At 36.4% G+C, this 115,343-nt stretch carries 84 protein-coding genes, 5 tRNA genes and 3 rRNA genes (2 of these 92 only partly in view); 56 read left to right on the top strand and 36 right to left on the bottom strand.

The window, feature by feature from the left end; all coding sequences use genetic code 11:
* The 3 genes in view from QW060_RS14475 to miaB are tightly spaced (at most 17 nt apart) and all read right to left on the bottom strand, a layout consistent with a single transcriptional unit that may run on beyond the window.
* Positions 1–58 carry the 5' portion of an LptE family protein gene (locus QW060_RS14475; RefSeq protein ID WP_290364178.1) on the bottom strand. The gene continues 464 nt to the left of window position 1, outside the view, so 58 of the gene's 522 nt are visible here — the first part of the coding sequence; it begins with the start codon at positions 56–58; its stop codon lies off the left edge, out of view.
* Complete coding sequence (locus QW060_RS28890; protein ID WP_290364177.1) at positions 48–1,325, bottom strand: sigma-54 interaction domain-containing protein; 1,278 nt, start codon at positions 1,323–1,325, stop codon at positions 48–50. The genes QW060_RS14475 and QW060_RS28890 overlap by 11 nt, the downstream gene beginning before the upstream one ends.
* 17 nt (positions 1,326–1,342) lie before the next feature.
* The gene (miaB, locus tag QW060_RS14465; RefSeq protein ID WP_290364176.1) at positions 1,343–2,791 is read right to left on the bottom strand and encodes a tRNA (N6-isopentenyl adenosine(37)-C2)-methylthiotransferase MiaB; all 1,449 of its coding nucleotides are present in this window, start codon (positions 2,789–2,791) and stop codon (positions 1,343–1,345) included.
* Positions 2,792–3,009: 218 nt separating this feature from the next.
* Here miaB and topA point away from each other — a divergent pair, with 218 nt between their 5' ends.
* The 8 genes from topA to QW060_RS14425 all read left to right on the top strand — a co-directional run bounded on the left by topA (position 3,010) and on the right by QW060_RS14425 (position 14,615).
* Complete coding sequence (topA, locus tag QW060_RS14460; RefSeq protein ID WP_290364175.1) at positions 3,010–5,553, top strand: type I DNA topoisomerase; 2,544 nt, start codon at positions 3,010–3,012, stop codon at positions 5,551–5,553.
* Positions 5,554–5,556: 3 nt separating this feature from the next.
* Complete coding sequence (locus tag QW060_RS14455; protein WP_290364174.1) at positions 5,557–6,699, top strand: formimidoylglutamase; 1,143 nt, start codon at positions 5,557–5,559, stop codon at positions 6,697–6,699.
* A 120-nt stretch (positions 6,700–6,819) separates the two neighbouring features.
* Positions 6,820–8,235 (top strand): T9SS ring complex lipoprotein PorK/GldK, encoded by a 1,416-nt coding sequence (porK, locus tag QW060_RS14450; protein WP_290364173.1) that lies wholly within the window; start codon positions 6,820–6,822, stop codon positions 8,233–8,235.
* Between the two features lie 52 nt (positions 8,236–8,287).
* Positions 8,288–9,064: a type IX secretion system motor protein PorL/GldL gene (gene porL / locus QW060_RS14445; protein ID WP_290364172.1), complete on the top strand. Its 777-nt coding sequence runs from the start codon at positions 8,288–8,290 to the stop codon at positions 9,062–9,064.
* Positions 9,065–9,096: 32 nt separating this feature from the next.
* The gene (porM, locus tag QW060_RS14440) at positions 9,097–10,665 is read left to right on the top strand and encodes a type IX secretion system motor protein PorM/GldM (RefSeq protein WP_290364171.1); all 1,569 of its coding nucleotides are present in this window, start codon (positions 9,097–9,099) and stop codon (positions 10,663–10,665) included.
* Between the two features lie 15 nt (positions 10,666–10,680).
* Positions 10,681–11,565, top strand: a complete 885-nt coding sequence (gene porN, locus QW060_RS14435; protein WP_290364170.1) for a type IX secretion system ring subunit PorN/GldN — start codon at positions 10,681–10,683, stop codon at positions 11,563–11,565.
* 53 nt (positions 11,566–11,618) lie between these two features.
* On the top strand, positions 11,619–12,698 hold the full coding sequence (locus tag QW060_RS14430; RefSeq protein WP_290364169.1) for an NAD(P)/FAD-dependent oxidoreductase: 1,080 nt from the start codon (positions 11,619–11,621) through the stop codon (positions 12,696–12,698).
* A 3-nt stretch (positions 12,699–12,701) separates the two neighbouring features.
* Complete coding sequence (locus tag QW060_RS14425) at positions 12,702–14,615, top strand: ABC-F family ATP-binding cassette domain-containing protein (protein WP_290364168.1); 1,914 nt, start codon at positions 12,702–12,704, stop codon at positions 14,613–14,615.
* Between the two features lie 83 nt (positions 14,616–14,698).
* Here QW060_RS14425 and QW060_RS14420 read toward each other — a convergent pair whose 3' ends face one another.
* From QW060_RS14420 to QW060_RS14410, 3 genes are all read right to left on the bottom strand, one after another.
* The gene (locus QW060_RS14420) at positions 14,699–15,028 is read right to left on the bottom strand and encodes a YegP family protein (protein ID WP_290364167.1); all 330 of its coding nucleotides are present in this window, start codon (positions 15,026–15,028) and stop codon (positions 14,699–14,701) included.
* Between the two features lie 131 nt (positions 15,029–15,159).
* A tRNA-Met gene (locus QW060_RS14415) sits at positions 15,160–15,232 on the bottom strand.
* Between the two features lie 80 nt (positions 15,233–15,312).
* Positions 15,313–15,385: transfer RNA gene (locus tag QW060_RS14410), tRNA-Met, on the bottom strand.
* A 116-nt stretch (positions 15,386–15,501) separates the two neighbouring features.
* Here QW060_RS14410 and era point away from each other — a divergent pair.
* From era to QW060_RS14385, 5 genes are all read left to right on the top strand, one after another.
* On the top strand, positions 15,502–16,386 hold the full coding sequence (gene era / locus QW060_RS14405) for a GTPase Era (protein WP_290364166.1): 885 nt from the start codon (positions 15,502–15,504) through the stop codon (positions 16,384–16,386).
* 24 nt (positions 16,387–16,410) lie between these two features.
* Positions 16,411–17,721 carry a ribosome biogenesis GTPase Der gene (gene der / locus QW060_RS14400; protein ID WP_290364165.1) on the top strand — a complete coding sequence of 437 codons (1,311 nt, stop codon included), beginning with the start codon at positions 16,411–16,413 and terminating at the stop codon, positions 17,719–17,721.
* Between the two features lie 74 nt (positions 17,722–17,795).
* Entirely contained in the window at positions 17,796–20,594 is a 2,799-nt protein-coding gene (locus QW060_RS14395; protein ID WP_290364164.1) for an outer membrane beta-barrel protein, read from the top strand.
* A 162-nt stretch (positions 20,595–20,756) separates the two neighbouring features.
* Complete coding sequence (locus tag QW060_RS14390) at positions 20,757–23,021, top strand: outer membrane beta-barrel protein (RefSeq protein WP_290364163.1); 2,265 nt, start codon at positions 20,757–20,759, stop codon at positions 23,019–23,021.
* Positions 23,022–23,025: 4 nt separating this feature from the next.
* Positions 23,026–23,538, top strand: coding sequence for an outer membrane beta-barrel protein (locus tag QW060_RS14385; protein WP_290364162.1), 513 nt, complete (start codon positions 23,026–23,028; stop codon positions 23,536–23,538).
* Between the two features lie 31 nt (positions 23,539–23,569).
* Here QW060_RS14385 and QW060_RS14380 read toward each other — a convergent pair whose 3' ends face one another.
* The 4 genes from QW060_RS14380 to QW060_RS14365 are packed head-to-tail and all read right to left on the bottom strand — an operon-like array spanning position 23,570 to position 25,731.
* Positions 23,570–24,358 carry a TPM domain-containing protein gene (locus QW060_RS14380; RefSeq protein WP_290364161.1) on the bottom strand — a complete coding sequence of 263 codons (789 nt, stop codon included), beginning with the start codon at positions 24,356–24,358 and terminating at the stop codon, positions 23,570–23,572.
* Entirely contained in the window at positions 24,358–24,795 is a 438-nt protein-coding gene (locus tag QW060_RS14375) for a TPM domain-containing protein (protein ID WP_290364160.1), read from the bottom strand. The genes QW060_RS14380 and QW060_RS14375 overlap by 1 nt, the downstream gene beginning before the upstream one ends.
* 3 nt (positions 24,796–24,798) lie before the next feature.
* Complete coding sequence (locus QW060_RS14370) at positions 24,799–25,389, bottom strand: LemA family protein (RefSeq protein WP_290364159.1); 591 nt, start codon at positions 25,387–25,389, stop codon at positions 24,799–24,801.
* A gap of 12 nt (positions 25,390–25,401) precedes the next feature.
* Positions 25,402–25,731: a MerR family transcriptional regulator gene (locus QW060_RS14365; RefSeq protein ID WP_290364774.1), complete on the bottom strand. Its 330-nt coding sequence runs from the start codon at positions 25,729–25,731 to the stop codon at positions 25,402–25,404.
* A 179-nt stretch (positions 25,732–25,910) separates the two neighbouring features.
* Here QW060_RS14365 and alaS point away from each other — a divergent pair, with 179 nt between their 5' ends.
* The 3 genes from alaS (at position 25,911) to QW060_RS14350 (ending at position 30,202) form a co-directional block, all read left to right on the top strand.
* Positions 25,911–28,538 (top strand): alanine--tRNA ligase, encoded by a 2,628-nt coding sequence (alaS, locus tag QW060_RS14360; RefSeq protein ID WP_290364158.1) that lies wholly within the window; start codon positions 25,911–25,913, stop codon positions 28,536–28,538.
* A gap of 73 nt (positions 28,539–28,611) precedes the next feature.
* Positions 28,612–29,568: a GSCFA domain-containing protein gene (locus tag QW060_RS14355; protein WP_290364157.1), complete on the top strand. Its 957-nt coding sequence runs from the start codon at positions 28,612–28,614 to the stop codon at positions 29,566–29,568.
* A gap of 1 nt (position 29,569) precedes the next feature.
* Entirely contained in the window at positions 29,570–30,202 is a 633-nt protein-coding gene (locus QW060_RS14350; RefSeq protein WP_290364156.1) for a DUF4230 domain-containing protein, read from the top strand.
* Positions 30,203–30,232: 30 nt separating this feature from the next.
* Here QW060_RS14350 and QW060_RS14345 read toward each other — a convergent pair whose 3' ends face one another.
* A complete protein-coding gene (locus QW060_RS14345) occupies positions 30,233–31,990 on the bottom strand; it encodes an aromatic amino acid hydroxylase (RefSeq protein ID WP_290364155.1) in 1,758 nt (585 codons plus the stop codon).
* Between the two features lie 188 nt (positions 31,991–32,178).
* Here QW060_RS14345 and QW060_RS14340 point away from each other — a divergent pair, with 188 nt between their 5' ends.
* Positions 32,179–32,919, top strand: coding sequence for a hypothetical protein (locus QW060_RS14340; protein WP_290364154.1), 741 nt, complete (start codon positions 32,179–32,181; stop codon positions 32,917–32,919).
* Positions 32,920–32,998: 79 nt separating this feature from the next.
* Here the strand turns inward: QW060_RS14340 and QW060_RS14335 are convergent, their stop codons facing one another.
* From QW060_RS14335 to QW060_RS14320, 4 genes are read right to left on the bottom strand one after another with little or no spacing between them, the layout of a single operon-like run.
* Positions 32,999–33,547: a hypothetical protein gene (locus tag QW060_RS14335; protein ID WP_290364153.1), complete on the bottom strand. Its 549-nt coding sequence runs from the start codon at positions 33,545–33,547 to the stop codon at positions 32,999–33,001.
* 42 nt (positions 33,548–33,589) lie between these two features.
* Positions 33,590–34,120, bottom strand: a complete 531-nt coding sequence (locus QW060_RS14330; protein WP_290364152.1) for a DUF4136 domain-containing protein — start codon at positions 34,118–34,120, stop codon at positions 33,590–33,592.
* Positions 34,121–34,126: 6 nt separating this feature from the next.
* Entirely contained in the window at positions 34,127–36,106 is a 1,980-nt protein-coding gene (locus tag QW060_RS14325; RefSeq protein ID WP_290364151.1) for a urocanate hydratase, read from the bottom strand.
* Between the two features lie 11 nt (positions 36,107–36,117).
* Complete coding sequence (locus QW060_RS14320) at positions 36,118–36,291, bottom strand: DUF5522 domain-containing protein (RefSeq protein WP_290364150.1); 174 nt, start codon at positions 36,289–36,291, stop codon at positions 36,118–36,120.
* A 196-nt stretch (positions 36,292–36,487) separates the two neighbouring features.
* Between QW060_RS14320 and QW060_RS14315 the strand changes: the two genes are divergently transcribed.
* From QW060_RS14315 to hemL, 4 genes are read left to right on the top strand one after another with little or no spacing between them, the layout of a single operon-like run.
* Positions 36,488–36,706, top strand: coding sequence for a hypothetical protein (locus tag QW060_RS14315; protein WP_317623179.1), 219 nt, complete (start codon positions 36,488–36,490; stop codon positions 36,704–36,706).
* Complete coding sequence (locus tag QW060_RS14310) at positions 36,703–37,584, top strand: 1-aminocyclopropane-1-carboxylate deaminase/D-cysteine desulfhydrase (RefSeq protein WP_290364149.1); 882 nt, start codon at positions 36,703–36,705, stop codon at positions 37,582–37,584. The genes QW060_RS14315 and QW060_RS14310 overlap by 4 nt, the downstream gene beginning before the upstream one ends.
* 3 nt (positions 37,585–37,587) lie before the next feature.
* Entirely contained in the window at positions 37,588–38,478 is an 891-nt protein-coding gene (locus QW060_RS14305) for a glucosaminidase domain-containing protein (RefSeq protein ID WP_290364148.1), read from the top strand.
* Positions 38,479–39,762: a glutamate-1-semialdehyde 2,1-aminomutase gene (gene hemL, locus QW060_RS14300; RefSeq protein WP_290364147.1), complete on the top strand. Its 1,284-nt coding sequence runs from the start codon at positions 38,479–38,481 to the stop codon at positions 39,760–39,762.
* Positions 39,763–39,807: 45 nt separating this feature from the next.
* On the opposite strand, the gene QW060_RS14295 is transcribed toward hemL, so the two are convergent.
* On the bottom strand, positions 39,808–40,170 hold the full coding sequence (locus QW060_RS14295) for a hypothetical protein (RefSeq protein ID WP_290364146.1): 363 nt from the start codon (positions 40,168–40,170) through the stop codon (positions 39,808–39,810).
* Positions 40,171–40,244: 74 nt separating this feature from the next.
* Positions 40,245–41,945 (bottom strand): lysine--tRNA ligase, encoded by a 1,701-nt coding sequence (gene lysS / locus QW060_RS14290; protein ID WP_290364145.1) that lies wholly within the window; start codon positions 41,943–41,945, stop codon positions 40,245–40,247.
* A 135-nt stretch (positions 41,946–42,080) separates the two neighbouring features.
* On the opposite strand from lysS, the gene lipB reads away from it, so the two are divergent.
* Entirely contained in the window at positions 42,081–42,779 is a 699-nt protein-coding gene (gene lipB, locus QW060_RS14285) for a lipoyl(octanoyl) transferase LipB (protein ID WP_290364772.1), read from the top strand.
* A gap of 13 nt (positions 42,780–42,792) precedes the next feature.
* Here the strand turns inward: lipB and QW060_RS14280 are convergent, their stop codons facing one another.
* Positions 42,793–43,392, bottom strand: a complete 600-nt coding sequence (locus QW060_RS14280; RefSeq protein ID WP_290364144.1) for a ribonuclease HII — start codon at positions 43,390–43,392, stop codon at positions 42,793–42,795.
* A gap of 185 nt (positions 43,393–43,577) precedes the next feature.
* Positions 43,578–43,733: a hypothetical protein gene (locus QW060_RS14275; protein WP_290364143.1), complete on the bottom strand. Its 156-nt coding sequence runs from the start codon at positions 43,731–43,733 to the stop codon at positions 43,578–43,580.
* On the opposite strand from QW060_RS14275, the gene QW060_RS14270 reads away from it, so the two are divergent.
* The 5 genes from QW060_RS14270 to QW060_RS14250 all read left to right on the top strand — a co-directional run bounded on the left by QW060_RS14270 (position 43,675) and on the right by QW060_RS14250 (position 53,793).
* Positions 43,675–45,441: a S8 family serine peptidase gene (locus QW060_RS14270; RefSeq protein WP_397386095.1), complete on the top strand. Its 1,767-nt coding sequence runs from the start codon at positions 43,675–43,677 to the stop codon at positions 45,439–45,441. The two genes, QW060_RS14275 and QW060_RS14270, sit on opposite strands and share 59 nt — an antisense overlap.
* A 157-nt stretch (positions 45,442–45,598) precedes the next feature.
* A complete protein-coding gene (locus tag QW060_RS14265) occupies positions 45,599–48,646 on the top strand; it encodes a SusC/RagA family TonB-linked outer membrane protein (protein WP_290364141.1) in 3,048 nt (1,015 codons plus the stop codon).
* 16 nt (positions 48,647–48,662) lie between these two features.
* A complete protein-coding gene (locus QW060_RS14260) occupies positions 48,663–50,222 on the top strand; it encodes a RagB/SusD family nutrient uptake outer membrane protein (protein WP_290364140.1) in 1,560 nt (519 codons plus the stop codon).
* A gap of 92 nt (positions 50,223–50,314) precedes the next feature.
* Positions 50,315–52,357: a putative porin gene (locus QW060_RS14255; RefSeq protein ID WP_290364139.1), complete on the top strand. Its 2,043-nt coding sequence runs from the start codon at positions 50,315–50,317 to the stop codon at positions 52,355–52,357.
* A gap of 74 nt (positions 52,358–52,431) precedes the next feature.
* On the top strand, positions 52,432–53,793 hold the full coding sequence (locus QW060_RS14250; RefSeq protein ID WP_290364138.1) for a pyridoxal-phosphate dependent enzyme: 1,362 nt from the start codon (positions 52,432–52,434) through the stop codon (positions 53,791–53,793).
* 39 nt (positions 53,794–53,832) lie between these two features.
* On the opposite strand, the gene QW060_RS14245 is transcribed toward QW060_RS14250, so the two are convergent.
* Positions 53,833–53,903 (bottom strand) — tRNA-Trp (locus QW060_RS14245).
* A 196-nt stretch (positions 53,904–54,099) separates the two neighbouring features.
* Here QW060_RS14245 and QW060_RS14240 point away from each other — a divergent pair.
* From QW060_RS14240 to rrf, 7 genes are all read left to right on the top strand, one after another.
* On the top strand, positions 54,100–54,354 hold the full coding sequence (locus tag QW060_RS14240) for a T9SS type A sorting domain-containing protein (protein WP_317623187.1): 255 nt from the start codon (positions 54,100–54,102) through the stop codon (positions 54,352–54,354).
* A gap of 40 nt (positions 54,355–54,394) precedes the next feature.
* Entirely contained in the window at positions 54,395–54,598 is a 204-nt protein-coding gene (locus QW060_RS14235; RefSeq protein WP_290363715.1) for a hypothetical protein, read from the top strand.
* 491 nt (positions 54,599–55,089) lie between these two features.
* Positions 55,090–56,605, top strand: a 16S ribosomal RNA gene (locus tag QW060_RS14230).
* 63 nt (positions 56,606–56,668) lie between these two features.
* Positions 56,669–56,742 (top strand) — tRNA-Ile (locus QW060_RS14225).
* Between the two features lie 97 nt (positions 56,743–56,839).
* A tRNA-Ala gene (locus QW060_RS14220) sits at positions 56,840–56,913 on the top strand.
* A 124-nt stretch (positions 56,914–57,037) separates the two neighbouring features.
* Positions 57,038–59,919 (top strand): 23S ribosomal RNA (locus QW060_RS14215).
* Positions 59,920–60,001: 82 nt separating this feature from the next.
* Positions 60,002–60,113: ribosomal RNA gene (rrf, locus tag QW060_RS14210) — 5S ribosomal RNA — on the top strand.
* The 16S, 23S and 5S rRNA genes sit together here with 2 tRNA genes alongside, the layout of an rRNA operon.
* Positions 60,114–60,564: 451 nt before the next feature.
* On the opposite strand, the gene QW060_RS14205 is transcribed toward rrf, so the two are convergent.
* From QW060_RS14205 to QW060_RS14175, 7 genes are all read right to left on the bottom strand, one after another.
* Positions 60,565–61,617, bottom strand: coding sequence for an NAD(P)/FAD-dependent oxidoreductase (locus QW060_RS14205; protein WP_290364137.1), 1,053 nt, complete (start codon positions 61,615–61,617; stop codon positions 60,565–60,567).
* A 28-nt stretch (positions 61,618–61,645) separates the two neighbouring features.
* Positions 61,646–61,933, bottom strand: coding sequence for a NifU family protein (locus tag QW060_RS14200; RefSeq protein WP_290364136.1), 288 nt, complete (start codon positions 61,931–61,933; stop codon positions 61,646–61,648).
* Positions 61,934–61,951: 18 nt separating this feature from the next.
* Positions 61,952–63,079 carry an Mrp/NBP35 family ATP-binding protein gene (locus QW060_RS14195; RefSeq protein WP_290364135.1) on the bottom strand — a complete coding sequence of 376 codons (1,128 nt, stop codon included), beginning with the start codon at positions 63,077–63,079 and terminating at the stop codon, positions 61,952–61,954.
* Positions 63,080–63,212: 133 nt separating this feature from the next.
* Entirely contained in the window at positions 63,213–64,514 is a 1,302-nt protein-coding gene (locus QW060_RS14190) for a TolC family protein (RefSeq protein ID WP_290364134.1), read from the bottom strand.
* Positions 64,507–66,921, bottom strand: coding sequence for an ABC transporter permease (locus QW060_RS14185; protein ID WP_290364133.1), 2,415 nt, complete (start codon positions 66,919–66,921; stop codon positions 64,507–64,509). Before QW060_RS14185 ends, QW060_RS14190 begins: the two co-directional genes overlap by 8 nt.
* 11 nt (positions 66,922–66,932) lie before the next feature.
* Positions 66,933–67,634, bottom strand: a complete 702-nt coding sequence (locus QW060_RS14180) for an ABC transporter ATP-binding protein (RefSeq protein WP_290364132.1) — start codon at positions 67,632–67,634, stop codon at positions 66,933–66,935.
* Between the two features lie 16 nt (positions 67,635–67,650).
* On the bottom strand, positions 67,651–68,892 hold the full coding sequence (locus QW060_RS14175; protein ID WP_290364131.1) for an efflux RND transporter periplasmic adaptor subunit: 1,242 nt from the start codon (positions 68,890–68,892) through the stop codon (positions 67,651–67,653).
* A 158-nt stretch (positions 68,893–69,050) separates the two neighbouring features.
* Between QW060_RS14175 and QW060_RS14170 the strand changes: the two genes are divergently transcribed.
* Both QW060_RS14170 and QW060_RS14165 read left to right on the top strand, forming a co-directional pair.
* Positions 69,051–70,394 carry a sigma-54-dependent transcriptional regulator gene (locus QW060_RS14170; RefSeq protein ID WP_290364770.1) on the top strand — a complete coding sequence of 448 codons (1,344 nt, stop codon included), beginning with the start codon at positions 69,051–69,053 and terminating at the stop codon, positions 70,392–70,394.
* A gap of 14 nt (positions 70,395–70,408) precedes the next feature.
* A complete protein-coding gene (locus tag QW060_RS14165; protein ID WP_290364130.1) occupies positions 70,409–71,713 on the top strand; it encodes a sensor histidine kinase in 1,305 nt (434 codons plus the stop codon).
* Here QW060_RS14165 and QW060_RS14160 read toward each other — a convergent pair.
* From QW060_RS14160 to QW060_RS14140, 5 genes are read right to left on the bottom strand one after another with little or no spacing between them, the layout of a single operon-like run.
* Positions 71,703–72,032 carry an MGMT family protein gene (locus QW060_RS14160; protein WP_290364129.1) on the bottom strand — a complete coding sequence of 110 codons (330 nt, stop codon included), beginning with the start codon at positions 72,030–72,032 and terminating at the stop codon, positions 71,703–71,705. The two genes, QW060_RS14165 and QW060_RS14160, sit on opposite strands and share 11 nt — an antisense overlap.
* The gene (locus QW060_RS14155) at positions 72,032–72,658 is read right to left on the bottom strand and encodes a LysE family transporter (protein ID WP_290364128.1); all 627 of its coding nucleotides are present in this window, start codon (positions 72,656–72,658) and stop codon (positions 72,032–72,034) included. Before QW060_RS14155 ends, QW060_RS14160 begins: the two co-directional genes overlap by 1 nt.
* Positions 72,658–73,329 (bottom strand): tRNA (guanosine(46)-N7)-methyltransferase TrmB, encoded by a 672-nt coding sequence (trmB, locus tag QW060_RS14150; protein WP_290364127.1) that lies wholly within the window; start codon positions 73,327–73,329, stop codon positions 72,658–72,660. Before trmB ends, QW060_RS14155 begins: the two co-directional genes overlap by 1 nt.
* 59 nt (positions 73,330–73,388) lie before the next feature.
* A complete protein-coding gene (locus tag QW060_RS14145) occupies positions 73,389–74,453 on the bottom strand; it encodes a sensor histidine kinase (protein WP_290364126.1) in 1,065 nt (354 codons plus the stop codon).
* On the bottom strand, positions 74,453–75,136 hold the full coding sequence (locus QW060_RS14140; RefSeq protein WP_290364125.1) for a response regulator transcription factor: 684 nt from the start codon (positions 75,134–75,136) through the stop codon (positions 74,453–74,455). The genes QW060_RS14145 and QW060_RS14140 overlap by 1 nt, the downstream gene beginning before the upstream one ends.
* Before the next feature lie 179 nt (positions 75,137–75,315).
* Between QW060_RS14140 and QW060_RS14135 the strand changes: the two genes are divergently transcribed.
* The 7 genes from QW060_RS14135 to QW060_RS14105 all read left to right on the top strand — a co-directional run bounded on the left by QW060_RS14135 (position 75,316) and on the right by QW060_RS14105 (position 90,225).
* Positions 75,316–78,060, top strand: a complete 2,745-nt coding sequence (locus tag QW060_RS14135) for a TonB-dependent receptor (RefSeq protein WP_290364124.1) — start codon at positions 75,316–75,318, stop codon at positions 78,058–78,060.
* A 168-nt stretch (positions 78,061–78,228) separates the two neighbouring features.
* Complete coding sequence (locus tag QW060_RS14130; RefSeq protein ID WP_290364123.1) at positions 78,229–79,398, top strand: hypothetical protein; 1,170 nt, start codon at positions 78,229–78,231, stop codon at positions 79,396–79,398.
* A gap of 106 nt (positions 79,399–79,504) precedes the next feature.
* On the top strand, positions 79,505–79,861 hold the full coding sequence (locus tag QW060_RS14125) for a T9SS type A sorting domain-containing protein (protein WP_290364122.1): 357 nt from the start codon (positions 79,505–79,507) through the stop codon (positions 79,859–79,861).
* A gap of 85 nt (positions 79,862–79,946) precedes the next feature.
* Positions 79,947–81,407 carry a T9SS type A sorting domain-containing protein gene (locus tag QW060_RS14120; protein WP_290364121.1) on the top strand — a complete coding sequence of 487 codons (1,461 nt, stop codon included), beginning with the start codon at positions 79,947–79,949 and terminating at the stop codon, positions 81,405–81,407.
* Between the two features lie 105 nt (positions 81,408–81,512).
* The gene (locus QW060_RS14115) at positions 81,513–82,295 is read left to right on the top strand and encodes a T9SS type A sorting domain-containing protein (RefSeq protein ID WP_290364120.1); all 783 of its coding nucleotides are present in this window, start codon (positions 81,513–81,515) and stop codon (positions 82,293–82,295) included.
* Positions 82,296–82,474: 179 nt separating this feature from the next.
* Complete coding sequence (locus QW060_RS14110) at positions 82,475–89,161, top strand: putative Ig domain-containing protein (RefSeq protein WP_290364119.1); 6,687 nt, start codon at positions 82,475–82,477, stop codon at positions 89,159–89,161.
* An 83-nt stretch (positions 89,162–89,244) separates the two neighbouring features.
* The gene (locus QW060_RS14105; RefSeq protein ID WP_290364118.1) at positions 89,245–90,225 is read left to right on the top strand and encodes a LuxE/PaaK family acyltransferase; all 981 of its coding nucleotides are present in this window, start codon (positions 89,245–89,247) and stop codon (positions 90,223–90,225) included.
* 69 nt (positions 90,226–90,294) lie between these two features.
* Here QW060_RS14105 and tyrS read toward each other — a convergent pair whose 3' ends face one another.
* On the bottom strand, positions 90,295–91,587 hold the full coding sequence (tyrS, locus tag QW060_RS14100; protein WP_290364117.1) for a tyrosine--tRNA ligase: 1,293 nt from the start codon (positions 91,585–91,587) through the stop codon (positions 90,295–90,297).
* Between the two features lie 116 nt (positions 91,588–91,703).
* On the opposite strand from tyrS, the gene QW060_RS14095 reads away from it, so the two are divergent.
* A complete protein-coding gene (locus QW060_RS14095; RefSeq protein ID WP_290364116.1) occupies positions 91,704–92,696 on the top strand; it encodes an NAD-dependent epimerase/dehydratase family protein in 993 nt (330 codons plus the stop codon).
* Here the strand turns inward: QW060_RS14095 and QW060_RS14090 are convergent.
* Genes QW060_RS14090 through QW060_RS14080 form a run of 3 tightly spaced genes read right to left on the bottom strand, consistent with a single transcriptional unit; the run spans position 92,671 to position 95,184 of the window.
* On the bottom strand, positions 92,671–93,123 hold the full coding sequence (locus QW060_RS14090; protein ID WP_290364115.1) for a DUF4296 domain-containing protein: 453 nt from the start codon (positions 93,121–93,123) through the stop codon (positions 92,671–92,673). The genes QW060_RS14095 and QW060_RS14090 overlap by 26 nt on opposite strands.
* Before the next feature lie 4 nt (positions 93,124–93,127).
* Positions 93,128–94,462, bottom strand: a complete 1,335-nt coding sequence (locus QW060_RS14085) for a dihydroorotase (protein ID WP_290364114.1) — start codon at positions 94,460–94,462, stop codon at positions 93,128–93,130.
* Positions 94,462–95,184: a polyprenol monophosphomannose synthase gene (locus QW060_RS14080; RefSeq protein ID WP_290364113.1), complete on the bottom strand. Its 723-nt coding sequence runs from the start codon at positions 95,182–95,184 to the stop codon at positions 94,462–94,464. The genes QW060_RS14085 and QW060_RS14080 overlap by 1 nt, the downstream gene beginning before the upstream one ends.
* Positions 95,185–95,281: 97 nt before the next feature.
* Here QW060_RS14080 and QW060_RS14075 point away from each other — a divergent pair, with 97 nt between their 5' ends.
* The 12 genes from QW060_RS14075 to QW060_RS14020 all read left to right on the top strand — a co-directional run.
* Positions 95,282–95,953, top strand: coding sequence for a DUF4271 domain-containing protein (locus tag QW060_RS14075; protein ID WP_290364112.1), 672 nt, complete (start codon positions 95,282–95,284; stop codon positions 95,951–95,953).
* Positions 95,954–95,963: 10 nt separating this feature from the next.
* The gene (locus QW060_RS14070; protein ID WP_290364111.1) at positions 95,964–96,707 is read left to right on the top strand and encodes a uroporphyrinogen-III synthase; all 744 of its coding nucleotides are present in this window, start codon (positions 95,964–95,966) and stop codon (positions 96,705–96,707) included.
* A 124-nt stretch (positions 96,708–96,831) separates the two neighbouring features.
* Positions 96,832–98,433, top strand: coding sequence for a fumarate hydratase (locus tag QW060_RS14065; RefSeq protein WP_290364769.1), 1,602 nt, complete (start codon positions 96,832–96,834; stop codon positions 98,431–98,433).
* Positions 98,434–98,552: 119 nt separating this feature from the next.
* A complete protein-coding gene (locus tag QW060_RS14060) occupies positions 98,553–99,035 on the top strand; it encodes an RNA polymerase sigma factor (RefSeq protein ID WP_290364110.1) in 483 nt (160 codons plus the stop codon).
* Positions 99,025–99,468 (top strand): hypothetical protein, encoded by a 444-nt coding sequence (locus QW060_RS14055; protein WP_290364109.1) that lies wholly within the window; start codon positions 99,025–99,027, stop codon positions 99,466–99,468. Before QW060_RS14060 ends, QW060_RS14055 begins: the two co-directional genes overlap by 11 nt.
* Positions 99,469–99,474: 6 nt before the next feature.
* Positions 99,475–100,008, top strand: a complete 534-nt coding sequence (locus tag QW060_RS14050) for a DUF4252 domain-containing protein (protein ID WP_290364108.1) — start codon at positions 99,475–99,477, stop codon at positions 100,006–100,008.
* Complete coding sequence (locus QW060_RS14045) at positions 100,005–100,460, top strand: DUF4252 domain-containing protein (RefSeq protein ID WP_290364107.1); 456 nt, start codon at positions 100,005–100,007, stop codon at positions 100,458–100,460. The genes QW060_RS14050 and QW060_RS14045 overlap by 4 nt, the downstream gene beginning before the upstream one ends.
* 198 nt (positions 100,461–100,658) lie before the next feature.
* Positions 100,659–102,056: a 7TM diverse intracellular signaling domain-containing protein gene (locus QW060_RS14040; RefSeq protein WP_290364106.1), complete on the top strand. Its 1,398-nt coding sequence runs from the start codon at positions 100,659–100,661 to the stop codon at positions 102,054–102,056.
* A 225-nt stretch (positions 102,057–102,281) separates the two neighbouring features.
* Positions 102,282–102,668: a hypothetical protein gene (locus QW060_RS14035; protein WP_290364105.1), complete on the top strand. Its 387-nt coding sequence runs from the start codon at positions 102,282–102,284 to the stop codon at positions 102,666–102,668.
* 11 nt (positions 102,669–102,679) lie between these two features.
* On the top strand, positions 102,680–107,668 hold the full coding sequence (locus QW060_RS14030) for a T9SS type A sorting domain-containing protein (protein WP_290364104.1): 4,989 nt from the start codon (positions 102,680–102,682) through the stop codon (positions 107,666–107,668).
* A 537-nt stretch (positions 107,669–108,205) separates the two neighbouring features.
* On the top strand, positions 108,206–108,508 hold the full coding sequence (locus QW060_RS14025) for a hypothetical protein (RefSeq protein ID WP_290364103.1): 303 nt from the start codon (positions 108,206–108,208) through the stop codon (positions 108,506–108,508).
* Between the two features lie 452 nt (positions 108,509–108,960).
* Positions 108,961–115,343, top strand: the start of a protein-coding gene (locus QW060_RS14020; RefSeq protein WP_290364102.1) for an MBG domain-containing protein. Its footprint extends 8,782 nt past the window's final position; the window shows 6,383 of its 15,165 coding nt (coding positions 1–6,383); its start codon is at positions 108,961–108,963; its stop codon lies off the right edge, out of view.

Genomic DNA, 115,343 nt, shown 5'->3' with positions numbered 1-115,343 from the left:
GGCTGAAAAAAAGGATAAGTGCCAGTGGCTGATATTTTTTTAATATTTTATAAATCATATTGTTTGATTTTTCTATAGAGGGTTCTTTCAGAAATACCCAGCTCTTCTGCTGCAATTTTTCTTTTTCCGTTATTGCGTTCCAAAGCTCTTTTGATCAGTTGAATTTCGCGTTCATCCAGACGAAGGTTTTCTTCGTCATCTACTGTCTCTGCAATAAGATAATGACTGTCATCATCCTCTTCTTCCGTTTCGGGATTGATAAAGTTAGGATTTTTATGATTGTTTTCTATAGGTAAAGCAATGTTTGTATGGTCTGCTGTTTCGGGCATGTCTTCTTTTTGACCGTATATGCGCTGAATCAGATTTTTATTGGTTTCCTGAACATTTGATGAATTGCCGTTTTTCATCAATTCCAAAGTCAATTTCTTAAGGTCGTTTAAATCGCTCTTCATGTCAAAGAGTACCTTGTACAGAATTTCACGTTCATTGCTAAAATCACTTTCAGACTTTTTGCTTTCAATTAAGGAAGGCAGTTGCTTATTTCTGTTAGGTAAATAAGATTGGATGATGGAGAGCGTAATATCTCTCTTGGTTTCAATGACGGATATCTGCTCAGCAATATTTCGGAGCTGACGTATGTTACCATCCCAACGGTATTGCTTAAGATATTCTGCCGCCTGTTCATCCAGTTTAATAGGAGGCATTTTGTATTTATGAGCAAAATCTGCAGAAAACTTTCGAAATAGTAAATGAATGTCTTCACCGCGTTCCCGTAAGGGCGGCAGATTTATTTCTATGGTGCTTAAACGGTAATAGAGGTCTTCTCTGAATTTCCCTTTTTCAATAGCCTCCATCATTTTTACATTGGTTGCGGCTATAATACGCACATCCGTTTTTTGGACTTTGGAGGAACCTACTTTTATAAATTCACCGTTTTCGAGTACACGAAGTAATCTTACTTGTGTTGTTAAAGGAAGTTCACCAACTTCATCCAGAAAAATGGTACCTCCGTCTGCTACTTCAAAATAACCTTCCCGATTTCCTACAGCACCCGTAAAAGCTCCTTTTTCGTGTCCGAATAGCTCGGAATCTATAGTTCCTTCCGGAATAGCGCCACAGTTTACTGCAATATATTTTCCGTGTTTACGGTGAGATAATGAATGAATTATCTTTGGAATATTTTCTTTTCCAACACCGCTTTCTCCGGTTACGAGTACCGAAATATCTGTCGGAGCTACCTGAATCGCTTTTTCAATTGCACGGTTCAGCTTCGGGTCGTTTCCTATGATTTCAAAACGTTGTTTGATGGCTTGAATTGATTCCATTTTATTGTTTAAACAGTTTAATGTTGCATTTCTGAATATCCTATAGCTTCTCCGATGAGAGTGGCAGAAGTACAATCTGTCACCTGAACGTTTACAAAATCACCGACTTTATAAGTTCCTTTCGGGAAAACAACTACTGTATTATGGGAATTTCTTCCTGACCAGTACTCATCAGAACGTTTGGACGCTTTTTCAATCAAAACTTCTACGGTTTGACCTACAAAACGTTGTGTTTGTTCCAAAGCAATTCTTTGCTGTAGATCCACAATTTCCTGTAAGCGGCGTTTTTTTATAGCTTCAGGCACATCATCTTCCAGTTTTCTTGCTGCCAGTGTTCCGGGTCTTTCTGAATAGGCAAACATATATCCGAAGTCATAACGTACATATTCCATTAAGGATAAGGTGTCTTTATGGTCTTCTTCTGTTTCTGTCGGAAAACCTGTAATCATGTCCTGTGAAAGTGAACAATCAGGAATGATTCTTTTGATGTTATCTACTAATGCCATGTACTCTTCACGTGTATGCTGGCGGTTCATTTCATGTAGAATCCTTGTGCTTCCTGACTGAACCGGCAGGTGAATGTATTTACAGATATTATGATGTTTGGCAATGATATGTAAGACTTCTTCATGCATATCCTGCGGATTGGATGTTGAAAATCTGAAACGCATTTTAGGATACGCTGTTGCGCACATATCAAGTAGGTTAGCAAAGTCTACTGCTGTTGCTTTTTGCATATCGGTAGCTTTAACGTAATCTTTTTTAAGGCCACCCCCATACCATAAATAGCTGTCGACATTCTGCCCTAAAAGTGTTACTTCTTTAAATCCTTTTTCATGGAGTTCTTTTATTTCCTGCATAATGCTTTGAGGATCGCGACTGCGTTCTCTGCCTCGTGTAAAAGGAACAACGCAGAACGTACACATATTGTCGCATCCGCGTGTGATAGATACAAAAGCAGTAACACCGTTTGAATTTAATCGTACAGGAGCAATGTCTCCATAAGTTTCCTCTTTGGATAAAATTACGTTTATAGCATCACGTCCTTCTCCTACCTCTTTTAATAAGTTGGGCAGGTCTTTATAAGCATCAGGTCCTACTACCATATCTACAATCTTTTCTTCTTCAAGAAACTGACTTTTCAAACGTTCCGCCATACACCCCAATACTCCCACTTTCATAGAAGGATTGATTTTTTTTACAGCATTATATTTTTCAAGACGTTTGCGAACGGTCTGTTCGGCTTTGTCACGTATAGAACAGGTATTTACCAATACTAAATCAGCTTCTTCAAGATTTTGGGTTGTATTGTATCCTTCATTTGCTAATATAGAAGCAACGATTTCACTATCAGAAAAATTCATCTGACATCCGTAACTCTCAATAAATAACTTTTTTGAGTTATTTGAGTTTTGCTCTAAAACCAATGTGGTTCCCTGTTTGTTTTCTTCAATAATCTTTTCCATAAACCAGATAAATGGGTGCTAATCAATTTGCAAAGATACGATATAATTTTTCTTTATGACAAGATGTCAGCGTGAGTTTTGGATTTTTTTGCGGATATTTAGAGCGGTTTTAAAGTAATGGGGATGGAGCAATTTTTAAAAAAACTACACATATATATATAGGTGTATGGTTTCAAATAAAAAAAATCCCATACTTTTGCCAAACTAAAACGTGAAGAATGGCAAAAAATTTAGTGATTGTGGAGTCGCCGGCAAAGGCAAAGACAATAGAAAAGTTTTTAGGAAAAGATTATCAGGTAGAATCCAGTTTCGGTCATATTGCCGATTTACCTTCTAAAGAGATAGGGGTAGATGTGGAAAATAATTTTAAACCAAAGTATGAAGTTTCTACAGATAAAAAAGCAGTAGTAAAAAAACTAAAAGACTTAGCAAAAAAAGCTGATTTGGTTTGGTTGGCTTCCGATGAGGATCGTGAAGGAGAAGCTATTGCCTGGCATTTGGCAGAAGAACTGAATTTAAAAGACGAGAATACACGTAGAATTGTTTTTCATGAAATCACGAAAACAGCTATTAACAAAGCTATAGATAACCCAAGAAAAATAGATTACAACCTGGTCAATGCACAGCAGGCACGTCGTGTCTTAGACCGTCTTGTGGGATATGAACTCTCTCCTATATTATGGAAGAAAGTAAGAACAGGTTTGTCAGCAGGAAGGGTACAGTCAGTATCTGTTCGTTTGATTGTAGAGCGTGAAAAAGAAATTAATGCCTTTACAACAGAAAGCTCTTTTAGTATAACGGCAGAGTTTCAGACAACAAAAGGCAAGATTTTTAAAGCAAAGCTGCCTAAGAACTTTAAAACACAACAAGAAGCAGAGTCCTTCTTAAAGCAAAATATAGGAGCGCAGTTTAAGGTTAGTGCACTGGAGACAAAACCGACTAAGAAGTCTCCGGCTGCACCTTTTACTACTTCTACTTTACAGCAGGAAGCTGCACGTAAATTATATTATTCTGTTGGACAGACAATGATGTTAGCACAAAGGTTATATGAAAGCGGACTCATTACTTATATGAGAACGGATAGTGTTAATCTTTCTCAGGAAGCTATGCAGGCTGCCGAAGCAGAAATTATCCGTTCTTACGGAAAAGAGTTCAGTAAACCACGGGTTTATACAACAAAAGCAAAAGGCGCTCAGGAAGCTCACGAAGCCATAAGACCTACTGATATGTCTAAACACAGTGTCAGTATTGATAGAGATCAGGCTCGTTTATACGATCTGATATGGAAAAGAACACTGGCTTCACAGATGAGTGATGCGGCTTTGGAAAGAACCAATGTAACAATTGTAGCAGATAAACATAATGATCATTTTTCTGCAACAGGAGAAGTGTTGTTATTTGAAGGATTTTTGAAAGTTTATCTTGAAGGACATGATGACGAAGATGAAGAACAGGAAGGAATGTTGCCTGCATTGATTGTCAATGAAAAACTTGATAATAATGCTATTATTGCTACTCAGCGTTTTTCCCGACCTCCAGCACGGTATACAGAGGCTTCATTGGTAAAAAAACTGGAAGAATTAGGAATCGGTAGACCTTCTACTTATGCACCGACTATTTCTACAATCATTGCGCGTAATTATGTTGAAAAAGGAAATGCTGAAGGAATAGAACGAAATTATGAAGTTATGCAGCTGATTGACGGAGTAATAAAAGCATCTGTGCAAACAGAAAAAGTAGGTGCTGATAAAGGAAAGTTGATTCCTACTGATATCGGTATTATTGTAACCGACTTTTTGGTAAAAAACTTTTCGGCTATTCTCGATTATAATTTTACAGCTAAAGTTGAAGAAGATTTTGATGCGATTGCAGAAGGAAATGAGGACTGGACCAAAATGATGAATGATTTTTACAGTCATTTTCATCCTGTAGTACTCGATGTGGAAAAGAATGCTGAACGGGAATCCGGTGAACGGATATTAGGTAAGGATCCAAAATCAGGAAAACCAGTACTTGTGAGATTGGGTAAATTTGGTCCTATGGCACAGATAGGGGATATTGAAGATGAAGAGAAACAATATGCAAGCCTGCGTCCTGATCAGAATATCGGAAATATTTCTCTGGAGGAAGCATTGACTTTATTTTTGCTTCCCAAAAATTTAGGATTGTATAAAGATGAAGAGGTTGAGGTAAATAATGGTAGATTCGGACCTTATGTGCGTTTTGGGAAAATGTTTATTTCGTTGCCAAAAGGAGAAGAGCCGCTTGATGTAACTCTTGACAGAGCCATTGAGCTTATTAAAGAAAAAGAAAAAGCAGATGCGCCTATCGCAACTTATAATTCTTTGCCTGTGCAAAAAGGTGTTGGGCGTTTTGGTCCGTTTATCAAATGGAATAATATGTTTATCAATGTAAATAAAAAATACAATTTTGATCATTTATCTCAGGCAGATATCAACGAGTTGATTGAAGATAAGATACAGAAAGAAAAAGATAAAGTTATTCATAACTGGGAAGAGGAAGGAATTCGCGTTGAAAAAGCCCGTTGGGGACGATCTGTTGTGCTTAAAGGAAAGATAAAAATAGAGCTAAGTAAAGATGTTGATGCGGCGGCACTGGATCTCGAATCGGTTAAGAAAATGATAGAAGCAAAAGAGCCTGCCAAAAAAACAGCGGCTAAAAAGACAACCACTAAAACAGCTGCAAAAAAGAGTCCTGCCAAAAAAGCAACTGCCAAAAAAGCGACCGTTAAAAAGAAATAGTATATGAATTATGAATTTTTAAAACCTGTTTCTGCAAATTTGCTGGTATATCTATCTGATCTTCCGGTAAATACGGTAGGTGAAAAGCTGCTATTGCATACCCCGGATCATTTTCCAGATCTGGAAGGGATACAATTGGCTCTTATTACTGTTAATGATTCAAGGGGATTGAATGCTAAAGGAGACAAGGTTAACTTCGATGCTTTTCGTAAAAACTGGTATGGATTATTTCCCGGAAACTGGAGTGCTATAATGGCAGATCTTGGTACAATAGATGCAGGTGAAACGCTCAATGATACGTATTTTGTTGTGAAGAGCATAGTGGCAGATTTGCTGCATAAAAACATTTTACCAGTTATTATCGGCGGCTCGCAGGATCTAACTTATGCGATATATCGTGCGTACGACAGATTGGAGCAAATGGTGAATCTTGTTGCTGTTGACAGTAAAATAGATGTTGTTTCGGATGTCATAAACCCTTCAGAATCTTTTCTGACTAAAATAATAATGGAGGAACCTAATAACCTGTTGAACTATGCTAACATAGGTTATCAGACCTATTATAATTCCCAGGAGGAGATAGATCTTATTGATAAATTATACTTCGAATCTTACCGATTAGGTGAAGTTGCTTCTAATATAGCGCTTGCAGAACCTATATTAAGAGATGCAGATATTGTAAGTGTGGATATCCATGCGGTAAAATCTGCTGATATGGGTTATTTTTCAAAATTTAATCCGAACGGATTTGATGGAAGGGAAATTTGTGCATTAGCAAGATATTCAGGACTAAGCGATAAAGTTAGTAGTTTCGGAATTTTCAATATTGACACTATTTCTGCTGAAAGTTTGTTAATTACACAAATTTTGTGGTATTTTGTTGAAGGATTCAACTTCAGAGTCAATGAATATCCTTACATTAGCAAAAAAACATATTTCAAATATAATGTTTTACTTGACGATCAGGAACTTGTATTTTACAAGAGCGATGTTTCTGATAGATGGTGGATAGAAATTGATCAGGCAATTTATAAAGAGGGTGGAAGAAAAGTTTTATTTCCATGTTCTTACGAAGATTATATTTCCGCTACAAATCAGGTAATTCCGGAAAGATGGTGGAAAGCGATCAAAAAAATGATTGATTGATAAGAAAAAATACAAGTGTTAAATAAAATTTAAATTTTTTTTTATTTTCTTTGTATAATTCAAAATAAATAAATAGGTTTACGCTTTAGAAAAAAATTATAAATAAACCCCGATTAATATATGAAGAAGTTCATTACACTTACAGCGGTTATTTCATTGTTGTTCAGTTGTGGTTCAGGAGATAGAGGTGAAGTTCTAAATGGAGTTCAAGGTAAACGTTGGGTTACCGAAAAACCTCAGGGAATGGCTTTTGTTCCAGGAGGATCCTTTACAATGGGTAAAACGCATGAAGACCTATTGGGAGCGGAAGATGCTCCTCCAACATTAAAGACCGTTGGTTCGTTTTATATGGATGAGACAGAGGTTACAAATAATCAGTACCGTAAGTTTGTTGAATTTGTAAAAGATTCAATCGTTAGAACAAAATTAGCTATTATGGCTGATGAGATGGGGATGGATGCAGCAGCAGGAGGTATAGGAGCTTTTGCTTTTTTACCGGAAGAAGATCCTTCTTTGAATCAGAACCAATCTGCGTATGATCGTTATATGTATGACAATTACTATAGTATGGCGATGGACACAGATGAGTATGCCGGAAGAAGATTGAATAAAAGAGCCCGAATCATAACTAATCCACAAAGATATCCGGATGAGTACTATGTTGAAGTGATGGATTCATTATATATTAAAGCTGATAATAATACAAAAGGTTTGACTACGTTTGATGTAGCTAAACTGAACTTCAAATATTCATGGTTTGATAAAGAAGCGAATGTTCGTGATAATGTAACAAGTCCGAGAGATCGTAAAGCAAAATATCTTAAAACCGAAATTGTAAACGTTTATCCTGATACAACAAGATGGGCAAAAGATTTTAGCTACTCGTACAATGAGCCGATGTTAAATGAATATTTCTGGCATGAAGCATACGGAGAGTATCCTGTTGTTGGAGTTAACTGGAATCAGGCCAAAGCATTTACAGCTTGGAGAACGCTTTATAAAAATACTTATTTAAAATCGCGCAGAGCCAATCATACACTAAACGAATACCGTTTACCAACAGAAGAAGAATGGGAATATGCTGCTCGTGGAGGAATCCAAAACGCAATGTACCCATGGGGTGGTCCTTATATGACCGATGAGAAAGCTTGTTTCTTGGCTAACTTCAAGCCGGACAGAGGTAATTTCGCAGATGACGGAGCATTGTATACTGCTGAAGCAAGATCTTACAAACCAAACGGATACAATTTGTATAATATGGCAGGTAATGTGGCAGAGTGGACCGCTACAACATACGATCAGGCATCTTATGTAATGAATGCTTCACTTAAGCCAAAGTCAAAAGAATCATTAAATCCTTTGAAAGTAGTTAGAGGAGGTTCATGGAGAGATCCGGCTTATTTCTTACAGGTAGCTACACGTGATAAAGAGAATGCGGATTCCGCAAAAAGTTTTATCGGGTTTAGAGTTGTTGTTGCAGCACCGGATCCTTTATTACAGTCGACTTCTCCAAGAAGCGGAAGAAGTGGCAGATAAAAATTAACTAAATTACTATTTATTATATTATTAAAATTAACAGATTAGAATTATGGCAATACCGAAAAAAGTAATGAACTTCTGCTATGGAATGGGTGCGGCAGTTGTAATTGTTGGAGCTTTGTTTAAAATTACACATATTGAGTTGGGGCCGTTAAATGGAAACAATATGTTGACTGTTGGATTATTGGTAGAGGCATTGATTTTTGCAATATCTGCTTTTGAACCAGTTGATGATGAGTTTGATTGGTCAAGAGTTTATCCTGAATTAAAAGGTGGTGAGCCAAGACAAATGCAGGTTTCAACAGGTGGGTTTTCTGGGTCTTCTGTAGTAACAGGGACAGGATCAGGATCAGCCGTTTCTGGTTCAGGTTTTGCAGGTAGTGGAAATGCAAATTTCTCAGGAGGTTCTGGTTATTCAGGTGGTGGAGCAGTGATTGCTACTTCAGAAGAAAGAACGTTATTGTCAGAAAAATTAGATAAGATCTTAAAAGATGCTAAAATTGACGGGCAATTAATGGAAAGCTTGAGCAACAGCATTCGAAACTTCGAGGCAGCTGCTAAAGGAATTGCGCCTACAGTAGATGCAGTAGCATCATCTAACAGATATGCAGAAGAAATGAGTACAGCTGCTTCACAGTTAGAGTCGTTAAACGCAATGTATAAATCACAGTTAGAAAGCGCTACAAGAAATGCTGATATCAACAAAGAAGTGGCAGAAAATAACTTTAAATTAAAAGAACAAATGCAGTCGTTGACTTCTAATTTGTCAACTTTGAATGCAGTATATGGTGGAATGTTATCTGCTATGGGTAAAACTGCTAATTAGTATTAATCTATTAAAATCTAATTAGAGAAATTATGGCAGGAGGAAAACAAACCCCAAGACAAAAAATGATTAACCTGATGTATTTAGTGTTCATCGCTATGATGGCTCTGAATATGTCTAAGGAAGTGCTTTCTGCTTTTGGTTTAATGAACGAAAAGTTTGAAAATACTAATGAAGCTGCGACTATGGTCAACACTGGCCTTTTAGAAGGTTTAGAGATTAAAGCTTCTGACGATCCTACTCGTTATAAAGAGCCTTACCAAAAAGCACAACAGATAAGTAAGCTTTCAAATGATTTCTATAATTATTTAGGAACGCTTAAAACATCGATTACCGAAAAATTGGTATTGACCGATGATAACAAATTGCCTTATGAACAAATGGATAAAGGGGAGGTAATTGATTCTGGATGGTTTATTGGAGATAAGTATAGTGATAAAGGAAATGAAATCATCTCTAAATTTAATCAATATAGAGAAGAAGTTAAGAAAGTTTTAGGTACAGATGTAAGCTACAAATTCTTAACACAGAATCTGGATCAGAAATTCAATACGGACGATGTAAAAGATTCGCAGGGAATTGTAAAACCTTATTTGGACTATCACTATAAAGGTTTCCCTTCCATCGCTTCTTTGGCTAAATTATCTGCTTTGCAGAATGATGTAAAAGAAATTGAAAATGAAGCTTATAACCTGTTTTTAGGAAATTCTTTGAAACAAGCGGCTTCTATGAAAAATTACCAGGCATTTGTAATCACTGATAAATCGGTTTATTTCTCTGGAGAACCAATCAAAGGAAAAGTAGTTTTAGGACGTTTTGATAAGTCAACTGTACCAACTGAAGTTATAGTTAACGGAAGTAAAATTAATTTATCAAACGCAAATGCTTTCTCAGACGGTCAGGTAATCTTAAACATGACAGCTGGTTCTGTCGGAGAGCATAAGTTTAGTGGTAAATTTACCTTTATGGAAGACGGACAGGCTGTTCCTGTAGATATTCAGAATTCAAATTATGTTGTTGTGGCACGTCCAAATTCAGCAACGATTGCTGCTGATAAAATGAATGTTGTGTATATGGGGTTAGATAACCCGATTTCAGCTTCATTTGCAGGAGTTCCAAATGACAAGGTAAGTGTAAGTGCTTCAAGCGGTTCAATACGTAAAACCGGAGACGGAAAATATATTTTAAGACCAGCTGCAGCAAGAGAAGTAGTTATTACAGCTTCTGGTACTTTACCTGATGGAAAAGTAGTATCTGATAAAAAAGTATTCCGTATCAAACCAGTGCCAAAACCTTTTGGAACAGTACGTGGAGAATATGCTGCAAAAGGACCTGCAAGCAACTTAAAAGCTGTTTCAATCGGTGCTAAATTTGATGATTTTGATTTTGATGTAAATCTTCAGGTAACAGAATATACAATTATATTCCCTGGTCTTGGATCTGAGGTAATTAAAGGTACATCATTAAATGATGCGGCAAGACGTATGGCTGACCGATTAAAACCTGGTGATGTGGTACGTTTCACAAAAATCAAAGTTAAATTAAGCGGTGTGGACTTAGTAGTTAAAGATGCTGCTGACGCTACTTTTACGGTTCAATAATTTAAAAGCAATAATATGAAACTAAAAAATATAATCGCTTTAGCACTTACTTCTTTTGTAAGTCTTACTTCAATGGCTCAGACCAATCTTTTTAATGCAAGAACTGCAAATGAAATTGGAGAGAAAACATTAGAGGACATTATATCAGAAGCTGAAGGCCCTATGCCTTACGAGTATGTAAATGATAGAGATGTGATTTTTCAAAAAACAGTTTGGGAAACCATTCCGTTGGATGAGCGTGCAAATCTGATTTATTATTTTCCTACAAAAGATCAGCAAGACAGAAAATCTCTTTTTTCGATTCTTAAAGAAGGAGTAATGAAAAAAGAAATTCAAGAAGTTTATGACTTTGATGATTTCAGTCGTAAAATAAGTACGGAAGAATTAAAAAAGAAATTCTCTCGTATCGATACTACGGATGTTGGTAAAGAATTGTTGAGTTATGGAGAAAAGAAAATACCAGACGAATATATCATTGAAACTGAATTGACACCTGCTGATGTAGTGGAGTATCGTATAAAAGGAGCTTGGTATTTTGACCGTAATCAGGGAGAATTAAAATATCGTTTGTTAGGTATTGCACCAGTTGTAGTTGATATCAATACAAAAGGTTCAGAGCAGGAGAGTTTTATTGAGTTATTTTGGGTGTTTTTCCCGGCTGCACGCGAAACATTCTTCAAGAACTATGCTTACAACGAGAAAAATTCCCGTATGAAATCAAACTTTGATTATTTATTCAATGCGCGTAAATTTTCAGCTACCATCTATAAAACAGATAATATCTATGGAGACGAAGATATAAGTTCATATGTTGGCGAAAATGCAATGTTCCAGTTATTGGAGTCTGAGCGTATTAAAGAACATATCAGAGATTTTGAAGATGATTTATGGAATTACTAATTTTGTAATTTAAAAATATAAAACTCTTATCATTTTGATAAGAGTTTTTTTATATGTTCATGGATATAGATTATATGATTATCGGATCCGGATTGGCCGGATTAAATTTTGCTTATTATTGCGAAAAGCATGATAAGTCATTTATTGTTATAGATCAGCCATCGAGGTCTTCCTCCTTGGTTGCTGGTGGTATGTATAATCCCGTTGTGTTAAAAAGATTCACCTCTATCTGGAAATCCAGAGAACAGATAGATCTGGCTATTCCGATCTATAAAGAACTCGAAATAAAATTCGGTGTTCGTTTTTTATATGAAACACAACTTTATAGGAAGTTTGCCTCAGTAGAAGAACAGAATAACTGGTTTTATGCCTGTGATCAGCCCGATCTGGCTCCTTTTCTGAATATAAATTTAATGAAATCCATTTCTGATACTATAACGTCAGAATATGGTTTTGGGGAGGTTTTTAATACCGGATTTTTAGATGTTAAAAAATTTGTACTCTGTTATCAATACTATTTAGCTGAAAAAAAAATCCTGATTCGGGATTCATTTGCTTATGATAGACTTATTGTTGACGGAGAAAGATTCCATTACAAGGATATTAAGGCAAAACATCTTATTTTTGCAGAAGGTTTTTCAATGTTTCAGAATCCTTATTTTAATAACCTTCCATTAGATGGTACGAAAGGAGAATTATTGATTGTGAGAATACCTGATTTAGAGTTGAAATATATTGTTAAATCATCTGTTTTTATTATTCCGTTGGGAAATGATCTTTATAAAGTTGGAGCTACTTACGATTGGAAGGATAAGACAGATTTGCCTACTGTTGAGGCAAAAAGAGAGTTGATAAATGGTTTGCAAAAACTGATAGGTAGCGATTTTGAAATAATAGAACATCTGGCAGGAGTCCGGCCCACGGTGAAAGATCGTAAGCCGCTTGTAGGGAGGCATTTTGAGCATGAAAATATGTACCTGCTGAATGGATTGGGAACCCGAGGTGTATTATTGGGACCTTTTTTAGCGAAATCCCTGTTTGATTCGATTGAGCAGAAAACGGATCTGGATCCAAACATTGATATAAAAAGATATTATAAAAAAATGCAATTAGGAAAATTGCGAAAAAAGTAAAAAATGTTAAACATACATAATTTGTCGGTTTCCTTTTCTGGAGATTATCTGTTCGAAAATGTAACATTTCGATTAGGAGCCGGTGACAGGGTAGGATTGGTTGGAAAGAATGGAGCAGGTAAATCTACGATGCTTAAAATTCTTTCCCGAGATATTGAAGGAGATTCAGGTAGTATAGCTACTGAGAAAGCCTTAAAAATTGGTTTTTTGCGTCAGGATATTGATTTTGAGCAGGGACGTACTGTTCTTGATGAAGCCTATCAGGCTTTTGAAGAAATCAAAAAAGTAGAAAATGAGATTAATAAAATCAATAAAGAGTTGGAAGTCAGAACCGATTATGAATCTGCTTCTTATTCTGAACTAATAGAACGGTTGAGTGATCTGACCCATCATTTTGACATCATTGGAGGATATAATTACGTCGGAAACACAGAAAAAATCTTATTGGGGTTAGGGTTTAAACGCGATGATTTTAATAAAACCACAGAGACCTTTTCAGGTGGCTGGCGTATGAGAATTGAATTGGCTAAATTATTGCTTCAGAACAATGATCTTTTGCTTCTGGATGAGCCAACCAACCATTTGGATATCGAGAGTATCATTTGGCTTGAAAGTTTCTTAAAATCATTTTCAGGAGCTGTTGTAATTGTTTCGCATGATAAGATGTTTTTAGATAACGTAACCAATCGTACAATTGAAATATCACTGGGTAAAATTTATGATTTCAACAAGCCGTATTCGCAATATTTAATCTTACGAGAAGAATTGAGAGAAATACAGCTCGCTGCTCAAAAAAATCAATCCAAGAAAATTGAAGAGACAGAAAAGCTTATTGAAAAATTCCGTGCAAAAGCGACAAAAGCTTCAATGGCGCAATCATTAATCAAGAAATTAGATAAGATAGAGCGTATTGAAGTTGATGAAGACGATAATTCTGTAATGAATATTTCTTTTCCTGTAGCTGTTACGCCGGGTAAGGTAGTTTTAGAATTGGAGCACCTGACAAAAGCTTTTGTGGAAAAGACGGTTTTTAAAGACATCAACCTCCTTATTGAAAGAGGTTCCAAAATTGCATTCGTCGGGCAGAACGGACAGGGTAAATCTACCTTAATTAAAGCCATTATGGAAGAGTTTGCTTATGATGGAACCATTAAGATAGGACACAATGTACAGTTGGGGTATTTTGCACAAAATCAGGCGGATTATCTGGATGGAGAAAAAACATTGCTGGATACTATGATTGATGCGGCAACGGACGGCAACAGGGCGAAAGTTCGCGATATGCTTGGAGCTTTCCTTTTCAGAGGTGATGATGTAGAGAAAAAAGTAAAAGTTTTATCCGGGGGAGAAAGAAACCGTCTGGCATTGTGTATGATGTTGCTGAAGCCTATCAATGTTTTGCTGATGGATGAGCCTACCAATCACTTAGACATCAAGTCTAAAAACGTTTTAAAAGCGGCTTTACAAAAGTTTGAAGGAACACTATTGCTGGTTTCGCATGACAGGGATTTCCTACAGGGTATGTCTGATAAAGTATATGAATTTAAAGATCAGAAAATAAAAGAATACCTTGGAGATATAAATTACTTCTTAGAGCAACGCAATGTAGATACGATGCGTGAGTTTGAAAAAGTAGATCAGGTCAAAGTAAAAACAGTTGCGCCGGTAGAAAAGTCTTTGTCTTATGAGGAGCAGAAGAAGATGAAAACGCTTCAGAATAAATTGAGTAAAACAGAAGCCTTGATTTCGGAATGTGAAAAAGAAATTGCAAAAATGGACATTGAGTTGGCCCAGAAATATGATGAATTGATGAATGATGAAAAGTTCTTCAGCAAATATAATAAGCTTAAAAAGGAACTGGAAACAGCAATGGAACAATGGGAAATGATTCAGGAAGAAATTGAGACCAAATCATAATTTTGAAAAGCCCCGTCATTACTGACAGGGCTTTTTATTTACAATACATGGATGCTCTTTAAGTCTGTACAGACTTTGAATAATTAATCAACTTCTTCAATACTTGCATCAGGTGCATTCTTTTTAACCGATTCAATACCGTTGTCACGGGATGAAGTACTTTCATACATTTCACTGCTTCCGATGATTTGACCATTGGAAGCTTTGAGATTAAAGAAGTGTTTGCCGTTTTTTGATTCTTTTTTCTCGAATCGTTCATCATGGAGAGCATTTTTCTTTACAGATTCAACTCCGTTATGGCAATTGGCTTTAGATGTATATCCTTCGCTGGTAAGAATAACCTGTCCGTTCCCCGCTTTTAGATTGAACTGAAACTCTCCGTTCGATCTCTTAGAAACAATAAATTTTCCCATAAATATACTTTTAGATGATTGGTAGTATAAATATAGGAATAAAGTTTTAAAGATGAGAAATTCTTCTAAAAGTTTGTGTGTAAGTAACTTGAGTAAAATAAAAAAACCATTCTGTTACGAATGGTTTTTAGTAGCGGGAACAGGACTCGAACCTGTGACCTTCGGGTTATGAGCCCGACGAGCTACCTACTGCTCTATCCCGCGATGTGGGTTCTTGTAAATTTTAGCGATTCAATTATACAAATTTACTAACTCTAATTGAAGGTTTTAAGTGACCAACTTAGTAGCGGGAACAGGACTCGAACCTGTGACCTTCGGGTTATGAGCCCGACGAGCTACCTACTGCTCTATCCCGCGATATTTCGATTGCAAATGTATGACAAGAATTTAGAATACACAACATATTTCGAAATAAAAATTTTTATTTCGTGTATTCGTTTGATATAATTACCTTTGCAGCAAAATAAATTAAAATGACGCATAAAGCAGGTTTTGTAAACATTATTGGAAACCCGAATGTAGGAAAATCAACTCTGATGAATGCTTTTGTGGGCGAGAGATTGTCTATTATTACTTCAAAAGCACAAACTACCCGACACCGGATTCTGGGAATTGTTAATGGTGAAGATTTTCAAATGATATTGTCTGATACTCCAGGTATCATAAAACCAGCGTATGAGTTACAATCTTCCATGATGGATTTTGTGAAATCAGCTTTTGAAGATGCGGATGTTTTGGTTTATATGGTTGAAATAGGAGAGAGAGCGTTAAAAGATGAAGCTTTTTTTGCTAAAATTCAAAACGCAAAAGTACCGGTATTACTATTGTTAAATAAAATTGACAAAGCCAATCAGGAACTTTTGGAAGAACAGGTCGCTTTATGGAAAGCACAGGTTCCGAATGCGGAAATTTTTCCGATTTCGGCACTGAATAATTTTAATGTAAAAGAAGTATTCAGCAGAATCATTGAGCTATTGCCTGAATCACCTCCTTTCTATCCGAAAGATGCCTTGACAGATAAACCTGAACGTTTCTTTGTAAATGAAATCATCCGTGAAAAGATACTGTTGAATTACGAAAAAGAGATTCCGTATTCGGTTGAAATTGAAACGGAAGAATTCAAAGAAGATGAAACCATCATCCGTATAAAGGCAGTTATCATGGTCGAACGCGACAGCCAAAAAGGAATTATCATCGGACATAAAGGTGCCGCTATCAAAAAAATAGGAATACAGGCGCGTGAAGAATTGGAAAAATTCTTTGATAAGCAGGTACATATAGAAATGTTCGTGAAAGTAAATAAAGATTGGAGAAATAACACGTATCAGTTGCGTCGTTTCGGATACAATCAAAAATAAAACTCTAATTTTTTAGAAAAAGATATGAATAACATAGTTGCAATAGTTGGAAGGCCGAATGTAGGAAAATCGACGTTCTTTAATCGTCTGATCCAGAGAAGAGATGCCATTGTAGATTCAGTAAGCGGGGTAACCCGTGACAGAAATTACGGAAAAAGTGAATGGAACGGAAAAGAATTTTCTGTAATTGATACCGGAGGATATATTAAAGGTTCTGAAGATATTTTTGAAAGCGAAATACGCCGTCAGGTAGAGTTAGCCATAGATGAATCGGATGCCATTTTATTTGTGGTCGATGTAGAGGAGGGAATCACCCCGATGGATGATGAAGTAGCCAAACGATTAAGAAAAGTGACCAAACCGGTACTGTTAGTGGTAAATAAGGTAGACAATGCAAAGAGAGAAAATGATGCGCTGGAGTTTTATAACTTAGGTCTTGGAGAATATTTTACGATATCCGGCATGAGCGGAAGTGGAACAGGAGATTTATTGGATAAGCTGGTAGAAGTTTTACCTGAATTACCTCCGATAAATGAAAATCCAGAAGAACTGCCTCGTTTTGCAGTAGTGGGACGCCCAAATGCTGGAAAATCAAGTTTTATCAATGCCTTAATTGGTGAAGATCGTTTTGTGGTGACTGATATTGCAGGAACTACACGAGATGCTATTGATACAAAATACAACCGTTTTGGTTTTGAATTTAATCTTGTAGATACAGCCGGAATTCGCAGAAAAGCTAAAGTCAAAGAAGATTTGGAATTCTACTCTGTGATGCGTTCGGTTCGTGCTATTGAGCATGCTGATGTCTGCATTTTAGTTATTGATGCTACCAGAGGTTTTGAAGGTCAGGATCAAAGTATCTTTTGGTTGGCTGAAAAAAACAGAAAAGGAATTGTCATTCTTGTAAACAAATGGGATCTGGTAGAAAAAGGAACCATGACATCAGTAGATTACGAACGTAAGATCAGAGAAGAAATCGCTCCGTTTACAGATGTGCCTATCTTATTTGTGTCTGCCCTGACGAAACAACGTTTGCTAAAAGCATTAGAAACGGCTGTGCATGTATTTGAAAGCAGAAAGAATAGAATTGCAACGTCTAAATTTAATGAAGTAATGTTGCCGATTATTGAAAGCAATCCACCACCAGCATTAAAAGGAAAATACGTTAAGATTAAATATTGTATGCAGCTTCCGACAAAGACACCACAATTTGTCTTTTTTGCCAATCTGCCACAATATGTAAAAGATCCGTATAAAAGATTTATCGAAAATAAATTGCGGGAGATTTATGATTTTGAAGGCGTTCCTATCGATATTTATTTCCGTCAGAAATAATAAAATAGGTAAAAATGTTAATAATTGCGGCTTATGAGTTTTGATTCATAAGCCGCTTTCGTATTTTTGTTTCTATGAAAAAGATACTTTTACTCCTTTCGTTATTTATTTCCTTGTGTTCAGTTGCTCAAAATGTTCAGCTAAAAGGAAAATTGACCGATTCAAACAAAAAACCTGTTGAGTCTGTAACGGTATATCTGTCAAAGGCAAAAGACTCTACCCTGTTGCAATATACAACAACTGACATACAGGGACTTTTTTCCATGACAATAAAGCCTACAACTGAAAAATCATTTATGACATTTTCTTTGTTGGGCTATGAGGATAAAACCTTAAAGTTTGATACAATTTCAGAATCGAAAGACTTAGGAACCCTTATAATGGGTGAATCTTCTTCTGAAGAGCTGGCGGAACTTGTTGTCGTAACGGATGCTCCAATCAGGGTAAAACAGGATACACTGGAATTCAATGCTGCTTCCTTTAAAGTCAGACCTGATGCTAATGTAGAAGCTTTGTTAAAAGAATTGCCTGGAGTAGAAATTGATTCAGATAAAAAGATAACCGTAAATGGACAAGAAGTAAACCAGATCCTCGTAAATGGCAAGCCTTTTTTTGATACCAACGGTACCATAGCTTTGCAGAATTTACCGGCAGAAATCATTAAAAAAATTCAGGTTTCAGATTTGAAAACCAAGTCGGAAGAATTTGCAAAAAGAAAAGCAGCCAGTGAATATGCCAGTATTAACCTTACAATTGATGAAAAAAATAATCAGGGCTTATTGGGAAAAATAACAGGAGGCTATGGGACTGATGATCGATATGAGAGCAGCGGATTGCTCAATTATTTTAAAGGAAACCGAAAAATAAGTGTATTGGCATCTTCGAACAACATCAACTCTACCGGATTCTCAATGGACGAAATTTTTGATAATATGGGAGGAGGAAGAAGCCAGTTTTTCAGTTTCGGAGGTCGTTCCGGCGGAGGATTCGGATTTGGAAATAATACAGGAATCACCAGAACCAATATGATTGGCGTAAACTATAGTGATCAGTTTTTTAAAGATTTAGAAGTCAATGGAAGCTATTATCTAAATGATACCCGTAATGAAAACAATAACAGATCACGTCAGGTAAACCTGTTACCGGATGGAAACTTTATTACAGAATCCGAATCATCCCGAATCAACGATAATACTAATCATAATGCTAATTTTAGTTTCGAGTATAAGCTAAATCCGAAAACCAAGATTTTTGTAAGACCTACAATTCAGCAGTCTTCCAATAGGTATGATACGAAAGCATCCGCTGTATCAATGGATGAAGACGGAACGTTATTTAACGAAAGTTCTGAAAAATCTCATACAGATGTAGATAATTTCACTTTTAAGAACGCTATTGAGTTCAATAGGATCCTCGGTGAAAATGGGAAAAATCTTAGCTTTGTTCTGGACAATGAAAATACTAAAACGGAAGGAATCGGAACAACTCAGTCCGAAACCGTTTTTTACCAAGGAACTAATACGGATGATATCAGAAACCAACAAAACATTACCAGAAGCACAAGTGATGAATATAATGCAACTCTGAAATATACCCAGCCTATTCTAAAAGATTTACTTTTTGACTTTGGATATACCTTTAATTACGAGAATCAGACAGATGTGTTGAGTACTTATAATTTTGATGCAGGAACGGGTGGTTATTCAGATTTTAACGGATTATTGTCTAATCAAACTTACTCAGAGATACTTACATCTACTCCTTTTGCAGGAATTAATCTGAATAATGAAAAAATATATTTGAATTTTGATTCAGGTCTTAATATTGCCAACTTTAATGCACACGCATTGTATCTTGGAAATGACTATAATGTAAAAGAAAAATTTGTATCACCTTATATTCGCTCCAGCTTTAGATATACTTTAGAAAAAGGCAAAATATTTAGTGTCAGATATAATTATAATGTATCTAACCCATCAGCTATACAGATACTTCCTTATGAGAGATTCAATGATCCTTTAAATACCTATATAGGAAACAGCGAATTAGATCAGCAGAAAGCTCATTTTATTTCATTAGGTTTTAGAAACTATAATTTTCAACAACGTACGGGTTGGAGTGTCAATTTATCAGGAAACTATTACGATTCTCAGATTGTTTCATCTACCGTTTTTGACGAAAACAGAAAACGGACAACAACCTATGAAAATGTTGCTGATGCCTACAGTATCAGTTTATTTGGAAACTGGAATAAATCATATAAAATCAATGAGCATACCATTCGATATGGGATAGGAATGTTTGGTTCTTATGGACTTTCTAAAGGGTATACCAATGCAGAACTTTATGAGGCTAAAACATTTACTCTTACGCCAAGATTTTATGTTAATTGGGATTACGGGGATTTGTTGTCAATTGCCCCTTCTTATAATATGTCGTATAACAACAACAATTATTCAAACTATCAGATAGATAAAACAGATTATGTAGTCCATACTCTGAATTTGCAAACCACTACTTATTGGCCTGAAAAAGTTACTTGGGGTAATGATTTCGGATATACGTATAACTCCAATATTGCAGATGGATTTAAAAAAGATTTCTTTTTATGGAATACCAGTCTTGCATATTCTTTTTTGAAAGATGCGCTGACCGCAAAAGTAAAAGTGTATGATATTTTAAATCAGAATGTAGGTACAAGTCGTATGATTAGTCCCATAAGTATTACAGATCAGGAAAACACCGTTTTGAAAAGATATGTCATGTTCTCTATAACATACAAATTTGATAAGTTTGGTACTGGTAAAGATGATAGTAGAAATCGGGGAAGACGCTATATGGGACCACCCGGAGGTATGAGAAACAGAATGTAAAATAAAAAGCATCACATATGTGATGCTTTTTTATGTCAGTATTTTAAATACTGAAAATTTTAGATACAGATTATTTATTATAAAAATAAATATTTTTTGGTATTTTATACTAAATACAAGGCATTTTCGTTTTATTTGCATAACAGACTAATATTAATGCTAATGAGAAAAATTTTTACTATTTTTTTCTATCTGGTAATAGTAGGAAATGTTTTTGCACAGAATAAGCTGACCATTTCGGGTAAATTAACAGATGAAAATAAAAAGCCGATTGAATCTGCTACTATTTATTTATCAGCACAACGTGATTCAACATTAATTGATTATACTATCAGTGATACTAAAGGAGGATTTTCACTACCCGTCAAAAAAATAGATTATCCTGTTTTTGTTTCTGTATCAAGTATTGGTTATGAAGATTATACTCAAAAATTTGATGCGATCAATGAGAATGTCGACTTAAAAACACTCTTACTAAAAAGCATTGATAATCAGTTGGAAGAGATGGTAATTACTGCTGATGTAGCACCTATCCGTATTAAGCAGGATACACTGGAGTTTAATGCTTCTTCTTTTAAAGTAAGGCCAGATGCTACTGTAAAAGAGCTTTTAGAGCAACTTCCGGGTGTTGAAGTTGATGATCAGGGAAAAATAAAAGTAAACGGAAAAGAAGTAAATAATGTACTCGTTAACGGAAAACCCTTTTTTAATGAAGATGGAAAGGTTGCCACGGAAAACCTCCCTGCTGATATCATAAAAAAGGTACAGGTAACAGATTATAAAACCAAAGAGGAAAAAATTACAGGATCAGCGAGTACTTCTGACTCAAAAACCCTTAATCTGACGATTGATGACGATAAAAATAAAGGATTGTTCGGAAAAGCAATTGCTGGCTATGGTTCTGATGATCGTTATGAATCTTCTTTGTTGTTTAATTATTTTAATAAAGATCTGAAAGTGAGTTTGTTGGCGTCATCTAATAATATTAACTCTACGGGCTTTTCTACAAATGAAATCTTTGACAATATGTCGGGAGGAAGAAACACCTATTTTTCATCAAGTTCTGATGGAACAATGAGCGTAAATGGAATGAATTTTGGTGGAGGACAGGGTATTTTTAAAACGAATCTGATTGGTTTAAATTATTCTGACTCATGGGGTAAAAAAATCAAATCACAAACCAGTTACTTGTATAACGAAGTAACCAATGAAAATAAGAATATATCACGTATAGAAAATCTTTTGCCGGATAATAAGTTTGTTACAACATCGCAGTCAGAAACGAAATCAAAAGTAGGGAATCATACTTTTTCTCATGATTTTGAGTTGCAGATAGACTCTCTTTCTACCTTGATTATCAACCCGAAATTAAGCAGAGGTATTACTACCAGTAGAAATATCGCACAAAGTGAAACGGTAAATGAGTTGGGTGAAATGCTCAATAAATCAGATAGCAAAGATATTTTAGATGTTGATACCTATAGTTTTGAGAATGAAATCATGTATTCGAGACGGTTAAAGCGAAAAGGAAGAAGCATCAGTTTTACCTTAAATAACAATAATTCTAAAAATGAAACTAATCAGCTGAAAGATGCTTCCACATTTTTTTACCAAACCAACCTTCCTAATGATATTCGTAACCAGACGATAAAAACAAATAGTCATAAAGATGAATATGAAATCAGTATGCGTTACCGTGAACCCATAACTGCCAAACAGAGTTTTAATATTGCTCTTACCAGTAAATGGAATAACGAATATAGAGACCGTCAGACAAAAGATTTTAGTCAAATAACGAATGATTATACAGAGTTTAATTCATTATTGTCTTTCGCCAATAGCCTTTCAGCTCAGCATACAACACCAACTTTTGGTTATATGTATAGAGGAGAAAAGTTCTACATCAACACAAATGTCGGGACAGAATTTGTAAATTATGATATCAATTCCTCCTATAATTTTCAGAACTATCTGAACAATCGTTTTGATATTTTGCCTAAAATATATATCAACTCAAGTATTACTGTCGGTAAATCTTCCAACATATATGTAAGTTATAATTATGGGGGACGAACCCCACAGATGGATCAGTTGCTGGAATATGAAGACCTTTCTAATCCGCTGTTTACAACAAAAGGAAACAAAGATTTATTGCCGGAAATCACTCATAATCCATCGTTGTATTTCAGTAATTATGATTACCAGTCCCGATCAGGTTATTATTTTTATTCGGGACTTTATTATTATGAAAGAACGGCTGCTAATGCAACGGTTTATGATGAAAATTATAAAGGGACATCTACCTACATTAATGTAAAAGATACTTACTACTACTACTTTGGAGGAAATTTTAGTAAGTCGTACAACATTGGTAAAAATAAACTGAGCTATTCTCTTTCAATGGCGGGTAAATGCCAACAAATCTAAAGGAATGCTGAACAATGAGTTGTATGATTCAAAAGGAACTACCCTTAATCCGGGAGCCTCTTTTACTTGGGATTATGATAAAAAGATTATCTTGAAACCTTCTTATGAATATACACATACCTCTACTGATTATACGAACTTTACGGTTGATAAAGCAAAGAATTTTATCCATACATTAAGTTTTATGGCTACATCTTACTGGCCTAAAAATATAGTATTTGGAAGTGATATCAGTTATACCTACAATTCTAATATTTCGGATGGTTTTAAAAAAGATTTTATTTTATGGAATGTTAGTGCAGGATATAATTTCTATAAAGACCGTTTCCTTGCTAAGGTGAAAGTATATGATATTCTAAATCAGAACCAGAATGTAACGCGTACGGTATCGCCTACAAGCATTGCCGATGTACAAAATACTATTCTTAAACAGTATGTCATGTTTTCTCTGACATATAAATTAGAAAAATTCGGAGGAAAAAAGAAAAATGAATGGGATATAGAAGAAGAAGAATAAAAAAAGCAGGCTTAGCCTGCTTTTTTTATTGTTACCAGCTTCCACCGGCTCCACCTCCTGAGAAGCCACCACCACCGAAGCCACCACCGAAGCCACCACCGCCGCCTCTTCCGAAACCACCACCAAAACCACCGCCACCGCGACCCATTCTGCTTAAAATGATGATATCTCCAAGGTCAGGACCGGAAAAACGTCGGTTGCCTTTATTATTTCCGTTTTTACCCCCAAATTTACTTATTATGATAACCAATACAAGGACACCAATTATAATGAAAATAGCCGGAATGCCTTCTTCGTTGTTTTCCGTTCTTTTGCCTTTATAGGTGCCTGAAAATAGCTGCATGAGCTGATCGGTTCCTTTATCTAATCCCGAATAATAATCTCCTTTTCTGAATTCAGGGAGAATACTATTTCGGACAATCTCTCCATTAATTCCTGCAGTTAATATATGTTCTAAACCATAGCCCGGAGCAATCCATATTTTTCTTTCTTTTGTTGCCAAAAGAATAAAAACCCCGTTGTCTTTGCCTTTTTGTCCGATACCCCATTCCTGTGCCCATTTCGGAGCAAGCATTCCCTCATATTCTCCTTTGAGACTGGGAATAATAGCAATCACAATCTGAGTTGAAGTGGTGTCTGCATAATTGATCAGCTTTCTTTCCAAATCCTGTTTTTGTTGCGAGCTTAGCAAATCAGCATAGTCATATACACTTGTTTGCTCAGAAGCTTTTTCAGGTTTTTTAGGAATGTCAAACTGAGCTAATGCAGTAAAGGAAATAAAAAGAGAAAACAGTACAATTATTTTATTTAATACATTCATTATCCTCGTGATATTTCGTTTGGTAATTCGTCCTTATCTCCTTCAAGATAAGGGAAATATTGTTTTAATTGTTCACCCGCTCTGAGGATACCTGCTATAAGACCTTCCTTGAACTGTCGGTTTTTAAAATGGCTGATAACGGTATCTTTGGTGCATTCCCAAAAATCAGCAGGAACAACGTTATTGATTCCTTCATCGCCTATGATGGCAAAACTGTGATCAGAAACTCCGATATAAAACAAAACGCCGTTGCGGGCGTTTGTTAGATTCATTTCCAATTCAAAAAAAACTTCTGATGCGCGTTTCAAAACTTCTAAATCACTATGTTCTTCTATATGAACGCGTATTTCTCCGGAAGTTTTGCTCTCTGCTTTAATAATCGCATCTATAATTTCTTTTTCCTCAGCAGCAGATAAAAATTCTTCTGTTAAAGACATTTCTTAAAATTTAAATTCAACTTCAGGCGCTTTTTCTGCACCTGCTTCCGATTTGAAATAAGGTCTTTCAGGATAGCCGCTCAGGAAAAATTTGTTAGGCATTTTCAATACATATCCGTTATAGCTTTCTACAGCGGCATTGAATCGGGTTCTGGCAGTTAAAATCTGATTTTCAGTACTTGCCAATTCATCCTGTAGTTTTAGAAAATTCTGATTCGTTTTTAAATCAGGATATCTTTCTACTGTAACAAGTAATCTTGATAAGGCACTTGAAACACCTGATTGTGCCTGATTGAATTGCTCCAGTTGCTCAGGAGTTATGTTCGTAGGGTCAATAGTCGTTTGAGTAGCTTTTGCACGTGCGTTTACAACCGCTTCTAAAGTAGATTTTTCAAAATCAGCGGCACCCTTTACAGTGTTTACAAGATTTCCTATAAGGTCATTACGTCTTTGGTATGCCCCTTCAACATCAGCCCATGATTTGTCAACGGTTTGTTTGAAACCCAATGCGCTGTTCTGGTAACTCATCGAAAGGAGAAAATATCCACCGATAAGCACAACTAAAATAATAATAATTGGAAGTGCCTTTTTCATAGTAAATGTAATTTAGAATTCGTTTTTAATGTTTAATAATTGTTGTTTTACAGCTTCTAATTTTGAAATGATTTCAAAGGTATCAAGCGATTTTTTCTGATTGTTTTTTAAATATTCTTTTGCGCCGTCCAGAGTAAATCCTTTTTCTTTTACCAGATGATAAATTAATTTAAGATTTTTTAAATCTTCCGGAGTGAACATCCGGTTACCCTTCGCATTTTTTTTAGGTTTCAGTATGATAAATTCTTTTTCCCAAAAACGAATAAGTGAGGTGTTGACAGAAAAGGCTTTGGCCAGCTCTCCAATACTATAATATCTTTTTTCAGGTAAATCAATTTGCATCCGAACCATATTTTGCACTATGCTAATATACTAAATTTTGAGAATAAGTCATGAAAACTCTAAAAAGTTACACACAGTGAGTTTAATATGAAATGAGAACTAAAAAATATGTATTTTTGTGAGTTGTTTTCAGCACATAGGTTGAAAATCACTTTATTTTAAGTAACAAAAGACAGAGAATGAAATCACAAGACATCAGAAAACAATTTCTTGATTTTTTTGAAAGCAAAGGACATCTTATCGTTCCTTCGGCTCCCATTGTTTTAAAAGACGATCCTACGTTAATGTTTAATAATTCCGGAATGGCTCAGTTCAAAGAGTTCTTCTTAGGAAACGGAACGCCGAAAAGCAAGAGAATAGCCGATACTCAAAAATGCTTACGGGTTTCAGGAAAGCATAATGATTTAGAAGAAGTAGGTATTGATACTTATCACCATACGATGTTTGAAATGCTTGGGAACTGGTCTTTTGGAGATTATTTCAAGAAAGAAGCCATCCACTGGGCTTGGGAATTGCTGACGGAAGTATATAAAATACCAAAAGATATTCTTTATGTAACTGTTTTTGAAGGGTCAAAAGAAGAAAATGTACCTTTTGATCAGGAAGCATATGACATATGGAAATCACTAATAGCTGAAGACCGTATTCTTTTAGGAAATAAAAAAGATAATTTCTGGGAAATGGGAGATCAGGGACCATGTGGTCCGTGTTCGGAAATACATGTAGATATTCGTTCTGCTGATGAAAAAGCAAAACAATCGGGACGAGAGCTTGTAAATCAGGATCACCCTCAGGTAGTGGAGATCTGGAACAACGTATTTATGGAGTTCAACCGTAAAGCAGATGGTTCCTTGGAAAAATTACCTGCTCAGCACGTAGATACTGGTATGGGCTTTGAAAGACTTTGTATGGTATTACAGGGAGTACAGTCAAACTATGATACAGATGTTTTCACACCACTAATTAGCAAAGTAGCACAACTTACCGGAGCCACTTATACAAAAATAGCGGGTAGTGAAGAAGAAGAAAAAATAAATATAGCTATACGTGTTATTTCGGATCACGTGCGTGCGGTAGCTTTTGCTATTGCTGACGGTCAATTACCGTCCAATGGCGGTGCTGGATATGTCATTCGCAGAATCCTACGTCGTGCTATCCGTTATGCTTTTACTTTTTTGAATAAAAAAGAGCCTTTCATTTATGAGTTGGTAGAAATTTTATCGGCTCAGATGGGCGATTTCTTTCCTGAAATCAGAACGCAGAAAGAATTAGTAATGAATGTGATCAGAGAAGAAGAAGCCTCTTTTTTACGTACGTTAGAACAAGGATTGCACTTGCTGGATCAGGTAATTGCTGATACATCATCTGACACGATAGACGGAGGTAAAGCATTTGAATTATATGATACCTTTGGTTTTCCAATTGACTTAACAGCATTGATTTTACGCGAAAAAGGATATCTTTTGGATGAAGCAGGTTTTGAGGCTGCAATGCAGGCTCAGAAAGCAAGATCGCGTGCTGCATCAGAAATATCAAAAGATGACTGGAAAATATTGATTCCCGGAAATGTAGAAACATTTGAAGGATATGATCATGTTACAAATGAGGTTAAAATAACGAGAGTACGTAAAATAGAATCCAAGAAAGACGGAACATTATACCAGATTGTTTTAGATCATACACCATTTTATCCGGAAGGAGGGGGGCAGGTTGGTGATAAAGGAACTTTGGTGTCAGCAAATGAAGTAATTGATATCATTGATACAAAAAAGGAAAATAATCTGATTCTCCACTTTACCAAACAACTGCCTGAAAATTTGGAAACCACTTTCATTGCTAAGGTAAATACAAGCTTGAGAACAAGTACTTCAAGAAATCACTCGGCTACTCACTTACTGCATCAGGCATTGCGCAGTGTTTTAGGAACACATGTGGAACAAAAAGGATCTTTGGTGGCACCTGATTATTTGCGTTTTGACTTTTCTCATTTCGCAAAAGTTACTGATGAGGAATTACAGAAAGTAGAAGACTTTGTAAATGCACGTATTCAGGAGCAATTACCATTGGTTGAGCGTAGAAGTATTCCGTTTCAGCAGGCAATTGAAGAAGGCGCAATGGCGTTGTTTGGAGAAAAATACGGAGATAATGTTCGGGCGATAAAATTTGGTGATAGTATGGAACTTTGCGGAGGAATTCATGTCATGAATACAGCCGATATATGGTCTTTTAAAATCATATCTGAAAGCGCAGTTGCGGCTGGTATCAGACGTATAGAGGCGATAACAGGTGATGCTGTAAAGAATCACTTTGATAAGCAGGAAAAGACATTGAATGAAATAAAAGAACTTTTAAAAAATCCTCAGGATACTTTAAAAGCTGTTTTGTCGCTTCAGGAAGAAAACATCCGATTGAAAAAGCAAGCAGAGCAACTCTTAAAAGAAAAAGCTAAAGGGTTGAAAGCTGAATTGATCAATTTGGTTGAAGAAGTGGATGGTGTACAATTTTTGGCGCAGGAGATCGATTTAGATGCTACTGGTGCAAAAGATCTTGCTTACGAAATCGGAAACACCTCTTCTAATTTATTTATTGTATTTGGTACGGTTACAGATGGAAAACCAATGCTTACGTGTTATATATCAAAAGAGTTGGCAGCGTCAAAGGGTATGAATGCAGGAAGTGTTGTTCGGGAGTTAGGGAAATACATCCAAGGTGGTGGAGGCGGACAAGCATTTTTTGCTACAGCAGGAGGTAAAAAACCGGAAGGAATGAATGAAGCCATTGCGAAAGCAAAAGAATTTATAAAATAAAAGATTTAACGTTTAGAAAACCTCAAACAATTGTTTGAGGTTTTCTTTTTGTATTTTTGATTAAAATAAGACGATGAAATTACAAACAACACTTACCATTCCAAAATTACATGATCCCATTACGTATGATTCTAAAATAGTATCTGTAGGTTCGTGTTTTGCTGTGCATATGGCAGAAAAATTTAAACGTTTTCAGTTTATCAATTCTGTAAATCCGTTTGGTATTTTGTTTCATCCGTTAGCGATCGAAAAACTGTTTCAATTTCTGATTGATGAAAAGCATTTTACGGAAGAAGATGTCTTTATTTACGATGAAATATGGAGTTCGTATGATGCGCATTCTGATTTGGATGCGTTGAGTCAGGAAGAAATTGTATCAAACCTGAATAAAAAACTCAACGGATTTAGGAAAGATATTACTGAAGCAACACACCTTATTTTAACATTAGGAACCGCCTGGGTATACCGAAATAACGAAAGTCAACAAGTTGTAGCAAATTGTCATAAAGTACCACAAAAACACTTTGCAAAAGAAATAGTAAGTGTTGAGCAGATAGTTGAAAATCTCAACAAGATTTCTGCTGTATTACAACAAATCAATCCACAAATAACGGTACTATTTACCATTTCACCAGTACGCCATATAAAAGACGGATTTGTAGAAAATCAAAGAAGTAAAGCGCATCTTATTGCTGCTCTTCATCAATTTTTAGAAGAAAATCCATCAGACAAAAAATACTACTTCCCGTCTTATGAACTGATGATGGATGAATTGAGAGATTATCGGTTTTATAGTGCTGATATGCTGCATCCAAACGAACTGTCAGTTGAGTATATCTGGAATGCGTTTATTGAAAGCTGTGTGAGTTCTGAAAGTGCTGTACTTATGAAAAAGGTTAATGAGGTTCAGAAAGGCCTTGCGCACCGTCCCTTTAATCCATATTCGGAAAAACACCAGCAGTTTTTAGAAACTTTGGCTCAAAAATTGGACGAGTTATTAGAAAAGTATCCATTTATGAATTTTAGATAAGATGAAAAATAAATTTTTAAAAACAACGGTTTTTATCATTCTATTGCTTTTGGTAGGTATAGGATTAGACCGCTGGTACATCTCAAAATCAAAAGAAGCCATTGATTTAAAACCCGACACAGAAATTATACAGGAGCAGCTAAAAAATGTGAGCAAGCTGGTGGTAAATGAAGCGAAATTATCACAGGTATTTACTTACAAAGATCAGCAGTCTTATTTTATGAATCTTATTTCATTTGACAAAAAAGCGGTGGTCGTTGTCAATGCTGATGTACAGGTAATGTATGATTTGTCAAAGCTGGACTATCAGATAGATGAAGTGAATAAAGTAGTAAGGATTATTTCAATTCCGAAAGAAGAAATAAAGATTAATCCGGATATTAAAATATATGATGTAGAGCAGAGCAGGTTTAATACTTTTAAAGGGGAGGATTATAATAAAATCAACGAAAAAGTAAAAGCAGAGTTTTATACAAAAGTTTTGAAATCGAATATCACAACAAATGCCAAAAATCGTTTGATAAGCGAATTATCTAAGTTTTTAGTAGTGACTAATTCGTTGGGGTGGACACTTCAATATCAGGACATGGATATCAAACAACAAACCGACTTTGAGCAACCTTTGCAGTTATAAATATTAAAAAAGCAGCCTGTGGCTGCTTTTTTAATGCTTTACTTTGTCTAATATCAGATCCAATCCAAAATCAATTAAATGTTTTATTTCAGTTCTTCTGTGTTTTACATCCTCGAGATGGTTGATGGCTCTGTTTTTAAGATCAGAAAGCTGATCTCTTTCAGCTATTTCTGTAAGCTCTACGGTAAGCAACCAGTCAGATGGATAACGTTCCTGTAAAGTATTTAATATTTCATTAAGATCGGTAGAGGTCTCTTTTCCTTCACGATAATCTCTTACCTGTTGATACATTTTTTCTAAATTAGCTCTTTCTTCATTCTTCTTTGCCTTTATGGTTTTTGAAGTGGGAACATGAGTAATCATATCAAAACTCTGTACATCAGCAGGTCCTGAAAAAGCGGAGACCACTTTTTTGCCAACGGCCATATCATAAATACCCCATTCCGGCTGAAATAAAACGGTATCACCGTGTGTTACAGTACAGTTTTTAAAGCTGATAAGGATAATTTCTCCTTGTAGATTTCTGGAACCTGTTATGATTTCTCCCATTACAGTAATGCCACCTTCAAAGTCTAAAGTCACCACTTCACCTTCATAAATATTGTAGGCTTTTAAATCTCTCGGACTCATATCTTCAATTGCGAGATTGATGCCTCTCAATCTTCCAATCGGGCTTCCGAAGCCCTCTGCATGATATTCGGTACTGTGGCCCACTAACTCTTTTTCTCTGTATGAAAGAGCCGTTTTTCCGGTAGTCTGAACATATACAGGTTTTCCTTCATTTTCTATCACATTGGTAAATACACCAGAAATCTGTAGTCCTGTACTCAACTCTATTGTAGCAAGAGCTTTTGATTCAATAACCTTTTTTATTCCCGTTAATCCTCCTGTACGCAGCGCCATTTTATTAGCAAATTCTTCTAATACAAGATTGAGGTGTGCAAAGTCTGGTGTTACATATAATTGCGGTTGTGGTTTAGTGATATCAAAACTCTGGTCTACAGCTTCAATACTGTAAGGTAATTTTTTAACCTGATCTGTCATACACCATTCACTTTCTCCGATAGAAGAAAGAAGTCCGGCGCCATAAATTTTTGGGTTATCAAGTGAGCCAATAAGTCCGTATTCAACAGTCCACCAATGCAGATTGCGTATCTGAGCCATTTCAGATAGCGCTCCCATATTGTTTTGAAGGTCATCTACCAATTTTTCTACACGGTCAATCTCATTCGGGTCTGCGTCTTCAGCCTCTTTTAAAATAGATAACAAACGGATGGCTTCATACATTTCATAATCCTTTGCAGATGAAATGGCTTTTGAACCTATTTCGCCAAAGCGTCTTAAATATTCTGCATATTCCGGGTTGGCGATGATTGGAGCATGTCCGGCACCTTCATGGATAATATCCGGAGCGGGAGTATATTCAATATTTTCAAGCTGTCGAATATCTGAAGCGATAACCAGTACATTATATGCCTGAAATTCCATAAAAGCATTCGGAGGTATAAAACCATCCACCGCAACAGCTGCCCAGCCAATCTCTTTTAAAATACGGTTCATACCGTACATGCTTGGAATATTTTCTACTGATATTCCGGTTTTTTTAAGACCTTCCAAATAAGATTCATGAGCTACACGCGAAAGATAATCTACATTTTTACGCATCACATATCTCCATACCGCCTGATTGATAGGGGTATATTCATCATAGTCTTGTGCTTTGATGAATTGTCTGAGATGATTGGGTAATTTTTCCAGTAAAGGATTGCTTTCAAAATGAGTGTCCATGAAAATAATATTGATTTTTTAATCTTAATTCAAAAATAGCCAAAACCTTTGAAATGAGTAAATTTTTAACCTTTTATTTATAGTTATTGAAAGTTAAATTGACTAAAAATGTTTTTAAAAATTTGGATGTTTCAAATTTAGTTGTAAATTAGCGTTCATATTTAACAATAAAATAATATAAATCTATTATGAAAAAAATTTTTTTATCTTTTGCAGCTTTAGCTTTAGTTGCAGTAGGAACGGTTTCTTGTGGTGGTGATGATAGTTCTCCGGTAAAACCAACAACTGATACACCAACAACAGACACACCAACAACTGATAATCCATCAACTGATACTCCAACTCCAGGAGCTTCTGGTAAATTTACATATGATGGTTCTGAATATCAATTGGATAATCAATATTTCTTGTTACACGGAAATGATGCTGGATCACCTTTAGTTGTAAATGCGGGAACTGTAGATGCTCCGGAATATGTTTCTTATTGGATTGGAGTAGCATATAATACAGAAGATGTTGCAACTGCACCTCATTATTATCAGTTTACTTTCACTATGCCAGTAGAGCAATCAGGTGAAGGTTTTACAATCTTATTTCCAAATGAAGTGGAAGATATTACTCCTTTAGGAATTTATGCTGAGTTAGATTTAGAACCATTAGATTTGACTGGTGTTAATGCAGCGGGTATAACATTTAATTCATTTGTTTATACTGAATCTGAAATGACTACAAATAATGCATCAGTTTTTGGTGTTGGAGAATCAGCTTTAATTTCTCACCAATTTAATGGAGAGTTTTTAGGAATTAGTGTTAGACCATTATTAGATGCTGCTGCTAAAGGATCTAAAGTAAACTATAGAATGGCTGCGCCTAAAAATTTGAAATCAGTTAATGAGATCAAAAATTTAAAAGTTCAACTTGCTAAGTAATTAGTTTAATTCCTTATAAAAAAAGGAGGTATTCGATTTGAATACCTCCTTTTTTAATTTAGTTACTTTAAAAAGAAATTTAATTATTTTTCTTTATTTGGTTTTCCAATTTTACAGGTGTTTTATCAACCTTTGCTTTCTTAATATCAACATCGTTTTTAGCTTGTTCAGTGGCGTTTTTGACAGCTTCTTTTGTTTCCTTAGTGCTTATTTCAACAGCCTTTTTAGTTTCCGTAGCTTTCTTCTCTGCTTTATTTACAGTGTTTTTAGCATCAGAAGCTGCTTTATTAGCTGCGCTTGTTGCCTCTTTTTTAACTTCTTCAGCGGTTGAGATTGCTTCTCCTTTGATGTTTGCTAAATCAGCTTTTGCAGCGTTTAATACACCTAATGCTGCCTTTTTTGCTTCTTCTGTAGTTGCATTGTCATATGCTTTTTGCGCTTCAGCTACTCTTGCTTCAATTGTTTCCAATGATTCTTCTGCATGCTCTTCTACTTTGTTTAAAGTGTCTTCTGTAGCATTTTCAATTGAATCTAATTTGTTGTCTAAATTTTCAGTAGGGGTATCTTTTTTACAAGAAGTAAATAATAATCCACCTGCAGCAATGATTGTCAAAACTGTTCTTTTCATAATATTAAATTTTATTTTATTAATTGCAAATTAAATAATTTTTTAGATTTTCTGAGGGAAATCTGCTAAAACTTTTTTCGTAAATTCTTTAATTCTCTCCTCTCTCTTTTTACTGTTATTGTTGAGGTAACCTGTACCTTTACCTTGCCATATAAGCTCTCTGTTTGAAGCTTTTAAAATGTCTATATATAGAATTCCTTCGGTACAGGTAGATACACTTTGATAACCCGGTCCCCACATCCATGGATTCCATCCCCAGCCACCGTAACCCCATCCACCATAAAAGGAGTTTACATGAACATTTTGTTTGGAATCTGTAAAGAGGTTGATTACTAAATCCGGATGATCACTTTTCGTATATCCTTTTGCTGTCATTTCCTGATCGATAGCATTTAAGATACGTTTTTTATCCAGATCGGATATTTTTAAATCATCAATTCCTTCCTTTAAGAAAGCATACGTTTTAAACTGAGCAAAGTTGACAGTGCTATCATAATCTGTAGCAACAGAAATACTGCTGCATGATCCCAATATAAGCAAGGCTAATAAGGGTATAAGACGAATTGTTTTCATGATATTTTAGTTTAAGAGGTTTTTATCTACAAAATTTGGTAAGGTAACCTTCAACAGTGGTTCTGCTTCCATTGCTCTTTGTATTGCAAAAATCGCACCATCATTTCTTGCCCAGCTGCGTCTTGAAATTCCATTATTAACATCCCAGAACAACATTGATTTTAATCGTTTTTGTGCTTCTTCAGTACCGTCTAACAACATTCCGAATCCGCCGTTGATTACTTCTCCCCAGCCTACACCACCACCATTGTGAATAGAAACCCAGGTTGCACCCCTGAAACTGTCTCCTATGACATTGTGAATGGCCATATCGGCTGTAAATCGGGATCCATCATAGATATTTGAGGTTTCTCTGTAAGGAGAATCGGTACCGGATACATCATGATGATCACGTCCTAATACTACCGGGCCAATTTTTCCATCCCGGATAGCATTGTTAAAGGCCTGTGCTATTTTTGTTCTTCCTTCTGCATCAGCGTAGAGAATACGTGCCTGTGAGCCTACTACCAATTTGTTTTGCTGTGCCCCTTTTATCCATTGGATATTGTCTTTCATTTGCTGTTGAATCTCTTCTGGAGAATTGTTGATCATCTCTTCTAAAACAGCACATGCAATGGTATCTGTTTTTTCAAGATCTTCTGGTTTTCCTGATGCACAAACCCAGCGGAAAGGTCCAAATCCATAATCAAAACACATAGGTCCCATAATATCCTGTACATAGGAAGGGTACCTGAAATCGATGCCATTTTCAGCCATTACATCTGCTCCGGCTCTTGATGCTTCCAGTAGAAAAGCATTTCCGTAATCAAAAAAGTAGGTTCCTTTAGCGGTATGTTTATTTATAGCCAAGGCATGTCTTCTTAATGTTTCCTGAACTTTTTCTTTGAAGAGTTCCGGATTATTTGCCATCATTTCATTGGCTTCTTCAAAAGAAATGCCTACAGGGTAATATCCACCTGCCCAAGGGTTGTGAAGTGAAGTTTGGTCTGATCCCAAATCAATATAAAGGTTTTCTTCATCAAATTTTTCCCATACATCCACAATGTTTCCGAGATAAGCAATAGAAATAGTTTCTTGCTTTTTTTGTGCTGTTTTAACTCGCTCTACCAGATCACTCAGGTTTTCGATAACTTCATGAATCCAGCCTTGCTCATGGCGAATTTTTGTTATTTTAGGATTTACTTCTGCACAAACCGTTATACATCCGGCAATTGTTCCTGCTTTTGGCTGTGCTCCACTCATTCCGCCTAATCCCGAAGTAACAAAAAGGCCTCCTTTGGGATTCTTATTAATTTTTCTAAACCCATTTAATACAGTGATTGTAGTGCCATGTACAATTCCCTGAGGACCAATATACATATAACTGCCGGCAGTCATTTGTCCGTATTGCGTAACACCCAAAGCATTGAATTTTTCCCAATCATCTGGTTTGGAGTAATTAGGAATCATCATTCCGTTGGTCACGACCACTCTTGGTGCATTTTTATGAGAAGGAAATAATCCCATTGGATGTCCGGAATACATAACCAAGGTTTGTTCATCTGTCATTTCTGAAAGATATTTCATGGTAAGTAAGTATTGTGCCCAGTTGCTGAATACCGCTCCGTTTCCTCCATAAGTGATAAGCTCATGCGGATGCTGAGCAACGGCATAGTCCAAATTGTTCTGAATCATCATCATGATGGATCTCGCTTGCAAAGATTTGCCCGGATATTCTTCAATCGGTCTTGCATACATTTTGTAGGTTGGACGAAGACGGTACATGTATATACGACCGTATTTTTCCAGTTCTTCCCTGAATTCTGGAATCAGAGTTGTATGGTGTTTAGCATCAAAATAACGAAGAGCATTTTTCAGGGCTAATTTTTTCTCTTCTTCATTTAGAATTTCTTTTCTTTTCGGAGCATGATTAATAGTTATATCGTATGCCTGAATAGCTGGCAATTCTTGTGGAATCCCTTGTTGTATTTCTTCTTTAAATGTCATCAGAGTATTTTTTACTTTGTATTTCCCGTTTTTTTATTAAATCCATAAGGACAGTGTTTACAGCCGTTTTTGCAGCAATAACCTCTTTTTAAAAGATATTTTTCAGTAAAGATTTTATAACCTTCTTTTGCGAAGTAATAGTCTTCTCCTTCAATGAGATTGTTGCGGTTGTAATTACTGTACATCCAACAAATTTAATAAAAATACATTATGGCAGGATTAGAATTAGATACTTAATAATTATTCAGCTTAATAAATACTTAAATTTGCAGTATGATTGTTGTTGTTAATAAATATCTGGTTCCTAAAGGTTATGCAGGAATAACTATTTTTCCTTTTATTCTTTTACGTTATAAAAGTTTAGAGCATAACTCTGTTTTTATGAATCACGAAAAAATTCATATAAGACAACAGATAGAAATGCTATTCGTGTTTTTCTATTTATGGTATGTTATAGAATTTTTTATTCGTTGGATATTGCTTTTTGATGCAAAGAAAGCCTATCGTGCTATATCTTTCGAAAAGGAGGCATATACCTTCGAAAATGAATTTGACTATCTTAACAAGAAAAAAATATTTTCATTTATAAAGTTTCTATGATTGAAATACAGCAAAAGAGTATTAACGAACAAGTCGTTTTTTTTAAAGAAAAGGACATTATTGTATATGTTAAAAGAGAAGACCGCCTGCATGAAGAGATCTCAGGAAATAAGTTTCGTAAACTCAAGTATAATCTTATGGAGGCGCAATCATTGGGGTATAATACACTTTTGACATTTGGAGGTGCTTATTCCAATCATATTGCTGCTGTTGCTGCTGCCGGGAAAACTTATGGCTTTGCTACTATCGGTGTGATCAGAGGAGAAGAGTTAAAAGACATTTTTTTAGAAAATCCGACTTTGAAAAAAGCGGCAGAGAATGGCATGAATTTTAAGTTCGTTTCCAGAACTGAATACAGACAGAAAGATCAGGAATATTTTATAGAGGAACTAAAAAAAGAATATAAGGATTTTTATCTGATTCCTGAAGGAGGAACCAATAATCTTGCTGTAAAAGGATGTGAAGAAATATTAACGGAGGAGGATTTTATATTTGATTATATATGTTGTGCTGTTGGAACCGGAGGTACTATTTCTGGTCTTATAAATGCTTCTTCTGAATCACAAATTATATTGGGTTTTCCTGTATTAAAAGGTGATTTTTTAGAAGCAGAAATCAAAAAGTATGCTAAAAAAGACAATTGGTCTTTGGTAACTGATTATCACTTTGGTGGTTATGCTAAAATAACGCCGGAATTAAAAGATTTTATCCATAAATTTACATTAAAATATTTAATACCTTTAGACCCGGTATATACCGCTAAAGTTTTTTATGGAATTTTTGATTTAATTGATAAAGACAGAATAAAAAAAGGAGCAAAAATTTTAGTAATTCACACAGGTGGATTACAAGGACTAAAATCAAACATACTTTTATAGGTTATGAAATATATAGTTTATACAATTTTACTTTTTTCTTTAGTAGCCTGCAGTGCTGCACATAACAGCAAAGTAAGAGATAATATTAATAAAGAGTACGGAGCAAATAAGAAAAAGAAAAAAACGCATACACCTTCAAAATCTGAAAGACCTAAGATAGAAGAAGCTGTATATGTAGAGGAGATCAAAGTTGTTGCTCCTGTGAGAAGCGTTGAAACGGAACAATTGACCGCTACTTCCGATGTAAGAGTTTCTAAAGACATTATTCTTGATTATATCGATATTTACAAAGATGCGGCAATGGAGAGTATGCGTGATTACGGGATACCGGCCAGTATAAAGTTGGCTCAGGGTATTTTGGAATCAGGTTCTGGTTCGGGGAGATTGTGTAATCTTGCAAATAATCATTTCGGTATTAAGTGTCATAACGTGTGGACAGGACCTTCTGTAAGTCATACAGATGATGCTCCGGATGAGTGTTTTAGAAAATATGATAATCCGTTTGAATCTTATAGGGATCATTCCTTATTCTTAACATCCCGTTCAAGATATAGTTTTTTATTCGAACTGGATAAAGGAGATTATGTTTCCTGGGCAAGAGGCTTGCGTAAAGCCGGATATGCTACAGATGTAAAATATCCTGATAAACTTATCGGTTTGATTGAGCGATATAATCTGTATGAATATGATAAGCAGGTACTGGGAGCAAAATACCATCCTGTTACACGGATTAATCCTGTGGCAGACGGTCAGAATTTCTATGCAGTAGAGAGCGGTGATACACTATTTGCTATTTCACGCAAGTTTAATATCAGTGTAGATGATTTGAAAAACTGGAACAGACTATCTTCCAATGTGATATCTGTCGGACAAATTTTAAAAGTTAAATCATAAATGTTATATCAAAGAAGCAGTCAGCTGTTTATTGAAGCAGAAAAAGTTATTCCAGGAGGTGTAAATTCTCCTGTAAGAGCATTTAAATCAGTAGGAGGTACTCCCATATATGTAAAAGAAGCTAAAGGAGCTTATTTGTTTGACGAGGATGGCAATAAATATATAGACTACATCAATTCATGGGGACCTATGCTATTGGGTCATTCTTATCCACCTGTTGTAAATGCAGTAATTGAAAAAGCAAAAAAAGGTACTTCTTTTGGTATGCCCACAGAAATTGAAACCGAGATTGCAGCTCTTGCTGTTTCTATGGTTCCTAATATTGATAAAATACGTTTTGTCAATTCCGGTACCGAGGCGTGTATGAGTGCGATTCGGCTTGCAAGAGGTTTTACAGGAAAAGAAAAAATAATAAAATTTAGAGGCTGTTACCACGGTCATTCAGATTCTTTTTTGATTTCGGCTGGCAGTGGTTTAAGTACTTTTGGAGTGCCAAACAGTCCGGGTGTTACAAAAGGAACAGCTCATGATACCTTATTGGCGGATTATAATAATATTGAATCAGTTAAGAATCTTTTTCTTGAAAATCCTGATGAAATTGCCTGTGTTATTATTGAGCCTGTGGCAGGAAATATGGGATGTGTACCACCTATAGAAGGTTTTCTGGAAAGTTTGCGAAAAGTTTGTAATGAAAACAAAGCTTTATTGATTTTTGATGAAGTTATGACAGGTTTCCGTTTAGCTAAAGGCGGTGCTCAGGAATTATTCGGGATTGCAGCGGATATTGTATGTTTTGGAAAAGTAATAGGAGGAGGGTTACCCGTTGGAGCTTTTGCTGCAAGAGCTGAGATAATGGACTATTTAGCGCCTGTAGGTCCTGTATATCAGGCAGGGACTTTATCTGGAAATCCTTTGGCAATGGCAGCCGGATTGGCGATGCTTACGGCTATAAATGAAGATGAAAAACTTTTTGAAAGATTGGAAGAAAAAGGTGCTTATCTTGAAAAAGGGCTTACAGAGGTATTATTAAAAAATAATAGAAAATTTGTCATTAACCGGATCGGTTCTATGATTTCAGTTTTCTTCTGTGAGAATAATGTGGTTGATTTTAATAGTGCTGCAAAAGCTGATACACCGGAATTTAAATCTTTCTTTCACGGACTATTGCAAAGAGGGATTTATATAGCGCCATCATCTTATGAAACCTGGTTTTTGACAGATGCTTTAACTTACGAAGATATAAATTTCACTATTGAAGCTGTTGCGTTGGCTACTCAGTCATAGTAATAATAAAAAAAAACACTCAATTTTATTGAGTGTTTTTTTTTATTAATTTAAATAGGCTGCTCCTGTAATGATGTTTAATAAACCTTCATTTTTAGCAAGCTCAGTATATTTTTCAGATCCTAAAACGATTCTGATTCTTTCCCTTACTCCTTGTGATATTTGTAAAATCTGATCGGAGTTTAGTTCCTGACTTAGATTTTTATATTTACTGTAAAGAATTTCCTTTAACTCTTTTGCCTGTTCTGTTGAAAGTTTTAATTGTTTATCCAATAAAATTACTTCTTTATCAGAGTAAATTCTTACTTCATTAGGATTTGATTGGAGATCTTTTAAAGGAACCAATTCTTGTGCACTCATATTTAAACCTAAAAAGAGAAACAAAACTGCAGTTATTATTTTTTTCATAAAAATTGACGATTGAGTTAATTTTCAAATATATATATTTTTTTTAAATGATGATTAAAAATAAAGCAGATATTTTAGGCTAAATATTCAATTATTTTAAATTCACCTTCTGTGCTGACTTTTGTTAGATTATGTGAAGCTAAAGCTTTTATTGCTTTGTCCCATTTTTTTCCACTCAAGGATGTCTTGATTTTTAATTCGTTGATTTCAAATTTATTTTCATTTTTCTCTAACAAAGAAATGATTAGTTTTTCATCTTCAGTCAACTCATAAGAAGGCGCAGTTTTTTCAGGACGCATTTGTGGGAAAAATAATACTTCCTGAATAGATGTCGTGTTGGTTAAAAACATGATGAGTCGATCCATACCAATGCCAAGACCTGATGTTGGAGGCATTCCATACTCCAAAGCTCTTAAGAAATCCTGATCAATAAACATTGCTTCATCATCTCCTTTTTCGGACAGCTTTAACTGGTCTTCAAAGCGTTCTCTCTGATCAATAGGGTCGTTTAATTCTGAATAAGCATTGGCAACTTCTTTACCACAAATCATCAATTCAAAACGTTCTGTTAGATCAGGGTTTTCACGATGTTGTTTTGTTAATGGAGACATTTCTTTGGGGTAGTCTGTAATAAAAGTTGGCTGAATGTAATTTCCTTCACATTTTGCGCCAAAGATTTCGTCAATAAGTTTTCCTTTCCCCATGGTGTCGTCAACAGCAATACCCATATTTTTTGCTGCTTCTCTGATTTCTTCTTCCGTTTTGCCGGTTATGTCAAAACCTGTGAATTCCTTAATAGAGTCTGTCATTGTTACTCTTTTAAAAGGAGCCTTGAAGCTGATCTCGTGATTTCCGAAAATGGCTTTTGTAGTATTGTTTACTTTTAAAGCACAATGTTCTAACAGACGTTCTGTAAAGTCCATCATCCAGTTATAGTCTTTGTAAGCAACATAAATTTCCATTACAGTGAATTCAGGATTGTGCGTTCTGTCCATTCCTTCGTTACGGAAATTTTTAGAAAATTCATACACACCATCAAAACCACCAACGATAAGTCTTTTCAGGTACAGTTCATTTGCGATTCTCAGATATAGAGGTATGTCAAGTGCATTATGATGTGTTGTGAATGGTCTGGCTGCAGCTCCTCCCGGTATCGATTGTAAAATCGGAGTTTCAACTTCCATATACCCTGCTTGGTTGAAAAAATCCCGCATTGCAGTAAACAATTTACTGCGTTTTATAAAAATATCTTTATTGGACGGATTTACGATCAGGTCTACGTATCGCATACGGTATCGTAATTCAGGATCCGTAAAGGCGTCAAAAGTATTTCCTTCTGCATCTGTTTTAGGAAAAGGTAATGGTCGTAAAACCTTGCTTAAAAGGGTTATGTTTTTTACACGTAAGGTTTTTTCTCCAACCTGGGTTGTAAATAACTCTCCTTCAATGCCGATAAAATCACCTAAGTCGATTAACTTCTTGAAAATTTCATTATATAACGTTTTGTCTTCTGTAGGACAAAGTTCATCACGGTTGATATATAATTGTATTCTTCCTTCGCTATCCTGTAGTTCAGCAAAAGACGCTTTTCCCTGAATACGGGCAGACATCAATCTTCCCGCAACTACAACCTTCTTTCCTTCTTCAAAAGTTTCCTTTATTTGCTTTGAAGTATGATCTACTGGAAACAAATTTGCCGGATAGGGATTGATGCCAAGTTCTTTCAACCTGCTCAATTTTTCTCTTCTGATGATTTCTTGTTCTGAAAGTTGCATATAAAATTATTTTTTAGGTTGCAAAAATACTAAATATTCGATAGTTAGTCAATTTATGAAAACTAAAATGTTTAAAAATAGTAGGAAAGATTGATATGTTGTAAATTTGTAGTTATAGTTCAATAGTATTTGATGATGAACAAGAAAATAAAAGTTACAGACCTGGGTTCGAAAGATTATCAGGAAACCTGGGATTTTCAGGAACAATTGTTTCAGGAAATCCTTTCAATTAAATCGGAAAATAAAAAGCATGATACTTTTAATGAAACGCCGAATCATTTATTGTTCGTAGAACATCCGCATGTGTATACCCTTGGCAAAAGTGGTGATGTCTCTAATCTCCTGATAGATGAAAAACAGTTAAAAGAGAAAGGAGCTTCATTTTATAAAATAAACCGGGGAGGTGATATTACCTATCACGGACCAGGACAGGTTGTAGGGTATCCTATTCTGGATCTTGAGAATTTCTTTACAGATATCCATAAATATTTAAGATTGCTTGAGGAGTCGGTTATTCTTACTTTGGAAGAATATGGAGTTAAAAGTGGTAGAAGTGAAGGGGAAACAGGAGTTTGGTTAGATGTTGGTACCCCTTTTGCCAGAAAAATATGTGCCATGGGTGTACGGGCTTCCCGTTGGGTGACCATGCATGGATTTGCCCTCAATGTAAATTCTGATCTTGGTTATTTTGATCATATTATCCCTTGTGGGATAAGAGGAAAAGCAGTAGCTTCTCTGAATGTAGAATTAGGTGTTGATAAGGTGAATGAGGTGGAAGTAAAGGAAAAGATCAAAAAACATTTTTCTCAATTGTTTGAAGCTTCTCTTGTATAATTATAGTATATTATTATAAATCAAGTTTTAATTGTTCGGGTAATAATCTAAAAGTTTTTCGATGGTATTTGCACGGACCGTATTCTAAAATGGCTGCCCGATGTTCTTTTGTGGGGTAGCCTTTATTTTTTTTCCAGTTATACATTGGGAATTCTTCGTGGATCTGATCCATATACTCATCTCTGTAGGTTTTAGCAATTATGGAAGCAGCAGCAATACTCAGATATTTGGAATCTCCTTTGATGATGCACTGGTGAGGTATTTCCTTGTAAGGTTTGAATTTATTTCCGTCTACAATTATAAAGTCAGGTTCTGTCTGAAGTTTGCTGATCGATAGCTGCATGGCCTTTATGGAAGCGTTCAGAATATTTATTTCGTCTATCTCGTTATTGTCTAAATGGTGGAAAGCAAATAAACTGGAATTACTTTCGATGTACTTTTTTAGTAAAGAACGTTTTTTAATGCTTAATTGTTTTGAGTCGTTTATTTCTTCCAAGATTAAATTATCGGTAAGAATAATGGCTGCTGCAGTAACCGGACCAGCGAGGCATCCGCGTCCTGCTTCGTCCGTCCCTGCTTCAAAAAGTTGATTGGAATAGCTTGTTAATAGCATTATTTATCGTGTTAACCTAAAAAATTAATAAATAATATAATATATTGTTGATAAATGCAAAATTATTTATAAATTTGAATTTACATAAAATAAATCTAAAGATAATAATAAATCAAGATGAATAGTAAACTAACTAAAATGTTTTTCGTGGCGTTGACAACGTCATTGACAATAAATGCATTTGCTCAGACTGAGCAGGATCGTAAAAAGATTCTTGCAGATACCAATGTTGATTTTTTAATGCAGTTTTCAAAAGAGCAAGCTGATATTACCGAAAGGAACATGGTTATTGCTAAGCAGAAAGCAGAAGAATTAGGAATGCCTGTTTCTGGTTTGACCAAAGATGGTTCTTATTTTGAGTTAGTGGGATTGCATGAAAATGGAGAGCTTAAATATTACCGTACTTTTAATAATGTTGCGAATGCAAGTTCTTTAACGACGGCTAAAGCGCAATATTTACATAATGCTAATATCTTAGGTCAGAATATGATTGCTGGTATATGGGATGGTGGTATACCCATGCAGAACCATGTAAGTTTAGCAGGTAGAGTTGTTGTAAAAGATAATGGGGCAAATTTAAGTCCGCAAGGCTATGCACACGCAACGCATGTTGGTGGTACTATCGCAGCCAGTAATGTTTTGCCTAATGTTAAAGGGTTTTTACCAAGCGCTACTCTATGGGCAAATAATTTTTCTCAAGATGTATCAGAGATGGCATCACAAGCCGCTCAAGGGTTGATCTTTTCTAATCATTCCTATGGATTTGATGCGGAAAATATTGGTTCTGTTGGGGTTGGGTTTTTTGGAAGATATGGCTCTGATGCTCGATCTTATGATGTTTTAGCTAATAATGCTCCATATTATACAATTGTTTTTGCTGCTGGTAATGACAACGGCGGAAGTACTCCTAATCCAACTAAAGGGGGACGTGATTTGTTGTCGCAAGGAGGTGTTTCTAAAAACACAATAGTTGTTGCTGCAATTAATGGTATACAGAACTATAGTGGGGCATCAAGTGTTACTATTGCTGGGTTTAGTAGTTGGGGTCCGACAGATGATTTTAGAATTAAGCCGGACATCTCTGCTAAGGGAGTTAGTGTTTTGTCTCTTGGAGTTGGTGGATTGGCTGATACAGAATTTAATCAAGGTACTTCTATGGCGGCGCCTGCTGTGACAGGGGTTGTTGGTCTTTGGCAACAGAAATATAAAGAATCTTTTGGAGTTTTTATGAGATCTGCTACTGTTAGGGCATTGATGGCGCACACAGCAAGTGAAGCTGGAGCAGCTCCGGGGCCAGATTATAAATTTGGTTGGGGTGTTATTAATGCAGAAGCAGGAGCTTTGGTAATGGAAGCAAAGCAGGCGGATTTGGCAACTATTGATGAAAGAACTTTGGAAAACGGAACAGTTTATGAAGTTGATTTTGTATATCAGGCATTACAGCCTTTAGTGGCAACAATTGCTTGGAACGATCCTGCGGGAACAGCTCTAAATACAGGTACAGATTTCAATGTAAAAGCACTTGTTAATGATTTAGATTTGAGAATAATAAATTTAGATACGAATCTGGAGTATCTTCCATGGGCATTGGTTAAATCTTGGACTACAAGTGGTGCAGGAATTATTAATAAAGCCGATAACGATGTTGATAATATTGAGAAAATTGAGATTACAGGTGCTCCGTCAGGTAATTATCGTTTAAGGGTTTCTCATAAAGGAACTTTAGCTGGTGGTAGTCAGCTTTACAGTTTAATAATGTCTGGAGCGGGTGAAAGATTGTCAGTGGAAGAAAATGTTCTGGAAAAAATGGTGCTTTATCCTAATCCTGTATCAGACCAGTTAACAGTTTCTTTGGGCGATACAGCTCTAAATGATGTTAATTTTGAAATTTTTGATATGGCAGGAAGAAAAGTGCAGTCTATCAAAAATGATACTTCATATAATGCGACTTCTTTAGATATTAATGTTTCAGGTTTGTCTTCAGGTATGTATATCCTAAAGGCAAAAAGTGGAAATGCTGAATCTACTTTTAAGTTTGTTAAAAAATAAGGTTTAAAATTCTTAAAATAAAAAAAGGGTATTTGTTAAAAATACCCTTTTTTTATTTGTTATAGACTGTAAATTAAGGGGGTTTTTAATGTTAAAAATTTGTTATGATAAAAAAAAGTTGTAGATTTGTCAGTAACTAATTCAAATTAATTAATATATGAAATCAAAGTTTACTTGGATTTTGACACTATTTTTAGTGTTTACTGTTCAGATGTCTTTTGCTCAGGAAAAGACAGTGACGGGAGTGGTGACTGCAAAGGATTATGGTGATCCGGTTCCTGGAGCTTCTGTTATGATTGAGGGTACTAAATTTGGTGTTGAAACCGATATGGAAGGTAGGTATTCTTTAAAAGCAAAACCTGGTGATCGCTTAATTGTTAAGTTTACAGGGTTTAAAGATGCTAAAGTAACTGTAGGTTCTTCTAATACATTGAATATTTCAATTGTTGAGGAAGCAGCTGAAGAGTTAGAAAATTTAGTGATCGATGTGTATCGTACAACTTCAAAGCCAAAATCGGCTGTTGCAGCTTCAACGGTTACTTCGAAAACAATTGAAGGACGTCCTAATGCGTCGTTTATTCAAACATTGCAAGGACAGGTTCCTGGTTTGAATATTTCAACAGGTTCAGGTCAGCCTGGTGATAATAATACAACAGTAATTTTACGTGGTTTAGGTTCTATTAATGGAGCTGTTGAACCATTATATGTTATTGATGGTGTGCCAATGAGTTCTGATAGATTCAGAAGTTTGAACCCGAATGACATTGATAATATTACTGTATTGAAAGATGCAGGAGCAACTGCTATCTATGGTAATAGAGGGGCAAACGGAGTTATTGTTGTAAATACGAAAAGAGCAAGTTTTGCTTCTGATTTAGAAGTTAAATATGTAGGTACTACAGGGATGAGCTTTTTACAAGATAATGGTTATAATCTGATGAATGCAAAAGAATATAGAGCTTTTGAGCGTCAGGCATACAGAGATTACAGAATTGGACGAAATGTTACACAGGCACAAATTGATGCTGCTCGTGATGGTAATTGGGTTGATGTATTCTTTAGAGATGCAATTGCTCAAAACCATACTTTGTCTTTTAGTGCAGGTTCTAAAAACTTGTCAAGCTATACATCTGTAGGTTATGCGGATAATGAAGGGATTTTGAAAAATACTGGTTTAAAACGTTTTAACTTCAGAAACAATTTAAATGGTAAAAATAGTGATGGAAGATTAACATTTGGTACTAATATTAGTGCGAATTATTCTAAGTCAAACTTAGTGACTGGTACAGGTACTAATGGTGTGAATCAAAACTTTTTCTTAGGAGCTTTCCAAAGTTTACCATATTTAGTTCCAGAAGAATATGAAGGAACTTATGAGTCTATTGAAAGTTTGATTAATACAAAATATGGTTTAGTGGGTATGCCATTCTTATTAATGGATAAAGCGAGAACCAGTGCAATGAAACAAGATGAATTTAAGTTAATTGCAAGTGGTAATATTAATTACCAATTAAGTGATGATTGGTCTGTAGGTACATCTTTGGGAGCCGATTATCAGACGATTAATCAATTTAGTTATATCTCAACTGATGCTTTTAACTCAAGATATTTTGCTGCTGATGATCAGGATTATTATGGTTCAATAGGTGATATCAATGAGAGACGCGTTGTAGTAACTTCTACAACTAATTTAAGATGGAACAAAGTTTTCAATGAGAAGCATGAATTAAAAATGGGTGGATATGTTGAATACATTAAAGCACATTATAAAAATAGTTCAATAAGTAAAGAAGGTTTTGATCCTATTTTCTGGACTCCGGGAGCGGCTACAGGATGGATTGATGATATGCCAACTAATGATTATTATGCTCCTACTGCAAGTGTGTCTTTCCAAAATTCAGGTCTGTTTTCATATTTTGGAACAGCTGATTATGATTATGATACTAAATATGGGGTTAGCTTAACAGGAAGAAGAGATGCTTCGTTCCGTTTTGTGGATGATAATAAATGGGGTACTTTCTGGTCTGTTTCAGCAAGATGGAATATCAACAATGAAAAATTCATGGAAGGTTCAATTTTTAATGATTTAAAAATTAGAGGATCTTATGGTACTGCAGGTAATCAGGATATAGCTGGAACAGGTTTATTTGGTGGAGCTTATTTATATGAGACTGTTTTTGCAAGTTCTGCAGGATATAATAAAAACCCTTCATTGGATTTAGCTCAGCTTCCTAACCGTGCATTACAATGGGAAACAATTACTTCAAGTAATATCGGTTTAGATTTTGGTATATTTGAAAATAGATTAAGAGGTTCTGTGGACGTTTACAGAAAACAAACGGATGATCTTTACCAAGGAGTTCCTTTATCTGCTATCAATGGTACAACCAATTTGATGTCAAATTTTGGATCTTTAAAGAATGAAGGAGTTGAAGTTATTGTTGCAGGTGATGTTATCAGAACAAAAAATACTCGTCTGACCTTAAATGCAAATGGATCATACAATAAAAATACAGTTGTAGATATACCAAATGAAGGAGGGGAATTTTGGAATGGAACTTCTTTAACAGGTTTAAGAGAAGGTGGTAAAATCGGAGAATTTTATTTGACTCGTTATGCCGGTATTAATCCTGCTAATGGTAATTATTTATTCTACGATAAAGATGGTAATACTACAGAAACACCTGTTGATGAAGACAGAGTATGGACTGGTAAATCTTCTTTACCTGTTTATCAAGGTGCTTTTGGTTTTGATTTTGAACACAAAGGGTTCTTTGCTACAGCTAGTTTTACGTTTGCAAAAGATGTATGGAGATTTGATAACGATTATTTCTTCTTTACTCAGCCAAGCTTTATTGGACAAAACAATATGTCGGGAGAAGTTAGAGATTATTGGACACCAACTAATACCGGAGCTGAGTTTCCAAGCTTAACAGCTCGTAACTTGGATTATATTGGAGATAGTGATTATTACGTTAAAGATGCTTCTTATATCCGTTTACGTTATGCAACTTTGGGGTATAACTTTAACAAAAAGGATTTATCTTTCTTAAAATTAAGCGGTTTACGTGTATTTGCTCAAGCTGAAAACTTAGTTACTTGGACGAAATGGAAAGGATGGGATGCGGAAAGTAATCGTGGAGTTGACTTAGGACAATATCCTACTCCAAGAACAGTTTCTTTCGGTGTTGAAGTACAATTTTAATTTGAATTAAAGGAATATGAAAAATAAATTTTTAACTTTAGTTGCTGTTGCGGCGCTATTTGTTTCATGTCAGGATGCATATGAAGTAGATCAGCCGGGATACCAATTTGAGGAATCAGCGGTTTATAATACACCTGCTGATATCAATAGAGGTGTGAGTGGTTTGTACTCTAGTTTACCAGGTGAATCTGAAATTAACTTTGTTTCTTATTTTACAGACGAATTAGGTGTTGGTAGAGATAATGCCGGACAAGGGATAAATGATGGAAGCTACAGATTTTTCATGAACGCTGGAAATTCATTTGCAGCCAGTACATGGACTTCTTATTACAACATTATTAATCGTTGTAACAGATTATTAAATAGAATCGAAGAGCTTAAAGTGATTAATCCAGCTTTAGAATCGGATTATAATAAAAATAGAGGTAGAATTTTGGCGATAAGAGCGTATTCACATATGAAATTATTTGCTTATTTTACACCAGATTATAAAAATCCAACTGGTCTTTCTGTAATCAAATTTGATTTCTTACAAACAAGTGATTATACTCGTTTTGAAAAAAGAGCGACTGTAGCTGAGATTGTTTCTTTTATAGAAAGTGATATTGCTGAGGCTTTGACATATGATATTTCTTATTCAGACGGAGATGCAACTCTTCCAAAAGTTAAGGCATATGTTTCTACAGCATTTGCGCATGCTGTCTTAGTTAAACTATATGCTATGACAGGAAATGCTACTGGTGTTATTGAGCATGTTGATGCAATTACTACTGCTAGTTTGGGTGGACCAATTGATTACGTTACACTTTTTGCTAAGGATAGTGAAACTCCTGAAACAAACTCTGATGTTATTTCTTACTTATTGCGTTTGCCAACTGAAGGTTATTCCGTTGCTGCTGCATGGTGGGCTGGTAGAGTTGATGCTCAAAGAGGATCTGCTTATATGGAAATTGGACGTTCATTATATAATGAGTTGGATAAATTAGATCCAGCAAGTACAAATCAACCTATGAGTGCTGCAAGAGCCGATGTTAGATTTAATGTAACTGTTTTAGGTTCTAGTGCTCCTCAGGCAAATTATTCTAGTTTAGCTGCAGATGTATATAGAACTAGAGATTTGTTATTTATTGGTAAATATCCAGGAAGTACTCAGGCTGTTTTACAGAATAATATTATGTTGTTCCGCTATGCTGATATGTTATTAGCAAAAGCAGAAGCTTTTGCAATGCAAGGAAATGTGAGTGGTGTAGAAGGTCTTATTAAAGATTTACGTTCTGCAAGAAATTTTGCTGGAACTCCAGCTTCTATGCCAACAATAACAAACGTTCAATCTGCATGGAAAGCGATCCTTGAAGAAAGACGTTTAGAGTTTGCATTTGAAGGACACCGTTACTTAGATATGAAACGTTTGGGTGTTTTAGCTGGTTCTCCAGGATTTGTTCGTGATGCTAAAGATTGCGAAACAAATGGTGCTTGTGCATTAGAACCAAGTTCTTTCAAATTGACTTTGCCTATTCCACGTGTTGAAATTCAGGCTAATCCTGCAATTGCAAGTCAACAAAACCCTGGTTATTAATCATAACCTCAATTAATAAATTAAAAAGCATCCGATTTCGGATGCTTTTTTTTATTACCTTGAAAATTAATTTACCTTTGTCAAAAACTTATATGCGATTAGTGATTTTGTTGTTGTCTCTGTTTTTATCTGTTGCTTCATATAGTCAGATAAATAAATCCACATCTCAGAAAAAGAGTGTCAGAGATATTCCTGCATCTGCTAAAAATTTAAAGAATACAAGCATTATTAATAATAATCAGGTACAGAGTGATTCTTCACGATTGAATAAGAATATTACAGCAAATGATTCCGTTGCTCATATTGATCAATATGAAATTCTGGATAGATACAACAATCGTTCTACTTTTGATACCATCCTCAATATCAAAAAATATTATGAGATGAATTATCTCAGAAGAGATGATTTTGGTCTACTTCCTTTTTCGAATGACGGACTTGCCTATAATGTACTGAATTATTCCCTGATTAAAAATACAGCGACACCAGGTTTAGGTTTTAAGGCTCGTAATTTTGCATATCTTGATGTTGATGATATCAACTATTATCACGTACCAACACCTACATCAGAGATCTTTTTTCGATCGGCTGTTAAACAAGGACAGAATTTAGATGCTTTACTTACTACAAATACGTCTCAGCAACTTAATTTTTTTATAGGGTACAGAGGACTTCGTTCTTTGGGTTCTTATATAAATCAATTGGCAAGTAATGGGAATTTTAGACTGGGGAGTTCATACAATACTAAGAATAAGCGCTATTTTTTAAAAACTCACCTTACTGTACAGGATATCTCAAACCAGGAAAACGGTGGAATTACAGATACTGATCTGTTTTTATCAAGAGAAGCACCGTTTAATAACAGGGAACGTTTGAATGTATATTTTAGGGATGCAAAATCATTATTTAAAGGTATTCGTACATATATTGATCATCAGTATAATTTTATTGACTCTAAGTCAAATGGGATCTGGTTAAAGCATCAATTTGTTTACGAATACAAGACAAACTCTTACACTCAGACAAATGCAAATCCTGTTAATTCCTTCAATGATGGAGTTGCTATTGATAAATTTTTTGGAGATTCTTTTTCTACTGCTATTGATGATAAGCTGAGAAATACAACTGTATACAATAAGATTAGCCTGAGTTATTCCAATGATAAATTAGGAGAATTAGCTTTTAATGCTGATCATTTTAATTATAATTATTATTACAATTCTCAATTGAATGATGAGAATGGCGCACTACTTGTTCCAAATAAACTTGAAGACGATATTGTTACTATAGGCGGATCTTATTTGTTGAATAAAGAAAAGTTTGATGCAAAATTCGGACTTCGTCAGTCTGTAGTAGGTGCTTTAATGAGTGAAATATCAGGTGAAATATTGTTTACGCCTTTTCAGAATTACTTATTACATATAAAATATCAATACCTAAATAAAATTCCAGATCTGAATTATCAGATGTTTCAAAGTGGATTTGTAAGCTATAACTGGAAAAATGAATTCAGTAATGAAAAAATCAATCAGTTAGATGTTAACTTAAATACACCGTGGCTGAACATTACAGGAAACTATCAGATTATTAAGGATAAAATATATTTTGCAAACACAGATTTAACTACTGACGCTAAAGGTAGAAATCTAAAACAAATCATTGCTCCAAAACAATTCAGTGAAGCGATTCATTATCTTTCCATATCTGCACAAAAAGAATTTAAATTCAAGAAGTTTGCTTTAGATAATAGTGTTTTGTTTCAACAGGTAGTACAAAACGAAGAAATATTAAATGTGCCGACAATAGTAACCAGAAATACATTTTATTTTACGGATTACTTATTCAAAAAGGCTTTGCTAGTGCAGACAGGAATCACTTTTAAATATTTTACAGAATATTATGCTAATGGGTACAATCCTGTTGTAGGGGATTTCTATGTTCAGAATCAACAAAAAATAGGAAATTATCCGGTGTTTGATTTTTTTATTAATGGAAAAATCAAAACAGCTCGTATCTATATTAATGTAGAACATTTCAATGCTTCGCTAACGGGTGGAAATTATTTTTCAGCACCGAATCAACCTTATAGAGAAATGCGTTTGAGATTAGGTATTGTTTGGGATTTCTTTAACTAAACGAAACATTTTACACAAGCCTTTAGACTTTCCTATCAATACCAAAACCTTTATCTTTGCATAAAATAAAAATAATGAATTACGCAAATAACATATTAGAGACAATAGGGAATACACCTATGGTCAGATTAAATAAAGTAACAGAAGATATACAAGCTACAGTATTAGCAAAAGTTGAATACTTCAATCCCGGTCATTCCTGTAAAGATAGGATGGCATTAAAAATGGTTGAAGATGCTGAAGCTGATGGGCGTCTTAAACCAGGAGGTACTATTATAGAAGGTACTTCAGGAAATACGGGAATGGGATTAGCTTTGGCAGCTGTTGTAAAAGGATATAAACTGATTTGTGTGATCACAGATAAACAATCTAAAGAAAAAATGGATATTCTAAGAGCGGTAGGTGCAAAAGTGGTGGTTTGTCCTACTGATGTTGAGCCAACAGATCCACGTTCTTATTATTCAGTCTCAAAACGATTGGCTGAAGAAACTCCTAATGCATGGTATGTGAATCAATATGATAATCCGTCGAATGCTCAGGCAAATTACGAACAGACAGGTCCAGAAATCTGGGAACAAACAAATGGTAAAATAACCCATTTTGTTGTAGGTGTAGGTACAGGTGGAACCATCTCTGGAGTTGCTAAATATTTGAAAGAAAAAAATCCTGATGTAAAAATATGGGGAGTGGATACGTACGGATCCGTTTTTAAGAAATATCATGAAACGGGCATATTCGATGAAAATGAAGTGTATTCCTATGTTACAGAAGGTATTGGTGAGGATATTTTACCTAAAAATGTGAATTTCTCTCTCATTGATGGTTTTACAAAAGTAACAGATAAAGATGCTGCTGTTTACACACGGAAGTTAGCGTTACAGGAAGGTATTTTTGTAGGCATGTCGTCAGGTTCTGCGCTTAAAGGTCTTTTACAGTTAAAGGAGCATTTTAAACCAGATGATGTAGTCGTTGTTTTATTTCATGATTCGGGATCTCGTTATATAGGAAAAATATTTAACGATGATTGGATGCGTGAAAGAGGCTATCTTGATGAAGAAATTACCAAAGCAGTTGATTTGATTCAGTCTCACATTGATAAACCAATGGTAACGGTGAGAACAGAAGAATTAGTTGCTCATGCGATTGAGAGAATGCAGAAATTCAAAATTTCTCAGATTCCGGTAATTGATGTCAATGGTTTTGTAGGATCAGTGGATGAATCCGATTTATTTCAGGCATATATTAAAGATAGTAACATTGCAGAAAAACCTATAAAAGAAGTTATGGGGGCTGCTTATCCGATTGTTAATAAAGAAGCATTAATCGAAGATGTCTCAAAATTGATAACAAAAGATAATCAAGCGGTGTTAGTTGACTTAGGAAATAATAAGTATCATATCATTACGAAGTATGATATTATAGGTTCCATCAAATAGAAATAAAAAATCCAGCTTTTAGCTGGATTTTTTATTTTGCACGGGTGGAGGGATTCGAACCCCCATCAACGGTTTTGGAGACCGCTATTCTACCCTTGAACTACACCCGTAATTCGGTGCAAATATAATGGCATTTATTTAATAAATACAAGTGTTTTGATGTATTTCGGCGGATTTTTTTATAACTGATTGGTCATTAATGAGTTGTTGTTTGTATGAATTCTTACGGAATAAGGATAGCCTATTGTTATATTCTTTATTCGTTTATTTGAGTATATATGAATCTGATGTTGATGACTAAAATTTATTAATTCATTAGTTTCTATAGAAGACATAAAATATGTTGATTACAGTCTTTATCCAAATCCATCATCAGATTTTATAACGGTGAATGCTTCTGAAAAATTACGTGAGATTGTTTTGTATGATTTATCTGGAAAACAGGTTTTACAGAGTACTGCGAATACTTTAGATATCTCAATATTGGCATCGGGGATGTATGTAGCTAAGATAAAATTCGAAAATGGGGTTGAGACCACAGAAAAGATTGTCAAAAAATAATACAGACTTATTTTAATAACCAAAAACAGCATACTATATAGTGTGCTGTTTTTGGTTTGTATGGTTTATATTGTATAATAATATTCTTTGCGGACACGTATATATAATAAGAGGTAAAAAAATAAAAGCTGCTTTATTATGGATTTTTAAGCTAAAAAACGGATGGCTTCAGATTTATTTATTGAACTTTTGGATTTCAAAAAGTGGTTTTAAGCTTTTTTTGTTTGAAAAGAGTTGGGTTTAAAAAAGGGAATGCTGTTTTTTTTGAGGGTTTGAGTATTGTGAAAGAAAAAAAAGGATGTTGTAAAATTAAGGTTACCAGCATATTAAAATAAAGTTTAAAAAAGGTTTTAAAAAAATTAGGAAAGGATAAAAAAAGGGTAGTATATTTGCCCTCGCAATCCGCAAGAAGTTCTTTAAATATAAGTAAGCCTTAAAAAAAATAACAGAAATAAATTTTGTTAGAAATAAAAAAAGGTTGTAGCTTTGCAACCCCAATCAAATAGATAGGGATTGAGAAAGTTCTTAGAAAGTTACCGAATATTTTTTTTTAAAAAAAAACTTTAGAAAAAGTTTGGTGAAAAGAAAAAGAGTTTCTATTTTTGCACTCGCTTAGAAAAACAAGCGCAACAAGAGAAGACACGTTCATAGACATATTGGATTTACAGCATAAAAAGAGAGTAAGGAATTCGCAAGAATTGTTTTAACGCAACATCAAAAAATATTAAAAATTATACGATGAAGAGTTTGATCCTGGCTCAGGATGAACGCTAGCGGCAGGCCTAACACATGCAAGTCGAGGGGTAGAAGTCTTCGGACTTTGAGACCGGCGCACGGGTGCGTAACGCGTATGCAATCTACCTTGTACAGAGGGATAGCCCAGAGAAATTTGGATTAATACCTCATAGTATATTTGAATGGCATCATTTAGATATTAAAGTTCCAACGGTACAAGATGAGCATGCGTCCCATTAGTTAGTTGGTGTGGTAACGGCATACCAAGACGATGATGGGTAGGGGTCCTGAGAGGGAGATCCCCCACACTGGTACTGAGACACGGACCAGACTCCTACGGGAGGCAGCAGTGAGGAATATTGGTCAATGGAGGCAACTCTGAACCAGCCATGCCGCGTGCAGGATGACGGTCCTATGGATTGTAAACTGCTTTTATACGGGAAGAAAACGAGTTACGTGTAACTAACTGACGGTACCGTAAGAATAAGGATCGGCTAACTCCGTGCCAGCAGCCGCGGTAATACGGAGGATCCAAGCGTTATCCGGAATCATTGGGTTTAAAGGGTCCGTAGGCGGTCTTATAAGTCAGTGGTGAAAGTTTTTAGCTTAACTAAAAAATTGCCATTGATACTGTTAGACTTGAATTACTTGGAAGTAACTAGAATATGTAGTGTAGCGGTGAAATGCTTAGATATTACATGGAATACCAATTGCGAAGGCAGGTTACTATGAGTTAATTGACGCTGATGGACGAAAGCGTGGGTAGCGAACAGGATTAGATACCCTGGTAGTCCACGCCGTAAACGATGGATACTAGTTGTTTGGCCGTAAGGTTGAGTGACTAAGCGAAAGTGATAAGTATCCCACCTGGGGAGTACGAACGCAAGTTTGAAACTCAAAGGAATTGACGGGGGCCCGCACAAGCGGTGGAGCATGTGGTTTAATTCGATGATACGCGAGGAACCTTACCAGGGCTTAAATGTAGTTTGACCGCTTTGGAAACAGAGCTTTCGCAAGACAGATTACAAGGTGCTGCATGGTTGTCGTCAGCTCGTGCCGTGAGGTGTCAGGTTAAGTCCTATAACGAGCGCAACCCCTGTTGTTAGTTGCCAGCGAGTAATGTCGGGAACTCTAGCAAGACTGCCAGTGTAAACTGAGAGGAAGGTGGGGATGACGTCAAATCATCACGGCCCTTACGTCCTGGGCCACACACGTGCTACAATGGCCGGTACAGAGAGCAGCCACCTAGCGATAGGGCGCGAATCTATAAAGCCGGTCACAGTTCGGATCGGAGTCTGCAACTCGACTCCGTGAAGCTGGAATCGCTAGTAATCGGATATCAGCCATGATCCGGTGAATACGTTCCCGGGCCTTGTACACACCGCCCGTCAAGCCATGGAAGCTGGGGGTACCTGAAGTCGGTGACCGCAAGGAGCTGCCTAGGGTAAAACTGGTAACTGGGGCTAAGTCGTAACAAGGTAGCCGTACCGGAAGGTGCGGCTGGAACACCTCCTTTCTAGAGATGGTTAAAACATTACTCTCGCTGTTAATTCAAAAAAAAAAGAAGTAAAAATTACAGAGTCTCGTAGCTCAGCTGGTTAGAGTACTACACTGATAATGTAGGGGTCGGCAGTTCGAGTCTGCCCGGGACTACAATTTTACTTAAAAAAAGGAAATTTTAGAAGATGAGTATGAATTACACATTCATTCAAAATTCAACATTCATAATTTAAAAGTTCAAAATTATAATGGGGGATTAGCTCAGCTGGCTAGAGCGCCTGCCTTGCACGCAGGAGGCCATCGGTTCGACTCCGATATTCTCCACTATTTCTGTTAGCTCAGAAAAACCGTTCATTGACATATTGGAAAACAAACAAAAGTAGAAAATATTTAAAAAATAAAGCACATTTAATATTTTTTCGAAAGAAAAGGTATTAGATATAGAGCACAATAAGCAAAATAAGGGCGTATGGGGGATGCCTAGGCTCTCAGAGGCGAAGAAGGACGTGATAAGCTGCGAAAAGCTGCGGGGATTTGCACACAAGAATTGATCCGCAGATATCCGAATGGGGCAACCCAATACATTGAAGATGTATTACTCCGATAGGAGGGCAAACCCGCTGAACTGAAACATCTAAGTAGGCGGAGGAGAAGAAAACAAAAGTGATTCCGTAAGTAGTGGCGAGCGAACGCGGATTAGCCCAAACCAATGTTGTTTCGGCAATATTGGGGTTGTAGGACCACGATATTTTATGCAAAGCGAATTAGAACAACCTGGAAAGGTTGACCGAAGAAGGTGATAGTCCTGTATAGGTAAGCGATGTAATAGATAGTGGTATCCTGAGTAGGTCGGGGCACGTGAAACCTTGATTGAATCTGGCGGGACCATCCGCTAAGGCTAAATACTCCTGAGAGACCGATAGTGAACCAGTACCGTGAGGGAAAGGTGAAAAGAACCGTGAATAACGGAGTGAAATAGATCCTGAAACCATACGCTTACAAGCGGTCGGAGCCCATTCGTTGGGTGACGGCGTGCCTTTTGCATAATGAGCCTACGAGTTACCGTTGCTGGCGAGGATAAGCACTTCAGGTGTGGATTCGAAGCGAAAGCGAGTCTTAATAGGGCGCTATAGTCAGTAATGGTAGACGCGAAACCGTGTGATCTACCCATGGGCAGGTTGAAGTTTGGGTAACACTAAATGGAGGACCGAACCGGTTGACGTTGAAAAGTCTTCGGATGACCTGTGGGTAGGGGTGAAAGGCCAATCAAACTCGGAAATAGCTCGTACTCCCCGAAATGCATTTAGGTGCAGCGCTGATAGAGTTTATTAGAGGTAGAGCTACTGATTGGATGCGGGGGATTCACCTCCTACCAATTCCTGACAAACTCCGAATGCTAATAAATGCTTATCAGCAGTGAGGGCATGGGTGCTAAGGTCCATGTCCGAGAGGGAAAGAACCCAGACCATCAGCTAAGGTCCCCAAATGTATGCTAAGTTGAAAAAACGCGGTTTGTCTGCACAGACAGCTAGGATGTTGGCTTGGAAGCAGCCATTCATTTAAAGAGTGCGTAACAGCTCACTAGTCGAGCGGACGAGCATGGATAATAATCGGGCATAAGCATACTACCGAAGCTATGGATTGTATATTTATATACAGTGGTAGGGGAGCATTCTAAACTGGGTAGAAGGTGATATGTGAGTATTGCTGGACTGTTTAGAAAAGAAAATGTAGGCATAAGTAACGATAATGCGGGCGAGAAACCCGCACACCGTAAGACTAAGGTTTCCTCAGCTATGCTAATCAGCTGAGGGTTAGTCGGGACCTAAGGCACACCCGAAGGGGGACGTCGATGGCCAACGGGTTAATATTCCCGTACTTCTTATAATTGTGATGGAGCGACGGAGTGATGAAAGTACCGCGAACTGACGGAATAGTTCGTTGAAGCACCTAACTATAGGTTTGATAGTCAAATGCGTCAGACTTGGTGAAATGCGATAGTACTCGGAGCCTTCGGGCAAAGAGATAGTGTACCTAAGGGCTTCCAAGAAAACCTTCTAAACATAGATTATAAGAACCCGTACCGTAAACCGACACAGGTAGTCGAGGAGAGTATCCTCAGGTGCTCGAGAGATTCATGGCTAAGGAACTAGGCAAAATAGACCTGTAACTTCGGGAGAAAGGTCGCCAGCAGCAATGCTGGCCGCAGTGAAAAGGTCCAGGCGACTGTTTATCAAAAACACAGGGCTCTGCCAAATCGTAAGATGAAGTATAGGGCCTGACACCTGCCCGGTGCTGGAAGGTTAAGAGGAGATGTTATCTTCGGAGAAGCATTGAATTGAAGCCCCAGTAAACGGCGGCCGTAACTATAACGGTCCTAAGGTAGCGAAATTCCTTGTCGGGTAAGTTCCGACCTGCACGAATGGTGTAACGATCTGGACACTGTCTCAGCCATGAGCTCGGTGAAATTGTAGTATCGGTGAAGATGCCGATTACCCGCAGTGGGACGAAAAGACCCTGTGCACCTTTACTATAGCTTAGTATTGTTCTTGGATAAGTGATGTGTAGGATAGGTGGGAGACTATGAAGTGGCGTCGCCAGGCGTTGTGGAGTCATTGTTGAAATACCACCCTTTGCTTATTTGAGATCTAACTCGACGTTGTTGAGGACATTGCTTGGTGGGTAGTTTGACTGGGGTGGTCGCCTCCAAAAGAGTAACGGAGGCTTCTAAAGGTTCCCTCAGCACGCTTGGTAACCGTGCGTAGAGTGCAATGGTATAAGGGAGCTTGACTGAGAGACATACAGGTCGATCAGGTACGAAAGTAGAGCATAGTGATCCGGTGGTTCCGTATGGAAGGGCCATCGCTCAAAGGATAAAAGGTACGCCGGGGATAACAGGCTGATCTCCCCCAAGAGCTCATATCGACGGGGGGGTTTGGCACCTCGATGTCGGCTCGTCACATCCTGGGGCTGGAGAAGGTCCCAAGGGTTGGGCTGTTCGCCCATTAAAGTGGCACGCGAGCTGGGTTCAGAACGTCGTGAGACAGTTCGGTCTCTATCTACTGTGGGCGTTAGAAATTTGAGTGGATCTGATTCTAGTACGAGAGGACCGAATTGGACAAACCGCTGGTGTATCTGTTGTTCCGCCAGGAGCATCGCAGAGTAGCTACGTTTGGAAGGGATAAGCGCTGAAAGCATATAAGCGCGAAACCCACCACAAGATGAGATTTCTTTAAAGGGTCGTGGAAGATGACCACGTTGATAGGCTACAGATGTAAAGGCAGTAATGTCATAGTCGAGTAGTACTAATAGCCCGTAAGCTTATGTGCTCTGGGAGTTGCTTTATAATATAAAAGTCTTTTGTTTTGAATTTCATATATGTTAACTTATAGTGACGCAAGTCATACCGATTTAAGGTGGTTATTGCATCGGGGCTCACCTCTTTCCATTCCGAACAGAGTAGTTAAGCCCGATAGCGCAGATGGTACTGCATTTTAATGTGGGAGAGTATGTCGCTGCCTTTCTTTTGAATCCTCAATCATAATCTGATTGAGGATTTTTTTTTGGAATAAACTTAAGTATAAATAAGACCTGATTTATAATTATAAAGTGATGAAATGAAAAGCATCGCTTTGGACTGTCTTTATTATGTAGCATTAGAAGAGAATATATACTGCTTATAAGGATGTTGTAATAGCATGTATAAAGTATATGTAATGCCTCTCTATGGTGATTGCAATTAGTAGCTGACAGGATCTTTTATTTTTTATCATAGCTGCATCATGAAGTGTTGGTATACACAAAAGATAAGACTTTTTAAACATGATTTTTAAGCTGTTTTTTTGCTGTTTGAACCGAGTTGTTAGATGAATAAAACAAAAAGCTCTAAAAGCGATGTTATCTGTTGAATAGCATCATAAAAAAAGTCCCTGAGCAATTTACTCAGGGACTTTTTTTTATTATCTGTAAACCGAATTAATCTATCGATTTTACTACGGCTTTTTCCGCTTCTTTTCTGGTACCATCAAATCCGTCAACTCCGGAAACAGTAGTATATTTTAAAACATATTTTTTTCCAGGATTCAGGCGATTATAGATGCTTTGACACATTAGCGTAGCTTCATGAAATCCGCATAAAATAAGTTTTAATTTACCCGGATAAGTATTAATGTCACCAATGGCATAAATACCTTCTATATTGGTTTGGTAATCCAATGCATTATTAACTTTAATGGCATTTTTTTCTATTTCCAATCCCCAGTTAGCAATAGGTCCGAGTTTAGGTGTTAATCCAAATAGTGGAATGAAGTAATCGGTCTCTATTATTTGAGTATCATCACCATTAGACAATGTCAGGGACTCTACTCTTTCATTACCATGTATGGCTGTGATTTCAGCTGGTGTGATCAGATTGATTTTTCCAAGCTTTTTTAATTCCTGTACTTTTTCTACTGAATCTAAAGCACCTCTAAATTCATTTCTTCTGTGTACAAGAGTTACATTGGAAGCCACATCAGACAGGAAGATAGACCAATCTAATGCAGAATCTCCACCACCGGCTATAACAATATTTTTATCACGGAATTGCTCCGGATTCTTAACGAAATATTCCACACCTTTTTCTTCATAGAAAGCGATGTTTTCAATTAGAGGTTTTCTTGGTTCAAAGCTGCCTAAACCACCTGCAATTGCGATTGCTTTTGCGTGGTGTTTTGTTCCTTTGTTGGAAGTTACGATAAAGGTACCGTCTTCAAGCTGATCAATTGTTTCTGCTACTTCATTTAAGGTAAATCCGGGTTCAAATTGTTTTATTTGCTCCATCAGATTATCTATAAGTTCAGCGGCTCCAACAGAAGGATAGCCTGGTATATCAAAAATAGGTTTTTTAGGGTATAACTCAGTAAGTTGTCCACCAGGTTGAGGCAATCCATCTATTAGATGGCATTTTAGCTTTAATAGCCCGGCTTCAAAAACAGCGAATAATCCCGTTGGTCCAGCACCAATGATCAGTATATCTGTTTCAATCATAAATAATTTAATTTAAATAGAAATAATTTTAATTATTTCTTAAATCTACTTTTCCCTGATTATTATTTAATTCAGAAATGTTGGTTACCGTTTCAATTTCAGGAGCATATTTTTTTATGGTTGTTTCCACACCTGCTTTTAATGTCATCTGGTTGACATTGCAAGAAATACATGCACCGAGTAATTGTACAGTAACGTATTTATCGTCTTCAATAGAAATAAGATTGATATCTCCGCCATCTGATTTTAGGAAAGGACGGATTTCATCTAATGCTTTTTCTACATTTAATCTTATGGTTTCGCTGGTTGTTGTCATAGCTGAAAAGATTATAAATTATTTTTTTACGGCAGCACAACCTGCCATTGTGGTTATTTTTATAGCTTCTGTCGGAGGTAGGCTTTCGTTGCGTTTCACAACCTCTTCTACAACATTTCGTGCAATATTCACAAAGGCTTCTGCTACCGGTGTTTCTTCCTGTAACGATGCAGGACGCCCATAATCACCCGCTTCACGAATAGACTGTACAATAGGTACTTCTCCAAGGAAAGGGACTTCTAAATCACGGGATAAATTTTTAGCACCTTCATGTCCGAAGATGTAATATTTGTTTTCCGGAAGTTCTTCAGGAGTAAAATAGGCCATATTTTCAATGATACCTAAAACAGGAACATTGATGCTTTCTGACATAAACATGGAAACACCTTTTTTTGCATCAGCTAAAGCAACAGCCTGTGGTGTACTTACAACAACAGCACCTGTGATGGGCAATGACTGCATGATGGATAAGTGAATATCTCCGGTTCCAGGAGGTAAATCGAGCAATAAAAAGTCTAATTCTCCCCAATCAGCATCAAAAATCATTTGATTTAATGCTTTAGAAGCCATAGGACCTCTCCAGATAACCGCCTGATCAGGACTTGTAAAAAATCCGATAGATAATATTTCTACTCCATAACTGGTGATAGGTTTCATTTTTGACTTACCTTCTACTTCTACAGAAATAGGGCGTGCTCTTTCCACATCAAACATGATTGGCATTGATGGGCCATAGATGTCAGCATCTAATACGCCCACTTTAAAGCCCATATTGGCAAGCGTAACCGCTAAGTTTGCTGTAACGGTAGATTTTCCAACTCCGCCTTTACCGGATGAAACTGCGATAATATTGCTGATACCAGGAATCGATTTTCCTTTGATTTCAGGTTTTTCAGGGGTTTCAACTTTTATATTGACTTTAATTTTTGCTTTGTCGTAAATTTTTTCATGAATCACTTTCATGATATCTACTTCAGCTCTTTTCTTGATATGTAAGGCAGGATTGTGTAATGTAAGATCAACAACAACTTCATCTCCAAAGGTCATTACGTTTTGAACAGCACCACTATCTACCATATTTTTTCCTTCTCCCGCTATAGAAATAGTTTCTAAAACAGCAAGAATTTCTTTCCTATCTAATTTCATTTATATTTTACTTTATTACTTCAAACAGAAGTACTTATGTAGACTAATTTTAAATTACAAATATACTACGAAATGTTGGAAATTGAAAGTTAATGGCTTGTGAAAATGATGTTTATTTCTTATCGTGTAATAGTTAAAAATTATTGTTGAGTAATAATAGTTTCTGATATCCCATGTTTTGTAAAAGTTGGTTGTTCAGATAATTATATTCGGATAGCAATAATTGGTTCTGAGCTGTTTTATAAGTAATTGCATCTACTTTTCCATAGATGAATTTTGAAGTGGTTGTTTGAAAAGATAAAGTAGAAAAACGGATATTTTCAGTAATTTGTGATTCAAGCGTTATCAATTGATGCAATTGTTGTTTTTCAAGGTTAAATTCATTTTGTGTTGCCTGAATCATGTTTTGTTTTTGCTGTTCTTTTATTTCTTTTTCTATTCGTTTTGCATTTCTTAATCTTGTAGCATTTCCTTTTGAAAAAACAGGAACATAGAGACTCAATCCTAAGAAATTACTCTTATTGGTTTGTAGTTGTCTTTCAAAATTAAAAGAAGTATCTGAAATGTTTTTTATCTGATTGGCATAAAAGGTTCCATACGAATAATAGAGTGATAGTTTTGGAAGAAAATTAGATAACGTTTGCTGATAAACAACGATCGCTTTTTGTAGTTCGATATCGCTTTTTTTTATTTTGCTGTTACTATTGAGGTCAAATTCAATGTTTTCTTCAACAGATATGAGATCTTCATGTAACGAATAAGAAGTATAATCATCCTTAATGAAGAAAATATTTTGGAATAATTGAGTTTTTTTGTTCTCATATTCATGTATTGCCTGTTGTAACACAATTTTTTCCTGAGAATAAATGACTTCAATATCATATAAGTCACTTTCAGGTTTTAGCCCAGTAGATACTTCTTTGCGGATTCTTTCCAATTGATTTTCAGAGTTGACCAATTGTTTTTCTAAGATATTAACCCATTCCTGAGCGGCGAATGCTTCATAAAACTTTTTTAGTAACAGTATATTATACTCCTGTAATATTACCTCATTATCCTGACGTTGAAAAGCACTTTCAAGTCGGTCTAATTTAGACTTTTTAATTTCTGAAAAATTGAATAAAGCTATCTGGCTGTCCAGTGAAAAAAGGTCTGATTGTACATTTGAACTGATACGATTGTTTGTTGAAGGATCAATCGTTGAACCGAAATTATAATTATGGTTGGCACTCAAACCAATTTCAGGTAAATAGGTATACGATAGTTTGACCGCATTATTTTGAGCTAACATAATTTCGAGTTGCTTTATTTTGAAATCAAGATGATGTTCTCTGCCATATTCTATACAGTCCCGAAAACTCCAGATAGTATGCTGCGCTTTTCCCCCGAAAGGGAAAAACACAACAAGTAAAAAGAAACAAACGACTTTATTCATATTTCAAATATTTCAGAATATTGATTCTTGTAGCACTGTAAGATTTGGAAAATACCACTATTATGGTTAAAACAATCATGATGATAAAAGCGATACAAAAAGCGATATATGGAAAATCTATACGGTAGGCAAAATTGTTTAGCCACAGCTGGAGTAAATAATATCCCGGAATCAGCGCTAATAAAAAGCCAATAATACAAAATAGAATATATTGTTTTGATAATTGAAGCAAAAGGCTTTTGGTTGAAGCTCCCAATACTTTTTTTATGGCAATCTGTTTGTATTGCCTTTCAATGGTAAATGATGATAGAGCAAATAAACCAAACAGTGCAATGGCAATAACCACAATATTCAGTATGGCAAACACATTGCGTTGTTTTATGTAACTGGCATAGGTTTTTGCAAATTCTTTATTGACAAATTCAGCATTAAACGGATAATCAAAATCAACTTTTGTTTTCCAGAATTTTTCTAACTGATGTAAGACGTCTTCACTTTCAGCAGCATCGATTTTTACAGATACTGCCTGTAGGTTTGTATCCATCCAGCTGATGGTTTTTGGATGATAGAAAATCATCGGAGGAACTTTTTCTGTTAGACCATATAAATTAAAATCTTCTACAATCCCTACAATCTTTAATGGGTTTCCATTCCAGTCAAATTTTTTATTGATCAGGTTTTTATTCCCAAGTTTTCTTGCAGCTGTCTGGTTAATCAATACTGACTCAATGGTGTCGGAAGCAAGATTGGAATTCAGATCGCGACCTTCAGCTATTTTGATTTTCATCATATCCAGATATCCGAAATCAATAGCTACGTTCTGAGCCTGTACATTCTTACCATCTATAGAGAAACCTGATGAAGAACTCACACCGGAACCAATACGCATAGAAGAAATATTTACCTCTTTGACACCTTTTATCTTCATCATTTCTGACCGGATGCTTTTGTAAAAATTATAGCGGTTCGGTTTTTCATAATTCAAATACCTGATGGTGAGAATCTGATCTCCTGAAAAACCTAAATCTTTTTTAGCCATATAGCTTACCTGTTCATTGACTATATATCCTGCGATAAGAAACAATGTAGCAATAAAAAACTGTACAATAAGCATCGTATTGCGCAGCCAGATCCCGTTTTTGCTACGTCCAAAATTCCCTTTCAGAACTTTCAATACTTGGAAATTAGCAATATAAAGAGCCGGGAAAATACCTGCAGATATAATTACTATTAAAAAGATGATGGTAAAATATCCTATAAAATCTGTCAAGTGAAACACGAGTGCCTTGTTCAGCAAAACATTGTAATATGGTAATAAGATTTCAGTGAGTGCCAATGCACAGATAAAAGCAAGAAAAACGAGAATGCTTGTTTCAAAAATAAATTGTAAAACAATATTTTTCTTACCGGCACCGGTTATTTTTCTGATACCTACTTCTTTGGCTCTTTTTGTTGCCTGTGCAGTTGCCAGATTGATATAGTTGATAATGGAAAGTACAAGAATTAAAACAGACAAACCTATATTGATTTTCAGAAAAACGCCGTTTGCCTTGCCTTCAGGAAAGCCCGTTATTTCTGCTTTTAGGCGAACATCTTCTAAAGGTTGTAAGAATGTTGTCATACGACCGTTTTTTTCCAGATAATCTTCTAATGTAAGACCTTCTTTTTTAGCAAGCTGTCCTTCACGATTTTGCAAGTTTATATCCTCGATGGTTTTTAATATGCGGTCTTTACTTTCTGTGTTTTTTAGTTTAATAAGAAAGTTAAAATTAAAATTCCCCCATTCATTTTTCTGCAATTTTAGCTGACTTTCCAGATCATTTGAAATAAGGGAAGGATTGATGGACGATTTGCCGGGTACTCTGTAAACCGTTGTTATGGTATAAGAGCCATTAGAAACATCCTGTACTATTTTATTGATCACATCAGTTGTACCAAATAGTTCAACTGCTTTTTCTTCAGACAAAGCAACCGCTTTCTTTGTAGCTGAGAAAGCAGCAACAGATCCTTTAACAACTTCAAACGGAAAATATTCAAAAAAGTTTGGCTCAGTAACAACAGCATTGTTGACAACTTGTTTTTTACCATTAATCACTAAGAGAGAAATAGTACCATTATAGGAAGAATAATAACAATACGAATCTAACTCTGAAGCAGCCTCTTTCAGAAGAGGTCCTAACGGAGCAACATTATAAGGCCATATTTCAGTTTCATTAATTTTTACCAATACTTCCTGTACCAATTCTTTATTCGGGTTCCATTTATCGTATGAGTTCTCCTCTTCCCAGTATATAGAGGACAAGATAACAGCGGTAATACCTATTGCCAACCCGATGATATTGAGTAAGGTATAGGTTTTGTTATGAGCCGTATTGTAAACGAATATTTTTATCCAGTTTTTAAGCATCTTTTTTTATTTTATTCTGTGAATACATTGACTGTTTTCTGATTGTTCTTTTCTGATAAGATTTCGCCATCTTTCATGATAATGGTCTTTTGAGAAAAAGCAGCATCGTTAGAGGAGTGTGTCACCATTAAAATTGTGGCACCATTTGCGTGAAGTTGTGTAAGTAATTCCATTACCTCATTTCCATTGGTACTGTCAAGATTTCCGGTTGGCTCATCTGCCAGAATTAGTTTGGGATTGGTTATGAGCGCCCTTGCAACGGCTACACGCTGTTGCTGGCCTCCAGATAATTGTTGCGGATAATGCTGTAAACGATGCATGATGTTTAGTTTTTCTGCAATCTGCTGTATTCTTTTTTTTCTTTCCTGAGCTTTAATGTTGTTATAAATCAAAGGCAATTCAATGTTATCATATACTGACAGTTCATCAATCAGATTGAAATTTTGAAAGATGAATCCAATGTTCTGTTTTCTTAATTGAGCACGTTTTGCTTCTTTCATGTTCACGATCTCATTTCCGAGTAAGTGATAGCTTCCTTCACGAACGTCATCGAGCAAGCCAATGATATTGAGCAAAGTGGATTTGCCACAGCCTGATGGTCCCATAATAGATACAAATTCACCTTCGCTGATATGCAGACTAATGTCATTTAAGGCTTTCGTTTTTACCGTTTCCGTTACAAACGTTTTATGTAAATTTTTGATAGTAATCATTGATAGTTTCTTTACGTTATGGTTCTATATTTAATTGATCGATATTCATATAATCTTCATAATTGGATACAATTACTTTTTCTCCGGGTTGAAGTCCTGTAATAATTTCATAGTAATCCGGGTTTTCTCTTCCGAGCTTTATCGTACGTTTAACCGCTTTGTTTCCCTTTACCACAAAGATCCACTTTCCTTTGGTTGCCGTATAAAAATTTCCTTTTGGTAGGACAACCGAATTTTTATCGCTCGATAACGACAGTCGAATGCTGAAAGAACTGCCTTCCTGTAATCCTGTCGGGGGTGATCCTGTAAAATTAAGTTCTGCTTTAAATTGTCCGTTTTTTACCGCAGGAATTATTTTTGTAATACTGACTTCAACATTATTTCCTTTTATTTCCATTTGCCCTTTTTGGTTCTGTTGTATTTTTTCTAAATAAAATTCATCAATATTAGCCATTAGCTTATACCCCTTCATTTCATCTACTTTTCCAATACTGGTTCCTGCGAGGTACGTTTGTCCTAAAATAGCTTCAAAGGAACTCAGCCTTCCTGAAACCGGTGCCAGAACCAAGAAATTTTTTTTGTTTTCCCTCAGTGTTTCCAGACTTTTCTGCATAATATTCAGTGCCTTGTTGATTTGTTCAAGTTGTAATTGATTGGAATGTTTTTCTCTGTTCAGACTTTCCTGTAAAAGCGTTTTTCGTTCCCTTTGATACCGATATTTCTCCTGAGTTTGTTCCCATTCATTTTTTGCCAGTATCTGTTTCTGAAAAAGGGTCTGGTTAAGTTGATATTCCAGTTGCGTCTGATTAAAATCGTGTTCCATAGCGATCAGATCTTTTGATAAAACGAGTTCCTGGTTACGTAATGAGAGCTTGGCAACATTCAAATTGTTCATTTGTTCGATAATTGCAGTTTCCTGTGATAAAAAATTGAATTCTGTATTGGGATTGTATAACCGGGCCAGTGGCATTCCTTTTTCTACCATTGCTCCGTTTTCTGTAAAAAGTTCCTGTACCGATCCACCTTCTACGATATTGATAAGCATAGACTCTAATGGAACTGCCTGTGCCTGAAGAATCATGAAATCCTGAAATACATCATTTTTGACTTCCTTTATAAGAAGTTCTTTAGCAGATACATTTAATATTTTAGGTTTTGTTGCTAAATGGTATATTAAGAATCCAATACTTAAAAAAAATAAAATCAATAGTACAATGTATTGTTTTTTTCTATTTTTACGAGGTCGAATAGTGTCCATTATCAGTTATTTGTCTGATTAATAGATAGATATTTTCGTGCCGGAATTTTATAAAGCGGTAATTGACTGAAAGAGAAAGACAGTACAAAATCACCAGAATGAAAAACTGTCCGATATCGGACACTGATCGTACGATATCGGACAAACGCTCCTCCCTTATGAAAAAAATAAATGCTTCAGTTTTAGTAATTGATGATCAGGAAGAAGTACTGATTGCAGCCCGTTTGTTTTTAAAAAGGCATTTTAATGAAGTGACCACACTTTCTAATCCTGCCAATATTATAAAAACCATCAGCGAAAAAAATGTTGGTGTTGTATTATTAGATATGAATTTTCGTTACGGGTATGAGAATGGAAAGGAAGGTATTTACTGGATGAAAGAAATTGCACAGATTTTTCCTGATGTGAAAATAATTCTAATGACTTCTTATGCAGATGTGCATACGGCAGTAGAAGGTATAAAACTTGGGGCTGTTGATTATCTGTTAAAACCCTGGGAGAATGATAAGCTTCTGGAAATTATAAAACACGCTGTAAAACTGGTGAGAAAGCAATCAAAAGCAGCAACCATAACAGTCGATTATTTTACAGGACAGTCAGAAGCGATACTAAAAGCTTACAAAACGGCAGAGCGGATTGCAAAAACAGATGTTACAACATTGATTTTGGGAGAGAATGGAACGGGTAAGTTTGTTCTCGCAAAATATATTCACGATCAATCCATCCGACGCAACCAGCCTTTTGTACATGTTGATTTAGGATCTTTGAATGAAAATCTATTTGAAAGCGAATTATTTGGCTATGTAAAGGGAGCTTTTACAGATGCTCATCAGGATAGTATGGGGAGGTTTGAAAAAGCAAACACCGGAACAATCTTTTTAGATGAAATTGGTAATGTGCCGCTTCATCTTCAATCCAAACTCTTACAGGTTATTCAAAGTAAAGAAGTGATTCGTCTGGGGGAATCAAAGCCACGACCTCTTGATGTAAGAATCATTACAGCAACAAATGAAAATTTACAGCAATCTGTTATTGATAGACGTTTCAGAGAAGATCTTTATTACCGCATCAATACTGTTTCTATAGAGATTCCACCTTTACGTGAAAGAAGGGAAGATATAATACCCTTACTGGATTATTTCATTCATTATATGAGCCATAAATATGGATTGCCTGAAAAAAAGGTTGATGCAACCATCATGAAAAAATTAGAAGCATACAAGTGGAGTGGTAATATCCGGGAACTTCAAAACAGGGTAGAGAGAGCGGTAGTTTTGGCAGAAGGTGAACAAATTGAGCTACATGATATGGGATTTAGTGACTTAGATATAAAGATGGATGATGAGAATATAGCCGTTACACTTTCTGATGTGGAGAAAAGCAAAATTCAGGAATGTCTGATTATGAATGATAACAATATTTCGAGAACAGCCGAACAGTTAGGGATATCAAGAGCAGCCTTATACAGAAAAATGGAGAAATATAATATATCGAACACATGAAAATCACTTCTTTTATGTGGAGGGTATTAATCAGAATCCTCTTTATGATTGTCGGTACTGCAATAAGTATAACTTTGCTATTAAACGGATATTATTATAATGGTCTGTTATTCGGAACTATTACGATCGTTATTTTATTGAACCTATATCAGGTTTTAAGCACGTATTTTAATGGTTTACAAAAGGTGCTGACTGCTATTATTTATGATGATTTCAGCAATGAATTCCCATTGCCTCGTCATGAATCGGTTTATCAGAAAGCTATTGTTGTATATGAAAAATACAGAGTACAGTTGCTTAATTATGAATCACAGAATATTGTGTATAATCAACTGCTTGAGACTGTTTTTACATCCATTCTTATTCTCAGAAAAGAACATGAAGAATGGCGAATTTTGCTGATGAACCAGCATTTTAGAACTTATTTTAAAGTACCGGATGTGAGAAGCTGGAAATATCTGCACTCATTTATACCTGATTTTTGTGAATTGATTGAGAACAAACAATTTAAGGAATACAAGACAACTGTAGATATACAAATAGAGAAAGAAGAAAGACAAACCTTTGTTCTGCAGACTTCAAACCAAATCATATCAGGAAAAGAATATTATATCATCATGTTAGATTCTGTTCAAAGAGTGATTGATGCAACTGAAAAAGAAGCATGGATTTCTGTAATGAAAGTTATTTCTCATGAATTGATGAATTCTCTGACACCCATTCATTCTCTCGCTCAAAATGTCGATGAGATGGTTCAGGAAGAAAACCTTACAGATTCGGATAAAGAAGACATTCGTGTCGCAATAAAGACAATTGTAAACAGAAGCAACCACCTGCAGCAATTTGTTGAGCGGTACAGAAAGCTGACAATGCTGCCTACACCTGATAAAAAGGCTGTTGATCTTCACGATATTATTGAGCAAAGTCTTCAGAATATGAGAAGTTTGTTTAAGGAAGCAGCTATTGAAATACATTGGGTTCCTGTAAAAAACTATGAAGTTAAAGTGGATGTTGTTCAATTTGAACAGGTGCTCATCAATTTATTGACCAATGCTTATCACGCGCTGAAGCATGTAGAAAAAAGAGAGGTTGAAATAAAAATTACAAAAGAAGCCCAGCGTATCTATATAGATTTGTTTGATTCTGGGGCACTCATTGATCCGGAAATCATCACAAAAATATTTTTACCTTTTTATACAACGAGAAGAGATGGGGCTGGTATCGGGCTTACATTGTCAAAAACGATTGTTGAAGCTCACGGTGGATATTTAATATATCAGCAATTAGAAGAAAAAAACTGCTTTAGAATTATTCTTTAGCTGTAGCAGGATCCCAGAAAACATGTTTAAAATCTACTATTTTATCGTCTTTTACTTTGATGCCCTCACTCTCCAATAATTGCTGCATAAGATGAGTACCCTGAAAATGATGTTTGCCGGTCAGTAATCCGTTTCTGTTTACTACACGGTGAGCCGGTACATCTTCTAACGAATGGGCTGCATTCATTGCATAACCCACCATTCGGGAGGACTGTGGAGAACCTATTATTCGGGCTATAGCGCCATAAGAAGTTACACGGCCATAAGGGATTTTGCGTACAATCTCATATACTCTTTCAAAAAAGGTTTTTTCTTCCATTATTTGAAAAGTTTGAAAAGAGTTATAATGGCAATAATACCCGTTATAGAACCAATGATATAATTCATGTTTTTTAGCACAAAATTATTTTCAATGTCTTTTTTCCTAAAGATTCTTATATAGAATTCAAATACTGAATAAGTACCTAAAACTACTCCGATCGTAAGAATCAGATTATAAAAAGGATGAAAGAGAAATAAGCTATAAGATGCTGCTGTAATACTTACGAAAACATAATACGGAATGGGGAATACATTAATAGTTGCCATCATCATTCCCTGAGCAAATTTTTTTCTTTTATTATGAATGGGGATTTCAGGTGTTACCTTTGATTTCTTTTTTGTTTTTTTAAAGAAGAAATAAAAGGTGAGAATTGTAAAAATCACTAATCCGATCTCATGTATTATTTCATTTACAAATGGATTTTTATCAATGATTTTAGCAAAAAAAATGGCAAGGTAAACCTGAAGAAAAATAATGACAAGGCATCCTAATGTAAAAAAAACGGCTTGTTTTTTACCTTCATCAACAGCAATCTTTACAACCGTAGCATTGAGTAATCCTGGCAATAAGGTGCCTATTACTGAGGCTGTAATTCCGATGATGAAGGTATAAAAGATGTTCATTATTTTATTTTGAACTTAATGTACGTAATAGGTTTATTTTGTTCTAAGTACTGAGATTCATAAAAAGTCTGAATTCCGATTACTTCTTCCGGAGCTCCTTCATTTCGGTACACATTATGATTAGCATATAATACATCATGACCTTCGCCGTGTAATAAGCCCAATGTATATCCGTGCATAAACTCGCTGTCGGTTTTAAGATTTACAGTTCCCTCAGGCTTTAAGATATTTTTATACCGCTTTAAAAAATCAGTATTTGTAAGTCTGTGTTTTGTTCTTTTATATTTTATCTGAGGATCCGGGAAAGTAATCCATATTTCGTCAACTTCACCAGCACCAAAAATAAATTCGATTAATTCTATCTGAATACGTACAAATGCTACATTATTTAAAGCTTCATCAACTGAGGTTTTGGCACCACGCCAGAAACGCGCACCTTTAATATCTATACCGATAAAGTTTTTGTCTGGAAATCTTTTAGCAAGACCTATTGTGTATTCTCCTTTTCCACAACCTAACTCTAATACAATCGGGTTGTCATTTTTGAAAACCTCTTTATTCCATTTTCCCTTCAACGTGTAATTGTCTACAACTTCTTCTCTCGTTGGCTGGTATACGTTACTGAATGACTCGTTTTCTCTGAAACGCTTTAATTTATTTTTGCTTCCCACAATTATGACTGTTTAATAATACTACAAAAATAGTATAATTTAAAGACTAATAAACTTCATTAGAGGTTGTCTGCAGGATTTTTTTCAATTTGTAAAGTGAATGAAAACTCAGACCCTACTCCCAGTGAGCTTTCAAGATAAATGTGTTCGTTGTGTGCTTCAATGATATGTTTTACAATAGAAAGTCCCAAACCTGATCCGCCAACATCCCGTGTTCTGCTGGAATCGGTTCTGTAAAACCTCTCAAATAAGCGCGGAAGGTGTTTTTTATCAATTCCAATTCCGTCATCGGTAATGCGTACAAGTAATTTGTTTTTTGTAAAATGTTCGAGACGTACTTCGGTTGTTCCGTTTTTCTTACCGTATTTAATTGAGTTTTCTATTAAATTGATAATTACCCGGCTTATTTTCTCTTTATCACCAATTACATAAATGGGGCGGTAATGATCTTTGTCAAACATCAAAGAGATATCATGTTCATCTGCTTTTAATTCCAGCATATCAAAAATATTCTGAAATACCGCAACAATATCAAAAGTAGAGAATTCCAGTTGAAGCTCATGCGCTTCTAATTTTGTGATCATATCAAGTCCTGATACAATATCGATCAAGCGTTCAACACCGCTTTCAGCACGTTGCAGATATTTCTTCCTGATGCTCTTATCTTTTATATTACCTTCCAGAAGAGTAGAGATATATCCCTGTACAGTAAAAAGAGGTGTTTTTAATTCATGAGATACATTTCCTATGAACTCCCGACGATATTCTTCGCGTACTTTCAAAGATTCTATTTCTATTTTTTTTTCGCTTGCAAATTTATTTACTTCATACATCAGCGTTTTCATATTGGTTGTAATGGGTTGATTTCTCAACACCGTTTCATCTAAAATGGAAACATTTTTATATATTTTCTGAATGCGTCTGTAAATAAAACGCTCTACCCTGTATTGCAGAATAAAAAAGTTAAAAGCAAAAAACAGTAACGCAAAAGTTACTGTAAATAAAAAGTTTATTTCAAAAAAATAATATTGTAAGAGCAATAAAAGAAGAACACTGAATGAGGTAACTACGATAGTCGACTTTATTGCAAAAGTGTAAGATTTCTTATATTTTACCGTAGACATTAAACTTCTAATTTATAACCGACTCCTTTAATTGTTTTAAAGATCTCGTCTCCTATTTTTTCTCTCAATTTTCTGATGTGAACATCAATCGTTCTGCCGCCTACAATAACTTCATTTCCCCAGACTTTATCCAAAATTTCTTCTCTTTTAAATACTTTACCTGGTTTTGATGCCAACAAATAAAACAGTTCAAATTCTTTACGGGGAAGTATAATTTCTTCTCCTCTTTTTACAATTTTATATTCATCTCTGTTGATTTCAATATCACCTACTTTGAGAATGTCATCTGATACCTGATGTTCTTTAACCCGGCGTAATAATGCTTTTACTTTACTTACCAAAAGTTTTGGTTTTATCGGTTTGGTAATGTAATCATCAGCACCAACATCAAAACCTGCTACCTGTGAGTAGTCTTCGCCACGGGCTGTCAGAAACGTAATAATGGTGTTTTGTAATTCCGGAATTCTGCGGATGTTTTCACAAGTCTCAATTCCATCCATCTCCGGCATCATTACATCTAATATAATAAGATTTGGGAGCTCAGCTTTTGCTGTCTGAATAGCTTCTTTTCCATTTGTTGCTTTAAAAACCTGATATTTTTCTGCCTCAAGATTGAATCCTACAATCTCTAATATATCTGCATCATCATCAACTAATAAAATCTTAATTTCTTTATTTTTCATCGTTATAAGGTTGTTAACACATTGTAAAATTAAATATAAATACGGTACGACAAGGCGGTTAACAATTATTTAATCTCTTAACCTTAACCTTACATTTTGCAAACCAACTATTAATATGCCTGTAACAATCCGGTAATAAATATACAATTTCTTTGCTCAAAAATTAACAACACACAAAAATGAAACTAAGAATTTTAATTATTACTCTTTTTTTACAATTGACAGCGTGGGCGCAAAGTCCTAAAATAATTAAAGGCACTATTGTTGACGGCAGTCTGAACAATACTCCTTTAGCGTATGCAACAATTGTTATTAAGGGTACTCAAACGGGAGCAAGTTCTGATGAAAATGGGTTATTTGAATTTGAATGTCCGGATGGGATTCACACTCTTGAAGCTTCTTATATGGGATATAAGACTCAGGAATTTCAGGTGGATACCAATCATCTAAATGATCTTTCAATAGTATTGGTGGCAGAGGAAGATACCATGGAAGATTTGGTCATCACCGTTTCACAAAACAAACAAAATGAAGCTGTATTATTAGGAGAACAAAGAAAATCTCTGGAAATCAAGCAGCAGATCGGGGCGCAGGAGCTTTCAAGAAAAGGAGTTGGAGATGTTGCTACAGCAGTTACGAAAACTACAGGAGTAAACAAGCAAGAGAGTACAGGTGGCATTTTTGTAAGAGGATTAGGTGACCGCTATAATAGTACTACATTAAACGGGCTTCCTCTGGTTTCCAATGATCCGGAAAATAAAAACATCAGATTAGATATATTCTCTACTGATATTGTAGAATTTATTTCTATTGATAAAACCTATCTGGCAAGAAACTATGGAGATTTTGGAGGCGCAAATATTGATATTGTTTCTAAAAAACATACCGGAAATGGTACTTTTAACATTCAGATAGGCGCAAACGCTAATACAAACGCCATCGGACAAAAAGATTTTCAATTACAGTCTGGTAGAGGTGTTTTAGGTTTTTCTAACAATAAATCTATTCCCGATAACGCTTTAAATAATTATGGATTCAAAACACCTTTTAATACCTCTACAGCAAACGTTCCATACGGAGGAAATTTTGGATTCAATGGAGGAAAAACATTTTTTGTAGGGGATGAAGGGAAATTGAGCATTTTTGGTACAGCTTCCTTTACCAATGATTATGAATACAGAGAAGGGATAAATAAAACATTGAGTGCTGAAGGAGCAAGAAGAAAAGATCTTTTTCAGAAAACGTACGGTTATAATACCAATACAACTGGAATGTTTAATGTGAATTATGATTTGAATAGTTCAAATAATATTGCCTATAATTTCCTTTTTGTTAATAGTTCTTCTTTAAGAAGTGATGATTACAGAGGATATCTTGTAGATCAGGCAGAAGGGCCAAACGGAGGAATTATTAATAGAAACACCTATGTTGAGAATCGTTTGATGACGCATCAATTATTAGGTAATCATCAACTCGGAGAGCAAACAACGCTAAACTGGGGGGCTTCCTATAATAAGGTAACAAGCGATTTGCCGGACAGAACGCAGACAACTATGCGTTGGAATGATAATGCAGGAGGATATACGTTAGTGGGACAAACCAATTCTGACAACCATCGTTACTTCCATTTTTTGGATGAAAAAGAAATTATTGCGAATGCCTCTGTTGAGCATAAAATCGGGAAAAGAGAGGATGGTACTTTCAGAGGGAAAATTGTAGCAGGATATAACGGACGATTCAAAAAAAGAAATTTTGAAGCCACTCAGTTCAACCTTCGTATTGATTATGCAGAAAGAGAAATCGCAAGAGATCCGTCAAACCTTGATGCCTTTTTTAATCAGGAAAATCTTGCAGCCGGAAAATTTGAAATTCTGACCTTTAGAGGAAATGTACCAAATGCTCTTGAGCCACAGTTTTATAATGGAGATTTAAAAATTCATGCAGGATATGCTAATTTCGAATTCCAGTTTTCAGAAAAATTGTATGGTTTATTTGGGGTTAGATATGAGAAAATTCGTCAGCTGGTAGATTGGAAAACGCAGATGGACAACTCAGGGTTAGAGGATCTGTATGAGAAAAATGCATTTTTGCCAAGTCTTAATTTAAAATATGAATTAAACGGAACGCAAAATTTACGTTTATCTGCTTCAAAAACCTATACCTTACCACAGTTCAAAGAGCGTGTACCCTTTATTTATGAAAAAGTAGACGAATCAAGTTTTGGTAACAAAGATTTATATGCGTCAGATAATTATAATCTGGACATTAAATGGGAATATTTCCCACAAAATGATGAAATACTGTCAGCAACTTTATTTGGGAAATACATAAAAAATCCGATTAATACAACCAATGTGGCATCTTCAACCAATGATATTACATATGTAAATACGGGAGATTACGGATATGTGGCCGGAATAGAGATTGAGGTTAGAAAGAATCTATTCTATTTTAGTGATGACAACAGCAATAAATTGTCTGCGGGATTGAATTTTGCCTATATGAAAACGGAGCAGGAACTCAATGAAGAAAAAGTGAGAGCAGAGAATAATTTTTCTTCAAATTTTACCTATGACAAAGCAGGTTTTACAGGAGCTTCAGAGTTTTTAGGAAATGTGGATCTTACCTACTATAAAAGCTGGAAAGATAAAAATGTTTTGGCAACACTGGCGTATAACTATAATTCAGACCGTATATATGCATTAGGAGTAGAGGGAAAAGGTAATCTTGTTGATAAAGGTTTCGGAACATTAGACTTTATTTTTAAAACAAAATTAAACGAGCATTTCGGATTGGGATTCACAGCAAAAAATATACTCAACCCATCTATTGAGAGAATGCAGGAAAACATTACAGAGAATTTGTTAGTTAGGTCATATAAACTGGGAATGAATTTAGGGGTATCACTAAATTATAGTTTCTAAAAAAAAGCAGTGGATTTTCCACTGCTTTTTTTATTTACACAGCTAACAATTAATTTACAAAAACGTATCAATTCGTTTAGAATTCAATAATAATAAGCTAACACTTATTCGGGTAAAACAAAGCAAATTTGTATCAAATAACACAAAACAAAATAATTCATTCAAATCATGAAAAAAACAATCAGAAACGTATTCGGAATTTTATTCTTATCTACAGCAGTATTATTAACCAGTTGTGATAACAGTGATGACAAGGGAAATGGAGGAGATGGTGGTAATACTTCTTCATTTGTGGTAAAACCAACTGATTTTCAGGGTACAATTACAAATGGTGTAGTAACATTGAACGCGTCAGTTGAATATCAGTTAACAGGGAAATTAGTGGTAGCAAACGGAGCTAAGCTGGTAATACCTGCAGGTACAAAAATTGTAGGTACAGGAGGAACTTCTGCGTATATTGCTGTTGCTCAGGGAGCAAAAATTGAAATCAACGGAACGAAAGAGAAACCTGTAATTATGACAGGTAAAGAGCAGATTCCGGGTAACTGGGGTGGATTGGTAATTTGTGGTAAAGCGCCGATCAACAAAGGTACTACAGCTACTTCAGAAGTTGCTGATTTAACGTATGGAGGTACAGATGTGGCTGACAATTCGGGTTCTATACGTTATTTAAGAATAGAATATTCAGGAGCAAACTTTAGTTCTGAAAAAGAGTTTAACGGATTATCTTTATTTGGTGTGGGTAACGGAACTTCAATCGAATATGTACAATTACACAATGGTTCTGATGATGGTATTGAATTTTTTGGAGGTACTGTAAATACTAAATATATTGTTGCTTCAAACAACGAAGATGATCAGTTTGACTGGACAGAAGGATGGAATGGTACTAATGAATTCTGGTACAGCAAGCAACGTCAGGATGCCGGAAACAGAGGTATTGAAGCAGATAATAATGCAAATAACCACGATGCTTCTCCAAGATCCAATCCTACTATTAAAAATGTTACATTAATCGGCAGAGGAGCTGTAGGTGATGAGCCACAGGGAATGAAACTGAGAGTAGGTACCTATGCAAAAATCGATAATGTTGTGTTGAGTAATTTCAATGTTGGTTTTGATGTGGAGCACGATGCAACTATTGCAGGTGTTACAGCAGGATCATTAAAAGTAACCAATGTGAAATTTGAAAATGTAGTGACCAAATCAAAAGGTAAAAATACCGCTGGTGAAGCTGTTGATGTAAGTGCTGTATTTACAGAAAATGCATCTGCTACCGGAGCCGGAAATGGAACAAATGTGCCAACCTGGGCTCAGGGATGGACTACAGGTTTGTAGTAAATTTCTTAAAATATTGATAAATAACCTGTCTTTTTAGGCGGGTTATTTTTTTGGTATATTTTTTGAAATAAATTTGTATATTTACACTATAAAGTTGCTTATAATGAAACAAAAGTACCTATACACTATATTCTCCACTTTACTCATGTTTTGCTCTGTTTTTGCACAGCAGGAAGGTAGCGGTAAAGGTCAGCGGGAGACAAATTCTTCAAGAACAGATAATATTGAAGGTTTACAATTATACCCTAATCCAACCGTTAATAATAAAGTTTATATAGTAACAGAAACTTCCTCTTCTAAAGAAATCGAGATCTTCGATATTTTGGGAAAAAAAGTTTATACTACTACAGTAAACAATACAAATGCTGAATTGAATCTTAACAATCTTAAACCAGGTGTATATCTGGTGAAAGTTAAAGAAAAAGATGCTGTAGCTACACGCAAACTTGTCTTGAAATAAGATAGTAATATCCAGACCCTTATAAAGCAGTACAATAAAAAGTGATTCTATTTACGAGATATTTTAATAACTTTAAATGATCAATATGAAACAAATTTACTCTTTATTTACCTTTTTGTTGGCTACTGCAGGGTTTGCACAGCCTTACACTGAAACTTTTGACAACTATGTTCATCCGGGAGCTGTGAGTTCCTATTTCAGTTCTTCATTTACCGGAGTTGAGAACATTGCATGGACAACCGTACATGCGCGCGCAGCAGAAGATTATGAAATTACCGGATCGGGTATCGTTTTAAGAAGAATAGAAGAAGGCAGTGCTTTAGTGGGAACTTTTCCAAACGGACTTTCACAGTTTTCCTTTCAATATAGAAAAGCATTTACGGGGGCAGCAGAACGAAAATTAGATATTTTTGTAAACGGTGTTTTAGTGAGTACAACTGATGGCTTTGGTGCTGTTACTGGTGCGGATGCTACGGTTTATACCTATACAATGCCGGCTGCAACACTTGCAACCATTAACACGAATGAGGCAGTTGTTGTAAAAATCGCAATATCTACTACGTTATCCGGTGCAGCAAATACCAACAGACAAACTACAATTGATAATGTTATATGGGCTCCTAATGATGGAGCAATTGTTGTTGATCCATCCATTACTGTAACTCCTGTATCATTGTCGGATTTTACTTATATCGTCGGAAATGGTCCGTCAGCAGCACAGACTTTTGAGATTTCAGGAACTGATTTAAACGGCTCAGATGTAACTATTACAGGACCTGAAAGTTATGAGGTTTCTTTAGATGGTGTCACTTTTGATGACACTGTGGTTTTATCGTCTTTTTCCGGTACAGCAACAACTATTCATACACGATTAAAAGCAGCTCTGGCAGTAGGAACTTATAATGGTACTTTAATGGTAACCGGAGGAGGTCTTACATCCAATGTTGAACTTGCTTTGTCCGGTTCTGTAACAGCGGCACAGACTGTGCCAACTATCACGGTATCCGAAACTGAAATTGTTGATTTGAATTATGCCGTTAATGAAGGTCCTTCGCCATCTGTAATATTTCAGCTAACAGGAACAGATTTAGATGGGTCAGATGTTACTTTGGTATCTACACCGGATTTCGAAATGTCATTAGACGGCGTTGATTATCAGACAACTTTAACATTGTCAGCTTTTGAAGGTTTAGAAACATCTGTATCAGTTAGGTTAAAAGCAGAGTTAGAGGCAGCCACATATAACGGAACAATTACTGTTTCCGGTGGTGGTATCGTAACACCTGTTTCTGTTAATCTTACAGGAATTGTTACGCCAACTGCAAGCAATCCTGATTTTGAAAGCGGAGCATTTGTCATGTATCCGAATCCAGTAAGCGATATTCTGTATTTCAATAAAATAACAGATGTTGAAATCTATAATCTGAATGGTAAAAAAGTTATGGAAGCCAAACAAATTGAAGCAATAGATGTCACAGCTTTACAACAAGGATTTTACATGGTGAAAACCATGGATGGAATCGTAAGAAAAATGGTTAAAAAATAAAAAAAAACATTCTTAACGATTTATTTACAACAAAAAAACCTATAGGATAAATTTTACTTAATATATTTGTCGCACAAAATTTATCCTATTTAAATACTAACAACAATGAAAAAACTTTACACATTCGCAGTTGCTTTATTATCAGCTGCAACTTTTGCACAAACGCCATTAAATACAAATGGTAGTTTAGAAGACTGGCCTGATGCTACAACTGCACCAACAGGTTGGTTTATTCCAAATGCATCATTTACAAACGGTATCGTTAGTAAAAAAACTACAGGAGCTCAGGACGGGACTAATTATGTAGAGGTTATTACTCCTGCATCAGGAAATAACTCTGTGGCATTAAGTGATATTACTGTTACTCCTGGGACAAGCTATACAATTAAATACTGGTACAAAGGAACAAATATCAATTTCAAACATTGGGCACAATGGAGAACTGCAAGTGGAAATATCGCTCCTGAAGGAACAGAACCATTCCAACCAGCAGATAACTTACCTGCAGTAGCTGAATGGACTGAGCATACTGTAACTTCTACTGCTCCTGCAAATGCAACAATTTTGAGAGTTGCCTTCAGAAACTATAGTGGAGGAGCTGCTCTTTCTATTGACAATGTATTGGTATATGATACATCTACAGCTTCTGTAAAAGAAGATAATATCGATGGATTAAATGTGTATCCTAACCCTGCAAATGATATCGTTACTATTGCATCAAACGGATTTGGAGCAAAACAAGTAATGTTATTTGATATGCTTGGTAAAAAAGTATTAGAAACATCTACAAATGAAACGATTAATGTTTCAGGATTAAAAGCTGGAATCTATGTAATGAAAATTACTCAAGACGGTAAAGCTGCAACCCGCAAATTGGTTATCAAATAATTATATTTTTATAATTAAAAAATAATAAAATAGTAAGACCCGAAAAGTTGAGACTATAATGAAAATAAATAGAATTTTTCTTATTTGAAAAATTCAGGTCCACTCTTAGATACCCTTATTTTCATTCGTTTTTTAACTTTTCGGGTTTTTTATGCCCTTTTTTTAAAATGTCAAACTCTATGAAAACACTATTTAAATGCGCAAATGTCAGGACTTTACCGGTCATACTGATGCTGCTTTTTTTCTCAAGAAGTTGGGGACAGACGGTTGTTTCGCATACTTTTTCTGCTACTTTTGGTAATATCGATGCTAATATAGCTTTTACTACAGCTAAAGAAAGTGCAGCTAATGCACCTGCATTCAATGATGGCTTGAGACTTTATTATCACAGTTCAGGAAATGGAGGCAGTGTAACACTTACACCTAAAAATGATGCTATTATTACTTCTGTAAAGATTTATGCACAATCAGGTTATACACCTACGATAAAATATAACGTAAATAATGGAGCTGATTTGACTGCTTCATTGAGCGGTTCAATCTATACCATTTCAGGTATTAATGCAGGTATACGCCTCAGATTTAGAAATGCAAATACTACCAATACCCAATTGCGTATTGACAAAATAGAAGTTACCTATTCAATGCCGGCAGCAGCAGAATTGGAGTTGAGTCAATCTTCATTAACAGGCTTTAGTTATACAGAGAACAACGGACCTTCAGCAATACAGACGTTTCAGATCTCCGGAACTAATCTTAATGGAACTAATGTTTCCATTACCGCATCAAATACTTATGAGGTTTCTTCTAACGGAACTGATTTTTCCGGTTCAGTGGTTTTAACTGCTTTTAACGGAACTTCAACAACCATACATACCCGACTGAAAAGCGGATTGTCAATCGGATCACATACCGGTAATCTGACAATCAGCGGAGGCGGTGTAACGCCAAATCTTCAGGTTGATTTATCGGGACAGGTAACCATGAATGTGCCTGTGATGACAACAGAAATAATTAATGGTGTTTTTAATGAGTCATTAAACTATACGCTTACAGCGACAAACAATCCTGTGTCTTATCAGTTGGTTTCAGGAAGTCAGTTACCGGTTGGTTTGACACTTGATTCAACTACAGGACTTATCTCAGGAACACCACAAACTGCAGGTACTTTCACTTCAGAATTTACAGCTACTAATCAGGGAGGTGTTTCTTTACCTGCTACCTATACTTTTAACATTGCAAAAGCCAATCAGACACTTGTTTTATCAGATGTATTGAAAACATTATCCAGTGTGCCTTTTGATTTGCCTGCAAATACGAACGAAGGTTTTGCAGTACAATATTCAAGTGGTGATGAAGCCGTAGCAACGATAGCCGGAAATACGGTTACCATTACAGGCTTGGGAACGACTACTGTTACTGCTACTCAGCAAGGAAACAGCAACTACAATTCCTTTACGCAAACATTCAGTTTAGAGGTTTCAACAACTCCGGTTCCATTACCTGAAGTAACATCATCAGTTCAGACGGGAACATATCAAGTTCCGTTTACTTATACACTTCAGGCTACAAATGATGCAGTAAGTTACGCTGTAGAAACGGGCAGCAGTTTACCACAAGGACTGACACTGAATACTACAACGGGAGTTATTTCAGGAACACCTGATGAAGCAGGAACTTTTACCACTCAGGTAACAGCAACAAATGAAACAGGACCATCGGCTCCGGCTACGATTACTTTTGAAATTTCAAAAGCAGCACAGTCAGCAACTTTTGAGGCTGTTTCTAAAACCACTCAGGATATTCCTTTTACTATAACGGTCATCAATACTGATCAGGGATTGCCATTAACGTATACAGTTGCAGATGAGAATGTAGCAACAGTATCAGGAAACACAGTTACTATTGTAGGGGCTGGTAATACAACTATAACAGCTACACAGGCAGGAAATGAAAACTATTTTTCTTTTTCTCAGGATTTTGATTTGTCAGTTATTTGGGTGACGCCACCACCAGCTATTATAGAAGAAACTACAAATGGAACCGTAGATGGAACATTTACCTATACGATTAATGCAATTAATAACCCTGAAACTTTTGCTCTTGCTACAGCAGCAGTACTTCCGGAAGGATTGACTTTGAATGCAACAACCGGGGTTATTAACGGTGTACCTGTTACTGCGGGTACTTTTACAACAGCTTTTACAGCGACAAATGTAACCGGAACATCACCTGAAACAACGATTACTTTTGTAATACAAAAAGGAATTCAGACGGCTGCTTTAGCGGATATTAATAAAAATACAAATGATTTACCTTTTAATCTGCCTGCAAAGACGAACAAACAGCTGGATCTTACTTATGCTGTAGCAGATGAAACAGTAGCTACAATCTCTGGTACTACCGTAACGATTGTGGGAGAAGGCACAACTGTAATCACAGCAACACAAGCAGGTAATGAAAATTATGAAGCTTTCTCACAAGACATAACATTAACAGTAGTATGGCAGATCCCTACACCTGTTATTACAGCAGAGCAAGTACCTGCTACTGCCGGAACAGAACTTACCTATACAATTAATGCAATAAATAACCCTGTTAGTTACTCTATAGTTAATGGAAATACATTGCCAGCAGGGTTAAGTTTAAATACGACAACCGGAATCATTTCCGGTACACCGATAGCACCGGGAACATATACTACTGACGTCAGAGCAACGAATAGTACAGGTACATCAGTTCCTGCTACTTTAACTTTTGTTATTGCTCCGGGAATAGTAGTTGTAGACGGATGTTTTAATGAGAATTTTTCTGAAATAAATTCTGGCAATAGCACTAGTAGTACTGGGCAAACTGTAGTTTGGAATGGAAATCTTCATTTTCCATTTACTGAAACAGCATATCAGGCAGGTGGAGCCATAAAATTAGGAACAGGAAGCGTGAAAGGCTCAGTTACATCTCCGCCCTTAAATGGTGTTTATGGAACTGTTACAGTTAATTTTGACGTAAAAGGATGGTCTTCAATCGAAGGAACCATGCTGGTAACTTTAGGACAAGAAACTAAAACAGTAACTTATACAGCAAGATTAACCAATCCTTTTGAATCAAAATCCCTTGTTTTTGAAAATGTTGCTGACGGGTCTGTAATTAAATTCGAAACTTCAGCAAAAAGAGCATTTTTAGACAATATTAGTGTATGTAATGATGTACCGGATCCGGTAATAGTATCTTCATCCACTTCATTAACCGGATTTGCTTATGTTGAAAACAACGGACCATCTGCTGTACAGACTGTAGAAGTATCCGGAACGGATTTAAACGGAACGGATGTATTGGTAACGGTATCTTCAGATTATGAAGTATCGACAGACGGAACAAGTTTTGCTAATACAGCAAGTTTGGTTACTTATGACGGAACGGCAACAATACTTTATACACGATTAAAAAGTGGATTATCACCTAATAATTATACAGGAAGTTTGAGCATCACGGGAGGTGGAATTCCAACCGCTGTTGAGGTAGCTTTATCCGGAACGGTAACAGAGGAGTTAAACCCATCGATAGTGGTTTCCTCAACTTCATTAACCGGATTTGCTTATGTTGAAAACAACGGACCATCTGCTGTACAGACTGTAGAAGTATCCGGAACGGATTTAAACGGGACGGATGTATTGGTAACGGCATCTTCAGATTATGAAGTATCGGCAGACGGAACAAGTTTTGCTAATACAGCAAGTTTGGTTACTTATGACGGAACGGCAACAACACTTTATACACGATTAAAAAGTGGATTAACACCTAATAATTATACAGGAAGTTTAAGCATCACGGGAGGTGGAATTCCAACCGCTGTTGAGGTAGCTTTATCCGGAACGGTAACAGAGGAGTTAAACCCATCGATAGTGGTTTCCTCAACTTCATTAACCGGATTTGCTTATGTTGAAAACAACGGACCATCTGCTGTACAGACTGTAGAAGTATCCGGAACGGATTTAAACGGGACGGATGTATTGGTAACGGCATCTTCAGATTATGAAGTATCGGCAGACGGAACAAGTTTTGCTAATACAGCAAGTTTGGTTACTTATGACGGAACGGTAACAATACTTTATACACGATTAAAAAGTGGATTATCACCTAATAACTATACAGGAAGTTTAAGCATCACGGGAGGTGGAATTCCAACCGCTGTTGAGGTAGCTTTATCCGGAACGGTAACAGAGGAGTTAAACCCATCGATAGTGGTTTCCTCAACTTCATTAACCGGATTTGCTTATGTTGAAAACAACGGACCATCTGCTGTACAGACTGTAGAAGTATCCGGAACGGATTTAAACGGAACGGATGTATTGGTAACGGCATCTTCAGATTATGAAGTATCGACAGACGGAACAAGTTTTGCTAATACAGCAAGTTTGGTTACTTATGACGGTACCGCTACAACACTTTATACACGATTAAAAAGCGGATTGAGTGCAGGTAATTATAACGGTACTTTATCTATTACCGGCGGAGGTATTTCAGCAGCTGTTGAAGTAGCCATATCAGGAACAGTAACAGAAGAGATCATCATTCTAAATCCTGAAATTGTGGTTTCCTCAACTTCATTAACCGGATTTGCCTATGTTGAAAACAATGGACCATCAGCTGTACAGACCGTAACGGTATCCGGAACGGATTTAAACGGATCGGATGTTTTGGTAACAGCTTCTTCAGATTATGAAGTATCTGCAGACGGAACAACATTTACTGAAATGGTAGGTTTGGTTACTTATGACGGAACGGCAACAACACTTTATACACGATTAAAAAGTGGATTGACTGCGAATATATATAATGGTACTTTATCTATCACCGGCGGAGGTATTTCAGCAGCTGTTGAAGTAGCCTTATCAGGAACAGTAACAGAAGAGATCATCATTCTAAATCCTGAAATTGTGGTTTCCTCAACTTCATTAACCGGATTTGCCTATGTTGAAAACAACGGACCATCAGCTGTACAGACCGTAACGGTATCTGGAACGGATCTAAACGGATCGGATGTTTTGGTAACGGCATCTTCAGATTATGAAGTATCTGCAGACGGAACAACATTTACTGAAATGGTAGGTTTGGTTACTTTTGACGGTACCGCTACAACACTTTATACACGATTAAAAAGTGGATTGACTGCGAATATATATAATGGTACTTTATCTATCACCGGCGGAGGTATTTCAGCAGCTGTTGAAGTAGCCTTATCAGGAACAGTAACAGAAGAGATCATCATTCTAAATCCTGAAATTGTGGTTTCCTCAACTTCATTAACCGGATTTGCCTATGTTGAAAACAACGGACCATCTGCTGTACAGACCGTAATGGTATCTGGATCGGATTTAAACGGATCGGATGTTTTGGTAACGGCATCTTCAGATTATGAAGTATCTGCAGACGGAACAACATTTACTGAAATGGTAGGTTTGGTTACTTATGACGGAACGGCAACAACACTTTATTCACGATTAAAAAGTGGACTGAGTGCAGGCGATTACAACGGTACTTTATCTATCACGGGAGGTGGAATTTCAACGGCTGTTGAGGTAGCTTTATCAGGAACAGTAACAGAAGAGATCATCATTCTAAATCCTGAAATTGTGGTTTCCTCAACTTCATTAACCGGATTTGCTTATGTTGAAAACAACGGACCATCTGCTGTACAGACCGTAATGGTATCTGGAACGGATTTAAACGGATCGGATGTATTGGTAACGGCATCTTCAGATTACGAAGTATCGACAGACGGAACAACGTTTACTGAAATGGTAGGTTTGGTTACTTATAACGGAACGGCAACAACACTTTATTCACGATTAAAAAGTGGACTGAGTGCAGGCGATTACAACGGTACTTTATCTATCACGGGAGGTGGAATTTCAACGGCTGTTGAGGTAGCTTTATCAGGAACAGTAACAGAAGAGATCATCATTCTAAATCCTGAAATTGTGGTTTCCTCAACTTCATTAACCGGATTTGCTTATGTTGAAAACAACGGACCATCTGCTGTACAGACCGTAATGGTATCTGGAACGGATTTAAACGGATCGGATGTATTGGTAACGGCATCTTCAGATTATGAAGTGTCTGCAGACGGAACAACATTTACTGAAATGGTAGGTTTGGTTACTTTTGACGGTACCGCTACAACACTTTATACACGATTAAAAGGTGAATTGAGCGCAGGTAATTATAACGGTACTTTATCTATCACCGGAGGTGGAATTCCAACGGCTGTTGAGGTAGCATTGTCAGGAACGGTAGCAGTTGAGGTAGTTCCTGTAATCACAGTATCTGAAATAACAATTGTTGATTTGGATTATGACGTTAATCAAGGACCATCAGAAGCTCAGGCTATTGAGGTTTCCGGAACTGATCTGGATGCAACAGCTATAGTAATCACAGCATCTGAAAATTTTGAAGTTTCATTGGATAATCAAGTCTTTACAACAACAATCACTTTGGAAAATGTAGTAACAACGCCGCAGACAATCTATGTAAGATTAATGACCGGATTAGTAGAGAATACCTATGAAGGAACATTGACTGTTTCTGGAGGCGGAGCTACGGAAGTTATAGTTTCTTTAACCGGAATTGTATCGCCTACTGCAACCAATCCGGAATTTGAAAAAGATGCATTCACCATGTACCCGAACCCGGCTACAGACGTAGTGATGTTCAATAAAAACATCGATGTAGAAATTTACACATTAAACGGTAAAAAAATTATTTCTGAAAGAAACACCAATAGAGTAGATGTCTCACATTTAGAGGCAGGAGTTTATTTGGTAAAAATAGCTAACGGAAATATTCAAAAACTGGTTATCAAGTAATTTCTTATACATTCTAAATTTCAAAAGCACCAATTTCGATTGGTGCTTTTTTTATTTGTAATTTTGTATAAAAAAGTAAAAAAGTGTTCACAGCCGAAGATATTATTTCAATTAATTCTACTAAAGAATTCCATCGTACAGCAATGAAAATATTTCGTTTCCAGTTTGAACATAACGAAGTATATCAGAAATTCTGTCTGTTACTGGAGAAAACACCGGCAAATGTCAAGCATTTGACAGAGATTCCTTTTTTACCGATTGAGTTTTTTAAAAGCAAAGAAATTGTCAGTAGCATTCAGCCTGTACAAGCTACTTTTACCAGTAGTGGTACTACTGGACAAATAACCAGTAAACACCGGGTAACAGATTTGTCATATTATGAGATGAGCTTTAGAACTGCTTTTTCAAAGTTTTATGGAAATATTGAAGACTATGCAGTTTTAGCCCTTTTGCCTTCGTATCTTGAAAGGGATGGGTCTTCACTTATCTATATGGTAAATGATATGATTGAAAATTCTCAACATCCTGATTCCGGATTTTATTTAGATGATTATGAGGCATTGGCACAGAAACTTACTACATTGGATCAGCAAGGTCAAAATGTATTGCTGATAGGAGTTACTTATGCTTTGTTAGATATGATTGAGCAATATCCTTTTCAGCTAAAGAATACCATTGTGATGGAAACAGGTGGCATGAAAGGGCGCAGAAGGGAAATGATTCGTGAAGAACTGCACCACATATTATCAGAAGGTTTTGGGGTACAAAAAATTCATTCCGAGTATGGAATGACAGAGCTCTTATCTCAGGCCTATTCTATGGGAGATGGTGTTTTTGAATGTCCGCCTTGGATGGATATCCTAATCCGTGATACAGAAGATCCGCTTACATTATTAAAAGATGGTAAAATAGGAGGGATGAATGTGATTGATTTGGCGAATTATAATTCATGTTCCTTTATTGCAACACAGGATTTGGGTAAAAAATATCCTGATTATTCTTTTGAAGTACTTGGGCGTTTTGATCATTCGGACGTCAGAGGATGCAATCTCATGGTCTTATAACTAAATTTAAATGATTATTAAATAAAAGTGCCGGTTTTTATAAACCGGCACTTCATTTTTTTAAATCGTTTATTGAAAATTCAATACAAAATAATTCTTTTTACCTTTTTGCAACAATACAAACTGATTATTAATCAAATCTTTTTTTGTTACAATAAAACCTTCCTGAACTTTTTCTCTGTTTACAGAAATAGCATTTTCATTTAAAGATCTTCGGGCTTCACCGTTTGATTTCATAAAACCTGATTTTTCATTCAGAATAGTGACAATATCAATACCATCTTCCAGATCCGCTAAAGCAATATCTGCCTGAGGAACTCCATCAAAAACATCTAAAAAAGTTTTACTGTCTAATTCTTTCAGATCATCAGCTGTAGATTGTCCGAACAAAATTCCGGAAGCTTTGATGGCATTTTCAAGATCTTCTCTTGAGTGTACCATTACAGTGATTTCTTCAGCCAGTTTTTTCTGTAAAACACGCAGATGTGGTGCTTCATAATGCTGTGCAATAAGTTTCTCTATTTCTTCTTTTGATAAAAAAGTAAAGATTTTAATATATTTTTCCGCGTCTGTATCTGAAGTGTTCAACCAGTATTGGTAAAATTTATATGGAGAAGTACGGTCGCTGTCCAGCCATATATTTCCACCTTCTGATTTTCCGAATTTGGTTCCGTCAGCTTTTGTAATTAATGGACAGGTAAGTGCATATGCTTTTCCTGCTTCAATTCTTCTTACCAGTTCAGTTCCTGTAGTAATATTACCCCATTGATCCGAACCTCCCATCTGAAGTGTACAGTTTTTAGCTTTGTATAAATGTAAAAAATCATATCCTTGTACCAGCTGATAGGTAAATTCTGTAAACGACATTCCATCGGCAGCTTCACCGTTTAATCGTTTTTTTACAGAATCTTTTGCCATCATGTAGTTTACTGTAATATGTTTTCCTACATCTCTGATGAAATCGAGAAAAGAGAATGATTTCATCCAGTCATAATTGTTTACCATTTCTGCAGCATTAGGAGCATCAGATGTAAAATCTAAGAAACGCGATAATTGTGCTTTAATGGAATCCTGATTGTGTTGTAAAGTCGCTTCATCCAATAGATTACGCTCATTTGATTTTCCCGACGGATCTCCGATCATTCCGGTTGCGCCACCAACAAGAGCCAATGGTTTATGACCGGATAACTGGAAATGTTTCAACAACATTACACCTACTAAATGTCCTATATGCAATGAATCTGCAGTTGGGTCTATACCCACATACGCAACACGCATTTGCTCCATCAAATGTTCTTCTGTGCCTGGCATTACGTCGTGGAGCATACCTCTCCAAGTCACTTCTTCAATAAAATTCTTCATTTAATATGTATTTTGTGCAAATATAAAGATTTCATGCTCCAGCCTCATTATTATTCAAAGAATATTTCCTGTAATTTAGAGCGTTGCAATCAAGCCGTTTTATTAAATTTGTTACTATGATACTAATAACAGGAGGAACCGGATTGGTAGGAGCTCACTTATTATTGCATCTTCTCATGCAGGGTAGGAGCGTAAGAGCTGTTTTTAGAAATGAAAAATCCATTTCTAAAACGGAAGCATTATTTAAAAAAAGCGCACAGGACGATTTGTTTCAAAAAATAGATTGGGTAAAAGCGGATATAAATGATGTACCTGCTCTTGAGAACGCTTTTCAGAATATTTCAGAAGTATATCACTGTGCTGCATTTGTTTCGTTTACAGCTTCAGATTTTGAGGCAATGGAAAAAATCAATATTGAGGGAACGGCCAATATGGTCAATCTGTCATTAGCATTTAACATCAAAAAGTTTTGTTATGTAAGCTCTATTGCTACTCTTGATGAACCCAACAAAGAGACAGGGTACTTTGATGAAACCTCTGACTGGAATTCAGGCAAAAATCACAGTGATTATGCAATTACAAAGTTTGGCGGAGAAACAGAAGTCTGGCGGGCTGCTCAGGAGGGATTAAATGTATTAATTGTCAATCCGGGAGTTATTTTCGGTGAGGGTTTTCATAAACAGGGTGCAGGACAGCTCATCAGTAAAATAGATAAAGGTTTTCCTTTTTTTACTGACGGACATACAGGCGTTGTTTATGTAAAAGATGTGGTACGCAGTATGACGGCTTTAATGGATAAAGAATCGTTTGGACAGCGTTATATACTGGTATCTGAAAACATTCCTTTTGAACGTTTGTTTAAAGAAATTGCTATGGCATTGCATAAAAAGGCGCCTTATCTGGAAGTAAAAAAATGGATGCTGAATCTTGCGGTTCCGTTTGATTGGTTGATGACGGCTTTGTTACCAAATAAAAAAAGAAGCCTTACCCGTGATTTGATCAAAGCTTCTTTTTCTAAAGATTTTTATGACACTTCAAAAATACGCCGGGAACTGGATTTTGAATTTCAGACTACACGGAATTTTATTTCGAAGATTGTTTCTTTTTAATAACGGGTAATCCGCTGTTTTCTATTGCCTTTGATAATTTTACATTAGGAAGTTTATCTATTTTTATCTCATCTTTAGGGTCTTCTGGCAAAGCTTCTAAAACCTTAATCTCTCTTTCGAGCCTTTTATGTACCGAATCAAAAATTTCGGCATATACATTTTCCTGAGAGGCGTAATAACGATGTTGTTCTACAAAATGAAGACTGTCTAACCCGTATTTCTTTAAAATAGTTGCAGAGTTTTGTATCACCGTGATCGAATCCTGTACATTTACCATTGATTTGGCACTGTTCAGTAAGGTCAGTTCATACATAAGATCTGTCATTTTTTCTTTAGACAGCAAATGCTCCGGTTTTTTATCCTCCTTACACGCCTGAAACAAAAGCATTATGGCTCCTGCAAAGGCTATAAAAGCTGTTTTTTTCATACTGTTATCTGTTGAATAATAAACGAGAACCTGCTAATTTTTCTGATATAATGCCATTTTCCATAGCAAGATGTCCGTTTACAATGGTGTGAATAACCTTAGAAGAAAAAGTTTTTCCTTCAAACGGAGACCATCCGCATTTGTATAAGAGATTTTCTTTTGTTACAGTCCACGGACTATCAGTATCAACAATGGCAAGATCGGCAAAATAACCTGGGCGAATAAATCCTCTTTTTTCTATTTTGAATAATTTTGCCGGATTGTGTACCATTTTTTCAACCATCTTTTCCATAGAAATTTTACCTTCTTTCACAAATTCCAGCATCGCTACAAGAGAATGTTGTACAAGCGGACCACCTGATGGTGCCTGTAAATATTTTTGGCTTTTTTCTTCGAGAGTATGAGGGGCATGATCAGTTGCAATAACATCAATGCGGTCATCTAAAAGAGCTTTCCATATCTTGTCCCGATCGTCAGCTGTTTTTACTGCAGGGTTCCATTTAATGAAATTCCCTTTTGCAGCATAGTCCTCGTCAGAAAAGTAAAGATGATGAATACACACCTCTGCAGTAATCATCTTTTCCTCTAAAGGAATGTCATTGCGGAATAACTCAGTTTCAATTCCTGTGCTGATGTGGAAAATATGGAGGCGTGCTCCGGTTTTCTTCGCAAGTTCAATCGCTTTTGAAGATGATTTATAACAGGCTGAGGCACTTCTGATTTTCGGATGGCAAGAAACAGGAATATCTTCTCCGAATTCCGCTTTATATTTTTCCAGATTGGATTGTATGGTTTGTTCGTCTTCGCAGTGTACGGCAATCAGCATTTTGGTAGATGAAAAAATCTTTTCTAAAACTTCTTCATTGTCTACCAGCATATTTCCTGTTGATGATCCTAAAAATAATTTAATACCGGCAACATTTCTTGGATTTGTTTTTAATACCTCTTCCAGATTATCGTTAGTACCTCCCATCATGAAAGAATAGTTGGCAAAAGAACTTTTGGATGCAATTTCATATTTATCTTCCAGCAGTTCCTGTGTAACAGCATTCGGTACTGTATTGGGCTGTTCAATAAAAGAGGTAGTGCCGCCTGCTATGGCTGCTTTCGATTCTGTAGCAATAGAACCCTTTCTTGTAAGTCCTGGTTCTCTGAAATGTACCTGATCATCAATAACACCCGGAAAAATATGCAGATCAGTAGCATCAATAACCTTATCTGCTTCCATTTCAATTCTGTCTTCTATTGCTGCTATATATCCGTCTTTCAGAAATAAATCTTTTTTTAAAGAAACTCCTTCATTAACGATAGTGCCGTTTTTTATTAATATCGTTGCCATTATAATCTGTTAAATAATTTTTTAATTCGTAATCTCAATACACCAAACACTGCTTCCTGAATGATTCCGTTGGTCATTTTGGAAGCTCCTTTTGTACGGTCTGTAAAAATGATAGGTATTTCTTTTATTTTAAAGCCTTTAGCAAATGCTCTGTATTTCATCTCTATCTGGAAAGCATATCCCACAAATTTTATTTTATCCAGCGGAATGCTTTCTAACACAGATCGGTGGTAACATATAAAACCTGCTGTTGTATCGTGAATTTTCATTCCTGTAATGAAACGAACATATACAGAAGCAAAATAAGAGAGTAAAACTCTGTTCAAAGGCCAGTTTACAACATTAACTCCTTTTACATATCTCGATCCGATGGTCATATCATTTCCATCCATACAGGCTTCCAAAAGCAAATCCAGGTCTTTGGGATTGTGAGAAAAATCGGCATCCATTTCAAAAATATAGTCATAATTGTGTTTCAACGCCCATTTAAAACCATGTACGTATGCTGTACCCAATCCTGTTTTTTGAGTTCTTTTTTGTATAAAAACCCTGTCAGGATACTGCGTCATCAAACGTTCTACAGCTTTTGAGGTTCCGTCAGGAGAATTGTCATCAACTACTAAAATATCGTAATCGTAAGGTAAGCTCAAAACAGAGGATATGATATCAGAAATGTTCTCTATTTCGTTATACGTTGGTATTACGACGACTCTTTTATTCATTTAAAACCGGTTTAATTGCAAATGTAAACTTTTTAGAACAAGAAATTCTTAATAAAATTAGAATAAATCGAATGCTAAAAATCATTAATTTTGGAGCATGAAAGAACTTGAATTTATACCAAGACTTACACAGTCAACCGATTGGGCAACGCTTATTTTTTTAGCGACTTTTATTTTACTTGCTGTAAATAAAAATGTTTTTTCTGTTCGTTTTAGTGAATACATAAAACTGATCTATTCAGACAAGTACATTAAAATATATAGAGATACTTCTAACCTAAAGAGTTGGTTTACTATTTCTATGTTTATTGTACAGCTTATTTCTTTTTCATTTATTGTACACATAATACTTTCAACCTTTTCGATTATTGATTTTCATTCCTTTTTAGACTTTATAAAAGTGTTTAATTTTATTGCGTTTTTTATTCTCGCAAAATATCTTATCGAAAAAATAATAGCCGTCTGTTTTAATCTGGAAGATTTTGCAGAACATTATAATTTGTTGAAAGTCAATTACCGCACCTATCTGGGATTACTATTATTGCCGGTTTCCATTGTGTGGTTTTATTATCCCGTAAATTCACAGTATTTTGCTTATGGATTGATATTCATCATTATTGCCATTAATATCGGATTGTATTTTGTAATCCTTAAAAATTATGAAAAGTTAATATTGTCGAATATCTTTTATTTTATTTTGTATCTTTGCACTCTCGAAATAGCTCCTTATTTAATCTTGTTTAAATGGGTTGATATTTATAAGTCATAACAATTTTACCATGAAAGTGAAAACAATTTTGGTTTCCCAGCCAGAACCGAAAGTAGAGAACTCACCGTACTTTGACATTCAGCAAAAGTACAAAGTTAAAATAGACTTCAGACCTTTTATTCACGTTGAAGGCGTGAGTGCCAAAGAAGTGCGTCAGCAAAAAATAGACTTAAACAACTATACTTCCGTTATTTTAACCAGTAAAAATTCTGTAGATCATTATTTTAGAGTAGCAGAAGAAATGCGTTTTAAAGTTCCGGAAACCATGAAGTATTTCTGTCAGTCTGAAGCTATTGCTTATTATCTGCAAAAATATGTGGTGTATAGAAAGCGTAAGATTTATGTAGGTCAGAAAGAGTTTTCTGATATGGCACCCCTTATCAAGAAATTTAAGGATGAGAAGTTTTTACTTCCTGCATCGGATAAATTAAATGATGATGTACCTCAAACGCTTAATGAACTTGGTATCGATTGGAAACAAGGTGTCTTTTTCAGAACAGCAATGAGTGATTTGTCTGATCTGAGAGATGTGAAATATGACATTCTTGCTTTTTTCAGTCCAACCGGAATCAACTCACTTTTTCATAACTTTCCGGATTTTGAGCAAAATAATACGCGTATTGCGGTATTTGGAAGTACTACTCAAAAGGAAGCTGTTGAACACGGAATACGGGTAGATATAATGGCTCCGACCCCCGAAGCTCCATCCATGACTATGGCATTGGAAAAATATCTGGCTAAAGTAAATAAATAAACATAAAAAGCCCCTCTGTAAAGAGGGGCTTTTTGTTTTAATTTAGAAATAGTCTAAAAGAATCTCAGATCATTATTTTGTAAATTTACCTCCTAACAAAACAACAAAAAGTACAAGAATAATGATTGATTTTTTATATCAGGATCCGTATCCGATCTTGAAAGATGATACGCAGTACCGTAAAATCACTTCTGATTATGTAAGCGTTGAGAAGATAGGGGAACGAGAGATTTTGGTAGTTGATCCGAAGGCATTGGAGTTATTGGCAGAAACGGCTATGACCGACGTTTCTTTTATGCTCAGAACAGCACATCTTGAAAAGCTACGGGCAATAATTGATGATCCGGAAGCTACTGATAATGATCGTTTCGTTGCCTACAATCTTTTGCAAAATGCTGCGGTTGCAGTGAGTGGTGAACTGCCTTCATGCCAGGATACCGGTACCGCTATTGTGATGGGAAAGAAAGGAGAGAACGTTTTTACAGGTGCTGATGATGCTGAAAGTCTTTCAAAAGGAATATTCAATACCTATGCAAAGCGCAATCTGCGTTATTCTCAGATTGTTCCGATCAGCATGTTTGAAGAAAAAAATTCCGGTTCCAATCTACCGGCACAAATTGATCTGTATACTAAAAAAGGAAATTCATACGAATTCTTATTTTTAGCAAAAGGAGGCGGATCTGCAAACAAAACTTTCTTGTATCAGCAGACCAAATCTTTGTTAAACGAAAAATCACTGGAGGCATTTGTAAAAAACAAGATAATGGATCTGGGCACAGCTGCATGTCCTCCCTATCATTTAGCTCTTGTAATAGGCGGTACATCTGCAGAGGCAACCTTAGCAGCTGTAAAAAAAGCTTCAGCGGGTTATTATGACCATCTTCCAACGTCTGGTAATATGTCTGGTCAGGCTTTTCGTGATTTGGAATGGGAAGAACGCATCCGAAAAATGTGTCAGGATTCGGGAGTAGGAGCACAGTTTGGCGGTAAATATTTAGTGCATGATGTTCGCGTTATCCGCCTGCCAAGACATGCTGCTTCCTGTCCTGTAGGATTGGGGGTTTCCTGTTCAGCTGACAGAAATATAAAAGCAAAAATAAATAAAGACGGACTTTTTGTAGAGCAGTTGGAAACCAATCCGGCAAGACTGTTGCCTGATACGGCACCACATCTGGAAGCACCGGTAATTATAGATTTAGAACGGCCGATGCAGGAAATCCTTGCAGAACTGAGCAAACATCCTGTAAAAACCCGGTTGATGTTAAACGGAACAGTAATTGTTGCCCGTGATATTGCTCATGCAAAAATTAAAGAGATGCTTGACAGAGGCGAAGAAATGCCTGAATATTTTAAAAACCATCCCGTGTATTATGCAGGACCAGCAAAAACTCCGGAAGGAATGGCTTCCGGATCATTTGGACCTACAACAGCCGGAAGAATGGATGTTTATGTAGATGAGTTTCAGAAAAACGGAGGCAGTATGATCATGCTTGCTAAAGGAAACCGATCGCAACAGGTAACGGATGCCTGCGCAAAATACGGTGGTTTCTATCTGGGATCTATCGGAGGGCCGGCTGCTATTTTAGCAAAAGAAAATATCTTAAAAGTAGAAGTAGTTGATTTTCCTGAATTAGGAATGGAAGCAGTACGAAAAATAACGGTAAAAGATTTTCCGGCATTCATCATTACAGATGATAAAGGAAATGATTTCTTTCAAAACTTATAAAATCTGCTTTTTTGCAAAAAAAAACCATAACAATCTTACTGTTATGGTTTTTTTTATTTCCAATGTCACAAAAATACTTCTCTATCGTCTTACTTATAAACAAGCCTAAAAATAGATTTTTGAAAGAACTGAGTTTAATACGTGAAAAGTTTATCCGATTTGCTATGCGGATGCTGTCAGATAAAAATGATGCAGAAGATGTTGTTCAGGATTTTTATGAAAAAATCTGGAGAAAAGATCTGTTGGCAGAAGTGAAAAACAAGGAAGCCTTTGCAATGAAAATGGTTAGAAATGCCTGTTTAGACTTTCTGCGCAAAAAGCAACTGACAATAGTTTCAGACAGTAATGAACCCTTACAACTGGAAGCAGATCCGCAACAATTATTAGAAGTATCTGAAGGATATCGCTTATTGGATAAGATTTTAGCAGGTTTAAGTGAGAAGCAACGAACCGTTTTTCATTTGAGAGATATTGAAGGGTATGAACTGGAAAAAATCGCAGAAGTATTAGAAATCACAAATGAAGCTGTACGTGCCAATCTGTCAAGGGCAAGAAAACAAATAAGGGAAGCATACCAAAAATATAGAGATGATGAAAGATAAGGAAAAGCTATTAGAGAAGTATTATGAAGGTACAACAACATTAGAAGAGGAAAAACAACTAAGAAATCTATTGTCTAAAGAAGTAGGATCTGCAGATGGTATTTTTATGAGCGATTTAAAAGCAATGCAGCCCTCAATGTCAGAAAAACCTAAAAGCATAAGACAAATTATAATACCTGTCATGGCTGTAATGAGTGCTGCATGCGTAGCTCTGCTATTATGGTTTCAGTTACCGGATCAGGAGCGGCATAAGAATGACAATATATCAGATATCACCAGATCAATTGTCATAGAACAACATATAAACGGAGAAATAGAAGACCCTGAACTTGCGCTTAAACAGGCAAAGAAAGCGCTGGAATTTGTCAGTTCAAAAATGAGTACAGGAACAAAAAATATGGAACATCTCAATAAGTTAAACCAAGTAAAATAGATACACATGAAACCATTTAAGTATTTTATCATACTGATATTGATAGTAATTCCCTTTACAGGATATTGTCAGTTGTCAGCTGCTCAAAAAATAGCAGGTAATTATGAAGGTAAAAAAGGATTTACTACAGTAAACATTTCCAAAAGCATGTTTAAAATGTTATCCCGTATAAAAACGACTGATCCTGAATATAAGGAGATACAGAAATTTGCTACGCATCTCGAAGGCATAAAAATCGTGATACAGGAAGATGCAAAAGGCAATACGTTCAAGAATGATCTCTCTGCCTTGTCTAAATCATTACTCAACAATGGATACGAAGAACTTATGTCTGTCAATGAAGAAGGAAATGTCATTTCATTCAAAGCATTGGAAAAAAACAACCGTATTTCAGAATTGGTAATGAGTATTGTTGGTGAAGATACGGTGCTTATGATCATCAGTGGTAATTTTTTATTAGAAGAGCTTACTGATATTACCGGAAATATCAATTTAGGAGGAATGGACAAGGTTCAGAAACTTAAAAACAGAAAAAAATGAGACACCATAAATTTTTAGTCCTTATTATTCTGATGATGAGTCTTTTGTCATGTGCTTCATTCAGAAATAAAGAAATGGATCAGTTTTATAAAAAATATGACGATCAATCTACAAGTGTAAGAATTCCTAAGTTATTGCTAAAAATGGTCAGTAAAGAAAAAGAATTAAAGCCATTTCTTAAATATATAAAAACTACCCGTACTGTAGTGATTGAAAATGTGGGATCGCAAGTGATAACAGATTTGAATACTGCACTTAAAAAAGACGGATATGAAGAATACATCAGCATAAACACTTCAGAAGAACAATTCGCTATCATGGCAATAGAAAGGAAGGATAAAATCACACACATTGTAATAAAGACAATAGAAGACGGAGAAATAAGTCTGATACAATCGCGTGTTAATATAGAATTAGAAGATTTCTCAAAGATGTTGAAACAACTGAATTAGTTAGAAGCCTGCTTTTAAGCGGGCTTTTTTAGTAAAAGTTCATTTTTGATTTTAGAATGTTTTGTTTATTTATGATCATATTGGTAGCTTATTTATCCATTCTGTATTTTTATTTTAAAAATATAACATAAACAAAATGAAAATAAAATATGGGTGGTGTTTTAAAAATGATATTTTTGCAATCAAAAAACACATCCTTTGAAACATTTTTTATCACTTATTTTCTTCATTTTTTCGTGGAGCTCTTTTTCTTATGGGAGTCTTCAAAAAGATACCGATATCGCTTTGCAAGAAATAGTTCCCTTGCAGTTTGAGCAAACCAATCAGACTTCTCTGTTTCATTATTATGACAAACATGATGATACACATTGGTTTAAATATAAACTGTCGCCTGAGCAGCAAAACATTCCGATAATACTTACCGTTTCAAATATGAATTTTCAGGAATTGTCTTTGTTTGAAAAATACGGAGATAGTCTCTTATTTGTTGAACGAACAGGAAACAATTTCCGGTCATTAAAAGAAGAAACTACGCGTTTTAATCAGTTTAAAATTACCACAACTGCTTCAGAAATTTATCTGAGAGCCAAAATAAACAACTTTAGTCTTATTGATTTGGAAGTGGCGACGGTAGATGAATTCTATAAAAAAGAAAGCAAATCATTTTTATATTTAGGATTGTATTATGGGATTGTGATCATGTCCTTAATTTTCAACATCGTTTTTTATTTTGTATTTAAAGACAAGCGATTTATTACTTATTCTTTACTACTTTTTTCAGTAGCAATGATGTTTTTATATGAAGATGGCCTGTTTAGCTTTTTAACGACCAATCCGTGGCTGTTGAATAATTTTACGATGATTACTTCACCGGTTACTGCTCTTATTGCCTGTATATTTACTTATTACTTCTTAGAGTTAAAAAAATATGATGCGGCTTTTATCAGGAGAGTGTGCCCGGTGCTTTCTTTGTCTTTTTTATTTGCCTTACTTTTCTTTATTTTTCACAATAACATTCTTTTATCGGTCTGCAATATTTTTAATTTCATTGCCGCCTTATTATGTTGCCATGCCGCTATAAAACTTTTTAGAAAAGAAATACTGGCTCGTTTTCTTATCTTCACTTTGGGTATGGTACTGCTTTTCGGACTGCTCTATAATCTGCATCAATACGGGGTTTTAGAAGCAGCTATGTTTGGGAGAAATACCTTTAAACTGGCCAGTTCTTTTGAGATCATAACCATTAGTTTTGCCATCATTTACAAAATTAGAAAGGTAAGGGCAGAGAATACTCATTTTAAGACAGAAATCAAAAGATATATTCAGGAGCTTGAAACAGAAAAAAACAAAGTACAACCCATAAGCTCTGTTCCATCTGATACAGAGATTAGTCTTGCGGATCTGGTAAAAAAATTCAATCTTACAGAAAGAGAATTACAGGTGCTGGAAGGAATCAATAACGGATTATCTAATCAGGAAATAGCGGCTCAATTGTTTTTATCATTAAGTACCGTTAAATTTCATATCGGTAATCTGTATTCGAAACTGGATATTAAGAATAGAACTCAGGCAATTAAATTACTACATAGAAAATAGAAAAAGAGAAACTGTCCGGTTATTTAATAACAGAATTGATCCCATTTTTTTACTCCATAAACAGCGCTTTAGTGCTGTTTTTTTGTGTATTTACATAAATTTTATACAAAGAAAATAGAGTTTTATATAAGGCAAACACACTATTTTAATATGGAAAAATAAGATGTTTTTTTATGCTTTATTCCGGTACAAAAAACACAAATTCTGATATTCACAAGTTGGTATTTGCATCTATCCATTTGGGTAGTGGTTTGTAACTTATTTATTTTCAGCATTTTATTTGTTTTACAACTATACTTTGGTATAGTGTATTTTTTAACAAAAAAAGGTACGTTTGGTATTGAACTATACAAAAACTTCATTAACCATTTAACACTATTCAAAATGAGGAAATTCTATTCTCAGTATTCAGGACTCTTTTTCCTGATGTATCTGCTGTTGTTTTTCGCAAGTGAATCTGCAGCAAAGACGACCGTCTGTAACAGCGGTCTTTTGAACTCCGGTTTTGTCCCCGGCAATGTCACTGATAGCAATAATTCTACGATGACAAAGAACAATATCAACACTTATATTTTCAAAAATCAGAGTGTGCGAATCGTAAATAATCATTAATGAGAGAAAGTATGAAAAACATTTATTCATTATTATTGATAATCGTACTGATTCTCTCTAATACCATGTATGCACAGACAAGTACTGAACAATTTGAAACTGAATCAAATGGTAGTACTAGCTTTACTGATAACGGTGTCATATTTAATATTATTTCTCACGCGAGTACATTTGATATTCAGGCTAATTATCCAGCTACTGGTTGGAGCGGAACTAATATAGATAATCGGTACATTGACAATAGCCTTACACCTCAAAACGGAGCTTCATTTAGTATTAAAACAACTTCTAATCTGTTTAAAGTAAACAGATTTTGGGTGTATTTGTCAGATGCTAATTTAAATTTGAGCACTGCAGGAACTCTAACAATAACAGGAAAACTCAGTGGCGTAACAAAATTTACCCAAACCAAAACCACTGGTTTTAATACTTCCGTGGCAACAGCCAATGGCTATACCTTGATTGACCTGACCAATCTGAACGGACAGAATTACAGCAATATTATTATTGATCAATTGCAAATTACACTGGGTGGAGGATACACTTATGCCGCTCTTGATGCTTTTACCTGGGTTAAAGATTCTAATTTAGTGATAGATCTTGATACTCCAACAGTTACTTTGAGCAGTCAGACCAATGTAGCCTGTAATGGTAGTGCTACGGGAGCTGCCACAGTAAGTGTTTCGGGAGGAACTGCACCCTATACCTATTCATGGTCTCCTTCTGGTGGCACAGCAGCAACAGCAACCGGATTGGTTGCCGGAACTTACACAGTTACTGTGACAGATGCTACCAATAAAACAAAATCGCTACCGGTTACTATTACCCAGCCTGCTGCTTTAACAGCTACTACTTCATTAACAAACGTATCGTGTAATGGAGGAGGTAATGGTGTAGCTTCTGTAGTTGCATCTGGTGGGTCAGGAGGATATAGCTATTCCTGGGCGCCGTCTGGAGGTACAGGAGCCACAGCAACAGGTCTTACCGCAGGAACTTATATCTGTACAATTACAGATGCTAATCTTTGTCAGATAACACGTACCGTTACAATCAGTCAGCCGGCAACAGCTTTATCAGCAAGCATATCCTCTACAAATGTGTCTTGTAATGGCGGTTCAAACGGAACTGCAACTGTATCGGCATCCGGTGGAACTCCCGGGTATACCTATTTATGGTCACCATCAGGAGGTACAGCAGCATCAGCGACTGGCTTATCGGTAGGGGTTTATACTTGCCTCATTACAGATGCTAACGGATGTTCTGTGACAAGAAATGTTACAATTACCCAGCCAATTGCTATGAATGCTACAACAGTACAGACAAATATTGCGTGTAACGGTCAGCCGACAGGTTCTCTTACTGTAAATGTAACAGGCGGGACAGGTCAGTATACGTATTTATGGTCACCTTCAGGAGGTACTGCTGCTACGGCTACAGGACTAACTGCGGGAGCATACACTGTAACAGTAACGGATGCTAATAATGGGTGTATATTGACGAGAAACTTTACCATTACTCAGCCATCTTCAATAACAGCTACAACTTCGTCGACAAATGTATCGTGTAATGGCGGGAACAATGGGGCAGCTTCTGTCGTAGCATCAGGAGGGGCAGGAGGATATACTTATTCCTGGTCACCATCTGGTGGAACAGGAGCGACAGCAACAGGTCTTACCGCAGGAACTTATATCTGTACAATTACAGATGCTAATCTTTGTCAGATAACGCGTACCGTTACCATTACACAGCCGGCTCCTATAACGACAACTGCTTCTGTGACAAATGTATCCTGTAATGGGGGGTCAAATGGTACCGCTTCAGTGACTGCATCCGGTGGTATTGGTACTTATACCTATTCATGGGCTCCGTCAGGAGGAATCAATGCAACGGCAACAGGACTTACTGCCGGCACGTATACCTGTACCGTAACTGATGCTAATGGCTGTCAGGCAACACGTACAGTAACCGTTACACAGCCTACAGCCCTGACAGCAACCACATCCATGACAAATGTGTCTTGTAATGGTGGTTCTAATGGTTCAGCTACTGTAAATGTATCGGGGGGTACAGCAGGTTATACTTACTTATGGATTCCATCAGGAGGCACAGCAGCATCAGCTACAGGATTATCGGTAGGTGTTTACAATTGTATCATTACAGACGCTAACGGATGTACTTTGACCAAAAGTTTTACCATTACTCAGCCAACAGCTATGATCATCACTCCATCACAAGTAAATGTTACGTGTAACGGAGCAACTAACGGTTCAGCAACTGTAAGCGTTGTGGGTGGTGCAGGTACCTATACGTATTCATGGTCACCTTCAGGCGGTACAGCGGCTACAGCTACTGGCTTATCGGCAGGGACATACACAGTAACGGTAACAGATGCAAATAACTGTACAAAAACACAATCATTTACAATTACACAGCCATCACCAATTGTAGCTACAACTTCTCAAAACAATGTTTCATGTAACGGAGGTTCAAATGGTACTGCTACAGTGTCTGTATCCGGTGGTATTGGTACTTATACCTATTTGTGGTCTCCGTCAGGAGGTACAGCGGCAACGGCAACAGGTCTTATGGCTGGTATTTATACCTGTACGATTACTGATGCCAATCTTTGTCAGATAACCCGTACATTTACGATTACGCAACCATCTCCTATAACAGCTACAATAGCACAAACAAATGTATCCTGTAATGGAGGGGCAAATGGTACTGCTTCTGTAACACCATCCGGTGGTACAGGTACCTATACGTATTCATGGTCTCCGTCAGGCGGGACAGCAGCTACAGCTACCGGTCTTGTTGCAGGTGTTTACACTTGTACTATAACAGATGCCAACGGATGTACTTTAACGAGAAGTGTTACCATTACACAACCAACTGCGATGGTAGCAACTACATCACAAACAAATGTTTTATGTAACGGAAGTGCAAACGCTACAGCTTCTGTAATACCATCAGGCGGAGCAGGTCAGTATACCTATTTATGGTCTCCTTCTGGAGGTACTGCTGCTACGGCAACTGGTCTTGCAGCGGGTGTTTACACCTGTACGATAACAGATGCCAACGGATGTATTTTAACTAAAACATTTACGATCACACAACCAACCAATATAAATATTATACCTTCACAAACAAATCTTTCTTGTAATGGTGGATCAAATGGTAGCGCTACAGTAAGCGTGTCGGGTGGTACCGGAACGTATACCTATTCATGGTCACCATCAGGAGGTACTGCAGCAACAGCGACAGGTCTTTCTGCGGGTGTTTATAATGTTACGGTTACTGATGCCAACGGATGTACGGCAACACAATCTTTTACAATAACAGAACCAGCTGCTTTATCAGCTGTTTTGTCACCAACTAAAATAAATGTATCCTGTAATGGAGGAACTAATGGTTCTGCAACTGTTATAGGTGTTGGAGGAACAGGATCTTACACCTATTCATGGTCACCATCGGGAGGTAATGCAGCAACAGCTACGGGATTAGCAGCAGGTATTTATACAGTAACTGTTACAGATGCAAATGGATGTACCGCAATACAAACCGTAGAAATTGAACAACCTGCTGTTTTAGCTTCTACTTTAGCTTCAGTACAAACAAATGTGTCCTGTTATGGAGCCTCAGATGGTTCCGCTACAGTAGATATAATCGGAGGAACTGGTCTTTATACCTATTCATGGTCTCCATCAGGAGGTACTTCAGCTACTGCTGATGGTCTTTCAGCAGGTACTTACGTATGTACTGTTACTGATGCAAACGGATGTATGACTACACAGTCTTTTACCATTACAGAACCTCCAGTGTTGACGGCAACAGCTTTGTCACAGACTAATATTAGTTGTAACGGAGCTTCTAACGGATCAGCTACCGTTGAGGTAACAGGAGGTACGGGTTCTTACACCTATTTATGGTCACCTTCGGGTGGTACTGCTATAACAGCTACTGATCTTACAGCAGGTACATACATTTGTACAGTTATGGATGCTAATGGCTGTACTACAACACAGTCTTTTACCCTTACAGAGCCTGCTGTTATGACAACATCCATTGTTGCTCAAACAAATGTCGTATGTAATGGAAATTCAAATGGTTCGGCTACAATTGAAGTCATGGGAGGTACAGGTGCTTACACCTATTTATGGTCACCTTCTGGTGGTACTCAAGCATCGGCTACAGACTTAGCAGCCGGAATTTATGAGGTTATCATTACAGATGACAACGGATGTACTACTACACAGGAAGTAACAATTACTGAGCCAGCTGTAGTTCTACCGCCAGCAATAATTTCTCCTCAGGAATTTTGTATAGCTGCTGATGCAACAATAGATAATGTTGAAATAGAAGGAGTTCAGATAAAATGGTATGCAACAGCAGATGCAGTAACAGAGCTTACAACAGATACTGTGCTGGCAAACGGCACTTATTTTGCTTCCCAGACAATTGACGGATGTGAAAGTCAGGAAAGAGCTTCTGTTGAGGTAATTATAAATGATATTTTACCAACTCCTGTTGGTGCACCAAATCAACAGTTTGAGGAAGGGGCAACTATTGCAGATTTAGTAGTAGAGCCTGTTACAGTAACATGGTATGCGACTTATGAAAATGCAGTAGATAATGTTGACGCGTTATCAACTTCGGAAGTACTGGTAAATGGAGTAACCTATTATGCTGTTGTTGTAGCAACTGATGAGTGTTCAAGTTTACCATTTGCTGTTACGGTAAATGTAACTGCCGGAATAGAAAACTTCCAGAAAGATACAATTGAATACTATCCGAATCCTGTAGAAGATTACCTTCGCATCAAGAGTTCGGGTATTGTGACAAAAGTTGAAGTTTATAACTTATTAGGAAGAGTAGTAAAAAAACAAGACTACCAATCTAATGAAGTAGAATTATTCTTCGCAGATTTACCAAGTGCAACTTACGTTGTATTTATTAAATCAGGAAACAAAGAATCCTTTATTAAGATAGTTAAAAAATAAACATCCTTAAAATAGACAAGCATTATTATGAGCACACCTAAATTTTAGGTGTGCTTTTTTTTAGAACTTTTCCACGTATATTATTCAGGTTTAAAATCCAAAAAAAACATATATTTTTATTGATCGGGAAAAAAATATAAGACGAATAGAACTAACTTATATTTCACTAAAAATGCCCGGAACCCGTTATAACAAAGGAACATAAATCAAAAAGAGGATAGTGGATTTTAATTTTTTTAACATCATTTAATGTCTTTTGAAAAAAAAATGTGTTAACTTTGACATTCGATTTGGATTCTATACCAATTATAAAAATACTTTTTATATCATTCATCTACCACATATACGATATAAAGAAAAGTGTTTTTTCCAATAGATATTAATTAAAATCAGATCTGAATGTCTTTAAATTGATAAAATGTTTTTATGTATAAATATTTTATCTGAAATACTTCTGAGAGGCATAGGCTTTTTTGTTTTCTTCCATCCAATAGGAAAAATGTCATAAGTGTCTATTTGCTTTAGGAACAGGTCTATATGCTACATCTGCAAATGAAACAAAATAAGATATTTATTATTTTCATACCTCTGTGGATACGTGTGTTTGAAAAAAATATAGAAAGTGAGATTGATAAGTACTATGATTTAAGATTCAAACGATCTTTAAAATCTCCTGTAGAAAAGAAGCCATCTTTTGATTTTGTGGCATTATTACTTTGTATAAAAAAGTTTTTTTTATTTATAAAGAATAAGCTTGCCCGCTACCATTTTTTCAGATTGCGTTTGGACAGATTTTCAAACAGCAATATATATATTGAAAAATGGTTTAAACCATCGTAAGAATGACATAATTTATTTATTCGGGAATTTTATTTATTTCGTAAAATTATATTGATGATATCTCAGTAATACAATGTATAAAGCGATATAAAGGTACTCTCCCCTAATTTTTCGCACGATTACAAATGTTAATATACTCAATAGAGTAAGGTACAGTTCATTTATTGAGCTTTCTATTAAAATTTTATAGTCATATTAAAAACAAAGTTTTTATCATTAAAACTGTTTTCATTAACTAAAAACAATATAATTCCTTGACTTTTTGTTGTCATGGTTTAGATAAAAATTTCACAATTTATCCCATATTCACTGTCTTGTTTTAAAGATAGAATTCCATCAAAGTACTCATTCGAGACAACTCTTATTAGTTTCCCAAATACAACATATTTTGCTTCTAATCCAAATTTTAAATCTAAAAAAGTGAAGGTCAAGAAAATAAAAATTGCTTTAAAATGAAAAAAACAAATTCTACCAATATAATAAAAACACTTCTTCTCCTTTTGCTTCTGTTCAGCATCAATAGTTTTGGGGCAACCCGAACATTGATCGGCGGAAACAAACATGTTACTCATAAAAGCATTGAAAACACCGCGCTTAAAACTAATAAAGAGCCGGTAGATCTTCCAGATCCGTCAAAAGCTACAACACGCTCATTAGCAAATATTTCAGCCAATACCTGCAAAAGTATAGCCGGAAAAAACAGCATGCCTGTCAGGGTAGTTGCTGTTCCGGCAGGCATCTCTACAGCCAGCAGCAGTATTACCGCAAAAGCAGTGTACAACTACACAACAGATGCTAACGGCATACTCTACGTCAAAAAAGGAGCAACCGGTACAGGCGACACCTGGAACAATGCTATGGGCGAACTGGCAGACGCGCTTAGATTTGCAAAAATCAACAATGCAGTATCCACCAACCCACAGGTCAAACAAATCTGGGTGGCAGGCGGAACCTACACCCCCATGTACAGCCCTGCCGACAACAATTTTGGAACCCCGGATGCACAAAACAACGCCTTTCTACTGGTAAAAGATGTAAAACTTTACGGCGGTTTTGCCGGTACTGAAACCAGCCTGGGCCAGCGTGACCTGAGCATAGCAGCCAACAAAAGTATATTAAGCGGCGATCTGGATCATGACGGCACAGCCAGCAGCAACGATGCCTGCCATGTACTCATCAGCGTAAGAAACACCAGTACAGATGAACTCAATGGCTTTACCATTACCGGAGGAAATGCCAGCAACACCACCAGCTCCATCACCGTTGACGGACTAACTATTGAACAGGATAGCGGTGCAGGAATTTACAACAGATCATCATTCATACAGATCAGCAATTGCAGTTTCACAGGTAACCTGGCGGCTGATTATGGCGGTGCCATATACAACATCCAATCCTCTTCTAATATTACCAAAAGTACCTTTTCTGCTAACAAAGCAAATACATCAGGCGGTGCCATATATAATTTCCAATCGTCTTCTCCCGTTATTGCCGATTGCACATTTGCCGGTAATACCGCTACAAACGGAGGTGCGATATACAACAACCAATCGCATCCCAAAATTGCCAACAGCATCTTTAGAGCCAACATGGCCAATCGTGCAGGAGCCATATTCAACAGCGACTCGGGACCAAAAATATACAACACCCTCTTTGCAAAAAACAATGCACTTACTTCTGGAGGAGGTGCTATCTACCATAACAACAACGGTCCCGGAAACGGTTTTACACTCGCCAACTGCATCGTCTATGGCAATACAGGAGGTACTACAAGCTGGGCGGGGGGCATACATAGTACATTAGGTTGCAATATTTACAATTCAGTGGTTTGGGGTAACCAGGGCGGGCAACTCACCGGTTCCGTCGCTACAAAAAACAGTTTGGTACAAGGGTTTAGCAGTACAGCAGACGGCAATCTGGATGCTACCAACATCAATGTAGCAGAGCTTTTCAACAATCCGAATGGCGCAGACGGCATCCTCGGTACAGCAGATGACAATTTCAATTTAATAGCAGGTAGTCCCCTTATCGAAAAAGGTGATAACACCCTATATACCAGTATAGGAGGCAACCTCAGTACAGACAAAGATCTTGCAGGCAATGCACGTTTTCAGGGAACAAAAATAGACATCGGCGCATTTGAAATGACCCTGTTGCCCCAAACCATAACAGCGACAGACATGACCAAAACCTACGGCGACACACCCTTTGTACCAACCGCAACAGCAAGCTCCGGTCTCGAAGTCAGTTATTTAACCTCAGACAACAGCATAGCCGAACCCTTTCAGGACACTGCAGACGGCAACAAATGGAAACTAAAAATAAAAAGAGCCGGACAGGTAAACGTAAGAGCAAAGCAAGCGGGTGACGCAACCTACAATCCCGCACCTGATGTATTCTTTACACTCACCATAGAAAAAGCACCCATAACCATCACTGCCCATGCCAAATCAAAAGAATCCGGCGCAGCAGACCCCGTACTGACCTATACAACTAACGGATTGCTAAATGGCGACACCCCCCAGACCATATTTTTCGGCACTTTGCAAAGAACCATTGGTGAAGCCGCAGGCACCTATCCCATCACACAGGGAACCCTGGTAGCGGCTAACTATACCATCAGCTATACCGGAGCAGATTTTACCATCACCAATGCTCCCGGAGATTTTATTACTGTATGGGACATGACCAAAGTAAGTACAGGTACAAATATAAGTATCAATATTACTACATTGCCATCGCCAAATAATAAGGTGAGATACTTCTGGACAGCACCCGATGGCAGTTACAACAGTGGCACCGTAACTACATCGGGCAACCACGTGATTACCACCATACCGGCTAACAAGCCAAGGATCACACTCCACATAAAACCGGAGAATCTGGCATCAGTTGTCATTTTTAATGACCCTCGTATTATCGATGTCGCCCAATGGGGAACCGCCGAATGGCGCACTATGCAAAGTGCCTTCTTAGTGTGTCCTAACCTCAATATTACGGCTACAGACATACCGGACCTGAGTAGGGTAACCGATATGAGAAACATGTTTGCGGACTGTTCCTCACTCAACGGTCCGGCCAACATAGGAAGCTGGAATACATCAAATGTCACCAATATGATTCAGCTCTTTGGCAGGGCAACCCGTTTCAATCAGGACATCAGCAACTGGGACACACAAAATGTAACCACCATGGCGTATATGTTCAGAGAAGCACGTGCCTTTAATCAGAATATTGGCAACTGGGATACGTCTAATGTGACCGATATGGAAGCCATGTTTGAGAATGCTTCTGTATTTAATCAGGACATCAGCAACTGGAACACAGCAAACGTGACCAATATGTCAAAAATGTTTTCATCTGCTCTGGTTTTCAATCAGAATATTGGCAACTGGAATACGTCAAAGGTAACCAACATGGAAGGTATGTTTCAATATACCGGGGCTTTTAATGGCGATATCAGCAGTTGGAATACCGCAAATGTAACCAACATGTGGGGAATGTTTTATTCCACAGGAGCTTTCAATCAGAACATAGGTAACTGGGATACTTCAAACGTAACCTTTATGGGAGGAATGTTTTGGAATGCCCAGGCATTTAATCAGGACATCAGCAGCTGGAATACATCTAAAGTAACCAGTATGGCCTATATGTTTGCAGATAATAGTGTATTTAATAAAGATATTGGCAACTGGAATACAGCAAACGTAACCAACATGTCATATATGTTTCGAGCAAATCAGGCATTTAATAAAGACATTGGCAACTGGAATACAGCAAACGTAACCAATATGGCATTTATGTTTTACGGTGCGTCATTATTCAACCAAAACATAGGTGGCTGGCAGCTTAATCCTGCTGTAAACATGACCAATATGTTGTCTTACTCAAGCATGGATTGCCAGAACTATTCGTTTACCCTTAACGGATGGGCAAATAATCCAAATACACCATCAGGGCGTAATTTGGGATCAGTTGGCAGACAATACGGTACCAATGCCGTGCCGGCAAGAACAGTATTAACGGGTACCAAAGGCTGGACCATTACAGGAGACAGCCCAAGTGGGCAAAGCTGCGGGTTCGATCAAACCATTACAGCGACCGACATGGTCAAAACTTATGGTGATGTTCCATTTGTATCTACGGCTACCGCAAGTTCAGGTCTCGAAGTAAGCTATGTATCAGCAGACAACAGTATAGCCGAAGCTTTCCAGGACAACACAGACGGCAACAAATGGAAAATCAAAATTAAAAAGGCTGGACAAGTCAATATTACGGTAAAACAGCCCGGTAACGCAACCTATAATCCGGCAGCAGATGTCATTTTTAAACTGACCATAAACAAAGCCGCATTGACAGTAACCGCCAATACCCTCTCCAAAGAATACGGCACCACAGATCCTGCCCTTACCTATACCACTACCGGTTTGGTCAACAACGATGACCAGACGGCACTGACAGGAGCATTGAGCAGAGCAGCAGGCGAAGCAGTAGGCACCTATGCTATATCTCAAGGTACATTAGGTGGTGAAAACTACACTATTGCCTATACAGCAGCCAGCTTTAGCATTACGGCGGCGACAGGAGATTTTGTCACGGTATGGGACATGAGCAAGCCAAATTCCGGCAATACGATCATGTTTTATCCAACCATTTCTCCGGGTCAGTCAGTAGATTATTTCTGGATGGCCTCTGGTGGCAGTACAGGTAACGGAACGATTGCAGCAGGTACTTACGAAGTTAATATTTCAGGCCTGCCTGCAAACGAAATTATTACCCTGAACCTAAAACCTAAGCATCTCAAAGCAATTAAAATCAGAGACGCGCAGTCTATCTCTGTGCCATTTCTATTGACCGACGTTCTCCAATGGGGTACGGCACAATGGACTACAATGGATAGTATGTTTCTCGGATGTAGCAACCTGAACATTACCGCTACAGATGTGCCTGACCTGAGTTGGGTGACAGACATGTTCTCTATGTTTAGTCAATGTACAATCCTTAACGGACCAGCCAATATTAACAGCTGGAATACCACAAATGTAACGCGCATGAGAGGTATGTTTTATGAAGCACCGGCCTTTAATCAGCCTGTTGGCAACTGGAATACCGAAAAGGTAACAGACATGGGTTATATGTTTTTTGGAGCTTCGGCTTTTAATCAGGACATTGGCAGTTGGAATACGCAGAATGTAACGGACATGAGTTATATGTTCTATGGTGCATCGTCTTTTAATCAGCCTATCGGCAATTGGAATACTGTTAAAGTAGCCAATATGAGTTTTATGTTTCATAATGCATTAGTTTTTAATCAGAACATTGGTAACTGGAATACCTCTCAGGTAACCAATATGAATAGTTTGTTTTCAAATGCCAAAGCTTTTAACCAAAACATAAACAATTGGGATACACAAAAGGTAGTCACTATGAATAATATGTTCAGAGATGCCAGGGTCTTCAATCAGGATATCAGCAGCTGGAATACGCAAAAGGTAACCGATATGTCTTTGATGTTTAATGGTGCCGTTGCATTTAATCAGAACATTGGTAATTGGAATACCTCTCAGGTAACCAAAATGAGTGGTATGTTTAATGGTGCCGTTTCATTTAATCAGAACATTGGTAATTGGAATACCTCTCAGGTAACCAATATGAATGGTATGTTTTATGAAGCAACGGCCTTTAATCAGCCTGTTGACAGTTGGAATACCGCTAATGTAACTGACATGGCATTTATGTTTTCCAATACCAAAGCTTTTAACCAGGATATCAATAGTTGGGATATGGTAAAGGTAACAAATATGGCATATATGTTTTCTCATGCTAAAGCCTTTAATCAAAACATTGGTAATTGGAAGCTCAATCCTGTTGTAAACATGGCCAAAATGCTCGACAATTCAGGTATGGATTGCCAGAACTATTCGTTTACATTACAAGGCTGGGCCAACAATGCGAACACACCTTCGGGGCGTAATCTGGGATCAGTTGGCAGACAATACGGCACCAATGCTGTGCCGGCAAGAACCCTACTGACCAACACCAAAGGCTGGACCATTACAGGAGATAGCCCAAGCGGACAAAGTTGTGGACTTGATCAAACCATTACAGCAGCTGATATAACCAAAACCTATGGCGATGTTGCTTTTGTACCTACGGCTACCGCAAGTTCAGGTCTGGAAGTCAGCTACGTGTCTACAGACAACAGCATAGCAGAAGCCTTTCAAGACAGTGCCGACGGCAACAAATGGAAACTCAAAATCAAAAAAGCAGGACAAGTCAATATCACGGCACAACAGCCCGGGAATGAAACCTACAATCCGGCACCGGATGTTGTCTTTAAACTGATCATCAACAAAGCCGCTCTGGCAGTAACCGCCAATGCCCTATCCAAAGTATACGGCACGGCAGACCCGGCACTGACCTATACGGCTACAGTTTTTGTCAACAATGATGATCAGACAGCCCTTACAGGCACACTGAGCAGAGCTGCTGGCGAAGCGGTAGGCACCTATGCTATCACACAGGGAACATTAGACGCTGAAAACTATACTATTGCCTACACAGGAGCCAGTTTTACCATTACTGCTGCAACAGGAGACTTTGTAACGGTGTGGGATATGAGCAAGTATGGTTCAGGCAATACGATCAGGTTTTATCCAACCATTTCTCCGGGACAATCAGTAGATTATTTCTGGATGGCCTCGGGAGGTAGCAGCGGTAGCGGAACAATTGCAGCAGGTACTTACGAAGTTAATATTTCCGGACTGCCTGCAAACGAAATTATTACCCTGAACCTAAAACCTACGCATCTCAAAGCTATTAAAATCATAGACCA

It is taken from the genome of Paenimyroides ceti, assembly GCF_030409925.1.
The sequence above is the reverse complement of the archived record's forward strand: the minus strand, read 5'-3'. Positions and strand labels throughout refer to the sequence as shown.

Excerpts from the sequence above, each read along its gene's own strand:
- era (WP_290364166.1), top strand. The coding sequence starts at position 15,502 with ATGACGCATAAAGCAGGTTTTGTAAACATTATTGGAAACCCGAATGTA.
- topA (WP_290364175.1), top strand. The coding sequence starts at position 3,010 with ATGGCAAAAAATTTAGTGATTGTGGAGTCGCCGGCAAAGGCAAAGACA.
- QW060_RS14310 (WP_290364149.1), top strand. The coding sequence starts at position 36,703 with ATGATTGAAATACAGCAAAAGAGTATTAACGAACAAGTCGTTTTTTTT.
- QW060_RS14130 (WP_290364123.1), top strand. The coding sequence starts at position 78,229 with ATGAAAAAAACAATCAGAAACGTATTCGGAATTTTATTCTTATCTACA.
- QW060_RS14350 (WP_290364156.1), top strand. The coding sequence starts at position 29,570 with ATGAAAAATAAATTTTTAAAAACAACGGTTTTTATCATTCTATTGCTT.
- QW060_RS14250 (WP_290364138.1), top strand. The coding sequence starts at position 52,432 with ATGAATTACGCAAATAACATATTAGAGACAATAGGGAATACACCTATG.
- QW060_RS14050 (WP_290364108.1), top strand. The coding sequence starts at position 99,475 with ATGAAACCATTTAAGTATTTTATCATACTGATATTGATAGTAATTCCC.
- QW060_RS14365 (WP_290364774.1), bottom strand. The coding sequence starts at position 25,731 with ATGCAAATTGATTTACCTGAAAAAAGATATTATAGTATTGGAGAGCTG.
- QW060_RS14340 (WP_290364154.1), top strand. The coding sequence starts at position 32,179 with ATGAAAAAAATTTTTTTATCTTTTGCAGCTTTAGCTTTAGTTGCAGTA.
- QW060_RS14430 (WP_290364169.1), top strand. The coding sequence starts at position 11,619 with ATGTTCATGGATATAGATTATATGATTATCGGATCCGGATTGGCCGGA.
- QW060_RS14030 (WP_290364104.1), top strand. The coding sequence starts at position 102,680 with ATGAAAAACATTTATTCATTATTATTGATAATCGTACTGATTCTCTCT.
- porL (WP_290364172.1), top strand. The coding sequence starts at position 8,288 with ATGGCAATACCGAAAAAAGTAATGAACTTCTGCTATGGAATGGGTGCG.
- QW060_RS14185 (WP_290364133.1), bottom strand. The coding sequence starts at position 66,921 with ATGCTTAAAAACTGGATAAAAATATTCGTTTACAATACGGCTCATAAC.
- QW060_RS14205 (WP_290364137.1), bottom strand. The coding sequence starts at position 61,617 with ATGATTGAAACAGATATACTGATCATTGGTGCTGGACCAACGGGATTA.
- hemL (WP_290364147.1), top strand. The coding sequence starts at position 38,479 with ATGTTATATCAAAGAAGCAGTCAGCTGTTTATTGAAGCAGAAAAAGTT.
- QW060_RS14045 (WP_290364107.1), top strand. The coding sequence starts at position 100,005 with ATGAGACACCATAAATTTTTAGTCCTTATTATTCTGATGATGAGTCTT.
- QW060_RS14115 (WP_290364120.1), top strand. The coding sequence starts at position 81,513 with ATGAAAAAACTTTACACATTCGCAGTTGCTTTATTATCAGCTGCAACT.
- QW060_RS14085 (WP_290364114.1), bottom strand. The coding sequence starts at position 94,462 with ATGGCAACGATATTAATAAAAAACGGCACTATCGTTAATGAAGGAGTT.
- QW060_RS14110 (WP_290364119.1), top strand. The coding sequence starts at position 82,475 with ATGAAAACACTATTTAAATGCGCAAATGTCAGGACTTTACCGGTCATA.
- QW060_RS14425 (WP_290364168.1), top strand. The coding sequence starts at position 12,702 with ATGTTAAACATACATAATTTGTCGGTTTCCTTTTCTGGAGATTATCTG.
- QW060_RS14375 (WP_290364160.1), bottom strand. The coding sequence starts at position 24,795 with ATGTCTTTAACAGAAGAATTTTTATCTGCTGCTGAGGAAAAAGAAATT.
- QW060_RS14075 (WP_290364112.1), top strand. The coding sequence starts at position 95,282 with ATGAAAGAACTTGAATTTATACCAAGACTTACACAGTCAACCGATTGG.
- QW060_RS14345 (WP_290364155.1), bottom strand. The coding sequence starts at position 31,990 with ATGGACACTCATTTTGAAAGCAATCCTTTACTGGAAAAATTACCCAAT.
- QW060_RS14160 (WP_290364129.1), bottom strand. The coding sequence starts at position 72,032 with ATGGAAGAAAAAACCTTTTTTGAAAGAGTATATGAGATTGTACGCAAA.
- tyrS (WP_290364117.1), bottom strand. The coding sequence starts at position 91,587 with ATGAAGAATTTTATTGAAGAAGTGACTTGGAGAGGTATGCTCCACGAC.
- QW060_RS14190 (WP_290364134.1), bottom strand. The coding sequence starts at position 64,514 with ATGAATAAAGTCGTTTGTTTCTTTTTACTTGTTGTGTTTTTCCCTTTC.
- QW060_RS14125 (WP_290364122.1), top strand. The coding sequence starts at position 79,505 with ATGAAACAAAAGTACCTATACACTATATTCTCCACTTTACTCATGTTT.
- alaS (WP_290364158.1), top strand. The coding sequence starts at position 25,911 with ATGAAATCACAAGACATCAGAAAACAATTTCTTGATTTTTTTGAAAGC.
- QW060_RS14175 (WP_290364131.1), bottom strand. The coding sequence starts at position 68,892 with ATGGACACTATTCGACCTCGTAAAAATAGAAAAAAACAATACATTGTA.
- QW060_RS14395 (WP_290364164.1), top strand. The coding sequence starts at position 17,796 with ATGAAAAAGATACTTTTACTCCTTTCGTTATTTATTTCCTTGTGTTCA.
- porN (WP_290364170.1), top strand. The coding sequence starts at position 10,681 with ATGAAACTAAAAAATATAATCGCTTTAGCACTTACTTCTTTTGTAAGT.
- QW060_RS14370 (WP_290364159.1), bottom strand. The coding sequence starts at position 25,389 with ATGAAAAAGGCACTTCCAATTATTATTATTTTAGTTGTGCTTATCGGT.
- QW060_RS14390 (WP_290364163.1), top strand. The coding sequence starts at position 20,757 with ATGAGAAAAATTTTTACTATTTTTTTCTATCTGGTAATAGTAGGAAAT.
- QW060_RS14155 (WP_290364128.1), bottom strand. The coding sequence starts at position 72,658 with ATGAACATCTTTTATACCTTCATCATCGGAATTACAGCCTCAGTAATA.
- QW060_RS14315 (WP_317623179.1), top strand. The coding sequence starts at position 36,488 with ATGAATCACGAAAAAATTCATATAAGACAACAGATAGAAATGCTATTC.
- QW060_RS14255 (WP_290364139.1), top strand. The coding sequence starts at position 50,315 with ATGCGATTAGTGATTTTGTTGTTGTCTCTGTTTTTATCTGTTGCTTCA.
- QW060_RS14320 (WP_290364150.1), bottom strand. The coding sequence starts at position 36,291 with ATGTACAGTAATTACAACCGCAACAATCTCATTGAAGGAGAAGACTAT.
- QW060_RS14420 (WP_290364167.1), bottom strand. The coding sequence starts at position 15,028 with ATGGGAAAATTTATTGTTTCTAAGAGATCGAACGGAGAGTTTCAGTTC.
- QW060_RS14200 (WP_290364136.1), bottom strand. The coding sequence starts at position 61,933 with ATGACAACAACCAGCGAAACCATAAGATTAAATGTAGAAAAAGCATTA.
- QW060_RS14380 (WP_290364161.1), bottom strand. The coding sequence starts at position 24,358 with ATGAATGTATTAAATAAAATAATTGTACTGTTTTCTCTTTTTATTTCC.
- QW060_RS14280 (WP_290364144.1), bottom strand. The coding sequence starts at position 43,392 with ATGCTATTAACAAGCTATTCCAATCAACTTTTTGAAGCAGGGACGGAC.
- QW060_RS14305 (WP_290364148.1), top strand. The coding sequence starts at position 37,588 with ATGAAATATATAGTTTATACAATTTTACTTTTTTCTTTAGTAGCCTGC.
- QW060_RS14135 (WP_290364124.1), top strand. The coding sequence starts at position 75,316 with ATGAAACTAAGAATTTTAATTATTACTCTTTTTTTACAATTGACAGCG.
- QW060_RS14170 (WP_290364770.1), top strand. The coding sequence starts at position 69,051 with ATGAAAAAAATAAATGCTTCAGTTTTAGTAATTGATGATCAGGAAGAA.
- QW060_RS14120 (WP_290364121.1), top strand. The coding sequence starts at position 79,947 with ATGAAACAAATTTACTCTTTATTTACCTTTTTGTTGGCTACTGCAGGG.
- der (WP_290364165.1), top strand. The coding sequence starts at position 16,411 with ATGAATAACATAGTTGCAATAGTTGGAAGGCCGAATGTAGGAAAATCG.
- QW060_RS14355 (WP_290364157.1), top strand. The coding sequence starts at position 28,612 with ATGAAATTACAAACAACACTTACCATTCCAAAATTACATGATCCCATT.
- QW060_RS14295 (WP_290364146.1), bottom strand. The coding sequence starts at position 40,170 with ATGAAAAAAATAATAACTGCAGTTTTGTTTCTCTTTTTAGGTTTAAAT.
- QW060_RS14265 (WP_290364141.1), top strand. The coding sequence starts at position 45,599 with ATGAAATCAAAGTTTACTTGGATTTTGACACTATTTTTAGTGTTTACT.
- QW060_RS14330 (WP_290364152.1), bottom strand. The coding sequence starts at position 34,120 with ATGAAAACAATTCGTCTTATACCCTTATTAGCCTTGCTTATATTGGGA.
- QW060_RS14095 (WP_290364116.1), top strand. The coding sequence starts at position 91,704 with ATGATACTAATAACAGGAGGAACCGGATTGGTAGGAGCTCACTTATTA.
- QW060_RS14195 (WP_290364135.1), bottom strand. The coding sequence starts at position 63,079 with ATGAAATTAGATAGGAAAGAAATTCTTGCTGTTTTAGAAACTATTTCT.
- miaB (WP_290364176.1), bottom strand. The coding sequence starts at position 2,791 with ATGGAAAAGATTATTGAAGAAAACAAACAGGGAACCACATTGGTTTTA.
- QW060_RS14270 (WP_397386095.1), top strand. The coding sequence starts at position 43,675 with ATGGTTATTGCTAAGCAGAAAGCAGAAGAATTAGGAATGCCTGTTTCT.
- QW060_RS14025 (WP_290364103.1), top strand. The coding sequence starts at position 108,206 with ATGCTACATCTGCAAATGAAACAAAATAAGATATTTATTATTTTCATA.
- porM (WP_290364171.1), top strand. The coding sequence starts at position 9,097 with ATGGCAGGAGGAAAACAAACCCCAAGACAAAAAATGATTAACCTGATG.
- QW060_RS14260 (WP_290364140.1), top strand. The coding sequence starts at position 48,663 with ATGAAAAATAAATTTTTAACTTTAGTTGCTGTTGCGGCGCTATTTGTT.
- QW060_RS14140 (WP_290364125.1), bottom strand. The coding sequence starts at position 75,136 with ATGAAAAATAAAGAAATTAAGATTTTATTAGTTGATGATGATGCAGAT.
- QW060_RS14165 (WP_290364130.1), top strand. The coding sequence starts at position 70,409 with ATGTGGAGGGTATTAATCAGAATCCTCTTTATGATTGTCGGTACTGCA.
- QW060_RS28890 (WP_290364177.1), bottom strand. The coding sequence starts at position 1,325 with ATGGAATCAATTCAAGCCATCAAACAACGTTTTGAAATCATAGGAAAC.
- QW060_RS14455 (WP_290364174.1), top strand. The coding sequence starts at position 5,557 with ATGAATTATGAATTTTTAAAACCTGTTTCTGCAAATTTGCTGGTATAT.
- QW060_RS14335 (WP_290364153.1), bottom strand. The coding sequence starts at position 33,547 with ATGAAAAGAACAGTTTTGACAATCATTGCTGCAGGTGGATTATTATTT.
- QW060_RS14080 (WP_290364113.1), bottom strand. The coding sequence starts at position 95,184 with ATGAATAAAAGAGTCGTCGTAATACCAACGTATAACGAAATAGAGAAC.
- QW060_RS14090 (WP_290364115.1), bottom strand. The coding sequence starts at position 93,123 with ATGAAAAAAACAGCTTTTATAGCCTTTGCAGGAGCCATAATGCTTTTG.
- QW060_RS14325 (WP_290364151.1), bottom strand. The coding sequence starts at position 36,106 with ATGACATTTAAAGAAGAAATACAACAAGGGATTCCACAAGAATTGCCA.
- QW060_RS14145 (WP_290364126.1), bottom strand. The coding sequence starts at position 74,453 with ATGTCTACGGTAAAATATAAGAAATCTTACACTTTTGCAATAAAGTCG.
- QW060_RS14385 (WP_290364162.1), top strand. The coding sequence starts at position 23,026 with ATGCTGAACAATGAGTTGTATGATTCAAAAGGAACTACCCTTAATCCG.
- QW060_RS14055 (WP_290364109.1), top strand. The coding sequence starts at position 99,025 with ATGAAAGATAAGGAAAAGCTATTAGAGAAGTATTATGAAGGTACAACA.
- lipB (WP_290364772.1), top strand. The coding sequence starts at position 42,081 with ATGAACAAGAAAATAAAAGTTACAGACCTGGGTTCGAAAGATTATCAG.
- lysS (WP_290364145.1), bottom strand. The coding sequence starts at position 41,945 with ATGCAACTTTCAGAACAAGAAATCATCAGAAGAGAAAAATTGAGCAGG.
- QW060_RS14180 (WP_290364132.1), bottom strand. The coding sequence starts at position 67,634 with ATGATTACTATCAAAAATTTACATAAAACGTTTGTAACGGAAACGGTA.
- porK (WP_290364173.1), top strand. The coding sequence starts at position 6,820 with ATGAAGAAGTTCATTACACTTACAGCGGTTATTTCATTGTTGTTCAGT.
- QW060_RS14070 (WP_290364111.1), top strand. The coding sequence starts at position 95,964 with ATGAAAGTGAAAACAATTTTGGTTTCCCAGCCAGAACCGAAAGTAGAG.